93 protein-coding genes and 4 pseudogenes (2 of these 97 running past the window's edge) are annotated in these 115343 nt (G+C 62.2%); 48 read left to right on the plus strand and 49 right to left on the minus strand.

What is annotated here, in order from left to right:
• The 3 genes from AB0280_RS01290 to AB0280_RS01300 form a co-directional block, all read right to left on the minus strand.
• Window positions 1-59, minus strand: the start of a protein-coding gene (locus AB0280_RS01290; RefSeq protein ID WP_366366048.1) for a cytochrome P450. The gene continues 1150 nt to the left of window position 1, outside the view; 59 of the gene's 1209 nt are visible here — the first part of the coding sequence; the start codon lies at window positions 57-59; the stop codon falls past the left edge of the window.
• A gap of 44 nt (window positions 60-103) precedes the next feature.
• The gene (locus tag AB0280_RS01295; protein WP_366366049.1) at window positions 104-1090 is read right to left on the minus strand and encodes a PDR/VanB family oxidoreductase; all 987 of its coding nucleotides are present in this window, start codon (window positions 1088-1090) and stop codon (window positions 104-106) included.
• A 308-nt stretch (window positions 1091-1398) separates the two neighbouring features.
• Window positions 1399-2301 (minus strand): isocitrate lyase/PEP mutase family protein, encoded by a 903-nt coding sequence (locus AB0280_RS01300; RefSeq protein WP_366366050.1) that lies wholly within the window; start codon window positions 2299-2301, stop codon window positions 1399-1401.
• A gap of 119 nt (window positions 2302-2420) precedes the next feature.
• On the opposite strand from AB0280_RS01300, the gene AB0280_RS01305 reads away from it, so the two are divergent.
• The 9 genes from AB0280_RS01305 to AB0280_RS01345 all read left to right on the plus strand — a co-directional run bounded on the left by AB0280_RS01305 (window position 2421) and on the right by AB0280_RS01345 (window position 12580).
• Complete coding sequence (locus AB0280_RS01305) at window positions 2421-3686, plus strand: cytochrome P450 (protein WP_366366051.1); 1266 nt, start codon at window positions 2421-2423, stop codon at window positions 3684-3686.
• Window positions 3683-4867 carry an NAD(P)/FAD-dependent oxidoreductase gene (locus AB0280_RS01310; protein ID WP_366366052.1) on the plus strand — a complete coding sequence of 395 codons (1185 nt, stop codon included), beginning with the start codon at window positions 3683-3685 and terminating at the stop codon, window positions 4865-4867. The genes AB0280_RS01305 and AB0280_RS01310 overlap by 4 nt, the downstream gene beginning before the upstream one ends.
• A 30-nt stretch (window positions 4868-4897) precedes the next feature.
• Complete coding sequence (locus AB0280_RS01315; RefSeq protein WP_307493109.1) at window positions 4898-5092, plus strand: ferredoxin; 195 nt, start codon at window positions 4898-4900, stop codon at window positions 5090-5092.
• A gap of 30 nt (window positions 5093-5122) precedes the next feature.
• Window positions 5123-5896, plus strand: coding sequence for an SDR family NAD(P)-dependent oxidoreductase (locus tag AB0280_RS01320; protein WP_220034421.1), 774 nt, complete (start codon window positions 5123-5125; stop codon window positions 5894-5896).
• Window positions 5897-5910: 14 nt separating this feature from the next.
• A complete protein-coding gene (locus AB0280_RS01325) occupies window positions 5911-7197 on the plus strand; it encodes an MFS transporter (RefSeq protein ID WP_366366053.1) in 1287 nt (428 codons plus the stop codon).
• Between the two features lie 76 nt (window positions 7198-7273).
• A complete protein-coding gene (locus AB0280_RS01330; protein ID WP_366366054.1) occupies window positions 7274-8668 on the plus strand; it encodes an MFS transporter in 1395 nt (464 codons plus the stop codon).
• A gap of 36 nt (window positions 8669-8704) precedes the next feature.
• Window positions 8705-10195, plus strand: a complete 1491-nt coding sequence (locus AB0280_RS01335; RefSeq protein WP_366366055.1) for an aldehyde dehydrogenase family protein — start codon at window positions 8705-8707, stop codon at window positions 10193-10195.
• Between the two features lie 49 nt (window positions 10196-10244).
• Complete coding sequence (locus AB0280_RS01340) at window positions 10245-11066, plus strand: SDR family oxidoreductase (RefSeq protein ID WP_110545689.1); 822 nt, start codon at window positions 10245-10247, stop codon at window positions 11064-11066.
• A 143-nt stretch (window positions 11067-11209) separates the two neighbouring features.
• Complete coding sequence (locus tag AB0280_RS01345) at window positions 11210-12580, plus strand: FAD-dependent oxidoreductase (RefSeq protein ID WP_366366056.1); 1371 nt, start codon at window positions 11210-11212, stop codon at window positions 12578-12580.
• A gap of 437 nt (window positions 12581-13017) precedes the next feature.
• Here the strand turns inward: AB0280_RS01345 and AB0280_RS01350 are convergent, their stop codons facing one another.
• From AB0280_RS01350 to AB0280_RS01360, 3 genes are all read right to left on the minus strand, one after another.
• Window positions 13018-14106, minus strand: coding sequence for a zinc-binding dehydrogenase (locus AB0280_RS01350; RefSeq protein ID WP_366366057.1), 1089 nt, complete (start codon window positions 14104-14106; stop codon window positions 13018-13020).
• Between the two features lie 92 nt (window positions 14107-14198).
• On the minus strand, window positions 14199-15653 hold the full coding sequence (locus tag AB0280_RS01355) for an aldehyde dehydrogenase (protein ID WP_366366058.1): 1455 nt from the start codon (window positions 15651-15653) through the stop codon (window positions 14199-14201).
• A 318-nt stretch (window positions 15654-15971) separates the two neighbouring features.
• Entirely contained in the window at window positions 15972-16535 is a 564-nt protein-coding gene (locus AB0280_RS01360; protein WP_366366059.1) for an HtaA domain-containing protein, read from the minus strand.
• Window positions 16536-16831: 296 nt separating this feature from the next.
• On the opposite strand from AB0280_RS01360, the gene AB0280_RS01365 reads away from it, so the two are divergent.
• The 4 genes from AB0280_RS01365 (at window position 16832) to AB0280_RS01380 (ending at window position 22893) form a co-directional block, all read left to right on the plus strand.
• Window positions 16832-18160 carry a cytochrome P450 gene (locus tag AB0280_RS01365; RefSeq protein ID WP_307493087.1) on the plus strand — a complete coding sequence of 443 codons (1329 nt, stop codon included), beginning with the start codon at window positions 16832-16834 and terminating at the stop codon, window positions 18158-18160.
• Between the two features lie 119 nt (window positions 18161-18279).
• A complete protein-coding gene (locus AB0280_RS01370; protein ID WP_366366060.1) occupies window positions 18280-19887 on the plus strand; it encodes a GMC family oxidoreductase in 1608 nt (535 codons plus the stop codon).
• 325 nt (window positions 19888-20212) lie between these two features.
• Window positions 20213-20899, plus strand: a complete 687-nt coding sequence (locus AB0280_RS01375; RefSeq protein ID WP_366366061.1) for a GntR family transcriptional regulator — start codon at window positions 20213-20215, stop codon at window positions 20897-20899.
• Between the two features lie 620 nt (window positions 20900-21519).
• Window positions 21520-22893, plus strand: coding sequence for an MFS transporter (locus AB0280_RS01380; protein WP_366366062.1), 1374 nt, complete (start codon window positions 21520-21522; stop codon window positions 22891-22893).
• Window positions 22894-23649: 756 nt separating this feature from the next.
• On the opposite strand, the gene AB0280_RS01385 is transcribed toward AB0280_RS01380, so the two are convergent.
• From AB0280_RS01385 to AB0280_RS01405, 5 genes are all read right to left on the minus strand, one after another.
• Complete coding sequence (locus AB0280_RS01385) at window positions 23650-24297, minus strand: IclR family transcriptional regulator (protein ID WP_366366063.1); 648 nt, start codon at window positions 24295-24297, stop codon at window positions 23650-23652.
• 22 nt (window positions 24298-24319) lie between these two features.
• The gene (locus tag AB0280_RS01390; protein ID WP_366366064.1) at window positions 24320-26011 is read right to left on the minus strand and encodes a thiamine pyrophosphate-binding protein; all 1692 of its coding nucleotides are present in this window, start codon (window positions 26009-26011) and stop codon (window positions 24320-24322) included.
• A gap of 77 nt (window positions 26012-26088) precedes the next feature.
• Entirely contained in the window at window positions 26089-27522 is a 1434-nt protein-coding gene (locus AB0280_RS01395; RefSeq protein ID WP_366366065.1) for a 2-hydroxycarboxylate transporter family protein, read from the minus strand.
• A 92-nt stretch (window positions 27523-27614) separates the two neighbouring features.
• Window positions 27615-28487: a hydroxymethylglutaryl-CoA lyase gene (locus tag AB0280_RS01400; protein WP_366366066.1), complete on the minus strand. Its 873-nt coding sequence runs from the start codon at window positions 28485-28487 to the stop codon at window positions 27615-27617.
• On the minus strand, window positions 28484-29722 hold the full coding sequence (locus AB0280_RS01405) for a CaiB/BaiF CoA transferase family protein (protein ID WP_366366067.1): 1239 nt from the start codon (window positions 29720-29722) through the stop codon (window positions 28484-28486). Before AB0280_RS01405 ends, AB0280_RS01400 begins: the two co-directional genes overlap by 4 nt.
• Window positions 29723-30072: 350 nt before the next feature.
• On the opposite strand from AB0280_RS01405, the gene AB0280_RS01410 reads away from it, so the two are divergent.
• Complete coding sequence (locus AB0280_RS01410; protein WP_366366068.1) at window positions 30073-31143, plus strand: isocitrate/isopropylmalate dehydrogenase family protein; 1071 nt, start codon at window positions 30073-30075, stop codon at window positions 31141-31143.
• Between the two features lie 132 nt (window positions 31144-31275).
• A complete protein-coding gene (locus tag AB0280_RS01415) occupies window positions 31276-32262 on the plus strand; it encodes an NAD(P)-dependent oxidoreductase (protein ID WP_366366069.1) in 987 nt (328 codons plus the stop codon).
• Window positions 32263-32630: 368 nt separating this feature from the next.
• On the opposite strand, the pseudogene AB0280_RS01420 reads toward AB0280_RS01415, so the two are convergent.
• Window positions 32631-32787 (minus strand): annotated as a pseudogene (locus AB0280_RS01420) (recombinase family protein); the annotation flags it as partial.
• Between the two features lie 45 nt (window positions 32788-32832).
• On the opposite strand from AB0280_RS01420, the gene AB0280_RS01425 reads away from it, so the two are divergent.
• Window positions 32833-33036, plus strand: a complete 204-nt coding sequence (locus tag AB0280_RS01425) for a hypothetical protein (RefSeq protein ID WP_366366070.1) — start codon at window positions 32833-32835, stop codon at window positions 33034-33036.
• A 734-nt stretch (window positions 33037-33770) separates the two neighbouring features.
• On the opposite strand, the gene AB0280_RS01430 is transcribed toward AB0280_RS01425, so the two are convergent.
• From AB0280_RS01430 to AB0280_RS01455, 6 genes are all read right to left on the minus strand, one after another.
• Window positions 33771-34394 carry a DeoR/GlpR family DNA-binding transcription regulator gene (locus AB0280_RS01430; protein WP_366366071.1) on the minus strand — a complete coding sequence of 208 codons (624 nt, stop codon included), beginning with the start codon at window positions 34392-34394 and terminating at the stop codon, window positions 33771-33773.
• 618 nt (window positions 34395-35012) lie between these two features.
• Window positions 35013-35804 carry an SDR family NAD(P)-dependent oxidoreductase gene (locus AB0280_RS01435; protein WP_043449563.1) on the minus strand — a complete coding sequence of 264 codons (792 nt, stop codon included), beginning with the start codon at window positions 35802-35804 and terminating at the stop codon, window positions 35013-35015.
• A 158-nt stretch (window positions 35805-35962) separates the two neighbouring features.
• The gene (locus tag AB0280_RS01440; protein ID WP_366366072.1) at window positions 35963-36784 is read right to left on the minus strand and encodes a sugar phosphate isomerase/epimerase family protein; all 822 of its coding nucleotides are present in this window, start codon (window positions 36782-36784) and stop codon (window positions 35963-35965) included.
• Between the two features lie 157 nt (window positions 36785-36941).
• Window positions 36942-38360, minus strand: a complete 1419-nt coding sequence (locus AB0280_RS01445; protein WP_366366073.1) for an MFS transporter — start codon at window positions 38358-38360, stop codon at window positions 36942-36944.
• A 349-nt stretch (window positions 38361-38709) separates the two neighbouring features.
• Complete coding sequence (locus AB0280_RS01450; RefSeq protein ID WP_366366074.1) at window positions 38710-39258, minus strand: AAA family ATPase; 549 nt, start codon at window positions 39256-39258, stop codon at window positions 38710-38712.
• The gene (locus AB0280_RS01455) at window positions 39255-39902 is read right to left on the minus strand and encodes a bifunctional 4-hydroxy-2-oxoglutarate aldolase/2-dehydro-3-deoxy-phosphogluconate aldolase (RefSeq protein ID WP_366366075.1); all 648 of its coding nucleotides are present in this window, start codon (window positions 39900-39902) and stop codon (window positions 39255-39257) included. The genes AB0280_RS01450 and AB0280_RS01455 overlap by 4 nt, the downstream gene beginning before the upstream one ends.
• 141 nt (window positions 39903-40043) lie before the next feature.
• Here AB0280_RS01455 and AB0280_RS01460 point away from each other — a divergent pair, with 141 nt between their 5' ends.
• The 12 genes from AB0280_RS01460 (at window position 40044) to AB0280_RS01515 (ending at window position 51601) form a co-directional block, all read left to right on the plus strand.
• Window positions 40044-41030, plus strand: coding sequence for a Gfo/Idh/MocA family protein (locus tag AB0280_RS01460; protein WP_366366076.1), 987 nt, complete (start codon window positions 40044-40046; stop codon window positions 41028-41030).
• Complete coding sequence (locus AB0280_RS01465) at window positions 41023-42033, plus strand: LacI family DNA-binding transcriptional regulator (protein ID WP_043449573.1); 1011 nt, start codon at window positions 41023-41025, stop codon at window positions 42031-42033. Before AB0280_RS01460 ends, AB0280_RS01465 begins: the two co-directional genes overlap by 8 nt.
• On the plus strand, window positions 42030-42596 hold the full coding sequence (locus tag AB0280_RS01470; protein WP_366366077.1) for a VOC family protein: 567 nt from the start codon (window positions 42030-42032) through the stop codon (window positions 42594-42596). The genes AB0280_RS01465 and AB0280_RS01470 overlap by 4 nt, the downstream gene beginning before the upstream one ends.
• Before the next feature lie 3 nt (window positions 42597-42599).
• On the plus strand, window positions 42600-43502 hold the full coding sequence (locus AB0280_RS01475) for a sugar phosphate isomerase/epimerase family protein (protein ID WP_366366078.1): 903 nt from the start codon (window positions 42600-42602) through the stop codon (window positions 43500-43502).
• Window positions 43499-44491, plus strand: a complete 993-nt coding sequence (locus AB0280_RS01480) for a Gfo/Idh/MocA family protein (RefSeq protein ID WP_043449578.1) — start codon at window positions 43499-43501, stop codon at window positions 44489-44491. Before AB0280_RS01475 ends, AB0280_RS01480 begins: the two co-directional genes overlap by 4 nt.
• A gap of 226 nt (window positions 44492-44717) precedes the next feature.
• A complete protein-coding gene (locus AB0280_RS01485; RefSeq protein WP_425328571.1) occupies window positions 44718-45857 on the plus strand; it encodes a CynX/NimT family MFS transporter in 1140 nt (379 codons plus the stop codon).
• A gap of 203 nt (window positions 45858-46060) precedes the next feature.
• On the plus strand, window positions 46061-47320 hold the full coding sequence (locus AB0280_RS01490; RefSeq protein ID WP_043449580.1) for an ABC transporter substrate-binding protein: 1260 nt from the start codon (window positions 46061-46063) through the stop codon (window positions 47318-47320).
• A gap of 55 nt (window positions 47321-47375) precedes the next feature.
• Window positions 47376-48290 carry a carbohydrate ABC transporter permease gene (locus tag AB0280_RS01495; RefSeq protein WP_366366080.1) on the plus strand — a complete coding sequence of 305 codons (915 nt, stop codon included), beginning with the start codon at window positions 47376-47378 and terminating at the stop codon, window positions 48288-48290.
• The gene (locus AB0280_RS01500; protein ID WP_366366081.1) at window positions 48287-49144 is read left to right on the plus strand and encodes a carbohydrate ABC transporter permease; all 858 of its coding nucleotides are present in this window, start codon (window positions 48287-48289) and stop codon (window positions 49142-49144) included. The genes AB0280_RS01495 and AB0280_RS01500 overlap by 4 nt, the downstream gene beginning before the upstream one ends.
• Complete coding sequence (locus AB0280_RS01505; RefSeq protein ID WP_366366082.1) at window positions 49141-50127, plus strand: Gfo/Idh/MocA family protein; 987 nt, start codon at window positions 49141-49143, stop codon at window positions 50125-50127. Before AB0280_RS01500 ends, AB0280_RS01505 begins: the two co-directional genes overlap by 4 nt.
• Before the next feature lie 130 nt (window positions 50128-50257).
• Entirely contained in the window at window positions 50258-51007 is a 750-nt protein-coding gene (locus tag AB0280_RS01510) for an SDR family NAD(P)-dependent oxidoreductase (protein WP_366366083.1), read from the plus strand.
• Between the two features lie 141 nt (window positions 51008-51148).
• Window positions 51149-51601: a VOC family protein gene (locus AB0280_RS01515; protein ID WP_366366084.1), complete on the plus strand. Its 453-nt coding sequence runs from the start codon at window positions 51149-51151 to the stop codon at window positions 51599-51601.
• Window positions 51602-52238: 637 nt separating this feature from the next.
• On the opposite strand, the gene AB0280_RS01520 is transcribed toward AB0280_RS01515, so the two are convergent.
• Complete coding sequence (locus AB0280_RS01520) at window positions 52239-52532, minus strand: hypothetical protein (protein ID WP_307493198.1); 294 nt, start codon at window positions 52530-52532, stop codon at window positions 52239-52241.
• A 786-nt stretch (window positions 52533-53318) separates the two neighbouring features.
• Between AB0280_RS01520 and AB0280_RS01525 the strand changes: the two genes are divergently transcribed.
• On the plus strand, window positions 53319-53867 hold the full coding sequence (locus tag AB0280_RS01525; RefSeq protein ID WP_366366085.1) for a glycoside hydrolase family 16 protein: 549 nt from the start codon (window positions 53319-53321) through the stop codon (window positions 53865-53867).
• Between the two features lie 137 nt (window positions 53868-54004).
• Here the strand turns inward: AB0280_RS01525 and AB0280_RS01530 are convergent, their stop codons facing one another.
• Window positions 54005-54727, minus strand: coding sequence for a DUF2182 domain-containing protein (locus tag AB0280_RS01530; protein ID WP_307493202.1), 723 nt, complete (start codon window positions 54725-54727; stop codon window positions 54005-54007).
• Between the two features lie 46 nt (window positions 54728-54773).
• Window positions 54774-55379, minus strand: a complete 606-nt coding sequence (locus tag AB0280_RS01535) for a DUF1326 domain-containing protein (RefSeq protein ID WP_307493204.1) — start codon at window positions 55377-55379, stop codon at window positions 54774-54776.
• A 781-nt stretch (window positions 55380-56160) separates the two neighbouring features.
• On the opposite strand from AB0280_RS01535, the gene AB0280_RS01540 reads away from it, so the two are divergent.
• Together AB0280_RS01540 and AB0280_RS01545 are read left to right on the plus strand one after the other, a co-directional pair.
• The gene (locus tag AB0280_RS01540) at window positions 56161-56433 is read left to right on the plus strand and encodes a hypothetical protein (protein ID WP_307493206.1); all 273 of its coding nucleotides are present in this window, start codon (window positions 56161-56163) and stop codon (window positions 56431-56433) included.
• An 828-nt stretch (window positions 56434-57261) separates the two neighbouring features.
• Complete coding sequence (locus tag AB0280_RS01545) at window positions 57262-57639, plus strand: STAS/SEC14 domain-containing protein (protein WP_366366086.1); 378 nt, start codon at window positions 57262-57264, stop codon at window positions 57637-57639.
• A 143-nt stretch (window positions 57640-57782) separates the two neighbouring features.
• On the opposite strand, the gene AB0280_RS01550 is transcribed toward AB0280_RS01545, so the two are convergent.
• Together AB0280_RS01550 and AB0280_RS01555 are read right to left on the minus strand one after the other, a co-directional pair.
• Entirely contained in the window at window positions 57783-59432 is a 1650-nt protein-coding gene (locus tag AB0280_RS01550; RefSeq protein WP_307493211.1) for a sensor histidine kinase, read from the minus strand.
• An 851-nt stretch (window positions 59433-60283) separates the two neighbouring features.
• The gene (locus AB0280_RS01555; protein ID WP_307493212.1) at window positions 60284-61312 is read right to left on the minus strand and encodes a serine hydrolase domain-containing protein; all 1029 of its coding nucleotides are present in this window, start codon (window positions 61310-61312) and stop codon (window positions 60284-60286) included.
• Between the two features lie 2080 nt (window positions 61313-63392).
• Between AB0280_RS01555 and AB0280_RS01560 the strand changes: the two genes are divergently transcribed.
• Entirely contained in the window at window positions 63393-63998 is a 606-nt protein-coding gene (locus AB0280_RS01560; protein ID WP_366366087.1) for a hypothetical protein, read from the plus strand.
• A gap of 275 nt (window positions 63999-64273) precedes the next feature.
• On the opposite strand, the gene AB0280_RS01565 is transcribed toward AB0280_RS01560, so the two are convergent.
• The 3 genes and pseudogenes from AB0280_RS01565 to AB0280_RS01575 all read right to left on the minus strand — a co-directional run.
• A complete protein-coding gene (locus tag AB0280_RS01565) occupies window positions 64274-64534 on the minus strand; it encodes a DUF4192 family protein (RefSeq protein WP_307493218.1) in 261 nt (86 codons plus the stop codon).
• Window positions 64530-64769 carry a hypothetical protein gene (locus AB0280_RS01570; protein WP_307493221.1) on the minus strand — a complete coding sequence of 80 codons (240 nt, stop codon included), beginning with the start codon at window positions 64767-64769 and terminating at the stop codon, window positions 64530-64532. The genes AB0280_RS01565 and AB0280_RS01570 overlap by 5 nt, the downstream gene beginning before the upstream one ends.
• 245 nt (window positions 64770-65014) lie before the next feature.
• Window positions 65015-65302 (minus strand): annotated as a pseudogene (locus AB0280_RS01575) (DUF4192 family protein); the annotation flags it as partial.
• A 658-nt stretch (window positions 65303-65960) separates the two neighbouring features.
• On the opposite strand from AB0280_RS01575, the gene AB0280_RS01580 reads away from it, so the two are divergent.
• Entirely contained in the window at window positions 65961-67100 is a 1140-nt protein-coding gene (locus tag AB0280_RS01580; RefSeq protein WP_307493216.1) for a 3'-5' exonuclease, read from the plus strand.
• Window positions 67101-67964: 864 nt separating this feature from the next.
• Here AB0280_RS01580 and AB0280_RS01585 read toward each other — a convergent pair.
• The 4 genes from AB0280_RS01585 to AB0280_RS01600 form a co-directional block, all read right to left on the minus strand.
• A complete protein-coding gene (locus AB0280_RS01585) occupies window positions 67965-68678 on the minus strand; it encodes a YoaK family protein (RefSeq protein ID WP_307489816.1) in 714 nt (237 codons plus the stop codon).
• A 202-nt stretch (window positions 68679-68880) separates the two neighbouring features.
• The gene (locus AB0280_RS01590) at window positions 68881-69453 is read right to left on the minus strand and encodes a flavin reductase family protein (protein WP_307489817.1); all 573 of its coding nucleotides are present in this window, start codon (window positions 69451-69453) and stop codon (window positions 68881-68883) included.
• A 2-nt stretch (window positions 69454-69455) separates the two neighbouring features.
• Window positions 69456-70502 carry a methionine synthase gene (locus AB0280_RS01595; RefSeq protein ID WP_307489820.1) on the minus strand — a complete coding sequence of 349 codons (1047 nt, stop codon included), beginning with the start codon at window positions 70500-70502 and terminating at the stop codon, window positions 69456-69458.
• Between the two features lie 20 nt (window positions 70503-70522).
• Window positions 70523-71515: a DUF1852 domain-containing protein gene (locus AB0280_RS01600; RefSeq protein WP_159632124.1), complete on the minus strand. Its 993-nt coding sequence runs from the start codon at window positions 71513-71515 to the stop codon at window positions 70523-70525.
• Between the two features lie 119 nt (window positions 71516-71634).
• Between AB0280_RS01600 and AB0280_RS01605 the strand changes: the two genes are divergently transcribed.
• Together AB0280_RS01605 and AB0280_RS01610 are read left to right on the plus strand one after the other, a co-directional pair.
• Complete coding sequence (locus tag AB0280_RS01605) at window positions 71635-72576, plus strand: LysR family transcriptional regulator (RefSeq protein WP_366366088.1); 942 nt, start codon at window positions 71635-71637, stop codon at window positions 72574-72576.
• 453 nt (window positions 72577-73029) lie between these two features.
• Window positions 73030-73272 (plus strand): hypothetical protein, encoded by a 243-nt coding sequence (locus AB0280_RS01610; protein WP_366366089.1) that lies wholly within the window; start codon window positions 73030-73032, stop codon window positions 73270-73272.
• Between the two features lie 16 nt (window positions 73273-73288).
• Here the strand turns inward: AB0280_RS01610 and AB0280_RS01615 are convergent.
• Window positions 73289-74499: pseudogene (locus AB0280_RS01615) on the minus strand (serine hydrolase domain-containing protein).
• Window positions 74500-74803: 304 nt separating this feature from the next.
• On the opposite strand from AB0280_RS01615, the gene AB0280_RS01620 reads away from it, so the two are divergent.
• Complete coding sequence (locus tag AB0280_RS01620) at window positions 74804-75277, plus strand: pilus assembly protein TadG-related protein (protein WP_307489830.1); 474 nt, start codon at window positions 74804-74806, stop codon at window positions 75275-75277.
• Window positions 75278-76178: 901 nt separating this feature from the next.
• Here the strand turns inward: AB0280_RS01620 and AB0280_RS01625 are convergent.
• Entirely contained in the window at window positions 76179-76364 is a 186-nt protein-coding gene (locus tag AB0280_RS01625; protein WP_307489832.1) for a hypothetical protein, read from the minus strand.
• 799 nt (window positions 76365-77163) lie between these two features.
• The gene (locus AB0280_RS01630) at window positions 77164-80064 is read right to left on the minus strand and encodes an alkaline phosphatase family protein (protein ID WP_307489834.1); all 2901 of its coding nucleotides are present in this window, start codon (window positions 80062-80064) and stop codon (window positions 77164-77166) included.
• Window positions 80065-80655: 591 nt separating this feature from the next.
• Here AB0280_RS01630 and AB0280_RS01635 point away from each other — a divergent pair.
• A complete protein-coding gene (locus AB0280_RS01635) occupies window positions 80656-80796 on the plus strand; it encodes a hypothetical protein (RefSeq protein WP_307489836.1) in 141 nt (46 codons plus the stop codon).
• Between the two features lie 60 nt (window positions 80797-80856).
• Here the strand turns inward: AB0280_RS01635 and AB0280_RS01640 are convergent, their stop codons facing one another.
• The 7 genes from AB0280_RS01640 to AB0280_RS01670 all read right to left on the minus strand — a co-directional run bounded on the left by AB0280_RS01640 (window position 80857) and on the right by AB0280_RS01670 (window position 89808).
• The gene (locus AB0280_RS01640) at window positions 80857-81489 is read right to left on the minus strand and encodes a DedA family protein (protein WP_307489838.1); all 633 of its coding nucleotides are present in this window, start codon (window positions 81487-81489) and stop codon (window positions 80857-80859) included.
• Between the two features lie 428 nt (window positions 81490-81917).
• Complete coding sequence (locus tag AB0280_RS01645; protein ID WP_307489841.1) at window positions 81918-82625, minus strand: glucosamine-6-phosphate deaminase; 708 nt, start codon at window positions 82623-82625, stop codon at window positions 81918-81920.
• A gap of 1187 nt (window positions 82626-83812) precedes the next feature.
• Window positions 83813-84124 (minus strand): STAS/SEC14 domain-containing protein, encoded by a 312-nt coding sequence (locus tag AB0280_RS01650; RefSeq protein WP_307489843.1) that lies wholly within the window; start codon window positions 84122-84124, stop codon window positions 83813-83815.
• Window positions 84125-84622: 498 nt separating this feature from the next.
• Window positions 84623-85510: a polysaccharide deacetylase family protein gene (locus tag AB0280_RS01655; protein ID WP_307489845.1), complete on the minus strand. Its 888-nt coding sequence runs from the start codon at window positions 85508-85510 to the stop codon at window positions 84623-84625.
• A 263-nt stretch (window positions 85511-85773) separates the two neighbouring features.
• Window positions 85774-86715, minus strand: coding sequence for an undecaprenyl-diphosphate phosphatase (locus AB0280_RS01660; protein WP_307489847.1), 942 nt, complete (start codon window positions 86713-86715; stop codon window positions 85774-85776).
• Window positions 86716-86968: 253 nt separating this feature from the next.
• Window positions 86969-88051 (minus strand): glycerophosphodiester phosphodiesterase, encoded by a 1083-nt coding sequence (locus tag AB0280_RS01665; RefSeq protein ID WP_307489849.1) that lies wholly within the window; start codon window positions 88049-88051, stop codon window positions 86969-86971.
• Between the two features lie 56 nt (window positions 88052-88107).
• Window positions 88108-89808 (minus strand): phospholipase C, encoded by a 1701-nt coding sequence (locus tag AB0280_RS01670; RefSeq protein ID WP_307489851.1) that lies wholly within the window; start codon window positions 89806-89808, stop codon window positions 88108-88110.
• Between the two features lie 625 nt (window positions 89809-90433).
• Here AB0280_RS01670 and AB0280_RS01675 point away from each other — a divergent pair.
• Window positions 90434-91276, plus strand: a complete 843-nt coding sequence (locus AB0280_RS01675) for an alpha/beta hydrolase (RefSeq protein WP_366366238.1) — start codon at window positions 90434-90436, stop codon at window positions 91274-91276.
• On the opposite strand, the gene AB0280_RS01680 is transcribed toward AB0280_RS01675, so the two are convergent.
• Window positions 91242-91937: a hypothetical protein gene (locus tag AB0280_RS01680; protein ID WP_307489855.1), complete on the minus strand. Its 696-nt coding sequence runs from the start codon at window positions 91935-91937 to the stop codon at window positions 91242-91244. The two genes, AB0280_RS01675 and AB0280_RS01680, sit on opposite strands and share 35 nt — an antisense overlap.
• A 373-nt stretch (window positions 91938-92310) precedes the next feature.
• Here AB0280_RS01680 and AB0280_RS01685 point away from each other — a divergent pair, with 373 nt between their 5' ends.
• The 3 genes from AB0280_RS01685 (at window position 92311) to AB0280_RS01695 (ending at window position 97809) form a co-directional block, all read left to right on the plus strand.
• On the plus strand, window positions 92311-94902 hold the full coding sequence (locus AB0280_RS01685) for an AMP-binding protein (RefSeq protein WP_307489857.1): 2592 nt from the start codon (window positions 92311-92313) through the stop codon (window positions 94900-94902).
• A gap of 219 nt (window positions 94903-95121) precedes the next feature.
• The gene (locus AB0280_RS01690) at window positions 95122-96168 is read left to right on the plus strand and encodes an alkaline phosphatase family protein (RefSeq protein WP_370871768.1); all 1047 of its coding nucleotides are present in this window, start codon (window positions 95122-95124) and stop codon (window positions 96166-96168) included.
• Between the two features lie 150 nt (window positions 96169-96318).
• Window positions 96319-97809, plus strand: coding sequence for a polysaccharide deacetylase family protein (locus AB0280_RS01695; RefSeq protein WP_366366090.1), 1491 nt, complete (start codon window positions 96319-96321; stop codon window positions 97807-97809).
• Between the two features lie 635 nt (window positions 97810-98444).
• On the opposite strand, the gene AB0280_RS01700 is transcribed toward AB0280_RS01695, so the two are convergent.
• Window positions 98445-98570, minus strand: coding sequence for a hypothetical protein (locus tag AB0280_RS01700; protein WP_307489864.1), 126 nt, complete (start codon window positions 98568-98570; stop codon window positions 98445-98447).
• Window positions 98571-98951: 381 nt separating this feature from the next.
• On the opposite strand from AB0280_RS01700, the gene AB0280_RS01705 reads away from it, so the two are divergent.
• Window positions 98952-100157: a glycoside hydrolase family 26 protein gene (locus tag AB0280_RS01705; protein ID WP_307489866.1), complete on the plus strand. Its 1206-nt coding sequence runs from the start codon at window positions 98952-98954 to the stop codon at window positions 100155-100157.
• 264 nt (window positions 100158-100421) lie between these two features.
• Here AB0280_RS01705 and AB0280_RS01710 read toward each other — a convergent pair whose 3' ends face one another.
• Window positions 100422-100643, minus strand: coding sequence for a hypothetical protein (locus AB0280_RS01710; protein WP_307489868.1), 222 nt, complete (start codon window positions 100641-100643; stop codon window positions 100422-100424).
• A 123-nt stretch (window positions 100644-100766) separates the two neighbouring features.
• Here AB0280_RS01710 and AB0280_RS01715 point away from each other — a divergent pair.
• The 3 genes and pseudogenes from AB0280_RS01715 to AB0280_RS01725 form a co-directional block, all read left to right on the plus strand.
• Window positions 100767-100961, plus strand: a pseudogene (locus tag AB0280_RS01715) (ATP-binding cassette domain-containing protein); the annotation flags it as partial.
• A 16-nt stretch (window positions 100962-100977) separates the two neighbouring features.
• Entirely contained in the window at window positions 100978-101838 is an 861-nt protein-coding gene (locus tag AB0280_RS01720) for an ABC transporter permease (protein WP_370871775.1), read from the plus strand.
• A gap of 602 nt (window positions 101839-102440) precedes the next feature.
• On the plus strand, window positions 102441-102932 hold the full coding sequence (locus AB0280_RS01725) for a sensor histidine kinase (protein WP_366366092.1): 492 nt from the start codon (window positions 102441-102443) through the stop codon (window positions 102930-102932).
• Window positions 102933-103179: 247 nt separating this feature from the next.
• Here AB0280_RS01725 and AB0280_RS01730 read toward each other — a convergent pair whose 3' ends face one another.
• From AB0280_RS01730 to AB0280_RS01755, 6 genes are all read right to left on the minus strand, one after another.
• Window positions 103180-104088, minus strand: coding sequence for a GGDEF domain-containing response regulator (locus AB0280_RS01730; RefSeq protein WP_307489873.1), 909 nt, complete (start codon window positions 104086-104088; stop codon window positions 103180-103182).
• Window positions 104085-107135: a hybrid sensor histidine kinase/response regulator gene (locus tag AB0280_RS01735; RefSeq protein ID WP_366366093.1), complete on the minus strand. Its 3051-nt coding sequence runs from the start codon at window positions 107133-107135 to the stop codon at window positions 104085-104087. Before AB0280_RS01735 ends, AB0280_RS01730 begins: the two co-directional genes overlap by 4 nt.
• A 908-nt stretch (window positions 107136-108043) precedes the next feature.
• The gene (locus AB0280_RS01740; RefSeq protein WP_307489875.1) at window positions 108044-108856 is read right to left on the minus strand and encodes a hypothetical protein; all 813 of its coding nucleotides are present in this window, start codon (window positions 108854-108856) and stop codon (window positions 108044-108046) included.
• A 435-nt stretch (window positions 108857-109291) separates the two neighbouring features.
• Window positions 109292-109465, minus strand: coding sequence for a hypothetical protein (locus AB0280_RS01745; protein WP_307489878.1), 174 nt, complete (start codon window positions 109463-109465; stop codon window positions 109292-109294).
• 1032 nt (window positions 109466-110497) lie between these two features.
• A complete protein-coding gene (locus AB0280_RS01750) occupies window positions 110498-110809 on the minus strand; it encodes a 4a-hydroxytetrahydrobiopterin dehydratase (RefSeq protein ID WP_307489880.1) in 312 nt (103 codons plus the stop codon).
• A 761-nt stretch (window positions 110810-111570) separates the two neighbouring features.
• Complete coding sequence (locus AB0280_RS01755; RefSeq protein ID WP_307489883.1) at window positions 111571-112437, minus strand: GntR family transcriptional regulator; 867 nt, start codon at window positions 112435-112437, stop codon at window positions 111571-111573.
• Window positions 112438-112703: 266 nt separating this feature from the next.
• On the opposite strand from AB0280_RS01755, the gene AB0280_RS01760 reads away from it, so the two are divergent.
• The 3 genes in view from AB0280_RS01760 to AB0280_RS01770 are tightly spaced (at most 52 nt apart) and all read left to right on the plus strand, a layout consistent with a single transcriptional unit that may run on beyond the window.
• Window positions 112704-113969: a RuBisCO large subunit C-terminal-like domain-containing protein gene (locus tag AB0280_RS01760; RefSeq protein ID WP_366366094.1), complete on the plus strand. Its 1266-nt coding sequence runs from the start codon at window positions 112704-112706 to the stop codon at window positions 113967-113969.
• Window position 113970: 1 nt separating this feature from the next.
• Window positions 113971-115269 carry a four-carbon acid sugar kinase family protein gene (locus AB0280_RS01765; protein ID WP_366366095.1) on the plus strand — a complete coding sequence of 433 codons (1299 nt, stop codon included), beginning with the start codon at window positions 113971-113973 and terminating at the stop codon, window positions 115267-115269.
• Window positions 115270-115321: 52 nt separating this feature from the next.
• Window positions 115322-115343 carry the 5' end (the start) of a zinc-dependent alcohol dehydrogenase gene (locus AB0280_RS01770; RefSeq protein WP_366366096.1) on the plus strand. It continues 1022 nt past the right edge of the window, so 22 of the gene's 1044 nt are visible here — the first part of the coding sequence; it begins with the start codon at window positions 115322-115324; its stop codon lies beyond the right edge, outside the window.

Genomic DNA, 115343 nt, shown 5'->3' on the forward strand with positions numbered 1-115343 from the left:
GGATCCCAGGGATCCGCTTGGGAAATTGATTGGTTCTGGGCAAGGCCTGTAGAAGACAAAAGTATTCCTTTCTGAGCTTCAGAGGGGCGACCTCCAAAGGGGTTTAGAGGTCGAGAACCAGCCGGTCCGTGCAGGAGCGCGAAACGCAGGGGAACATGCAGTCCCCGGCAGCTTGCTCCGCTTCAGTGAGGATCGAGTCTCGGTGATCCGGCGTACCCGCTATGACCGTCGCTTCGCAGGTGCCGCAGGTACCCGTCCGGCACGAACTGAGGACGTTCACGCCGACGCTTTGGATGGCATCAAGCACGCTGATGCCGGGTTCAACTACAAGCGTCTTGCCGCTGCGGCACAGCTCGAGCTCGAATGCTTCCTTGCGTACGGGTGCCCCTTGCTGCTTGGCGGCAAAATGTTCGGTGCGCAAAGAGCCTTCTGGCCACTCGGCGCAGTGTTTCGTGATGGTGTCAAGCATCCTCTGGGGTCCGCATACGTACACCTTGGTGCCAGGGAGATAATCCCCAAGCAGGGATGGAAGGTCGACCGGGCCGTGTTCATCCTTGGGCAGGACCTTGACATTGTCGCCGTAGGAGGCAAGTTCGCCGAGGAAGGGCATGGTCTTTCGGCTGCGGCCAAGGTACAGCAGCTCCGCTTCCGCCCCCAGGAGAGCTGCGCTCTTAAGCATCGGCAACATGGGAGTGATGCCAATGCCGCCAGCAACAAAAACGTACCGTTGAGCCGGAACGAGCCGGAAATTGTTGCGGGGACCGCCGACTCCAATAGGGGTGCCCTCGGACAACTGGCGGTGAACAAAATCCGATCCGCCGCGGCCATCGCGTTCGCGGAGGACTCCCACCCGGTACGTGTAGGGATTCCACCGGTCCCCGCAAAGGGAGTACTGGCGGGTCCCCCCTTCAGGCAGAACAAGGTCAATGTGCGCCCCCGGCGTCCAGTCCGGTAGCCGCTCGCCGCCCGGGTCTGCCAAGGTAAGGGCCACGACTTCGTCAGCCACCGACTCTCGTGCCACCACTGCAAGCGTGAGCTGGGACGAGGGGACCGCGGGGGAGGGGGCCGTGTTCACTGCAGGCTGGGGCATCTTTGCTCCTGTGCGGATAGGGACCTTGAAGTACACCTCATGCCTCCCGCACGAAACACGGTGCTGAATTTACAGGGAGACGTGGGCGGGGCAGCAGATCGCTTCGGGACTTCTTCGTCGTTGGCTTTTAGATGGTGCGGCCTCACGCAGACCGCGGCATGTGAACTGTGTAACAGTGCAACGATAAGTACCCTATTGAAGCGGATCCTCTTTGGCAAGAGCCTGGAGCAGCAGTTTTCCCCAGCACCCGCACCGCCGGGTGCTGGTCAAGGCTTTTCTTATCCTTGTGTCAGGCCAGCGCAGCGCCGCTACGCTGTCTGGTCCGCCGGCGCAGCATCCATTTCCCGCCGGAGGTAGTCGTCCAGCCCGAGCACCCGCATCATCTGGAGGTCTGCGGGGAGTTTTTTCGGATGCTCTGCGAAGTACCGGCCCGCATCTCCACGGCTGTGTACGGCGTCGTAGTAGTCGATCAGGGCAGTTGTGCCCGCTTCCAGCGACGCCAGGGGCATGACAACCATAGCGACGCCCACGTCCAATACGTCCTGTGGAGTGAATCCGGGCGGCGGATCGAGGGCGACCATGGGGTGGTCGATGCGCCGAGCAAGGTCGGCGTAGATTTCCATCCGTTCCGCAGGAGTGCGGTCGGTGATGGGTCGCCCGTCAAGGTTTCGCACCATGGGCATCACCAGATCGGCTCCGGCCTCAGCATAGAGACGGGAGCGCTCCACAACCTCCTGCGTCGAGATTCCGTCAGCGTCCGTTCGGGCGATGATCAACAGGTCATCGGCGCGCCGGGCCTCGACTGCTGTGCGGACCCGCCCCACCGCAGCAGACCGTTCGAGGACCTTGCGTCCCCCCAGGAACGGGCACCGCTTAGGCTCCGCTTGATCTTCTATCTGCACGGCAGCCACACCGGCCCGTTCGAACGATCGGATGGTCCGGCGGACGCTGTTCGGTCCCCCGAATCCGGTGTCGATGTCGCAAATCACCGCAGCGTTGGTTGCTTCAACCATGCGCGCGGCATGCGCGGCAAGTTCCGGCATGGTCGAAAGTGCCATATCCGGCGCGCCGAGCTGGGTCGCCTCGAAGGCGAACCCCGAAAGGTATACAGCCTCGAACCCGGCACGCTCGGCAAGAACCGCGGACAGGGCGTCATGGGCGCCTGGCACCACGATTCCTCCGGCCTTCAACTGTTGGCGAAGTGTACTCAACGGGTCTTCCTTCCTGGCGGAGCTGCTGTCTCGGCAGCTTTTTGGGGGAGTTGAAATGTGTTCCAAGTCATGCAAAACTGTGTAACAGTTCAACTGTACCGCAACGAAGGGATGAGCAGATGAGCACCGCCCCCCAAACCACGAAGACGACGTCGTACCCTGTCCCGTACCCCATGCAGTCGCGCCAGGACATCATTGTCGCCGCCCAGCTTGAGCATGAATTGAAGACCCTGCGCGAGGAGTACGGCCCTGTCGTCCCGGCGATCATGCCCTTCGGTGAAGGGCGCGCCTGGATTGCCATTGGCTACGACGAAGTCCAGCAGGTGATGAGCGACGAGCGATTTTCCGTCGCCAAGCACCGTGGCAACAACTACCCCCGGATGCGGCACAGCGAAGGCCACAAGCGGCCCTTCCGTCTTGCATTTGACAAGATGGACGGGCCGGAACAGGTCGCGCGGCGCCGGGTTCTCGCCCGCCATCTGTCCGTCAAGCGTGTCATGGCGCTGAAACCGCACACCCGGCAGGTTGTCGAAGACTTTCTGGACAACTTCCAGCAGCAGGGCCCCGGTGCAGACCTGATGACGGATTTCGTCGAGCAGGTGCCGATCGCGGTGATCTCCCGCCTGCTTGGCATTCCCGACGAGGAAAAGAACCTCTTCCGTGATGCTGCCCTTGATTTGATGAACGGCCGCGTGACGACGGAGGCAGAAGCGAACAAGCACATTACGACCGTCAATGACTACTTTGACTCCCTGGTCGCCCGTCGGCGCGTTCAGCCCGGTGACGACCTGATCAGCGCCCTCATCACCGACGTCGACTCCGGAACCTGGGATGACGAGGAATTGGGCGGTGTGGGATTCGTCCTGCTTACGGCCGGCCATGACGCCACCGCATCCACCATCGGCGGAATCCTGTACTGGCTCGCCCACGACCCTGAAAGGTATGCCTTCCTCCGGGAGAACCGCGAGCTGATCCCCAGGGCCATCGAAGAGTTCCTTCGCATCGTCCCGGCGGGCACCGGTACGCGAGTCCGCATTGCCACGGAAGACGTGGAGATCGGCGGGGTCCTGGTGAAGAAGGATGACGGTATCCACCCGGTAGTCCATCCCGCCAACTTCGATCCCCGGATCTACTCTGACCCTTACGCCCTGGACCTCGAGCGGGATGAGGCACCCCACCTGCGGTTCGGTTACGGACCCCATGCCTGCCCGGGAAGCCAACTGGCGCGCATGGAAATCCGGGAACTCCTCAACGGCGTCTTCGACCGCTTCCCTCGCCTTTGGGCCGTTGACAACGCCGATGACTGGCGCGATCAAATGCTCCTGCGGGGACCCAAGAGCCTGCGCGTGGCGTGGGATCAGAACGAAACAGGGGAAAACCAATGAATCACCTCAAGAACCGCGTTGTCATCGTGGGTGCGTCTGCTGCCGGCATCGCCACCGCCGAGGCCTTGCGCTCCCGTGGATATGAGGGCCGCATTACCCTCATCGGCGACGAGCCGTACTTGCCGTACGACCGCCCGCCACTGTCCAAGCAGCTCCTTGCGGGAGGCGAAGACTTCGACTTTGTCCGGCTCACGACCGCCCGAGCTTGCGCCGACGCCAGCCTTGACCTCCACCTTGGCCACCGCGCAACACGGCTTGATCCCGCCAAGCGGACGGTGCACCTCGAAGGCGGTCAGGCCGTGGGCTACGACTCCCTGGTCATCGCGACCGGTGTCCGTCCCCGGCTGCTTCCTGCGGCAGAAGGGCTGAGTAACGCGTTCACATTGCGTGGCTATGAAGATGCAGTTCTTCTGCGCGGCAAGCTGACTGAAGGGGCACGGGTGGTCATCGTCGGGGCCGGCTTCATTGGACTTGAAGTCGCCGCGACTGCTGCCAAGAAGGGCTGCGACGTTGATGTCATCGAGCCAGCCCCCTCCGCGCTCCTTGGCCGTTTCCCGAACGAGCTGGCCCGACGTATCGAGGAGAAGCACCGCGCCGCCGGGGTACGCTTCCACTTCGGCTGCATCGTGGATGCTTGGAACGCCTCGGAGACCGGGGAGCTGGAATCGGTCACTCTCGCCGACGGAAGGCAGCTTCCTGCCGACGTAGCCCTCATCGGCATCGGCACTATTCCCGCCGTCGACTGGCTTGAAGGAAGCGGGCTGACACTGGATAACGGCGTCGTCTGTGACGACCGCGGGCTCGCGGCCGACAACATTTACGCCGTCGGAGACGTCGCCAACTGGTACCATCCGCGCGTCCGGCGCAACCTTCGCATCGAGCACCGACTCAGCGCGGGAGAACAGGCACAGGTCGTCGCCGCAGAACTCACCGGATCGGAAGCCCCCGAGCTCGACCTTCCGTTCTTCTGGACTGACCAGTACGACGACAAGTGGCAGATGTACGGCTACGCACACCCCGAGGCTCAGATCGAGATCGTAGTTGACGAACCCGAATCCAACCGGTTGATCGCCGTAATGCGGCTGGGGGACCGCATCGAATCCGTCATTGGCAAGAACGCCGCCCGCCAGCTGATCCCCTATCGGCGGGACCTTAAAAACGCCAGCCGGCTGGCATCCTAAGCAGCACCGCCCCAGAAAGGTAACCACATCATGCGAATCACCATAGAAACCAAAAAGTGCATTGGCGCAGGCGCCTGCGTCATGGAGGCCGTCGAGGTATTCGACCAGCGGGAGGAAGATGGCGTGGTCATCCTCCTGAATGAAACGCCGGGTCAGGACCAGGAAGCCAACGTCCGCCGGGCCATCGCCGCCTGTCCGGCGCGGGCCATCGCACTTTCGGAATAACAGCCCACCATCCCGAGCAAAAGGATTTCCATGTCTGCATCAGATTCCGGAAGAGTCGCCGTCGTTACAGGCGGCGCGAGCGGCATCGGGCTGGCCACAGCCCGCCGACTTAACGAAGACGGGCACACTGTCGTCATTATCGACCGGTCCGAGCAAGCTCACGAGGTTGCCGCCGAGCTTAGCCTGACCAGGCCAACCAAGGCATTTGTGGGAGACCTCGGGTCCGCCGCTGACATTGAGCGGCTTACCGGCGAGGTTTCGGCAACATTTGGCGGTGCGGACATTCTCGTGAACAACGCCGGCATCCACCCCAAACGGCCCGACGGGAGCCACTACCCGATACCCGAAATATCACTGGAGCAATGGAACCTGGTGATGGCGATCAACGTCACCGCCCCGTTCCTGCTTTCACAATGGGCCATGGAATACATGAAAGAACGCAAGTGGGGGCGCATCGTAAACCTTTCCTCCCGCGCCGGACGCATGTACTCCGATGTCAGCGGCGCACAGTACGCTGCCAGCAAGGCCGCCATCATCGGGTTTACCCGTAACCTCGCAGGCGAATGCGGACCTTACAACGTCACTGCCAACACAGTGGCTCCCGGCCGTATCAAAACGCCCCTCTCGGATGTCAGCGGTCTAGGGTCCTCACAAAACCTTCACGAGGTGTTCGCCAGCAAGGTGCCGCTGCGCCGCGTCGGTAACGCCTCGGAGCTCGGCTCTGTCATCTCATTCCTTACCTCAGAGGAGGCAAGTTTCGTGACAGGGGCCGTCATCGATGTCAACGGCGGAATCTTCGGCTGAGGAGACACCGCGCAATGACTGACGAAGTGACGGCGGAACCGGCGCGGGAGGTGAGCTCCCTGCGGCAAGAACCAACGGCAAAACGCGGACATCGAAACAACGGATCTCAGGCGTCCCTGGCTGCCATGCTGTTGCTGGCTGTAGCCGCAGCACCGCTGCTCACTTCAGGTGTCAGCGTGGTGGGGCCTACCCTCCGGTCAGAACTGAACCTTTCCCGCGCTCAATTTGGCCTGTTCGCCGTGGTCATTTTCTCAGTTGCGGCCGCAGTATCGGTGCCCCTGGGGAAGCTCTCGGACCGGATAAGCCACAAGACAGGACTCGTCCTCAACTTCACGTTGGCATTTGCCGCCCTGATGGTCCTGGCAACGGCCACCTCTGCAGCAGGATTCATTGCCAGTGCAGTGGTCGGTGGAGCTGCGCTGGGCATATCGAATCCGCTCACCAACCGGATGGTTAACGTGCTCGCCCACCCGGCGCACAGAGGCAGGATCGTAGCAACGAAGCAGGTCGGGGTACAGGTTGCACAAGTCATCAGCGCACTCATCTACCCTATGGTGGCCGGGTTGCTGAACTGGAGGGCAGGCCCAGGGATTGGGGCATTTCTCGTAGTCGTCGCTCTGGGCGTCATCCTTGCTTGGTTGCTGCCGCGTTCCTTGTTTCCTGCCAAGGACGGCAGCAGCCTGCATGCGGTCGGCGACGAAATACGGGCCTCACCCAGATTCGGAATGATTGTCCTCACGCTTTACGCGGTACTTTCAGGAATCATCTTCCAGGCTGCATTCCTGACCCTCCCTCTCTTCGCCCACGAAGTCTTTGCACTGACGCCAGGTGCGGCGGCTTTGACCGGCGCGGTGCTGGGCGCAGCCGGACTCGTGTCCCGCCTCGCCTGGGGCACAATGTCCGACAAAAGGCAGAATGCGGCGTCAGCACTTTTACTCGTTGCAGGGCTAACGTCCATTTCGCTGTTGCTCCTGGTACTCGCCGCAATGTACACAGCGGAATGGGCCCTGTGGGCCGGTACCGTGCTCTACGGGGTCTCCGGCACAGCAGTGACCGTCGTTTTGACCAGCACCATCCTTCTGCACTTCCCGCCAGCCCGAATTGGGCGGGTATCCGGGGTGGTTGCTTTAGGTACCTTCGCAGGATTCGCCCTCGGCCCCATGCTTTTCGGATTCATGGTCGACAGTGCAGGATACCCGGTGGCCTGGACAGCACTCGCGGTCTGCGCTGCACTTGCCGGCTGCCTCATCGTCGTCACCCGGGCACGAGCCTCAGGGGGAACAGGTACTCCCGGCACATAGCTTCCCTATAAATATCACCCCATCATCTAAGACCAACCGGCGTTCACAGTTCGTTTGCAAACAAAGGAGTTTGAAAATGTCAGTCCAAAACACCGCAGCAACCGGCAGGAGCCAACCCGCCTCCCGCCCCACCCAGCCACGACGGGCTGCAATTGCAGCATTCATGGGTGGGTCCCTGGAGTACTACGACTTTGCCCTCTTCGCCGCCGCTTCGGCGCTCATCTTTCCCAAACTCTTTTTTGGGGGCAGCGGGGCAGCGGTTATCGCTTCCTTCGCCACCTTTGGCGTGGCCTACATCGCACGACCTGTCGGGGCTGTGGCACTGAGCCACATCGGGGACCGTTTCGGACGCAAGCGTGCACTTATCCTGACGCTCGCCCTGATGGGAGCGGCTACTTTCCTCATCGGCTGCCTGCCCACCTATGACCAGATCGGGGTCTTTGCCCCCATAATGCTTGTCGTGCTCCGTCTGCTGCAGGGCTTCTCCGCTGGCGGCGAGCTGGCAGGAGCCAGTTCGCTCACTATGGAACACGCTCCAGAAGGCAAGCGCGGCTTCTTGAGCAGCTTTTCCCTGGTTGGTGTCGGCATCGGAATGCTCCTCGCCAACCTGGTCATGATTCCGGTCACTGCCCTTCCCAACGAGGCACTCTACTCCTGGGGATGGCGCGTTCCTTTCCTGCTCAGCGTCATTGTCTTCGCGGTCGGCCTCTACATCCGGCGCGGCCTTGAGGAGCCCGAGATTTTCAAGGAAGCGGTCACCACGCACGGTGCCAGGCAGGTCAAGAAGGTCCCGCTGTTCGAGGCATTCCGGCTGAACTGGCAGGGCATCCTCAAAGTCGCAACCGCAAACCTGTTCGCCGTTGTTCAGACCGTTGTCACGGTGTTCGGCCTTGCGTACGGTGTTACTCAAGGAATCGACCGCACCACCCTGATCCTGGTCGCCACCGTCGGCCAGGCTGTGTGCATTCCAGCGCGACCGGTATTCGGCCTGTTGTCAGACCGGATCGGCCGGAAACCCGTTTTCATCATCGGTGCGCTCGGCAGCGGCGTACTGGTATTCCCCTACTTTGCGGCTCTCGACGCAGGCAATGTCCCGATGGTCTTTCTGGTCAACGTTGCCCTGACAGGGTTTGCCATCGCCTGCGCCGATGGGGCCTACCCCGCGTTCTTCTCAGAGATGTTCTCGGCCAACGTCCGGTTCACCGGTATGGCCGTCGGACTTCAGCTCGGCATCGTGGTTTCCGGCTTCTCCCCAACGCTGGGCTCCGCACTTCAAAACGGGGACGCCAAAAACTGGCTGCCCGTCGCCCTCATGACCGTGGCCTGTTCCCTCCTTGCCACCGTGGCGGCGCTCCTGTCCAGGGAAACATTCCGAACCCCTCTACCGGAACTGGGGATCACGCGGCAGATGCAGCGCCGGATCTCCAAAGATTCGGCGGCCGAAGCAGCGCCCGCCGACACCACACGCTAAGACATATCCAATTACACAGGCGAAAGAGAGAAACTGATGACCATAACAGCAGCCGGCACAAGCGTGCGGAACCATGGACTGTACATCGACGGCGAATGGACGACGCCCGACCCGACGACCCTGATCCCAGTGGAGAACCCCGCCACCGAGGAGATCATTGCCTACGTTTCCGCAGCCACCGCTGCAGATGCAGAGCGGGCAGTGCTCGCGGCCCGTCAGGCATTCGACGATGGAGAATGGGGGCGCACCACGCCTGCGGATCGGCGCGTGATCCTGCAGCGCTTCGCTGACATTATGGAGCGCCGCAAGGATGAACTCGTCGACATCAACATCGCCGAATGTGGTTCCGCCCGTTCCTTCGCCGACGGCGCGCAGGTCGCCGGCGCCATCAAACACCTCAAAGCGACGATAGCTGCGATGGGCTCATTCGAGTGGGAGCAGCCCCTGCCCATGCACGTCGGCCAGGGCATCGGCCAAGGTGTCTCTGTCCGCGAGGCATTCGGGGTTGCCGTCCTGATCAGCGCCTACAACTTCCCGCTCTGGTTGAACATGACAAAGCTGGCGCCCGCACTCGCCGCAGGATGCACAGTGGTCCTGAAGCCGGCCTCAACCACCCCGATCGAAGGACTCATTCTCGCGGAGATAGGTGAGGAGGCAGGGCTGCCCACCGGCGTGCTGAACGTGATCACCGGTGGCAGGGAAGCAAACAAGGTCCTGACCACCCACCCTGCCGTCGACATTGTCAGCTTCACCGGCTCGGATGCTGTAGGCCGCCAAATCTACGCCCAGGCCGCGGATTCGCTGAAGAAGGTCATTCTGGAACTCGGTGGAAAGAGCGCCAACATCGTGCTGGAAGACGCCGATCTTGATGCCGTCGCCGCAGAAGTGGTCGCCCATACGACCAAGCAGGCAGGCCAGGGTTGTTCGCTGCTCACCCGGACGCTGGTACACAACTCCCGCCGCGAAGAACTGGTCGCAAAAGTCGTCGAGCTGCTGGCCAAGGTCCGCGTAGGTGACCCTGCTGATGCCGCGACCGACATGGGACCGCTCATCTCCGAGGCCCAGCGGGCCAAGGTGGAGCAGCTTATCGCGACAGGCCGAGCCGAAGGTGCCACCCTGGTTTACGGCGGCGGACGCCCCGCCGGCCTGGACCGCGGTTACTACGTCGAGCCGACTCTTTTCACCGACGTCAGCAACGACATGTCTATCGCCCGCGAAGAGTTCTTCGGGCCGGTCAACGTGGTCATCGGTTTCGACTCGGACGAAGAAGCCGTCGCTCTTGCCAACGACAACCCCTATGGGCTGTCCGGTGCCGTCCATGCCAAAGATCCGGTCCGGGCGTACGAAATCGCTCGCAGGCTGCGGACAGGAGGCGTGGTAGTGAACGGAGGCGGCGGAGCTTTCCCTAACACCAGTGCACCCTTCGGCGGTTACAAAGCCAGCGGCCTCGGACGTGAGTACGGGGCGTGGGGCATCGATGAGTACCTGCAGACCAAGGCCATCACCTGGGGTGTCGCACGGGGATAAATCCACCCCTCGGTCGACACCCACACCTTATAGAGAGAGACAAAAGAGAATGAATGACATCGCTTCCAGTTACGCCGGCAAGAAGGTAGTCGTGACCGGGGGAGGAGGGGCCGGGATGGGCGCAGCCGCCGTCAACCTCCTCGTCGGTGCGGGCGCCGAGGTCCATGTCCTTGACATCAAGGAACCTGCAGCCGCCGTGACAAGCCATCAAACTGTCGACCTGAAAAACCCGGACGCCATCAGCGCTGCCATCCATTCGATCGGCGACGGGATCGATGCGCTCTTCAATTGTGTCGGGGTGCCGGGCAACCGCACCAGTGACTTGGATACGTTCCTCATTAACTTCGCAGGGGTCCGGCATCTGACCGACGAGGCCCTGAAGCACTTCAATGATGGGGGAGCTATCGCCACGATCGCATCCAACGCCGGAGAAAACTGGCACGCCCACGCTGACGCCTATCAGGAGCTCATGGAGGCCGGAAGTTTCCAGCAGGCCATTGATTGGTTCGAGGCGAACCAGGAGCTGCTTGAACCACGCCGTCCGACGTCGGCTTACCGTGTGTCCAAGCAGGCTGTGAACGCATGGAACACACTCACGGCGGCGTCCCGGGGGGAGCGTGGTATCCGACAGAATGCCGTGATGCCCGGATTCACCGAGACACCCATGGGGGCCGAGTTCCGTGACGTGCTCGGAGCAGGGTACTTCGAGGAGTACCCGACACCGCTCGGTCACTATCTCCGGCCGGATGAGCCCGCAAAGGTTCTTCTCTTCCTGAACAGCGACATGGCCTCGGGTGTTAATGGCGTCAGCCTGATGGTGGACGGGGGAGCAGCGGCTGCCCTGAAATCCAAGGAACTCGCCAAAAGCTAAAGGCTGCCCTCAAGAGGACCAGGTGTATCGGCGGTAACCGATACACCTGGTCCATGCCGGGCGATGGCCCGCCCGGATTCAAATCCCCGAACGCCGCCGCCCTCCCGCCGGGCCAAATAATCACCGAAGAGAAAGACCAAGAAATGACGCACGCCTTTGACCTCGTCGTTGTCGGATCCGGTATCGCTGGACAAACGGCCGCAACCTCCGCCGCCGAAGCCGGGCTCTCGGTGGTCCTGCTTGAGAAAACCGAAAACCTCGGTGGATCCTCAGCCATGAGCGGCGGCTGGTTCGCTTTCTCCGGCACAGAAGAACAAGCGGCGGAGGATATCGCAGACTCGTCGGAACTGTTCCTGCAGGACCTCCTGGACGTGGGCAACCACCTCAATGACCGGCAACTCCTCGACACCTACCTGAAGAACCAGCAAGATACCTACCGTTGGCTGAAGTCGCACGGCGTGGTCTTCCGGGAGGTAGAAATCAGTTCGGGCCAGTCCGCCCGGCGCAGCCACAACTCGGCCATCAAAGAGGTCCTCGCGACACTTCACCGCGACTTCACCGACCTTGGAGGCCAGACCCGCCTTAATCACCGGGCCACCCGGCTTATTCAAGACGGTTCGGGGCGGGTAACTGGAGTCGTAACCCAAACACCCGGAGGCGAGGCACATTTCACCGCCGCCGCGGGCGTCATCCTGGCGACCGGAGGATTTAGCCGGGGCCAGGAGATGCTGAAGATTTTCGCCCCGGAACAACTGGCAGCCCTCCCGTACGGCGGGAAGGGAAATACCGGCGACGGCCTAAAAATGGCGTGGCGACTCGGCGCGGGCATGGCAGACATGTCCTTCGTGTCCGGTACCTACGGATCGCATCCCGAGACCGGCGAAGAGTTCCACGAATTACTGACCGCGTACTACATGGGTGCAATCATCGTCAACAAGAACGGCCGGCGATTCGTTGACGAGTCCCAGGACTATAAGACCCTCGGCCGCGTGGTCCTTGGACAGCCCGAAGGCCTCGGTTTTGAAATATTCGACGCCAAAGTGCGCGCGAAGTCGCACAGGGGCATCCCGCTCAAGGACATCGACACTCTTGAGGACATTGGCCACGTCCATAAGGCGGACAGCCTGGAAGAACTTGCCATCAAAGCCGGCATCAACCCACAGACCCTGGCCTCTACAATCGAGCGTTACAACGCCTCTGTGGCTGGTCATCAAACCGACGAGTTTGGCCGAGCCAAGCTGTGCAACGGGGTCGGGGATCTCCTGCCCATCGACACCGCCCCGTTTTACGCCTACCCCGCCAAGTCACTCATGACCACCACCTACTGTGGAATCACCATCAACCCGAGCGGCCAGGTCCTTGACGTCGACGGGGACGTGATCCAGGGACTGTACGCAATCGGGGAAGTGACCGGCGGCTTCCACGGCGCGGCCTACATGACCGGAACGTCCCTGGGCAAAGGTGCCGTCTTCGGTCGCATTACAGCCCGGCATGCAGCTTCCAGCGCCTCCTGACAGGTCCTTCGCAGTCTGGCTGGCTTGCCTGAAACGGACGGCGGAGCCGAGCCGAAACGCCGGTCATGCCAGTGGACGCTGCCGCTGTGGCACCGTGGCAGTTAACGGATTGATTCTCTGGCACCGCTGGAGCGCACATCCGTACTGCTTTCGAACGGTCGGTCAGGGAGCGTCGAGTCTGGTCTCCATGCTGAAAAGCCGCTAAAAGCACAGCTGAGTCAGCAGCCGTTTTCGCCAGGGTGGTCCGCGTGCTTTCGAAACCTGGATAGAGCCTAACGAGGGCGACCCTGGTTGCATCCAAGGGGAAACTTTAGGCCTCCACGGCTCAGGACCTTCAACCTCAAGCTTCGGCCGGCCCTCCGCGAGGGCTCGGCCGAAGCTTGAGGTGTTCCTCCGGTTGGGTGCGGAGGCGGTAAGCGGATTTCACCGTGGAGGTGTTAAGGGTTGGCCACAACAATCCGAGCAACGGAGCCGTCTTTCAGCCGCTGATAGCCTTCGTTGATCTCATCGAGGCCTATCGTCTCGGTCACGAGTTCGTCGAGTCGTAGAAGGCCGCGGGTTGCCAGTCCTGCGAAGTAGGGGATATCCACTTTGAGATTCGCGGATCCCATGTACACGCTTTCCAGGCGGTTTCGGTTGCGCATGAAGGTCATCGCGTCGACCTGAATTGAGACGTCTTTCCCGCCGATGCCAACAAGGTAAAGGCCCCCGCCATAGGAAAGCATCTCGAGTCCCTGCCGGGCTACAGATTCTGATCCCACAAAATCGAAGACGTAGTCGGCTCCCTGGGGCATCACCCGGCGGAGTTCCTCCACTGGGTCATGGTTTGAGGAGTTGATCGTGTGCGTGGCGCCGAAGTTGCGGGCTCGTTCGAGCTTTGCATCCGAGACGTCAATGGCGACGATGGGGTACGCGCCGGCAATGACCGCGCTGCTGATTGCATTCAGCCCCACGCCACCTGCCCCTACGACGGCCACAGTCTCGCCCCGGCCGACGCCGGCGGTATTCAGCACCGCGCCGGCACCGGTAATCACGCCACATCCCAGAAGGGCCGCCTGTTCAAACGGGATGTCCTTGGGCACCACGGCCAATTGGTTCTCGTGAATGAGAGCCCTCTCGGCGAAGCCGCCCAGACCGAAGGCCTGGTTGATTGGGCCCACGGGGCTATTGATTCGAGCAGGGTCCTCCGGTGATCGCTCCGTTCGATGCGAGTATCTGCAGTAGTACGACCGGCCCGACAGGCAGCGTTCACATTCGCCGCAGAAGCGAATCAGGGTTCCCACCACATGATCACCAAGGGCAACAGAGCGAACGTCATCGCCGGTGTCGGTGACGATGCCTGCTACTTCGTGCCCGAACACTGCCGGCATGGCGAAACCCAGGTCCGAACTCGCCAGAGTCAGATCTGAGTGACAAAGGCCCACGGCCTTAACGTCGATGAGCACCTCGTTGCGACGCGGCGTGTCCAGGGTGACCTGCTCGATTACGAAGCCGGCGCCGGGGGAATGCACTACTGCGGCCTTCATTGATTTCCTCGAAAGTGTGTTGTGTACAGCACGTGTGCTGGATATATGAATGGGTTGGGGGAGATTGCCCGCTATTTCCGGGGGCAGCAGCATTAAGAGTTAGGCCGGTTGAGGAAGATGGATTTGAGTACTTGATAGTTGCCAAGTCCCTCTGGTCCGAGTTCCCGTCCGAGGCCGCTGGACTTCACACCTCCAAAAGGTGCCACAGGGTCAGTCGCGTAGCCGTTAAGCCCAATCGTTCCGGTCCTGACCTGACGCGCGACCCTCAGACCCCGCTCTTCGTCCCTTGTCCACACGCTGCCGGCCAGCCCGTATTCCGAGTCATTGGCAATCTCGATGGCATCCTGTTCACCGCTGTAGGGGATGACCGTCAGAACGGGGCCAAAAATTTCCTTTTGGGCAATGGCATCTTTGCGGCCAACGTTCGCGAAGACTGTGGGCTCAAGGTACCAGCCCCGGTCAAAGCCTTTCGGACGCCGGCCCCCAACGGTGACACGGCCACCCTGAGCCAGGCCCTGCCGTACCAGGCCTTCGACACGTTCTCTGTGCTTAGCCGACACCAGCGGCCCAACCCGGGTCTCCCGGGCCAGCGGATCTCCCACTTCCAGGGATGACACCATGTCGCTGACGACTTGAACGGTTTTGTCGTAGCGGGATTGAGGCGCAAGGATCCTGGTCGAGAGCCAGCACACCTGCCCGTTGTTCATCAGCGTTGATGACAGGAGGGCTTCGACGTTGTTTTCCAGATCCGCGTCATCCAGGACGATGGCGGCAGACTTGCCACCCAGTTCCAAGGTGACTGGACGAAGGAGCCTCCCGCAGATCTCGCCGATGCCTCTGCCGACTTCGGGCGATCCGGTGAAGGAGACCTTATCAATTCCTGGATGGCGGACGAGGTATCCACTGGTTTCGCCGGCGGCCGGGACGATATTCAAGACTCCCGCGGGCAGTCCTGCGGCCATCGCCGCTTCCGCGAGCAAGAACGCGTCGAGGACCGTTTCAGGAGCGGGCTTCAGGACTACAGTGCATCCTGCCGCCAATGCGGGGGCAAGCTTCAGGAAGGTGATGCTTTGGGGCACGTTCCAGGGAACAATGGCCGCAACGACCCCAACTGGCTCCCGGGTGACAAGGGTTTGTTTGCCCTTGATGCCCTGCCGCAGCTCGTCCGCCTGGCCGGTGACCAGGTCACTGTAATAGTTCAGCAGGGTGGCGGGGTTGCGGGTCTCCCACTTTTCCGAGAGCTCGATCGGCATCCCGTTCTGGATGCTCACCCGGCGGGCCGTTTCCGCCCCGCGTGATTCGAGTTCTCGGGCCAACTGCCGCAGCACGTTGGCGCGCTCGTGGGGTTCCCATCGCGACCAGCCTCTAGGATCATCGAACGCGTCCCGGGCGGCTCGTACTGCCCGGTCGATGTCCTTGTTCCTTCCATTCGGGACACGTCCGACATAGTCTTCCGTTGCTGGAGAGTGGACCTTAATCCACGACGCCTCGGCCGGGGCGGCCCATTCTCCCCCGATGTAGAGCCCGTCATATTCGATGGTCGTCATTGGGAACTTCCTTTTCTTTAGCGCCGGCACCCTATTTCCTGTCCCCTGGGGGACATCCAGGGGGCGGCTGATCAATACCCTCGTTGTAGCGGTGAGCGGAGCGTGCTCTTACGCAAGCACTGGTGCCATTCCTGGACTGCCCTGTCAGGATCGGGCGACTTCTATCGGCTAGTAGCGAATCAAATGTCGAACTGTTCGACAGTTAGTCAAACGTACCCCGCCGTCGTGGTGATTTCAAGCACATGGGATCGGGCCGGCAAGAACGGCTGTGGGGGTTCGTTGCCGGGGCCGCGGTCGCCGCGATCGCGGTAGTACTTGTTACTGGTGTTCCTCGGCCACCCTTTCCGGAAGTGGTTTCGATTTCAGGCTCACTGGGTCCAGGGGGTCGCCGGCGTAGTAGTTTCCCATAAACAGGTATTGGCCCTCGCGGGCCAATGACGCAGAGAAGTTTGCTTCAGGGGATATCTGCTCGGCACCCATACCTTGGAATGCCAGGTCTGCAATTACCATGCAAGCGGGCCGGCCCTCCACCTCGTCTATGGTGGCGGACAAGCTCACTCGCCCCTGAGGAGAAACCTGGACCTCCGGATCGGCAATCAACACGGACAGTGCCCCGAAGTGTGCAGTCAAAACGAGCCGGCCAGAGAAGGGAATGACCCACACGCCGTTCTCAGCCATTGTCGGTGCTCCGCGCCCCGGGAACCGGAAGCCTCCGCCTTCGGTCCGATTGGCCCCGCCCGAGAGGTCATATGCATGGTCGGGCAGTCGTTCAAAATAGGTGCGGAACGACGCCTTTATGCCCCAGGTGAGGTCACGGGCCCCCCGCTGGAGCAATGGGTCCATAAAGTCGGGCACGGCTGTGGGTTGGGCTTCTGCTGTCATCGGATTCTCTTTTTCTCATTTCTTCAATACTTGACGTGAGAGGGCATGCCCCTGACGTGTCCGCAACTGGAGCGGGACGCGCGCCCAACGAAGGCTCAAGGAGTTCGAACGTCACTGCGTTCCCGGTTGGACAAGTGTGTAACAGTAGAACTGTGTTATTGTGATGCGACCCACAGTACACCTAGGCACCGGGCCGCTCAACCGCGCGATGTTGCGCCCAAAGGGCCATTGCCTTCGGGCATATCATGTTCGCCCCCGTGCCGCCCGCTGAGAGCCAACACCATGAAGGAGGAGTTGTGACTGCAGCCCAAGCCGAGACCTGTGCACAGGTACCAGACGACATTGCACGCCAGATCGTGCTGCCTGAAGGTCATCTGGATGAGGAGGCATTGTTCAGTGCCTACGAATGGCTTCGAAAGAATGCCCCTTTGGCCAAGGCCGAAGTAGAGGGATACGACCCATTGTGGCTGGTGAGCAAGCATGCCGACATTCTTGAAATCGAGCGGCAGCCACAGGTATTCCACAATGCCGGCGGCAGCGATAACCCGGGATCTCACAATCCCATCCTCAACACCACCGCGGGCGATGCCTGGACCAGAAAGACCCACGGCACTCTCCGCACCCTCGAATCCCTCCAGATGATGGATCCACCCGAACACACCCTCATCCGCGACATTGCGCAGGGGTGGTTCAAGCCGATGGAGTTGAAGAAATGGGATGATCGCATCCGGCAATTAGCCAACCATGTGATCTCCCAGAGGCTTGCCCCTGGTATCAATGAGGTCGACTTTTCCCGGCAATTTGCATGGTTCTACCCGCTACACGTGATCATGACGCTCTTCGGGGTTCCCGCGGAAGACGAGCCGCTCATCATGAAGCTTGCCCATGAGCGCTTCGGCGCTAACGACCCGGAGTCCCGTCGCCAGGACCTCGGCGGCGACGCAGCAACCGCGGCGGCCCAGCAGAACTCGGCGAACATCCAGGATTTCGAGGCCTACTACATTAACCTCGTCGAAAGCCTCCGCAGCAGCCCCCAGGACAATTTGGCCAGCCTTATCGCAAACGCGCGCCAGGGCAATGGCGACTATTACCCCATGAAGACCTGCATCGGGTATTATATCGCCATCTCCGGGGCCGGGCATGACACGACTTCCACGACTGCGGCGACGATCTTTGAGCAGCTGGCAAAACACCCCGACCAGCTCAAGGCAGTCCAAAATGATCTGTCGCTCATCCCGGCCCTCATCAACGAAGGCCTCCGCTGGGCTTCGCCGGTGAAACACTTCGTCCACCAGGCGGCAACAGACTATGAACTGCGGGGATCCAAAATCCGTGCCGGGGACCGGATGATGCTCCTCTTCCAGTCCGCCAACCGCGACGAGGATATCTTTGCCGAGCCCGCAAAGTTCCGCCACGATCGAAAGCCCAACCCCCATATTGCCTTCGGCAGTGGACCCCACTCCTGTCTTGGCCAGCCACTTGCCCGGCTCGAACTGCGCGTCCTGCTCGAAGAACTGTTGCCCCGTGTCAGAAACATCGAACTGACCGGCCCCCGAAAAGTCCTTCAGACCAACTTCGTGGGAGGCCTGAAGTCCCTTCCTGTCCGATTCGAGCTCGTGGACTGATCCCGTCATCTTCACCCTGGCGCTCCCACCCTGCTTTCAGGCAGAGACGTGACCAGGACTCTTCAAGCCCTGCCGTTCAGCAGGGTGACATCGAAATATGAAAGGTAGGCATATAGCCCATGAGCCATCTGCCACGTCAGTTCGACTACATCGTCGTAGGAGCTGGTTCTGCAGGATCGGTGGTCGCCTCGCGCCTGTCGGAAAATCCCGTCAACCAGGTTCTACTTATCGAGGCGGGCCCGGAAGACAAGAGCCTGTGGTCCCGCATCCCCTTGGGCTTCGCGAAGATCATCTTCAACCACAAGTACACCTCGTGGGACTACCAGACCGAGCCCGAGCGGCAACTAAAGGAACGCCGCTACGCCCTGCCCTACGGCAGACTCGTCGGCGGCTCCAGTGCCATCAACGGCTTGGTCCACGTACGCGGAACCAAAAGCGACTACCAGGCATGGGTCGACGCTGGAGCTCAGGGGTGGGGATGGGACGACGTTCTGCCCTTCCACAAACGGTACGAGGCCGACCATCGAGGAGACACCGCGGTTCATGGCGGCCACGGACCAATCGGAATCGAACGCGCCCGTTGGGCGAACCCGCTGGCCGATGCCTACATCGACGCCGCATCAAAGGTCCTGGGCACCGGAAAGCACGTGGACTTCAACTCCGGGGAACCTGAAGGCTCAGGGTACTGGGACCTTGCCACACGGAACGGCGTCCGGTCCTCCACCTCCCAAACGATCCTTAAGGAGGCCCGCAGGCGCGACAACCTCACCGTCCTCACCGAGGCAACAGTTACTAAAATCAACTTCGACGGCAAGCGGGCAGTCGGAGTCACCTATCGCAAGGGCCGCGAGCAGTTGAGCGTCACAGCAGCGCGGGAAATCGTTCTCAGCGCCGGTGCCCTGCGGACCCCCCAGCTGCTCCAGCTCTCCGGCATCGGCCCGGCTGCACTGCTGAAAGGGTTCGGCATCCAGGTAGTGCACGAACTCAAGGGCGTGGGCGAAAACCTCATGGACCACGTCCAAGTGGGCCGCAAATACGTCACTACGAGCAAGCACACGTTCAACCGGCTCATGCGGACGCCCATCCAGCAGGCACTCAACGGCAGCCGCTACTTTCTGGGCAATCGCACCGGCCCCCTGACCATCGGGGCGTCCCTTGCCGGCTCCTACCTCAGCACCAACGGCTCCACGGGCGATCCGGACCTGCAGCTGCACTTCCTGCCGTTCATGCCAGGGGACAAGGGCTGGGACCTGGCCGATTTCTCCGGTTTCCGGCTGGGCATGTACCAGGGGCGCCCGAAGAGCCGCGGCTACGCCCGCATCACCTCCGCAGACCCGGACGCCAGCCCCGCGTTCGTCTTCAATCACCTTGCCGAGGAAGAGGACCGTCGAGCACTCATGGCCGGAATGCGCATTGCCCAGAAAATCGCCGCTGCCATGCCACAGGAACTGGGAGTACAGGAGATTGCCCCAGGACCCCAAGGAGACTCCGACGAAGGCCTCCTGGACTACATCAGAGACAACGCCGACACTGCCTTCCACTACGCCGGCTCAACACGCATGGGAACTGATGCCATGTCGGTCGTGGACCCCCAGCTGCGAGTCCACGGAGTGGACGGGCTCCGGGTTGTCGACGCCTCCGTCATGCCCGGCGAGCTAACGGCGAACATACATGCCGCCGTCCTGATGATCGGTGAACGTGGGGCGGAGTTCATTAGCCAATCCTGAAAACCAACACGATAAGAGAGCATGTGTCGGCGCGGGCGCTCCCGTAGGGAACCCATCTCGTCGGGTTCATGCGGGAGCACCCGCGCCTGCCGTACACCTCTGGCCACGCGGTCGCCACGATCCTCTCGAATTTGCGCCATAACGGGCACTAAGACCACAGCTCTTGACCGGTTATCCATGCTCCGCCCTCACCACCTCGCTTCGGGGCCTTGCCCTCGCCGCCCGGGAACGAACAACCAGTGGAGGGGCCGTGCAACAGTTCAACTGTGTGAAATGATTGATCAGGAGAATGTCCCGTCACTCCGCACCGGTAGGGGAAAACGACATGACTGTAATCAGCAATACCGCGCCCGCTCCATTCCAGACAGTCTCCGCAGTGGACGCGGCCGAGGCGTATCTGCGACGCGAGGTCCTGAGCGGACGGTTTGAGGCAGGCCAAAGGATTAAGGAAGCGCCGCTGGCGGCGTCCTTGAGAATTTCCCGCCACACGCTTCGCTCGGCCTTTGCCCGCTTGGAGTCGGTGGGTCTGCTTGCCTACCGCGAAAACCGGGGATGGTCCGTGCCCGTTCTCGATCGTGCCGAGTACGAGGACATCCTTGTTCTTCGGGGGAGCCTTGAATCAACCGCTTACCGTTTGATCAAGGAAAGGGCAGTCACGCCTGGTGACAGAATTCAGGAAGCGCTCCAACGAGTACTTGACGTGACGGACGATGTTCCCTGGCCTGACCGGCTTGAGCTCGACTGTGCGCTTCATCAAGCTCTCGTGGATCTCGCCGGAAGTAGGCGATTGAGTCAGGCCTTCGAAGCGCTGATGATCGAGTTCCGCCTTTGCCGACTCCAGTCCCTTGAATGGTTGGAGACGGTCAGCCTTGACCACTGGAAGAAACTGCACTCTGACTTGGTGGAGGGTGTGAAGCACCCGGATGCTTCGGTCGATGTGGAGGGGCACTTTCTTGCCAACCCCTGGAGGGATGCGCCGGGAGAGCAGGAAACTGAAACTGCCGACGGGTAGAGCCGCGGCCCCCATGGAAAGGCGGCAACAGTGCGTCGGAAATGCCTGCGACGTGCTGGTGATCCTCTAATTTTTGTTGCTATTCGGCTTCAGAGGGGCGAAGCCTGTCACGCCAAATAGTCCCAACCCACTAAGTGCAGAGGCCCAAGCACCCGCCGCGGATGAGTCTGCCCCTGTCCGCTGCCGTGGGCCACGCTTTTGACTATCGCGCCTTGCTGTACCACGTGCACCCACAGGAGTTTTCCGCCTGGATGTGGGCGGAGGAGTGTCGGGCGTGGGTTCCGGGCTAGCCTCAGACGGTTCTTCACCTGGACTTTCCATTAGGCGTTCTTGCACCCTCGGTGTGATCCATGATACATCTATGCAACGAAGTGTCGAACAGTTCTACGCAAGAGGAATTGATTCGTAAGGTCGGGCTTCGCGACGATCCAAAGAACAGCCAACTCGAACACTTCAGCTCGAAAAGACATTGAACGAACGTCACACCCTCCATCTGCTATATCAGATCCGCGAGTAAGAGGCCCCCAGGGGGAGGGCGGATGCTGTGCCACAGCCATCGCGCCGGCTCGTCTCCCACTCGCGGCGCCACCGCTCCCACATGTTTTCAACGGAGAAAATTCATGAGCTCAGTTACAGAAGCCCGCGCCACGCGCGCTGTGGTAAACAAAGTCCTCTGGCGGATCATGCCGTTCATCGGACTCCTATACTTCATTTCCTTCATCGACCGGATCGCCATCAGCTTCGCCGGCCCACACGGAATGACGGCCGACCTGAACCTAACGGCTACCGTATTCGGACTGGCATCAGGCATCTTCTTTGCCGGTTACATCCTGCTCGAAGTCCCCAGCAACATTGCGCTGCAGAGGTTCGGCGCACGGGTTTGGCTGACACGCATCATCATCACGTGGGGCATCGTCCAGGCACTCATGGCCTTCGTTCCGTCCGCGGAATGGCTCATCGGCGCCCGCTTCCTCCTGGGTGTAGCTGAGGCCGGCTTCGCCCCTGGAGTACTGGTCTACCTCATGTACTGGATCCCCAAGAGCCGTCGCGTGTGGGCGTTCTCCCTGTTCCTCCTCGTCCCCTACGTCACCAACGCCATCGGCGGACCCCTCATGACCTGGCTCGCCCTTACCTCAAAAGACCTGATTCCCGGACTAGCGGGGTGGCGGACCATGATCCTGATTACCGGTATCGCAGCCATAGCCGCCGGCGTTGCGGCCTGGTTCCTCCTGGTTGACTCACCCCGGAAAGCCCGCTGGCTCAGCACCGAGGAAAGGGAGACACTACTTTCCGCTATCGCGCAGGAACAGGAAGTGGCCAGCGACTCAAACCACCGCGTAATGGCAGGCCTGAAAAACCCTAAAGTGCTCCTGCTCTCGCTCGCGTTCTTTTCCCTCCCGTTCGGGTTCTTTGGCCTAACGTTCTTTTTGCCCACCATCGTCGCCGGCTTCAAGGCCCAACTGGGTGCCGACTTCACTCCCACCATGCAAGCCGGGCTGACCTCGCTCCCATGGATCTGTGGAATTATCGGTGCGCTCGTCCTGTCCACGTTGGCAGACCGGACCGGGCGACCTGGCGCAGTCACCATGCTTTCCGGCTCAATCGGTGCTCTGGGAGCCTTAGGGGCGGCCTTCGTGGACAGCCCCTTCACCCTGATCGTCATGCTGTCCATCGCCGCCTTCGGGCTCTCCGCCATAGCCCCCACGGTTTTCGCGATTGTTCCGAAGGTTGTAGCCGGTACTGCAGCAGTAGCAGCAACCGCTCTGGTGAACAGTCTGGGCAGCATCGGTGGTTTCGTGGGACCCTACCTAACAGGCTTCGTGACGGATCTGACCGGAACTCAGGACGTGACCTACTTCCTCATGGCCGGCTTCCTTGTCCTGGGTGGATTCATCGCCCTAACCATTGACAACCGACACCGGCGTACCGTTGGTATCAGATCAACCGGGGCTCCTGGACTGGAACCTGTCCTCACCAACGGCAACGACAAGTAGAGGCCCTGCCCGACGGGAAGCACCTCAACCTTCGGCTAGTCTCCAGGCCTACGGCAACGCCACTGGTGTTTCTGAGTACCCGCGCAATATCACCAAAACCACGCATGCGCAATCCCAGGGTCCTTGGTGGCTGAGCTGTCCCTTGACGAGATTTTAAGGAGCACCAAGCAGAGGGCCGTCCTGTGACGGCTCTCTGCTTGGTTCTGCACAGAAAACGCTTGGCGTCCTGCCGACCCCGTATCCAGTTTCCGTACCGAGCCTTATTTTCCGGGCGCGTTACACCTCTGACGGGTACCTGCCCGGCAATTTCAAGCGCCGATATTGAAGATTCCGGCAACTTGCCCCGGCAGGGCATAAACCGTGTTTGCCGATCGCGGGCCAGAAATGCTGGTGACTTTGACCCTCCATGACTGCGGTCAATTTAGGTTTTCCGTGGCTTGGATTGGGAGCCGTTGGGGAGCGCCCTGGCAGCAGTAGCTGTGGATCGCCTAAGGGAGTTATCCCTGGCTGGGGCGGTACCTTTCATCACCTCATGGTAGGACGAAGATTACTCCCGACCGTCAGGTTTGGGGTGTAATCCAACTGGACGGCAGCTGCCGGCAGGCTCAACCCGCCGGTCTGTTGGCAGCTGTGACTGTTGAGGCGCGGAAAGCCGGTGTAACCAGTTGACTTAGCGCCTTGAAGGCAGCAACCCGCTGATTTGTGCTGCAGTTGTAGCGCGGACGTCCTTTGAGGGCCGCGTGCAATCCATTGGGTTCATTGCTGCAGCGTCTGGGCGATCCTTTTTGCTGCGTGAATGACGTGGTCGCCATGGTCCTTGCCCGGTGATGAGATGACGCGGGCCAACGGCATGGCAAGGCAGACCGCAGCGACGATTCCTCCGGCTGTTTGCACCGGGGCGCTTACCGATCCGAGTCCCGGCGTCCGGGTACCGATGGACTCGATCCAGCCGACGGAGGCCAACTCGGCCAGCGCGTCGTCGTCGGCTGCCAGCAGCCTGCCGCTGGATCCTTGGGGGAGGGGCAGTCTTGAGCCGGGAGGCAGGATCGCGCGGAGTTCATGCTGGCTGTCCACGCTGAGCAGGCAGACACGTTCGTCTCCCCGTCGCACCCACAATTGCGCGGTTTCACCTGTCCGGTCCCGCAGTTCCTGGAGAACCGGCATACCGGCGTTTTCCAGCGCGGACCGGACGAACCGGTCGCCCAGCCGGAACGTGCCGGCATCAGTGCGCCGGAGGAACCCATAAGAAGCCAGTTGCAGCGCCAGCCGGTGCGCCGTGGACACCGAGAGGCCGGTCTGCCGTGACAGCTCGCTGGCTGACACGGCCGACCGGCCCACGGCATCGAGGATCGCTGCAGCGCGCTCGAGGGTGCGGTTGTTTCCGTTGGTTTCAGGAGACGGCATACGAGAAGCCTATGCTGCCGGGCTAGCCCTTGGCGGCCACGGATTCTGTCATGAATTCGGCCACCACCTTCTGCGAGATGGCTACGTCCAGGACGAAGACTCCTTCGTCGTGGGTGTCCAGCCAGTCCTGGAGGTGCTGCAGGTCTGCCATGCTCCGGACTTTCACGCCGGACGTGCCAAGGGCGCGGCCGATGGCGGCGAAATCCACTTCGTCGATCAGCATTGCCTGATCGTGCAGCCCTTTTGCCGCGTATTGGTGCAGCTCCGCGCCGTACGCCGAGTCGTTGAGCACCACAACGACGCCTCTGCGGGTGGCGCGGATGAAGGTTTCGAAGTCGGACAGGCCCATGAGGCCTCCGCCGTCGCCGCTGACCAGGACGGTCGTCCGGTCGGGGCGGGCAACGGAGACGCCGGCGGCAGATCCGAAGCCCATTCCGATGGACTGGAATGCTGTACCGACGAAGACCATGGCGTGTGGGTCCGGGACTGAGAGGTACATGGGTGCCCAGCCGATGAAGTGTCCACCGTCCATCACCACGGAACGTTCGGCCGGCAGGATTCCGTCCAGGGCCGCGACCACCGCCCGCGGATTCAGCCGTCCGTCCGGGCCGAACTCGTCAGGGTTTTCACTGGGGTGCGACGAGCGGAACTCCGGAGTTGATACTTCCGGAGCATTGGCCCGCCAGGTTGTTACCGAGGCAGCCTTCACCCGGCCCAGGAGGCCCTCGATGAATGGGCGGATATCCGCCCGGATGTACTCCGCGGAGGGTATGTTCGCCGGGGCGGGTTCGTTGTCGATCCGGATGATCTTCGTGTCCGCGGGGAACAGGGTGCCGTAGCGGGTTTGGAAAAGGTTCTGGCTGGCCCCTACGACCAGGACCACGTCAGCCTGCCGGGCGACGTCGAGGCGGTGGAGCCGGGTGAACCCGCCGGCGATGCCTAGGTCCCAGGGGCTGTTGAAGGCGTTGGCCGCCATGAGCGATGTCATGAAGAGGGCGCCAAGGCGGTCGCCGAGTTGGCGGAGGGGAGCCACGGCGTCGGCGAGGAGCATGCCGCGTCCGCCCAGGATCAGCGGCCGTTCTGCGGCAGCAAGTAGCCCGGCCACCCGGTCGAGGTCGCCGGGGGCGGCCGGCCACGCCCGTTTTGTGGGCATGGGTTCGAGGGGGTGGGGTTTCGACGGCGGGGCCGTCGCCAGGTCGTAAGGGATGGCCAGCACTACGGGCTGGACGGTCTGAAGGGCGAGGTCGAAGGCGCGGTGGGTGATGGCTTCGGCGTTGCCAGGTCCAGCCACAAGGGTGACCACTCCGGCGGCTTCCGCCGCTTTGGTCTGGTCGATGTCGAAGCCCCGGCGTCCGGTGGACGGCGCGTCCCCCACGATAAGGACCAGTGGGATCCGGGCTATCCGGGCTTCTGCGAGTGTGGTGTAGGCGTTGGTGAAACCCGCGCCGTAGGTGGTGGTCGCTGCTGCGATGTTCCCGGTTGCCCGGTAGTAGGCATCGGCCATGGCCACCGTGGCGGATTCGTGGCGTGCGGAAGTGAAGGGGCAGCCGAGGCGCGTCAGTCGGCTGATCAGATGGACATTGCCATTGCCCATGAGGCCGAACAAATGCCCGGCGCGGTCCCCAACCACGCCGGCGACGGCGGCTGCGACATTGCCCTCGTCCGGAAGCGTTTGCGGTTGGCCGGGCAGGGCTTCGGTGCTGGTGCTGGTCATAGTTGTCCTTGTCATGGAGGGTGGCACAGGGCGGTGCCCGGCTTCTCGAGCCGGGCACCGCCCTTGCGATTGCTGGTTTAGGTCAGGAACGGAACGATCAGCGACGTCACGAAGAGGACCAGCGCGCCACCAAGGCGGTTGGTGAGGGCGGCGAAGGGCATGAGGTGCATCCGGTTGGCGGCGCTCAGGACGGAGACGTCACCGCTTCCGCCGGTGTCTGCCATGACAAGGCCGGGTGTGATCGATGCTTCGACGAAGTTGAACTTCACCAGCCAGCCGAGGATGCCGGAGGTCACGGTCGCAATGACCACCGTGCAAATCGTGAGGATGATGAACATGGGGTTGCTCAGTGAGGCGATCACGTCCGTGATCTTGATGTACGTCAGGCTGACGCCGACCAGCAGTGCCGGGACCAGAACAGCACCGATCAGGTCGCCCCAGTCAGCCGTGGCCTCTTCAACGTCCTTGGGAAGCAGACCGAAGATCTTCACCACAGCGGCGGCGATGATGGCCCAGGCGTAGGGGTGCAGTCCGGGCAGGAGGCCGCCGACGAGGTTGCCGAAGACGAAGAGGCTGCCGGCAATGAGCAGGCCCTTGCCCAGGGCGATGAAGGAGGAAGTGTCGCGCTTGGGCGGCAGGGTGAGCTCGTCGGAGCGGCCCTTGATCCGCATCAGCTGGCCGTGGCCGTTGAAACCGACGAAGAGCTGCTTCTTTCGCTTGCCGAGACCGTTGTAGATGCCGGCGATGAGGATGCAGACCACGTTGGCCATGACGACGGCGGACATCAGGTCACCCATGAAGGCGGCGGAATCGCCGCCGGTCGCCGAAGCATACATTTTGGACATCGGCAGGGCGCCGACGCCGAGCCCTCCGGCCATGATGGGAGCAGCAATGAAGAGGATGCCCTCAACGAACCCGAAACCCGTGAGCAGACCGAGGAAGCCGACCAGGACGAAGGTTGCGATGAGGCACCCCACCACGGGTACCGCGAAGCGCGGGCCGGCCTTTAGCAGCAATGCCCGGGGCATGCCGAGAATTGAACCGGCGATGATGCCAACGACGAAGAAATCCAGAAAGCCGTGGCCGTCGATGAAGTTCTGCACCACCTTGACGAGATTCCCGGGCATGAGTCCGAGGAACGCCAACGTGGCGGGTGCGAAGGTGCACAGGATCGTGGGAAGGCCGAAGTCGCGGACCACTGGGAACAGGTTGCCGATCCAGATGAACAAGCCGCCAAGGAGGATCGTGGTGGCAAAACCGACAACCATGGTATCCGGCAGGTTGCCTGTGATGGCAGCGGCAAGAACGAGGCCCGCGAGGACGAGATAGAGGGGAGCGGGGACGCTTGCAATGCGGAATCCGGACCGGCCGGGGTAGTGGGTGCCCGGACGGGCGCCCGCAGTCTTGGTGACGGGGTGTTCAATGCCGCCCGCAGGGCCGGGGCCCGTCTCGCTCATGGCGTCATCCGTTGGTTCGGTGGTGGTTTCCGTGGTGCGTGGGTTTGTTGACATCATCGTCTCCGGAATGGGGGGAAGGAACTGTTTGTGTAGAGGGCTTACGGGTGTGTTGTGAGATGGATCGGGGGCAGTGGGGTGGGAGTGCCTTAGCGCGCCCGGTCCAGCAGCGCGGCGGGGGAGTGCGCGACGATGTCACGGGCCGAGCGAACGGCCTCGGCCAGGCGGTCCTCGTCGATGCCGGTCTCGTGGCCGGCGTCATGCAGGAACCGGACGAGTTCCTCGGTGGCGATGTTTCCGTGGGCTCCTGGTGCGAACGGGCAGCCGCCAAAGCCGCCCAGCGCGGCGTCAAAATGGACGACGCCGGCATTCACCGCAGCGCCCGCCGTCGCCAACGCCTGGCCGTGCGCGTTGTGAAGGTGAAGGGAGTACGCAAGGTCCGGCTCGGCGTCGCGCATGTGTGCCAGGCTGGCAAGGATCTGTTGGGTGGGTGTGGTGCCCAGGGTGTCGGCCAGGCCGACGTCTCTGATGCCCATGTCCTTGAAGGCCCGAACAACGCGCAGCAGGTGCGCGGGATCGATGCTGCCCGCGAAGGGGCAGGTGAAGGCAGTGGAAATGCCCGCGAAGAACCTTACCTCCGGGAACCTGGCAACAGTGTCGCCGATGCTGGCGAGGGCGTCTTCGATGGCCTGCCCGGCGTTGGCGTTGCTGTGCTCCTGGCTGGCGGACGTGACTACCTGGATATCGGTGGCGCCGGCCTCGACGGCCCGTTCGATGCCCTTTCCGTTGAGCGCAAGGCTGGTGTAGGTTACGCCCTGGACGGCGGGCAGGGCTGGAATGACCTCTGCGGCGTCGGCCATCTGCGGCACACGGTTAGGGTTAACGAAAGAGGCAGCTTCGATCCGCTTGACGCCGGCTGCTATGAGGGCTTCGGCGATTTCGAGCTTGTGGGCCGTTGAGACGATGACTGCTTCGTCCTGCAGCCCGTCGCGCAGGAAGACATCGGTGATCTGCACCTTCATTTAGCGGACTCTTGCAGTCCCAGCTCGGCGATCTGGTAGGCGTCTAGGCCTGCCAGGTCGTGGAGCACTTCCTGCGTGTGCTGGCCTAGTTCCGGGCCAACCCAGCGGACGCTGCCGTCGTGGCCGGGGATTTTCGGCACGATTCCGGGGAAGCGGATCAGTTCGGGCTCGTCCTCAACGACGACCTCGTGGGCCTGGATCATGCCGCGGGCCAGGTAGTGCTTGTCCACGGCAATGCTGGGCGCGTCATAGACTGGTCCGGCCGGCACGCCGGCCTCGTCCAGCCTCTCCAGCACCTCAGACAGGGGCATGCTGCCGGTCCAGGCGGAAATGGCGCCGTTAAGTTCCTGCTCCCGCGCTCCGCGGCCCTCCGTGGTCAGCAGTGTTTCGTCCTTGGCGAGGTCGTCACGGCCGATGGCCCGCATCAGGCGGACGAAGACGGAGTTGGAGTTCCCGCCGATGACCACCTCGAGGTTGTCCTGGCAAAGGTACGACCCGGTGGGCACGACGCCGGGAAGGGCACCTCCGGTGCGCTTCCGAACCATGCCGTACGCGTCGTAGTCAGGGACGAGTGATTCGAGGAGGCTGAAGACACCTTCGTAGAGGGCGACGTCCACCACCTGCGGGCCACTCGTCTTTCCGCCGCGTGCCTTCTGCAGCATCAGCATCAGGGCACCAATCGCGCCGTACAGGCCCGCCACGGTGTCACCCATGCTGGCGGCAGCCCTGCCGGCCGGGCGGTCAGGCTCACCCGTGACATAGCGCAGGCCTCCGAAGGACTCGGCGGAACTGCCGAAACCGGCGCGGTTCCTGTACGGCCCGGTCTGGCCATAGCCGGAGATGCGCACCATCACCAGGTCCGGGTTGAGATCCTGGAGGACCTCAGGTCCAAGACCCCAGTTTTCCAAGGTTCCGGGACGGAAATTCTCGATCACCACATCGCACTTGGCGGCGATGGTCTTGACCGCCTCCCGTCCCGCCTCTGATCGGAGATCCAGGGCTACCGACTTCTTGTTCCGCCCGATCGTGCGGAACAGCATGGAGGTGGTGCCCCGGGTCTTGCGCCAGTCGCGCAACTCGTCGCCGCCCAGGGGCTTCTCGACCTTGATGACCTCTGCTCCGAAATCGCCGAACAGGCGGGCTGCGAATGGTCCGGCGATGAAGCTGCCGAGCTCCAGCACCCGGATGCCCTGGAGCGGGAGGGAGTTCCGCTCCAGGTGAAGTTGCTGTGTCATGTCTTTCCTGCCTACGTGATTGGGAGCACAAATACTGAAAGCTCTTTTCCCATTCAGTGGGAAGCGGTTGCCATCGGGCGGATAGACGATAGCAGCGCATTGTGATGCGCGCAACAGGCCGCGGTTGAAAGTACGCAACCGACGAAAAGCCGGCAGGCAAGGCCGCGATTCCGCATGAAGCGCGCGGGTTGTTGCCTTGTGGGCCAATTCATCTTCTGCTACCTTCTTCCCACTTAGCAAACAAAGTTTCCCATCAGATGGGATGGTGCTTAAGGAAGAGGCTGAAATGGGCTTCTTTTCCGAGAGCGATAACTCTGCGCGGAAGCGCGCACCTAGCAAGGCAGGAAACCATGGCTCACTATGACATCGCTGTCATTCCCGGGGACGGAATCGGAACTGAAGTCGTCGACGCGGCTCTGTCGGTACTGAAGGAATGCGAAACACGCTACGGGCTGAAGCTGAACTACACGTTTTACGACTTCAGCGCAGACATGTACCGACGCACCGGACGAAAGATCACTGCTGCCGACATGGATGAGATCGGCAAGGCAGACGCCGTATTGTTCGGCGCGATGGGTCTGCCGGACGTGCGCGGACCAGAAGGCCTTGAACTGGGTGCCCAGGTTGAGATGCGGGCCCACTACGGCCTCTTCTCCAGCCTTCGGCCGGTTCGGCTTTTTGCGGGAGTTGAGAGCCCTGTCAAGGCGAAGAACATCGACATGCTCGTCATCCGTGAAACCTCCGAAGGGATGTTCGCAGGACTGGCCGATCACCACGAGCCCAGCGACGAGAGCGCCAGTGATCGCATGACAATCACCCGGGCCACCTGCCAGAAGCTCTTTGACGTCGCCTTTTCACAGGCACGCGCGCGCCGCAAACGGGGCACCCCAGGACACGTAACGCTGCTGCACAAATCAAACGCCCTGCGCAGCAATGTTCTGATGGAAAAGGTTTTCGACGAAGTCGCCGCCAAAAACTCTGATATTGGAAGCGCAAAGTACTACATCGATGCTGGATCCATGTACATGGTGACCGACCCGGAACGCTACGACGTAGTCGTCTCAGAGAACATCTTCGGAGACATCGTTTCAGAGATCGCCGCAGGACTCGTTGGCGGCCTTGGCGTCGCGCCCTCTGCCGACGTCAGCCTTACACATGGCGTCTTCCAGCCCTCCCACGGCAGTGCGCCCGACATCGCGGGCAAAGGCATCGCAAACCCGACCGCCATGATCCTGTCGGCCGCGATGATGCTGGAATGGCTGGGCGAACGCCACGGGGATCAGCTCTGCACCCAAGCAGCACAAAATGTTCACATTGCCGTCGAGAAAGCACTCGCCAGAGGACCTCGCGCCCGCGATCTGGGTGGGACAGCAGGAACCCAGGAAGTCCTGGAAACAGTCGTCAGCGCCCTGCCCGCATAGCCAACAGGTGGCCTGCCCGACGGCGCTCCACAGAATGGCCGACTCAAAATCCTTCGTGGATGCCCCGAGCTCTGCCCAGTCTGATTGTCCCGCCGCCGTCAACAGACATCGACCCAAGAAAGTTGCACACCCATGACATACAAGGTTTTGTTCGTAAATCCGCTGAAGGATTACATCGACCCCCTTCTGGATTCAACACCAGAGGGCTTCGAGGTAAAAGTTATGCCGCTAACGGCTGAGGTGTCGGAGATCTGCCGTGAAGCCGCGGACGCTGATTTCCTGATATCCGGCGTCGATGTTCCCGAAGAAATCTTCCGGGCCGCCAGGAACGTGCAGTTCATTCAATACATGAGTTCCGGATACGGCCAGCTGCCTATCGACGTCCTGAACGAACTGGGTGTCCCGGTGGCACAGATGAAGACCCACTCCATTTCCGTCGCTGAGCATGCCCTGACCTTGATGCTGACAGTACTGAGGCGGATTCCCGTCACCACGCAGTTGCTGCGCGAGGGCAAATGGCGTGAAGACCTGGACGAGATGTCTTACTCCGAGTTGTACAACAAAACAGTCGGCATCGTCGGGCTGGGGAACATCGGCCGGTGGGTCGGCAAGATTGTCCATCACGGATTCGGCGCGAATGTCGTCTTCTACGACAATGCCGAGATCCCGCTGACCGTTTCGGAACTGGTCCCGGCCCGCGCCGTCCCGCTGGAGGAGCTGATGGCGGTATCCGACGTCGTCTGCCTGAGTCTTCCTTTGAACGCCCAATCGGAGAAGCTGATCGGGCAGAACGAACTCGCCTTAATGAAGCGAAGCGGTGTTCTCGTCAACGTCGGCCGCGGCGAAGTCGTGGATCAAGACGCGCTCATTCAAAGCTTGCGCGAGGGACGCATCGCAGGAGCCGGACTCGATGTCTACGAAAAGGAGCCACTGGACACCGCCAGTGAGCTGCTGAATATGGCACAAGTGGTGTGCACACCCCACATGGCAGGCGTCGGTTGGGAAAACGTCCAGCGCCGGATCGCGACGGTTTGGCAGAACTTCGACGCAGTCCTGCGCGGCGATCTTCCTAGGGGCGTTGTCACGACGGCGAAGCGAGCGAACCTCCGGGTCGCCTAAGCGCGCGAGTAGGGCCAACAAGCACACGGGACTTCGACCAAGAGCGGTAGGCCGGAGTTCCGTGTCCAAAAGGTAGACCCCCACCTCCGTGGTTTGCTCGGCATGTGGCCGGCAATTCAAGCCGGGCAATGAAGCAAGCGGCAGCAAAGGGTCTCGTCGGCCCCTTTCAGCAGGCCAGGGAGCAAAGGTGTTTTCTTCACTAATCCGTTTGGTGTGTCGCGGGAGCAAAAACGATGGCCGCCTTCATGTCCTGACGTTACGTCAACGACACGTCAGAATAGTGGGCGATGCAGTTCACTGACAGTGGCTCAGATGTTCTCAGATCCCACCCTGACAGCCGGAGCGGAAGGAAACGGGGCTGGGAAAGCTTTTACAAGGGCGATGCCTTCCCGCTGGCGTTCAATGATGAGGAACGCTCGAATTCGGCAGAGGCACCCATCACGGAGAGCATGAGATTGGCCATGGCGGAATCCTCCCGAGTGAACACCAGGGCTTTCCTGCACGAAACCCAACCCGCACGCCCTTCAGTGCAACGGGGTAGGGTGTGCCCTAGCCGACGAAGGAGTCACGATGAGCTACAAATATCGAACTGTTCGGGTTCGCGGTACCGAGCTGGTTGGAACAATTGCGAGGAAGCATGGGGGTGCGCCTGAAATCTACGAAACGTCTAAAGACCTGAGCACATCAGTAGTTCCGGTGTTCTTCGAGGCAACGGGTGAAATCCGTTTCTTCGACAGATCTGTGCTGGAGGATGTTGTGGCACCAGCCAATTAAACCGCCTAGGACATACCGGGCCGGCCACGCCGGCCTGGCGCAGTGGGACCCATTTCAGCGGCAAATGGGGGTGTGGACAGAGTCCACACCTTCGCCGTCGAAGTGGGTCGGACGTCGGTTGGACTGCCCCGGATTCCACATGTTTTCGCGGTTTCCCGGTGTTTTCAGGGCAAAGAATCGCGTTCGAGTCCCACCTCGGGCACAACAGATAGCCTCGTCAGGAGCGATTTTGCTTTGACGTGTTGACAAAGCTTGTGGTCGCGTCGTCTGACGGGTTGGGTCGGGGGCTGTGGCCTGGCCGCCGCGCTGGCCTATTCAGGAGTGGGGTGGCGGGGTCAAGTCCCTGGCTGTGGGGCTTCCGCTGCTCTAGTGGGTTATGCAGTCCCTCGTTTCGGTTCCGTTGGGTTGGCCGGGGTGGCCTACACCTATGCATGGGCCGAGGGAACGCGAACGACATGACTTCGGCGATCTCGCTACAGAACGCGCCCGGGAGGCGGTCTTAGGGCGTTCGTGCGAGAGCCGTGCCCCGAGGTTTGTCCTGCCAAAGAGGGTGTGGACAGTGTCCACACTTACGTATGCTTTATTGGCGTGGGCATAGGGCCGTGTCCACGGTCTGGGCACATGCGTTCCGAGAGCTAGGGTCAGAACAGGGAGCTACCGAGCTCCGTCGGACAGACTTCACGCCACGGTCTGACGTCAAGTTGGGCTGTGACGTATGGGGTTAACCTCTTTTCCTAGGGTGGTGCGTACAAAAAGCTGCCCTTGCTGAGGTGAGCCACATGGACCGCAACACCGAGATCGCGGATGTTCTCCTGCGTTTCCCTGTGTAGTTGTTCGTCAGTGACGGCCGCGTCCAGTTTCTCGATTGCGGTGACCCGGAATTTGGAGACCATTCCAAACTTTGTGCTGTCTGCCAGAAGGAAACAGGAGGTGGAGGCTTCGAGGGCGGCCAGTTTGACTTCCACTTTGTCCATTGATGGAGTTGTGACCCCTCGGGACATGTTCCAGGTTCCGGTGCTGAGGAAGGACAAGTCGATACTGACGCCTTTGATTGCGTCGGCCGCGATGCGTCCCTCGCTGGAACCCTTGGATGAATCTACGGCGCCCCCGGTGCGGATGACCTCGATGTGTGGGTGGGCGAAGAGGCTGGTCACCACGTAGAAGTTGTTGGTGACGACCGTGAGATTCTTGCGAGCGCCGAGGTGGGGCACTACCGATTGGCAGGTGGTGCCGGCGTCCAGAAAGACCACCATGTCGTCCTCGATGAGCTGGGCAGCCCGTTGGGCGACGGCCTGCTTGCGGGCAGTTCGAGTTGGGCGCTGAACTACTGCTTCTTGGGAAGGGCCGGGACTGTCCATTCGGCGAGACGGACTCCGCCCTGTACCGAGCCGACTTGCGCCGAATTCTCTAAGACTGTTAGGTCGCGCGCACCGTCATGTGGGAGACATTTCATGCACACCTTCGGGACCCAGAAGCCGCAGAATTTCCTGCCGACGCTGGTCCGGAATGAGTGGTCTAGCTGTTGATTCACGTGGGGTCCTTTGTGGCACGCCCTCCTACCTGGGGCTGCTGCGGCCTTTCAGACCCGTCGGCCACGGCAACAGCTCCTCAACCAACGAGCACTCCGAAGGCCACTCAAAATGCGACACGCACCAAGAGTCTCACCCGGAACATCCTCGCCTTATAAGACGCGCTCTAGGTTCGTCGCCGGGCTGGGCCACCGGCGCGCCTTAGTGAGATGGGGGCGGCAGCCGGGGCGAATCGGGCAAGGCCCCCGCCCCCTCGGCCCGGCGGTGTGGCGACGGGGGCCGCCAATGTCGATCCCCGAGGACGGGACGGCCGAGCAGGACCCCCGAGCGCAACGGTGCTCTGCCCGCCCCGGCCGGCCATGCCAATGCCTGTGTATGGTGCCGCCGGTGACAGGGTTGCCGCATCGGGGCTAGTACATCTTCGGGGGCGCCGGCACAGCTCGGGCTTCAGGATTTGGAACTGGGTCGTCCAGGAATATGGCTAAGAATAGATTTAGAGAAGCCACCGTCGACACAAATGTCTTGGCCGGTGACATAACCCGATAGCGGACTCACGAGAAATTCGATCACGTTGGCAATGTCCATGGGGTCGCCGATTCGTGCCAGAGGAATGATATTTTCCCTTGCCTTTTTGATTTGGGGATCTTCGTACATTTTTTCGGTCATCCGCGTGTGGGTCATGCCCGGGGAGACGACGTTTGCGCGGATTCCGTCGGGCGCCCATTCCAGTGCAAGTGTTTGGGCCAGCATCGTCAAGGCAGCTTTGCTGGGGCTGTAAGCGCCGGATCCGGCGTGGGGTAGCTGACCGGACATGGAAGAGGTAAAGCAGGCGGCGCCTTGGCTCTGTTTCAAGTGGGGGTAGCTTGCTTTGGCCAGAAGCCACGCGCTGCGGAGGTTAACGGAGAACATGTTGTCCCAGTCTTCAAGCGACACGTCACAGATCGCACCGGGGTTGGCGATTCCCGCGTTCGCTACCAAGGCGTCCAGCCCGCCGAACTCAGCCACCGCGGCCTTTACCAACTGACTTGGCACATCGGGGTCAGCGAGATCGCCTGTGAGTGCGATGGCCGTACCGCCGAGGGACTGGATTGAGCGAACGACTTGCTCCTGGCTGGTGTTCGGTTCGTGTCCACCAACGGCGATCATCGGGTGCACACCCCGGGCCAGGGCAGCCTCTGCGATTCTCACGCACGTGGCCGCTCCTATGCCGCTGCTTCCGCCGGTAACCAAAGCTCTCATCGCACACAGTTCCTTTTTACTAGTGGTTCACATTAAAAATTGTTTTGACTACCAAAGCGGTAGAAATCGCGGGCCAGCAACGGCTTGTTTTGCAGGATTCGGGCTGTAGACCGAGATTCTGTACTGGATTCCGGCTGGCTCGCGAGCTCCAACCCTGGCTAATGACCCAGGTCCCAGCCTTGGTTCTTGAGATCCTGCATCGCCTTATTGAATTCCTGAACGGGGTTTTCTTCGCGAATGATCTCAAGAACTACGTTATTGACGCCGCACGTTTCTTTTACGGCCTTACCCAACCCGTTCCAGTCGATCACTCCGGTGCCGATTGGATCGTGGCCCCAGGTTTCCGTGCCCGTATCAGAAATATGGACGAGTCCAATCGATTGGTGGTGGGAGCGCAGACTTTCTACGGGATCTTCTCCTATGTAGGCGGCGTTGGCGACGTCGTACACGATCTTCACTGCGTCATCATTGATGATGCTCACGACGCCTGCCAGGTCCTGGATGGTAGGGGTGAAGCAGTAGGGGGTGTTTTCGAAGAGCAGTCGCGTGCCGGCCTGTTTGGCCAGTGGGATGAGATTCTCCATGCTCTCGTACATCCACCCATGAACGCTTTCGAGTGACGGTGAGATCATCGGGCGTCGCGTGCCGGGGGATATCACGACATCGGTGACATCCCACGCTGCGGCCAGGTCGATCACCGATTTGATGTGCTCGATGCTCTTGCGACGCATGCTGGCGCCGGGGCTTGCCAGGTTGATGTCATAGCCACCGGCGTTCAGTGACCTGATTGTCGCACCGTATTCATGCAGCCTTGCGTGAGTTGCCGAACGCTCTTGGGCCGACATTTCATCCGGCCAGCAATGTGGCGAGCTGATCGGAACCTCGAAAGTCTTGTACCCACTGTCCACCAATTCAGCTATGGCATCGATTGCTGTAGCTGACCATAGATAGGAAAATGTATTGATAATCATGCCGTTCATTGCAGGCATCCTCTCTGTCTTCGCCTAGTCATAACGCGCTGTGAATTTTCAACCCGTCAACGGGGATTGCCAGCGTGAGCCGGGCGGCTCGACGAAATCCGGGGCACAGGCCCCTTCGTACCTGGTCGAGCCGCGACGGCTGTGTGGTACAGCATGCCTAGTGGGAACGCTTAGCCCCGTCGCTAGTCGACGAGGTGCTCGAGACCAGGTGCTCGCCTTCAAGTACTTCAGGGTCAGCAAGCGCCACAGTGGCACGGTCACCGCGGTTGCCGGTCTCGGGCAGCGTGAAGTAAACGACGAGGCAGAGGGCGACGATAACGATCATGTAGACCGCGACAAGCATCGGCTGGCCGGCGCCGACGAAGGCAGCGGCGATCAGCGGGGCGGTGCCACCGAAGACGGCAATCACGATCTGGTGTGCGAACCCGATTCCGGATACGCGGACCGATGCGGGGAACAGTTCGGCCTGGATAGTCGGGTAGATCGACTGCCAGATACCGAGGACCACCCATCCGGATGCCGATACCAGAACGTATACGCCAAAGCCTGGCTGGTTCAGCAGCAGCAGCAGGGGGTAGAAGAGGACGATCATGCCGATGGCGCCGATGATGGGGAAGATTTTGCGTCGGCCGAGTCGATCAGAGAGCGCGCCGCAGACCGGCACGATGACAACGAGCAAGGCGAGTCCGATAACGCTGCCGGCCAAGGTGGAGGACAGGTCGCGGCCGGAGGTCAGCTTGGCGTAGGTGGGAAGGAAAGTAGCCCAGGTGTAGTAGGCAACGGCCGGGGCAGAGAGGGCAGCTGCCTGCAGCAGAGCCTTGGGGTGTTCGCGAAGGAGGTCCCACAGGCGTGCCGCCGCGGTCTTTTGATCGACAAGGGCACCTGCCTCAAATTCAGGGGTTTCCTCCGCGCGGGCCCTCAAGATAAGGCCGACGACGCCGAGGATGCCGCCTGCGACGAAGGGGATGCGCCAGCCCCACGCGGCGAGGTCCGCAGGAGTGAAGGATGATGTCACAATTGCGGCGGCGCCGGTAGCGGCCAGGGTTGCGAGTCCGCTGGCCATGTTGGAGAACGAACCGAACAGGCCCCTGCGGTTCGGGGGAGCGTGTTCAACCATGAACGCGATGGCGCTCTGCGCCTCACTGCCGGCCGAGATCCCCTGAAGGATCCGGGCAACAAGGAAGAGAACCGGTGCTGCATAGCCGACGGTGGCGAACGACGGTGTGACACCGATGATGAGAGCACCGAGCGCCATGCCCGAGATCGACAGGGTCAGGATGAGCCGCCGGCCAAACCGGTCGGCGAGTGGGGAAATAATGACTCCGCTGAGCGGGCGCACAACAAAGCCGACCGCGTAGGTGAGCAGTGCTGCGATAAGAGAGGCGAATGGGGAATCGCTTGGGAAGATCTGTCCCGAGAATACGGCTGCCAGCAGCCCGTAGATGTACCAGTCGTACCACTCAACGAAATGGCCGATCGTGCCCGCCACCATATTAATGGTGCGGCGAGGGTGCTGGGACCCTTCGGGAACCGCCGAAGGGTCTGCGCTGCCGAGCGCTGCCTTTGAGGTCTTCATTGAACTCTCCATACTTTTACGTTTGCTGAGACGAGGGGTAGTGGGATCTGCCGGGGCATTTGTGCTCGCCCGGCGGATGCGCTGCCCCACCCGCCTCTTATCCTTTCAACCGGATGAGATCGGTTGCTGAGATCGGTTGCAATCACTTTACGGACGACTTAAGAAGCTGTCAACGCCTTGCCGGTCGACTTTACCTATGCCCCGGCCAGCCGACCGGCAGCGCAGGTGAATGTGGTCCACAAGCTGGAGCCCGGGCCCCTGCCCCGTCGACAGGGAAGAAGGGCTTAGGCTCGTGGTGGCTGGCTCGTGAGGCCGCAAACCAGGTGAACAAAAGGGTCGGGTCCGGCAGTTACGCCTCGGCCGGGAGTGGTGTTTCGTTGTTGAAGTCCACGTACTCCACCCCGGACCACGTGCATTCCAGACTTCCGTAAATTGGCCAGTACTCGTCCCAGTGGGAGAGTTTCCATTGGTCTCGTTCCAGGCCCCGCCGGGTAAGCCGTTCCCGCAGGAGATCCTGGGGGACCCTGACCCGCACGACCGTGGTCTGGGAAGGTGGCCATTGAAATTTCTCTGCCGCGCTGGTAAGGAAATCGGGTACCTGGAAGTATGCGCCGAAAGGGGCATCGATCACTACTGACCGGCCGAGACGCAGGTTCGCTCCAGCCACGTCCATAAGGGTGTCGTATTCGAGGGGCAGCAGGTTGTCGCGATAGTAGTCGTTGGATTCCCGGTCTGTGGGGTCGTGTCCTGTCGCCTTCAGTGCAAATTCAACAAATCGTCCGCATACCCGGTCCTTGTCGAGGTAGGCGGCATTGTTTTCTCTTGCGGTTTTCTGGGCAACCGTTGTTTTTCCGGAGCCAGCCGGGCCAATCACGACGAAGACGCTGGGGGTGGTCATCGGCGGCCCTCTGCAACTGCCGCCAGGAACTCCTTCGCGGCTTTGGTGACTCGGCTGAAGTCGCCGTCGGGCTGCCACGCTTTAGTCACGTAGCTGCCGACGCCGACACCTGCGACACCGGCGGCAAACCATTCGCCAACATTCTCTACGGTCACGCCGCCCGCAGGCATGATCGGCAGATGGGCGAGCGGGGCGAGCATGGATTTGGCGTAGGGAATGCCGCCGGCCTCGGTGGGGAAGAGCTTGAGGATGTCGGCACCGGCCTCGGCTGAATTGACCATTTCAGTTGGAGTGTAGGCGCCGCTTACTGTGGGTATCTGGTACCGGTTCGCTGTCCGGATCATTGCCGGGTTCAGCTGAGGACTGACCAGAAAGTCGGCGCCGGCGCGGATGCACTCATAGGCCGAGTGCTCGTCAAGAACTGTTCCGGCTCCCACCGCTACTCCGTTGGATCCGTGCTTGGCGGAGAGCCTGCGGATCACGTCGACGGCACCGGGAATGGAGAGAGTGATTTCGAGGGCGCGGAAACCGCCGGAGATGGCCGCTTCCGCCACTCGTTCTGCCACCTCGGCGTTGTCGAGGCGGACGATGAGAACGGCGCCGGACTCGTCAATGGTCTGCAGGGTGCGAAGTTTCTTGTACATGTTTACCTTTCTTGCGCCCCGGCATTTTGCTGCTTTGTTTTGCCCGGGGACAGTTGGAGTGTCGTTGACAAACTTTCCCACCATCCATACTGTTATTGCAACCGATCTCAGCAACCGATCTCATACAAGGGGGTATCGCGGTTGACCCACGTACGCACAATCATTCTGGGTGCTTCGCACTGGCACGTTCCGCTGTGCGCGCCGGCCATGGCCGAAGAGCACGACATGATCGGAGTCGGTGACGACGACGTATCCCGCGCGCAGGTGCAGAACCTGGCAAACGGATGGGGGGCCCCGGTTGAAGCCGACTGGCGGAAGCTGGTGGATCTCCCCGACGTCGGACTCGCATATGTCTTCGGCCCCCATGACGGCATGGCCGAAAAGTGTCTTGCCCTGATCGAGCGCGGTATTCCGTTCGTCGTGGAAAAGCCGTTGGGCACTTCCCTTGACGAGCTTTCCACCGTGCGTCGAGCCGCCGAGGCAGCGGGTGTACCCGCCACTGTTCCGCTCGTCCAGCGCGGCGGCCCCACTGAGCAGTGGCTTGCCAAGGCAGGCCGGCCCACCTACCAGCGCACCTCATTCATTGCAGGTCCACCATCCCGGTACCTTGAGAACGCCAATCCTTGGATGCTTGATCCGCTCAGGGCGGGTGGGGGTTGCCTTGCGAATCTGGGGCCACACTTTGTCGACATGTTCCTGAGGGGCGCCGGTGAGACCGCCGTGGATGTGGACGCCCGGCTCTCATCGTCTCTTCACCATCAGGGCGTTGAGGATCATGCCAGTCTCCTCCTCACGACACCGGAAGGGCGCGAAGCCATCGTGGAAGTCGGGTACGCATTCCCTGGCTCTCCGCTGAAGCGATACTGCAGCTTCACCTCAGCCGGGGAAGCAGGATTCGCCACCGTGGACTCTGACGGTTCAGCCACCTTCACGGCGGCGGACGGGACCACGGAGGTCGACAAGATCAATGTGGACAGTGACCCTCTATACGATCCGTTTGTGCGGAGCGTCGCCCGGACGCTGGAAGATGGATTCCGAGGCCTCACTACGCTGGCCCAGCTCGAGAATGTCATGCGCCCCATTTGGCGGGCGTACGACGACCATCATGGAGGAAGAGAACATGCCTGATCTGAGTATCGACGTCGTTGCCAAGGCAGCCGGTGTCCATCGATCAACGGTGTCCCGGGCGTTCTCACGCCCCGAAGCGGTGAAGAGTGAAACGCGCGAGCACATCCTGCGGGTCGCCGAGGGACTCGGCTACACAATGAGCCCACTGGCCCAGGCGCTTCGTCGAAAAACCAGTACCTTCATCCCGCTGATCGTCCCTGACATCACCAACCCGTTCTTCGCCGAGCTTGCCAAGACGATGACGCAGGCAGCCGACGAGCGGGGCTACCAGCTGCTGCTCTGCGTCACCAACGGAGACCCGGCCAAAACCGACGGATACTTCACCGCCATGCAGGCCATGTACGCCCCCTTCGGGATAGTTGCCCCCTCGACAAAGGTCGATACCGAGGCGCTGAAGCGTTTCGACTTCGGACACAAGGTCGTTGTGATCGACCGCGTGGAGGGAGACGATTCGGTTCCCACGGTTACCGTCGACAGCCGCCGCGGAATCATGCTGGCCCTGGATCATCTGCACTCTTTGGGTCACTCCTCGATCGGCTACGTTTCCGGTATCGCCGGAACGCACACAGCCCAGGACCGGATGGACGCTTATTTGGAACTGACTGCCGAGAGCGGGAGCGCACCTATCGTTCTGGACAGCGGGTCGGATCTGGACGCGGGCACCCGTGGAGCGGAGCACTTCCTGGAAATGGAGAACCCCCCGACGGCCATTATCGCGGCCAATGACATGGTCGCCTTTGCTGTGATATCGGCCCTCGGCCGAAGCGGTGTACGGGTACCCGAGGATGTATCGGTTATTGGGTTCGATGGTCTCGCTCTTGGAGCCAGGTTCAACCCCGCCCTGACGACCATCCGGCAGCCGATCGCCGACATGGGACATATCGCCATCGAACTGGCCGAGAAACAGAACGCGGACGGCTCCGTGGACCACATCGTTCTCGAGCCCGAGCTTCTGGTCCGCGGCTCCACCTCGGGCCCACGCACCTCAGGGCGACGCAAATGACCGGGGGACAGGGACAGCCGCTCCGGCGTCTCCCGGGGCTGCGCCACACTGACCACGTCGGCCTTACCGTTCCAAACCTTGAGGAAGGCATCCGGTTCTTCGTCGATGTGCTGGGCGCTGAGGAGCTGTACCGCTCCGAACGAGGACCCGACGAAAAATTCATGCCCATTAACTTCGACGTCCCGGCAGATGCCAAACTCACGCTGGCCATGCTGCGCCTGCCCCCGAACCTTAACATCGAGCTCTTCGAATGGAGCGGCACGGGACGGCGCGATGCGCCACCGCGGCACTGCGACGCCGGAGGGCACCATTTGTGCTTCGTCGTGGACGACGTCGATGAAGCGATCACGGTGCTGCAGCAGGCCCCCGGGGTGCGGGTGCTCGGTGAACGCAAGGAAGTCGCCGGTGACAGCCCCCGCGTCGCCGGGAACCGCTGGACCTACTTCGTCACCCCCTGGGGGTTGCTCATGGAGATCGTGGACCGATCCCGCGTCGCAGACCCGCCCCGGCTGGTCGGTCCTGCGGACTGGACAGCAGACCAAACACTTCAGAAAGGATCTTGAGCAATGCGGCTAGCGGGTCACACACTAGGCACCCCGAACCACACGGTTCCCCAGGCACTCAAACTCTTCCGGGCCGCAGGGCTCGATGCCGCCGAAGTCATCTACCAGGACGACTACACGTCCGGATTGCCTCTTGGTGACCGACGCGCGGCGATGGAAGCACTGCAAGCCGCCGAAGGCGAGGGCGTACCCATCGTCGGCTTGACGCCCTACACCACAGCCATCAACTCACTGGACGATGTGGAATGGCGTCAAGGGGTCGATGAATTCCGTGGCGCCATCGAAACCGCGCACCTGCTCGGCGCTGACCGGGTCCGTGTCTATGCCGGCGCCTGGCACCCCGGCGACAACGAACACGCGGCACGATGGGGGCAACTGCGTCAAGCATTGGAAACCCTCGCGCCCGAAGCCGACCAGGCCGGTGTTCGCCTCTGCGTGGAAAACCACTTCGGCACCATGACCCAGACCGCGGCAGACACCGCCGCCCTCGTCCGGGAAATAGCCCACCCTGCCGTCCGTGTTCTCTACGATCAGGCGAACCTGACCTTCACGCACGACGAAACGTTCGAACAGGCCTTTGCTGTTCAAGGTGATCTCATTGGTCACGTGCATGTAAAGGACCTGGTCTTCACGGATCCCAACGCAGCCTTCCGCGCCACGGAAACGGCCCGGGTCAACGCCTCTGAGCGGGCCGTCAGGTCCCGTGTCGTGGGAAGCGGCGTCGTTCCGTGGTCGCAAATCCTCGCCGCGTTGCTGCAGCACGGCTACGACGACGTCCTGAGCATCGAACTCGAGTACCGCTGGCACCCCCAGGACCTCCCTGTGCCCGAGGACGGCTTCCGCGAATCCGCCGCCGTCCTGCGCTCAATGCTCTCCAATCTGGCTGAAATAAGGAACGCTCGATGAACACCAACCGTCTCCGCGTCGGAGTTATCGGCGCAGGCAATATCGCCACCATTGCCCAATTGCCCACCCTCGTACAACGCAATGACGTGGAACTGGCTGCCCTGGTGTCCCGGCGCGATGACCCCAGCAGCCTGGTCAGGCGCTGGGGATTCGGCGCCGCCTACAAGAGCGTGGAGGACATGCTGGCCTCGCAGGAATTGGATGCAGTCTTCGTACTCACGCCACGATCCGAGCACGCCCACGCCGTGCAGCTGTGCCTCAGCCGTGATGTCGACGTGTTCTGCGAAAAACCATTGGCGCCGGCAACCGATGAGGCCGAACGCCTTGCAGATCTTGCCGACCAGCGGGGCCGAGTGCTGATGGTCGACTTCAACCGCCGCTACGCCCCCGTCTACACCGCCGGCAGGGACATTTTTGGTGAGAAAGGAGCCACCTTCTGCGTCGCCCAGAAGAACCGCCCGGGATCCGAATACCGTGCGACCTTCGAAAATGCCATCCACATGGTTGATCTCCTCCGCTGGTACTGTGGCGGCGAACCCGTGGACGTCGCCGCCCATGCCGCCGGGGAGGACCCCTGGGAAGAAGACGGCGTCGCAGCGACCATCCGCTTCAGCACCGGAAATACGGGCCTTCTGATGGCAGCCCGGACGGCAGGAGCGTGGAACGAGAAGCTCGACGCCTACGGTGACGGGAAGACAGTGGAGGTCAGGGCGCCTGAAACAGTCTCGACCACGGTCAAGGGAGTCACCACATCCCGGGAACTCAGCGCCGAGGCGTACGGCTGGGCCACAGCCACGGACACCCTCGGATTCTCCGCCGCCGTTCACCATTTCCTTGACCGCGTCGCAGACAGGGCACAGCCACTGACCTCCGGCCGTGAGGCTGTTCACACCCAACGCCTGCTCGACCGGATCCTCGCCGCATCCGGTCTGCCGACAGAAGAACAAGCCGGCCGGGAATGGGCCAGCCACGCAGTGAACGCAAGCTGAACAGCCTGGCTCGCCCATCCCCTCGGGTTAGGTCTCACATCGAGAGCTGTTGAACCGCGCCCTGCAGACATCCCAATGCATAAGGAGGCACAAAATAGGTCCGAACTGCCTCCACCAGAGCCACCGGAAGATCGGGGGAGTGGGACGGCAACCACCGCGAGGGCGGCTCGCCCCGCTCGTTGGCATCCTGCTGGTCGCGTTCAGCGCAAGACAGGCGGTTTCCGCCGTGTCCCCGCTCCTTGGTCCCATAAGCGAGGACCTGCCCCTTGACGCGGTGACGACGGGGATCCTTGGAATGCTGCCGACCGCCGGCTTCGCAGCAATGGGATTCCTGGCCCTCCCTCTTATCCGCCGAATGCAGCCCGAACACCTGCTGCTGGCTTCAATCCTGATGACAACCCTCGGCCAGGTTGGACGCGCACTGGGGTGGACTACCTCCGTCTTTCTGGCGTTCACCTGGATCGCCATGCTGGGGATGGGTGTAGTAAATGTCGTGATACCGCCCCTGCTGATGAAGTATTTCCCCGATAAAACCGGGCTCCTCCCTGCCCTACACGTGACACTCCTCGCCGTCAGCACCGCCGTGGCCGCCCAAGCGGCCATACCCTTGGCCGGGCTGTATGGCTGGCGGTTTTCCATCGGCATTTGGGCGGCAATCAGCGCGGCCGCCGCAGTACCCTGGCTGATGGTCCTCGCAGCCAGGGGTACGGCTGCCCAGGCCAGGAAACCTCCATGCAGCGAAGTACCGGCGCCCCGCACCAGTGTGATCAAGCCCTGGCGATCACCGATTGGCTGGGGTACAGCGCTAATCTTCGCGGGTTGCTCGAGCAACACGTTTGCGGCAATCACATGGCTTCCGGTCGTTCTTGTGGACCGAGGGATGAGTCCGGAAACCGCCGGATTCATGTTGGCGCTCTATTCCATCCTCGGCCTGCCGGTCGGCCTCGTTGTGCCTCTTGCCGTGGTGAGGATGCCTCGCCCGCTACCTATTGCAGTCCTGTTCGTCGTCACATTCGCCGTCGGCTATGGAGGCATCCTCTTTGCTCCAATAACTTCCGCGTCAGTGTGGGTGGCTATCGCCGGGCTGGGCCAAGGCGCCTACTCCTTCGCGTTCACCATGATCAACAGGCGGGCACGAACACAAACCGGGTCGGGAGCACTCTCCGGATTCGCGCAGGGAGTCGGCTACACCCTCGCAAGCCTCGGCCCATTCCTTTTTGGTCTCCTGCATCAGCCGGGGGACCACTGGCTACCATCATTCAGCATGCTCGGAGGCTGGCTCATGGTATTTGCCGTGGGAGCCCTCATGATCAACAGGCCCCGCGTGCTTGAAGATGCACTCCCGGCCGGCGCGGTCCGGCGTTGAAGAAGTATGGACTTCGGCGATCCCCGACACCGGCAACCGACATGAGTTAGCCGTCTCGGTGACCGGAGCCAGGAGCTCCGAGCACGGAACTGAGTAAGTCTTGACAGAGCCTGTTCCCGACCCTATCTTTATTGCAACCGATCTCAGCAACCGATCTCAATGTCTGATCGGATAAATGCAACCGATCTCAAAGGAGAGATGAAATGATTAGAGCTGCAAGTACTTTGACCGCCGTGGCGGTTGCCGCGGCGCTGCTCACCGGCTGCTCAGGCAGTTCCGGCGAGTCCGGCAGCAACGAGGACGGTCCCGTCACGTTGACGTACTGGGACTTCATGGACCCCAGCCAGAACAACCCGCGGGCTGCCGCGCTGAAGCAGAATCTCGAGAACTTTCACAAGGAAAATCCCAACATCACGGTTCAGCTGTCGACTGTTTCTTTCGGGGACATGATCAGCAGGCTTCCGCAGGCAGCGGCAGCCGGGCAGACACCGGACGTCGTGAAGATGTTCGCTCCGGTCGTTCCCCAAATTGCTGCTGCGCAGGTTTACCAGCCCCTTCCTGATGAGGCTAAGCAGATCACTGACTGGTTGCGCCCGGTGGACAAGCTGGCGGACAAGGACGGGAAGCAAGTGGCCGTCCCCTACGACTACCGCACCTGCACGCTCTATTACAACGACAAGATCCTCAAGCAGATCGGAGCTGCCGTACCCACCACCTGGGACCAGGTCGTCGAGGTTGCTGGAAAAGCAGCGAAGGCCGGGTTCACAGGGTTTGGGACCGGGTTCTCCGGGGTCGACAACTCGGCAATCATCTCGACCTTCTTCGATTGCTTCATGAGCGAGGTGGGGCAGGACATCTCCAATCAGGACGGCAAAGCCAGCTTCAACACTGAAAAGGGCAAAGAATTCGCCGATTTCCTCGTGAAGCTCAAAAAAGCAGGAGGCATGCCGCCGAGCGTTGTGGGGGACCAGTACTCGACGGTGGCTGACGGCCTCCAAAACGGCACGGTTGCCATGTCTGCCCTCGGAACGGAACGCCTCTTGACCCTGCAGAAGGCCAACCCTGACATCAAGTCCGCCCCCCTGCCCAAAACCTCAAACGGCTCGGATAAGGGATCGACGTTTGGTTGGACCCTTGGCATCGGTGCCGGAAGCAAGCATGCCAAGGCTGCCTGGAAGTTCATCGAATACATGACCAGCCCGAAAGCCGGGGCGCTCATGGCAACCGGGGGCGACGTCCCCACGCGCTCATCGACGTTCCAGGAGCCTTACTTCACCACTCCAGAGGCCAAGACCGTGCTGGACGTCAGTAACTTCGTCAAAGATCACAGCGAGCCGCACACCTACCCGGATAACTGGATTGCCATTGCCAGTGGCCTTGCCAACGCCGGACAGCAGCTGTATCTGAACAACTCCTCGGCGGATGAGTTCATGAAGGCGGCGCAGGACGCGGCCAACAAGTGAACCCCTTCCCCGACAGGAGTAACCACGTAACCCTGGTCCCAGGAAAGCGAACCCCATGTCAGTGACACAAGAACAACGCGCAGTTCGGAGCACCAAACCCCGCATCCGGCCTGCACGGAAGGACCGGGCCGTCTGGCTCTACGTCGTCCCGGTCGTTGCCGTCTTCCTTTTCGTCTTCGTCGGCCCCCTGCTCTTCACAGCTTGGACGGCGCTCCACGACACCACGTATTACCAGATCAAGGACTTCTCCGGACTGAAGTCGTTCACCAGACTTTTCTCCGACCAAGACCTTCCCAGGCAGATCGGCACCACTCTTGCGTTCTCGCTTGGCGCTTTGGCTATCGCCTTACCGCTCGGCTTCGTCTCCGCGGTCGTCCTGAATAAGATCATCCGCTTCAAGCGGACCGTGCGGAGCCTGTTCCTGCTTCCGTGGCTGATGTCCCAGGCAACCGTAGGCACTCTTTGGCTGTGGTTCCTCAATCCCACCTATGGGCCGGGGACTGCCATCACCAAAGCCCTTGGTTTCGGGCCTGCCGATGCCTTCTCCACACCGGGTTCGGCGCTGGTGGCGTTAACACTCATCACCGCGTGGTGGTCCTATCCCCAGGCGATGGTCCTCTTCCTCGGGGCGCTTCAGACTGTGCCAACCGAACTTTACGAAAGCCTACGGGTGGACGGCGGAAACGCTTGGCAGGGATTCGTGAACATCACCCTTCCCTTCCTTCGGAACACCATCGTTTCGGTCGTTGTCGTCCTCCTAATGCTGTATGTGCAGATGGTGACCATCATCCTGGTCACCACGCGCGGTGGCCCGCTGGGCGGAACGGAAACCCTCTCGATGAGGGTGTTCAACAAGACCTTCCAGGACTTTGACCTCTCCGGCGCTTCGGCCGCAGCAATTTTGCTCTTCGCGATCAACATCGCCTTGACCCTGGTAGCGATCCGCTTCCGACGGAAGGAATCCCTGTGACTGCCATCATCCCGGCCCGCCGCCGGCCCGGGCACATTCTGCGGCGGCTACCCATCTGGGCAGTCGTCGCCATAACAGCGGCCCTGGTCCTGCCTCCGGTCCTATGGATTTTGTCGACGTCCCTGAAAACCGACGCGAACACGGTGGCTTTCCCACCTGTATGGATCCCGGACCCGTTCTCGTTCGACAGCTACGGCGGACTGTTCACCTCCACCAACATCCGCTTCTTCCTCAACTCGCTCATCTACGCCATCGGTTCGATCATCCTCGCCCTCGCGGTCTGCGTCCCCGCAGCCTACGTCGCGACCCGCTACCGGGGGCGCCGCATGGAAAGCCTCATGACCGGCATCCTCGTACTGTCCATGGTTCCAGGAGTCGTGGTCTTCATTGCCCTCTACTCGATGTTCGTCAAGACCGCACTCATCAATACCTACCCTCTGCTGATCGTGGTCTACACCGGTATCATCTGCGGACAGACAATTCTGTTCCTCCGCAACTTCATCGAAAACATCCCCGTAGAAATCGAGGAAGCAGCAGCAATTGACGGGTGCAACCGACGCCAAATCCTTCTGCGCATCGTGCTGCCCCTGATCCGCCCAGGCATCGCCGCCGTCGCGATCTTCATCTTCGTCTTCGTCTGGAACGACTTCCTCGTCGGAACCGTCCTGGCAACAACCGAAGACATGAAAACCGTGCAAAACGGCATCGTTCGATACATTTCCACCGGCTACGGCAACTTCTGGGCCGCCTTCGGAGCCTTCGTCATCGTCGCATTCATACCTGTCCTGGCCATCTTCGCCGCCTTCCAGCGCTGGTTCATCGCCGGCCTGACATCAGGGGGCGTCAAATCATGACCTCAGCAGCACCAGCACCACGCGTCGCGGTAGTCGGAGCAGCCGGCTGGGCCGGATCACGACACGCACGGGCATTCGCCGCAGCAGGTGCCCACGTCACGGCTCTTGTAGAACAGGACGACCGCGCCTACCCGCTCGCCCAGGAACTGGGCGCAGTGCTGGTACCCAGCACCAAAGCGCTCCGCCCGGAGCACGCGGAGCTGGTGGCCGTCGCCCTCCCCATCACCATCCAACCTGCCATCTGCGCCGACCTGCTGAACCGCGGCTTCCGCGTGCTGACCGAAAAACCGGTCGCCGCAGACGCAGAAGGCGCCGCTGTCCTTGCTGCTGCCTCCGGCGTCACCGAACGCCTGATGATCGGGTACACCCTCCACCAGCACCCCGCAGCTTCCCTTGTCTCCCAGTGGGTGGGCAACAACGAGATAATCGCTGTGTCCGTCCGCTCCGTAGCCCACAAACAGAACGTCAATTCCTGGCGAGCTGACCCGAAGGAAGGCGGTGTCGCCGTCGTCAACGGCATCCACGCCATCGAATTAGTATCATCTTGGTTCGACGGCGACCCAAAAGTCCTCGCCACAAGCTCCAGCAGCAGCCTGTATGGCTCGACCGTACCAGAGCACGTAGTCACCGACCTCGAATTTCCCGCAGGTGCCTTGTTCCATCTGCAGACCTACTGGTCTCCCTGGCAGGAACCACAAGGGCTCAACCAGGGGGACTGGAGCCTCACCATCGATGTGCTCGCCCGTGACGGACGGATCTTGTGGTCCAACGACACCGTCCACGTCTGGAACCGGGACGGAAACCACGACACAACATCGTTCGCCCCCTCCGACCTCTTCCTACGCCAGGCAGAGTCCGCCCTTAAGTTCTGCACCGGCGAGCCCCCAGCCGTTACGTTCACCCAAGCGCTCCGGGCCACCGCAATCGCCGATGAAGTTGTGGCTGCGGCAGCTTCTCGCGCCAAGGACGCGGTCGCCCACTAGCATCGTCAAACCTGGACAACACGCGACCGGCCAAACACCACAGCTAAGGAATATTGCACATGAAGAAAGCACCTCACGCTCCCAACGCCGGAAACCCGCGGCGGACCCACCACCACGGCGGAGAGAACAAATGAGCCTCAAGGACCAGGTAGTCCTGGTAACCGGGTCGAGCGGGGGAATCGGCGACGCCGCCGTCAGCGCCCTCACAGCAGAAGGCGCCATCGTCATAGGCGCCGACCGTTCCCCGAAAGAGGACCAGAACCTGAAAGCGTTTTACCCCCTCGACATCACCTCGGAACAGCAATGCGCAGCTACGATCCAGGACATCACAGCCAAACATGGGCGCATTGATGTCCTGATCCACGCAGCCGGAGTACTCGGCCCCACCCCCGGCATCATGGAGACCACCACCGAGGAATTCGACTCCATCTTAAGGATCAACGCCTCCGCGACCTTCACGATGGTGAGGGAGACCGCAAAGTCAATGCTCGAAACCGGCACCGCCGGCGCCATCGTGGTCCTATCGTCAGTTGCAGCAAAGGAATCACGGCTCAATTACCTGCCGTACAACGCAAGCAAACTCGCCGTCCTTCACATAATGTGGTCCTTCGCCGAACTGCTCGGGCCCAACGGCATCTCCGTAAACGCCATCGCCCCGGGCCCGGTGAACACACCCATGTGGGCACAATTCGCCAAAGACTCCGGTCCGGACGCAGCCGCCAACCGTGCCAAGCGTGCAGCACAACTTCCAATGCGCCGGTTCGCTGAACCCGACGAAGTCGCCCGCGCCATCCTCTTCCTCGCCGACCCCGACAACCGCTACATCACAGGGGTTTCCCTCGACGTGGCAGGCGGAGCACACCTGGGAATTGGAACCTAAAACGACCCGACAAAGGTCTTCCAACAGGCCATCGCCCAGAGCTGATATACCCGGCCTGACACCTCCCATCCAACATTGACGCTTCAAGACTGCTTTCATCGGAGACGAGCGGGAAGTCCATTACCACCAAGGAGACACTGAATGCGACACCATCACACCGCCCTGCACGTTACGGACATGGAGCGCAGCGCGCGATTCTACGTGGATGGCCTCGGCCTAACCCGCTTGGACGCCTGGACGTCGGGGCCATACATCGGTGAGCTGTACGGCCGTCCCAACGTACAGGTCAGAGCCATGCTTCTCGCTACCAATGACGGAGCTTTCCGGTTGGAACTTGCCCATGCCGAGCCTCTACTGCCCGCAGTTGACCCATCAAAGGCGCAACCGGGCACGGCACACCTTGCCTTCACAGATATTGACGTACGGCAGGTTTACGCCAAGATGACAGCGCTTGGTTACGACGCCGTATCCGAACCTGTTGCCCCTACCTCTGGTCCAATTGCAGGCGGGTGGCTTGTCTACCTGCTCGATCCAGACGGAAATCGGGTGGAACTCATTCAAGCGCCCGACTGGCAAAATGCTGACCAGACGTGAAATGCTCCTGCTGAAATCGGCTTTTTGGGGCCGGCCCAATATCGTCGCGTCAGGCTCCCACGCTGCAGACGGTAGCAGAGATCCCGTCAACATATTGCCGCTATGTCCACGGACGGGCGCTCCTCGGCCTGCTTCATTGAACGGCTTATTGCCGAATCCGGGAGGGCAAAAAGTAGGTGTGGACAATGTCCACACCTTTTGTCGCTGACTGCTTCTTGAAGCCCTCGAATTGGCTCGGATTCCTTATGTTTTCGGCACTTTCCAGTGTTTTCAAGGCCTAGAAGACAGTTCGAGTCCCACCTCGGGCACAGTGTTTCCGCAGGTCAGAGGGTTTTTTGACTTTCCAGTGTTGACAAAGCTTGACTTTTCCAGGTTCATCTAAGTAGCCGGGCGCTGAGATGCCTAGACGGAACGCGGCGCCCACTGCTGGACACCACGCCCTTAAATAAGGCTACTTACTATTCCTGTTTCAGGTCAAAGGGTGTCGCCTCGGTCCTCATGCGCTCGTTGTCGCTTCTCCGGTTCAGCAGTTATCGACGATCTTGCCGAACGCCTCCAATACGGCACCCACAGCAGCTCCCCCCGCACCTCCAAAGTAGCCTCCGATGACTGCACCGGCGCCGGCAAGTGTGCCTTGTCAGTTACCGCCTGACTTTTTATAAACCACCTTTGAACTGCCGGGCTCGCCGCCGTCGTCGGACACGTAGGATCCGACGGCGCCCGAAGCGTAGGCGGGAGCAACCGGGCTTGCACTGCCCTTGACCAGCAGTTCCTCATACGCCTTCTTGACTTCCTGATATGCCTTCGCGGCATCCTGCTCGGCTTTGAGGCGGTCGCCACCAGCCTCAGTCATGATGCGCCTGACTTCCCTGGCCGCATCGCTTTGCATCTCGTAGACGCCGATTCCGCTAAAGGACTCTAAGCTGCTCATTGGAACGCCCTCCTGTTCGTGATCGGTACGCAGGGGACCCGCGCACTCGCAGTTTGCTCCCCTAGGGGACGTAGGGGAATGATTCGGGCTGCCGCTTGCGGCGTGTAGCTCTGAAGTTTCGTTGTCGCCGCCGTTGGTTTCCGGGAGGGGGAGACCTTCTTAGCAGCCCTGGCACGTGCTGGGCTCGGGGCAAAGAGGGCAAGCTCCCCGGAGCATGGTGGTGCAATCCGGGGAGAAGTAGGGCCTGGATGGGGTACGAGGAACCCTTACGTCGGGGTCTGTGGCGGTGTATGTTGGCTGCTGCCGAAGGCTATCGCCGCATCTCCGAAACTTTAACCGGGTTCAGGTTGGAGCCGGTGCAGGTATCCGATGCGAAGCCGTCGATTGGGTGCTCATGGGGGGGCATTGGCCGGAGCCGTCCTGTAGGAAGTTAGTTTCCTGGGCAGTTCTTCGATTTTCGACCCGGCCAACGGTCAGTGTCGTGGATCGGATCTGAGGGAGAGCGGGATGAGGATCGCCAGGGGATGTATTGGCCTCGTGGCTGGGCTCCTGAACCTTCTACTGTTTGCCGGCGTGGGGTTGGCCGCCGGTACTGAGCCGTGGCCGACCACTACGCCCCCTGTTGGCGTGGATGCAGTACCAGCGGCCGCCGTGTCATCCTCCGTCAGCATTTTCACGACGCCGGTCGGGGCGCCCGGGAGTTGGTCGTTGCAGTTTGAGGACAACTTCGACAGGTTGAACAGGACGGCCTGGACACCATACTGGTTCAAGGACTGCGGGGGCTCCATGATGAACAAGGTGCTGACATGCTCCAGCAATGTGAGCGTCATGGGCGGTGAGCTGAGATTGCAGATGTCCGGCCCCGGAAAGGGCGCGCTTGTCTCGACTAATCCCGGTGACGGGGTCGCCGGGCATAGTGGCGCCTCATTTGGACTCGGTTTTTACGAGGCCAGGATTCTCTTTCCCGGAAGTTGCGGCACTACGATTCACAACTGGCCTGCCTGGTGGACAACCGGACAGTCCTGGCCCGGCAACGGCGAGAACGACATAGCCGAGCCCCTGTCCGGTACGATGCACTCCAACTACCACTCGCTCTTCTCAAATACCACCGTCAGCATCCCCGGCTGCTGGGCGGGGCAGTTCCACACCTATGGATTGCACCGGAAAGCTGGCCGAAACGATGTTTATTTCGACGGCAGGCTGGTGCAGTCCTACGCAACCGGCGACGGCGCGGCGCGGCACTTCCTGGTCATCAACGTGGGTTACTGGTCGGGGTCACCAGTGTTCGGGCCCGCCGCTGCCGTCCGGGTCGACTACGTCAGGGTATGGACATAGACACTGTTTGCATGGGTGATGATTCAGACGCCAGGGTTGGTGTACGTCGAGGCCCAGCTCCCGCCGCTACGGCAGGCCTGCCAAGCTTTCTGTACTGACTCAACCGGTTCCGTCGATCCTCTTACCAGGGGTTAAGGCTACATCGGTGCAGCCGCATACAGTCCGGGCAGGAGTGCGGGGTTTGCAGGCACGAGGACCGCAAAAACGATGAGCGCAGCTCCGACGATCTTGCTGACTGTGCGGCCTTGGCTCCAGGTCTTTTCCAAAAGAACGGTTACGGCGATGATAACCATCCAGGCTAGGTTTGATAGGCCGACGGCAGTCAGTACAACCATCAGGCCCCAACAACACCCGATGCAGTAGACGCCGTGGTAGATACCCACACGTACGTCCCGAAACGGCCCGCGGTAGTTGGACGTGTGGAGCAGGAAGGAGATCGGTGAGCGGCACTGCCGCAGGCAGTAGTCCTTTAGCGGTGTGAGTTGGTAAGCGCCTGCGGCGGCCACTACCCCTGCGCCCACCCATGGCGCGACCATGGGCGCCGCCGTCGCCAGCTGGGAGGCCAGCAGCGCAGCGACGAAAGCGGCAGTTCCGAAAAGAGCCCAGGCCACCAGGTACCCGATAACGAGTGCGGCGGTTCTTCCCGCTCTGACTATGGCACTTGGGGTCGACCGGATCGACCGAAGGTAGATGGTGGTCAGTGGTGCCAGCGCCGGTAGCATCATTGCGGCCATCATGAGGGTCCATGTCGCGAGGAAGCCTCCGAACTCAAGGCCCATTGTCCCCGGCCCTGCGGGCATGTCTCTGAGCCCCAGGACGGTGAAGTACCAGGCGGCGGAGGCGCAGCCAAGCAGCGCCAACAGGGCAGCTTGGCTGCGGACGGCTGGGTACGCGCGGCCGGGCACCTCAGGCGGACCAAGCGAAAGGAGCCGAGAAAGAGTTCTTGCCCGTGTTATCCCAGGACAGGCCGAATATGTTCACGGTGGAGGCGGTTGCATGCCCTGCCGCCAAGGTGTCGGCGGGGAAGCCTACCCCGCTGACTTTGACGCCCGCACCAGTAGCATCTAACGGGGAAACAAAGTCCTCGACTTTGACGTTGATGGCATCGTCTATTTGGACGCTGTGCTCGCGGCCGTCATTGGCGTAAGTGATAGCGCGTGACTCCATGCCCAGCATTTCTCCGACCAGGGGACCAAGGCCCTCCATTGGTCCACCGAGTTTGCCGCCGAAGACTGCGCCCAGGGCGTCAGCCTGTTCCTGTGAAGCCGCTGAATCCATCAGCAGCCCCATCCGCCAGCCGCCGTCGCTCATCAGGGCCGGAGTATCGGCGACGACGGCAACGTTCAGGCCGCTGACATCGACACCATTCACATCGCCCCTGTCGACGTGAAACGCCAGCATGACGTTGCAACGGTCTCTAGTGGCGGGCTCGGTAAGACCAGAGGTCGAGCACGGGCAGATCATGTTGCAGTTGCAGTTTTCGAAGTATGTGCCTTCAAGTTGCCATGCCATCAGAGTGCCTTCCAAAGGTGGGCCCCCGAATCTCCACAGCGGCAAAGTACTCCCGCCGATGCCGCTCGTCAATACCCGTTTGAAGTGATGAACTACCCTTTTTTGAGGTGGCCCAGTTACCGCCCGGAGACCCAGGGATCAGGATGCAAAAATCATGGCTAAGGTTTCAGCGGCTTGGGATGCGGTGCGCGAAATGGGGCCCGCTGTTGAAGAAGTCGGGAGAAGTGGACCCAGCGGGACCGACGCCTCCTCGTAGCTGCGTTCCGACCACGTGTGGTTGACGCCGGTCGGCTCCAGGCCAGCAAGCCCCCACCCATCGTTGCCCTTACCCATGAGGGGTGCTGGCGTGTTTTCTGGTTGCGGCAGGAGTCCGGGACCACCTTCCGACGTACTTGGTCCCGATAACTGCATCTTAGGGCCAGCCGTCCGGCCGCGCACACGCGGCCGCTGCATATGCCACCCACTGACCGCTTTCACCCATTCCGCCGGCACCCGGCCTGAGCCATCATGGATGTGTCGGTACGCGGATTGGAGAAGGCTATGTGGCAGATTCTGATGTGCAAACTGATCATTCGGCACGACTGGCACAACCATCACGCAGACGACGGTGGTGTCTCCAAGCGGTGCCGAGGATGCGGCAAAGACAATGACGAACGCACTCGAGGAGGCGGCAACTTCAGTCACTGGGCAGGCGCATGAACCCAACGCGGTGCCTATTGTGGTCTGGACAGCAGCGGCGTGCTTATAGTGCTCTCTTGCCCATTTTCAGGAAAGGACTTCCATGGCTGCCGAGGACTATGTCGTTCAACCCCACCACGACACAGTGATTCCCGAGGACCACCTCGACGTGTGGCGGCCTATCCACACCTCGGACGCGTCCATCCAGATCGTCGAGGCGAACGGCGTCAGCGCATCGGTGGAGTACCGGGCCGAGCACGCTCCGGCCCTGGCATGGGCAATCCTTGAGGCGGTCGACTTGGACCCACGGACCGCTTTTCAAGGCGACCTGTCGAGGGTATCTACGCAGGGCACCGGAGCCGAACAGCCGAGCTAGGTCCGCTGGCGGCTGTTCGGTCCGCGCCGCGGCCTGCCCTGCCGCCAGCCGGGGAGGGTCTCGTTCAGCTGCCTCTCATTAGCGTCTGTCAGCGTCCCGGCACGGGCCGTGATCCGCTGGCTGTGCAGGCAGACGCCCAGGGTGCGCTCCTGCTCGTCGTCGGTCTTGTTGTGCCGGGGAAGCTCGTGGCCGGCCGCCAGGTAGTCGGCGACCTCGGCGAGACGCTGCGTCCATCAGGCCGCGTCCGCGTCGTGTTTGGTCGGGTAGTCCTGCCAGCCCGGGATGGTGTCCAGCCCTGCGGCGTACACGGGGGAGAGGGGCCCTTGACTGCGTCCCTGCGCCGGCGGGCCAGCCGGTCGGCCAAAGCGGTTTCCCGAGGTGTGGGGCCATGGACGGGCAGCCGCCCCTCGGCCTGGTGGAACGCCAGGACTCCGCCCATGTTTCGGCGGCCCGGGACGGTGACCCGCGTTGGCACGGGTCCCGCGGCCGAGCGGTGTGCGTCGCGAAGGCCCGGGTCCTGCGTGGCAGCGATGGCAAGGTGGTGACGGATCACCGACTGGGCCACCCCGGTCTCCGTCGAGATGGTCTTGGCCGGGAGGCCGCCATCGTACATCTGCGCCCACTCCGGATGCGGCGTTGCGTGCTTGGGTTGCATCATCAGCCGGCTACGCCTGGAACTGGATTCACGGTCACCCCGTAGTCGTTGCCTCTAGGCTAGGCGAGCAGCCAAAAGGACCTCCGCGCGGTCCGACCGGGAGTTTCCCGCTGCGGTGGGTGGTGCCGTTCGGCTAGGGTCGAGGCTGGATTCGGTTACAAACTGGGGATCGCATGGGCACGGTGGACATCAAGGGCAAGGGCACGATGGAGTTGTCCGGCGGGATCCTTCGCTTGAGCTGGAAGCAGGGGACCTACATCGGTATCGACGTCGCCACCGCGGCCCTGGGCGTCATCGAGACGCTTTGCCAGGGTGCCCAGCTGCCGATGCTGGTCGAGATCGGCGGAGTGACTCACTCTGCCGCAGCCCGCAAGGTCTTTCCCTCCCGCTCCAACATCTCGCGCATGGCGCTGGTGGGGACCTCGCCCAAGGACCGGATAATTGCCGTGTTCCGCCTGCCTATGGCGCCGGCAGGATTCCCGATCCGGTACTTCACCACCAAAGACAAAGCCTTGGAGTGGCTGCGTGATGGCTCCCGGGGGCCGGCGTAGAAGGATCAGGACACGGGAAAGGGTGCGCACACTGGGTGCACCCTTCTTTCCCACTGCCCAAAGCCGATCCCCTTCGGCTGCACCCATGCTAACCAGGGCTGATAGTCAGCTGGTCAACACCGTTGCGTTGCGAATGTCTGCTTTCACGAAAGGAATGCAGGGGTCGCGGCTTCCATGTCGGCTGCCGGCAGCGTGAGCGCCGCGGTCGTTCCACGGCCGGGACTGCTGGACAGCACGACGTGGCCGCGGTGGTTCTCCATGATCGACTTGGTGATCGCCAGGCCCAGGCCCGCGCCGGGGATGGTGGAGGAATGTGCATGGGCGGCCCGGAAGAAACGGGTGAACGCCTGGTCAAGCTCTTCGTCGCTCATGCCGACGCCCGTGTCGGTGACTTCACATCTAAGTTCGTGGCCGGTGGTGAAGACTTTGACGGTGACGGTCCCGCTGTGGTTTGTGTATTTGATCGCGTTGGAGATGAGATTGTCGACGGCCTGGCCGAGGCGGTCAGGGTCGAAATGGCCTGTGGCGGGGCCGTCGGTGATGAGGTCCAGCCGGATGCCTCCGGCCTTTGCCCGCGGTTGGGCCGCCTGGACGCTGTCGCGGACGATGTCGGTGAGGTCGGCGTGCTGCGGATTGATGGTCATGGCGTCGGAGGCGATGGTCAGGAGGTCACCGACCAGGTGGAGGAGCCGCTCGGCGTTCCGTTTTGCGATGGTCACGTACATCTCAATGTCGGGATCAAGGTCTGCCTCGTCCAGGGCCAGGTCCATGTAGCCCAGAATGGAGGTCAGCGGGGTCCGCAGCTCGTGGGAGACGCTGGAAACGAATTGGTCCTTCGCGGCCAGCGCCTCGACCAGTGCGGTGACGTCAGTGAAGGCCAGGACGGAACCGGCGTACCCGCCGTCGGTGTCCATGATCAGCCGGCAGGTGGCGGAGTAGACGCGCTGATCGGTCCAGATCAGCTCGTCCGTGAACGGTTCGCCCCGGGCGGCCCGGGACCGGGGGTGGCGCTCGGGCGGCAGGGGTTGGCTCCGGTCAGGTCCGTACATCAGAGGGCAGTCGTCGTCCTCGGCGGCGGACGCCTCCGGGGCCGTGCCTGCGAGGCTGCTGAGGTGGTGGTTCATCAGGACGACGCTGCCCTGCGCGTCGAGGGCGCAGACTCCGACCCCGACGGTGTCCAGGACGGTGCTGATCAGCCGTTCGCGGTCCTCGCTGGCCGCCAGCAAGCCGGTGACCTTTGCGCTTTGGACCTCCAGCTGGCGGCGCTGAATAGACAGGGCGTTGGCGATCGTGTTGGCAGTGAGCGCGATCGCTCCCAGAATGACGGGCAGGAGCACGATCCGGATGAAGTCCGGACCGTCAAAGCCTTCGCCGAGCAGGAGTGGTGGGACCACCGCGCTGAGGATGGTGGCGAGGACGGCGAGCAGGACGCTGCTGCGGCGCCGGTCGCTGGCCAGCCAGACGACGGGAAAGACCAGAAGAAAACCCAGGACCGCCAGATACTGGTCGGCTGCCTCGCGGGTGACCCCGACGGCAATACAGTCCAGGGCCGGGATGATGAGCACAGCCCGTCCCGGAAGTTGCTCCCACGGCACTGCTGCGCAGGAGGCGAGGAGCAGCACGTGCGCTCCAAGACTCCAAAGGAAAACCCAGGAGGTAGCAATCTGAGGATGCAGGACCAGTGTAAGGACCGTGACCAGCAGCATCGTCGTAGCCAGCGGAAGCTGGAACAACACCGCCCGGCCGCGCGGCCCCAGCGTGCGGTAGTGCGCATATAGCGGCTCAAAAAGCATGGTCTCCCCTTACCTGCTCTGCTTGCCCTTCAGTTGCAACGTACCCCAGCCAATTCAAAACCAACACGGGGGCGACTAAATGTCGGTAAAACCAGGCTTCCCGGTATGGATTGCTCGTCCCCATGAACCAGCGCCTTGCCTTTATGCAAAGCCGTCGGGCGAGTGTCGTTCCGCCAAAGCTCTTCCGGTCTGTTGGCAGCTCTTCCGGGACAGCAGGGCGCTCAAGGTAGGCCCGCAGTTCCGGCACGATGACGGCGGGCCTTGTCCGCTGCCTTTTTCCCCGTGGTGGGGCGAACCTGCTTCGCATCGCGCGACTTCGCCATGCCCCGATGCCACCGGGGCATCACTACCCCCTTGGCTTCTTAGGATTGTTTCAGCGCCGTACGGGCGTCCGCCGAATGCTCCGAAGCATCGGCCCGCGCTCCGTCCCGAATCTCTACCGGCACATGAAGACCTACGACGGGGCGCCGGCGCCGAAGCAAGCCATGCGGCCCAAGCGCTGGACGAACAGGTCGCGGTACGTTGAGAGGAGCACACTCCCCGGCTGGGACCAACGGGGACGGTCGCTGCGGCTGCGAAACGTGAGGAGCACATCGAGGGTTGGGGTAGCATCCGCATAGCCAGTGACCCTTGGGGATATCACCCGCAGCGCGACAACGGCGACAGACTCACAGAGTCATGGACTGCAGATGGTACCGGCTCCGCATCAAGGAGCAGCGTGCGGCAGTGGTCCGCGGGCTTGTTGGTTTCGCGCGGGGCCCGCGGCGCGGTGCTGCTGGTGCCGTCGCCTTGCGGGCGCGCCGGGCCAGCGAACTCACCAAGCCCCACAGCTGTTTCGTTGCCGGAGCCCATCATTTGGCCGCACTGCAGAGCCGATCGAGGGTCTCGTTGAGGGCTGACTCGATCCGGCCGTTCAGGTAATCTCGCTTTTCCTGGGTGGAGGGGTCCTCGAGCTCCGAGGGCATCGGCGGGGTCGTGACTGTCATCGCAGCTTGGTACCGTCCGTCTCCGCTGCTGACCGCTACCGTCTGATAGTCATCGAAAGAGCCCTTGCCCTCGTGCCGGGATTCCTTCGAGCACCCATCCCCGTGCTCCCACACGCCCAGCCCGTAGGGGCGGAAGCTCGGGCTGGTTTTCATCTCGCGCAGGGAGGCTGCTGAGATCGCCCGTCCTTGGAAGATTGCTGCCATGAGGAGGTTCAGGTCCTCCATCGTCGATATGGCGCCGCCGGCCGGGTTGCCCACGGAGAAGGTGTTGTTTGTGGTGTCGATACGCTCGCCGCGCAGGGTCACGTAGCCGTGCAAAAGCCCGGCTTCGTGCAGGTCAACCTGGTTCAGACTGGTGTTCTTTAGTCCAAGAGGGTCAAAGACCTCCTCCTGCATTACCTGGACGAAGGGCTTGTGCCGCAGGGTCTGGATGAGGAGGCCGAGTGCGAGGTAGTTCGTGTTTGAGTACTTAAATGATCCGACATCGTCATTAGTCCATGGCAGGGTTCCCGCCAGTTGAAGGCCACGCTCCATGGTGAGTGTCTGGGAAAGGACGGGGCGGAAGTCGATGTCTTTCGGCAGGGCATCATTGACCTCGGGTATCCCGGAAGTGTGGCTGAGCAGTTGCCTCACAGTGATCGGGCCTGGTGGTTTGAGTGATGACCTGAATCCAGGTATGACGTCATTGACGGGATCGTCGAGGCCAATGAGGTGGTCGTCCACGAGCTTCAGCACGGCTACGGCGGTCATTGTCTTGGTGACGCTGGCGACCTCTGCGCGGTCCGTGGGCTGCGCCGCCGTCCTGGTTTCGAGGTCTCGGACGCCGTAAGCCCGGGACCACTCGCCCTCGGGCCAGTGGATCCGTACGACGGCGGAGGGAGCTCCCTCATCCATGAACAACTGAATTTGATGCTCCAGCGACACGAAGGGACTCGGTGAGCTCGAAGATGGGGTGGGTCCATCATTGGACTGGGTGCAGCCAGTTGCCGCGAGGACGAGGACTAGGACCGCCCGCCTCCAACCGTGGTTCTTCGTGGTCATTGTGTGCCGCCGTTCGCCTAAGAGACAAGCTTGGCCGTCTGCGGCACCACGTCCGGCCAGACCACGACGGCACCGTCGGCCCCAGCACAACAATTTTAGTTCCGGCCGTCGCAGCGGGGAAGCAATCTTACCTGTAGTCTTTAGCACCGCCGGTTCGACCATCACTTCTCCGGAGGGAGGTTACCCAACCCCGGAAAACCGGGTGGTAAGGATATGAATTGCAAAGCTAATTGGTCCGGGTAATGCAGGGCTTAGTGGCCAAGGAGCGTTTCCCTGATCGCGTCGACTGATTGTCGTTCCCGGCGCCTGGTAAGCGATCATTCAACGGGACCGAGCGATTCTTGTTGAGGAAGCAGTCATGCAGACGCAATCGTGGCTCACGTTTCTCAGTGATCCAATCAGAAGTTTCGGGGACATAATGGAAGTGGCTGAGCGACAACTTCTCGGAGAGGAGCGGTCATGATCCGGGCCCTGCTGTGCAGGCTCAATATTGGGCACCACTGGCTGGTGGAACGAAACCCGACGGCGGGTTCCGACGACGCTGTACTAAGTGCGGAAGGTACGACCGTCGGAGTTAAAGCTGGTTTCCGGCCGGACATTCAGCACCCCTGACGAAACAACTACCACTCAGCCCGTAGAGCTTGCCGCAGCATGAAGGCTTTTACCGCCCGCGCGCCCGTCCATGGAGGACGCGGCCTTGGGCGGCAGCTCCACTCCGGCTGCAGTCCATAACCGTTCCCCGAAGGTCGGTGGACGCACCTCGTCGCGGCTCTGGAATGGGCAGAACCGGACAACGACGAAATGTAGCCGGAAGCCGTTCCCCGAACTCCTACCTCCGGCCCTCCACAAACAGCCGATAATAAAGATTCTGCAAAGCTGGTGAAGTGGGACGTTTAGCGCGTTGTCGGGAACCCTTGCTGCCAGGCATGCTTCTCCGCAAGAGAACCTCGGCAGGTCGTCCGTACGCACATCGATTTGGTGAGCCTGTGTAGGCTCAGAAGTAGGGGACATTTCTTGTGCGTGACCTTGCCAATGTCACGGCACTGGTTCACATTCAGGCCATCCCAAGGGACGCGACCGTAAGGGAACGGTAGCCGAACTGGCCTCAGCAGCCAGCAAAAGCGTGCGCAAAAACTTGACACAGTCAAGTATTGTCAGTGTTATAAGAAGGATCTTCTCCCAAGCGCAGAATCTAATCTGGCAGCAATCGATAAACAGGGTTACTGACCGACATTTGATGCCGAATTCAGCCCCGCAAGGTCGTGTGCACCCTCGATTTGCAAGTGACACGGAAGCTGCGCGAATCTGGACTTAGTCCAACAACGACCTCTGCTTGCCCGCAGGGGTCTTTTCTCTTTTCTGCCGGGTCAAAGACTGCCGGGAGCATGAGTCGTTGGTCTATTTGGAGGGACTGCTAACGTGAAACTAAAAGCGCAACGCCGCTGCGCGTAACCAAAGACCTCTTGACACGACCCGCGATCATGGTCAGTACAAGGCATTGCGCAGGCCAGACACAGGCCGCGTCATCGCGGCCGATAAGTAATGGCAAAACGGCACAACCGCCTGAGCAACCTTCCGAACCTCTGCAACCGCAGGGGTTCTTCTCTTCTAAGTACAGAAAGGAGCCAGCCTCTTTATCCCCTGAATCAGCCCTGAAAATTTGTCATCTCTCGAAGGACCGCCCCCTGGGCGGTCCTTTTCTTTTGCGCTTTTCCGTCATTCCGGGCGTCACAGACGCCTTCAACCACAGGAGGTAACCATGAATTCATACTCATATGCACTCTTCATCAAGTGGACCGCGGCGACTTACCTTGAGGAGCGTCGGCCGGGGACCGGGCGGTCTCAGACGATTCACACTTGGCTGAGGGCTTATGGCGTTACAGCTGCAAGGGTCGAGGCTTTCCTTCGGCTTAGCCCTAAACACTCCGCCACGATGCCCAACGGGCTGGTTATGGACATTCTGGAGCTCGGCAACTCAAAAGTGCGCCAAACACTGAAGGACGAATATCTTCTCGACGCGCTGCTCCACACATGGGGAGCCCTAGCAGATGTCTACGGCAGGGCAGCCAGCCCTGCCGACCGCGAAGTGGCAAGACTACTGTTTCTGGATGAGTCCGGGCACGCGCTAATCATGGCCCAGGGCATGGGATACCCCGGGGCAGAGACATTGCTCAGGAAATACTGGCTGGAAACCGAGCTGCTTGACCTTTCCCAGATCCGCAAGAGCACGCCAGGCTTCAAAGATGTCGGCAAGCATCTTGAGTACATCAAGCGGCAACGAAAGGACCTTCCGAAGAGGCCGGCGCCGGTGCAGGCGGGGCAGCAGCCACAACCGAAAAACCCAGTTTCAGCGCGGGGGGAGACCCCAACCCCTCCGGTAAACAAGCGCGCAATCACCTCTAGGCTTATTCAGGACAGAGATCGGCTCCCGGTGCTGCCGACCAGCGGTTGGCATCGGCGTAACCCCTCCGAGAACCTGATCGATGGTCTGTACGGAAATTGGCGTGACCACTGGGACAACACATTGCCTGAACGGTAAAAACCTGACTCAATACCCGCCGGTCAGCTTGCTGCTGCGAGTAATTGATAGAAGGAACGGGTCATCTACGGCAAGACCACAGGGTCGTGCCGTAGATGACCCACCCGCCCCTAAGGGCTGGTAAAGGTGACCTCTTCCAAGGCTTCTGCTCCACCAACCCCGAACGCCGATAACGGATCTTTCGTACAGCTGCCGGAAGGGTTCCGATGTCAGCCGCCAGTGACCTAACCGGTCCGGCATTGTTGCCCATCGCAGGTTGGTCCGCTGAATGAGGATTAGTCGAAGCGGAGTGACTTATAGGCGGTGTCTTTGTTCATGTTCCATCCGGCGACGAGGCCTGTGCCTACCATTTGGTCGCTGAGGCGTGCGAGGCGGTAGGCGGGGTCGGTGTCGAGTGCGAGTTGGAGGAATTGGTGTGCTTTGCTTCCTCTGCCTTCCCACCAGTTGATGTAGCCGATGGTGGTGAGGGCCGGGGCTGCGTGCTCTGGGCTGGTGCGGGTGTAGGCGTGGAGGAGCAGTTGTTGTGCCCATTCAATGCGTGACCATTTTGGTGCGGCGTCGGTTTTGGGCGAACAGGATGTCTTGCATGGATTCGTCCAGGCCGGGGATGTCTGCGATTAGGCGGTCGCGGATGCCGGGAAATTGCAGGTGGGCGACCAGGGCGTGGCAGTCGCCGTCGCTGGGGTATGAGGTGGAGTCGAGCATGTCGGCCCAGAGTTTCCGTCCGTTTCGGACGGCTTCGTGGTCTTCCTGGTTCCTGATGTTTTCCATGTGCTGTTCAACGGCCTTGGATTTGGCTGTCTCGTTATTTGTGGTGGGGAGGGTGATTTGGTCGGTGGGTTGGATGGCGCTGCCGCGGTAGATGAATTCGGCGTTGATGGCGCTGGTTTGGGTGTCGCTGACGGGCAGGGCGAGTTCGTGGCCCGGTTCGGCGTCGTAGGGGATAAGGTGTCGTCTCCGACGATGAGGCCGTCGCGGATGGTGATGCCTTGTTCGGCGAGGACGCCGGTGAGGGCGGAGATGGTGCCGGCGTGCGGTCTGGGTTGACCGGGCTGGGTGGGTTCGCTGGTGTAGACGGCGATGAGCAGTGATGTGGCGGTGGTGTCGGAGCTGAGGTAGTGGGCGACGGTCCGGGCGTAAGGGAGTTCCTGGCCGGGTTGGCGGGGCAAGTCGATGCGCAGGGTCGCGCCGACGCTGTTGTCGTTTAGTCTGATGCAGACCAGGCTTTCCTTCGGCCAGAAGCCGAGAGTGTGCCCGATGAAGCTGAGGACATCTGGTGGCGTCTTGATGGTGAGCTTTTCCATGTCCCTGTTTCCTTCTTCGTTGTGATTGCCGTAGCTTTCTGCGGTTGTTGGTGGTGGGCGTCGTTCTGGTAGGGGACCACCCGCTGGGGTCAGGGGCCGGAGTGCAACTTGGGGGGACCGGGACCGGGGCCGAAAACTTCATCTGGGAAACTGCTTCTACTGTCAGTGTGGGGAAGTTTTCGGTTCCGGGGCCGGCGCGGTAGCGCCCTGGTTGCGCGGAGGACCCGCCCAGCGATCATGGGACATATCAGAATGACAAGCAGTGATTAAGCTTTCAGTCGTTCATTGGAAGGAGCAGGTCAAACAGCATGACTTCTGAATCAGAGCCAAGCTGCAATTAGTGGCCCTGCGCCTTTATCTGCAGAAAATGGGGTTACCCTGTACGCCCTTTATTCCCGAACACCTCGTGGGTGCATCCGCTCGGAATTGGGGTGATAGCATCGGGCTCTTGTCGCGATGAAGGATGCTCATGGAAGCCCTGTTTGGTTTTTTGTTAGTCGTCGTCTTTTTCTAGTGGTTGGCCCGCAGAAAGAAACAGCGAGCACTGAAGGTATTGGCCTCCTTGCAGAAGAAGGCTCCAAGACCGGAAGTACGTGAACCGCTGACCTATACGAGGCCCCGCTCCGTCCCAGAGCCTGCCCCGGCAGAGCGCGCGTCCATGCGGTTTGCTGAGCCTGGGCGTGTTGGCGAGCTGTTCAGCTATGGCGGGCCCGCATCGGGAACGGGCTACGTCCATGACGGTTCCTTTGCCGTGATCGATGTCGAAACAACCGGGTTTTCGCCAGGGAAAGGCGATCGTGTTATCGAGTTGGCCATTGCCCGCGTCGACAAGTACGGCCGGATCGAAGACGAATATGCGACACTCCTGAACCCAGAAGGGCGCGACACGGGGGCGGTATTTGTCCACGGCATTAGCAACGATGCAGTGCGGAATGCCCCATTATTTTCCGACGTCGTCGCGGACGTCCTTGCGCGTTTGGATGGAGCCGTCGTGGTCGCGCACAACGCAAGGTTCGAAGAACGATTCATCGCGGCCGAGTTTGCTCGGGCTGGCGTGAAAACACCGCCCATGCCAGCTCTCTGTTCTCTCTGGCTGGGGCAGCAAACGTTTGACACACCAAATCACAAGCTCGGCACGCTCGCGCAGCACGCCGGAATACCCCTGATTGACGCTCACGCTGCCCTGGGTGACGTTAGGGCAACAGCGGCCTTACTTCCCTTGATGCTCGATCGATACCGGCCAGGACTTGAGTTCGGTCACGACCCGGCGCGCGGACTTTTTGATCCTTACCGCCTGGGCTCCGTGGGTCCGCTGACACGGGCCAGTTCATTGCGGAAAGGCACGGACGGTTGGATGCACTCCCTCCTGTCCCGCCTTCCCATCAGTACAGGAGACGTCAGCGACGCCGCGACCGCAGAGTATCTTGAAGCCCTTGCAGTCGCCTTGGAAGACGGCAAAATCATCGGTGACGAAGCTAAGGCTCTGGCTAAAGTCGCCGGTCGAGGAGGCATGGGGGCAGAACAAGTGCGCGGCCTCAATGAACGGTTCCTGGAATTGATGCGCGAAGCCGCGTTCGCAGACGACGTCTTGACGGCGGGGGAGCTCACCGAGCTGAAACGTGCCGCAGACGCCTTGGCAGCTCCCGGTTATTTCGACGATCTGCAGGCGACCGCCACGGCCGTCATCGGGCAGGCAAGAGAAGCACTGAACTCCTCGCCAACAGCACCCACGCCCCGAAAATGCGGTCACTGCCGAACACCCGGCCATTACCGTTCAAAGTGCCCTGAACTGAACTAAAAGGGGTGTGGACAATGTCCACACTTTTCGTCGCAAACTGCCTCGTAGTTCCGTCGGACCAATCCGGATTCCGCATCTTTTCGCGAGTTCCCACTGTTTCCAAGGGCTGGAATGTAGTTCGAGTCCCACCTCGGGCACAACAGATCGCCTCGTCAGGGGCGATTTTGCTTTAACGTGTTGACAAAGCTTGCGGTCGCGTCGCCTGACGGGTTGGGTCGCGGGCTGTAGCCTGGCCGCCGCGGGGGGTATGCAGGTGTGTGGGTGGCGGGTCCAGGACCCTGGCTGGTGGGCCCTCCGCGTGCTGTTTGATGGGGTCGTACGGTTCCTCGCTTCCGGTCTTGTCGGGTAGGCCCCGGGGTGGCCTACACCTATTCATGGGCCGGGGGAGAGACGACGACATGACCGCAGCGCGTTTGATTCGCGGCCTCCGATGCGGGGTTTCGACGACCCAAAAAGCACCTTGCGTTCATCGCTTTGTCCAGCCAAAGTAAGTGTGGACACTGTCCACACTTACGTCTGATTTGATGCTCTGCCCGGCGCCGGCCGGGAGTTCGAGTTCTCGCAGTCCCGCTTGCCGTGACTTAGCGCAGGGCCGTCAGATGAAAGACTGTTGGACTCGGCGGTGTGCCGCTCTTCCCCGAGGCAGGTGGGAGGGTCAGCTTGAGATATATCGCTGCTGGGAGTCGGTGTCCAAGGGGCCGTAATCCGACTCCAACCTGACGCCGTCGGACGGTCAGACTGATGTCCGATTAGGGTGTAGTGCACTCGGATTCGCGCCCTTATCGGATTTGCTTCTGGTTGAGCCAAGGTTGGCCTCCCGGAGGCTTGTCGGCGGCGCAGGCACGGCCGGTGGGATGTACCGCATCAATGCCAGCGGCGACTCCCCAGGACCGTCACAGCGGCGGTGATGGCGATGCCGAGGCCGATCGGGACGCTGAGATGGATCTGCAGGAGGAGTACTCCGATGGCGGCCCCGGCGAACATAGCGAGGACAGCGCCCAGCCGTCGGTTGAGTAACCGGGGCCTTTGCTTGCCCACAAGTGACTCTCCGGCGAGGGAGGTGATGGTGGAAGTAATGACCACTGTGGTCATGTCTCGTACGCCCAAATGCCGCGCAATCAGGGCCTGGGAGCCCATGTGCATGGCGATAAGGGCGGCAACGATGACACGAATGGACTGGTGGCCGACGTCTTCCACGCTGAGAGAGATGGCGGCGGTTCCCGTCAACGCGATACAACCCGCTGTGAGAAGGAGCGTGACCCTGCGGTTCCAGCCTTTCGGGCTTGACTGGAGCGTAAATCCGGCGGCTGCAGCGCCGAGGAGAAAGGCGCCAAGTGCTACCAGTGGGCCCAAAGTTGGCAGGTTCGCGGCCCCGGCCAACGCCATCGCAAGAATTACCACGTTGCCGGTCATGTTTCCGGTGAAGACGCGATCAAGTCCAAGGTAGCCGACGGCGTCAACCACACCTGTAACGAGCGTGAGGGCCATCATGAGCATCAGTCGGAACTTTTCCGGAGACGCATTTTCTTGCGGAGTAGAGGTGGTTTTGGTGCCTGAGCTGGCTACGGCTGATGTCACGGTTTATGGAATCCTTCATCGTGAGGGGTGGTCTCTATGACCACCCCTCGGACATGTTTGTTGGTCATCGTCAATCAGGCCCTCGTCAAGGACGTGGTCGTTGGCCGTCTGTACGTCCATGCCGCCAACCACGAAGCGCGAATGGCGGCAGTCCGCCGTCGTGAGCCGTTCTGCTTCCTGCCTGGCATTGTTGGCGCGGCGCTCAGCCTCCAAGCTTGGAATGCTCGCCCAGGCGGTGCCATGAACGGTTGTGGTAGACCAGGGCGTCGCCGGGTTCGCCCGCTTGGACGTCACGCATCACGCGGGACTCCAGGGCGTGCACGGCGATGATGGTGGAAGTCCCCACCTCCATTCGATCGATGACGGCGCAGCGCACCCACGCGCGGACATCGTCATACACCGCTTCACCGGTCGTAAGGGCCGACCAGCGGTGCGTCTGGTCAAAGCGGTCGGCACCGGGGGTCGCTCCCAACTTGGCCAAGTCGACGTCGTGCGCGTCCAGCAGGTGCACGACGACGGTTTCGGCGCGCGACAGCACCTCGGACGAAGAAGACAGTGCCGAGACAGAGAAAATCAGCAACGGAGGGTCCGCACTCACCGACACGACCGACGATACCGTCAACGCCACAGGCCCTTCGCCGGCATCGGCCGTGACGACGGCGACACCTCCCGGGTGCCCACGGAACAGTGCTTTGAATTCATCGGCCGAGAGGGAAGACGGGAAGCTTTGCTGCGGAGCCTCGAGCCAAGTGTCTGCGGGGTAGGCGTGAAACACCGTTATGACACCTTGGGGGTGGAGCGGGCGAGTTCATCGCGAACGATGGTCGTCCCGGCGCTGAGGGCACTCAGCTTGGCCAGCGAGACGTCCCGGGGGAACGGTGCCATGCCGCAGTTCGAGCTGGGGATGAGCTTGTCCGCATCGACGAACTGCAGGGCCTTGCGGAGGGTGTCTGCGACTTCTTCCGGGGTCTCAATGGTTTCGCTTGCGACGTCGATAGCCCCCAGCATGACTTTCTTGCCGCGGAGGATCTCGATGAGGTCCATGGGCACGTGGGAGTTCTGGGATTCCAGCGAGATGATGTCGATGCTGGAGCTCTGGAGCAGCGGGAATGTTTCCTCGTACTGCCGCCACTGTGAACCGAGCGTCGCCTTCCAATCATTATTCGCCTTGATCCCGTAGCCGTAGCAGATGTGCACGGCGGTCTCCGCACGCAGTCCTTCTGCCGCTCTCTCAAGCGCAGCCACGCCCCAGTCCTTGACCTCATCGAGGAAGACATTGAACGCGGGCTCGTCGAACTGGATGATGTCCACGCCGGCCGCCTCGAGTTCTTTCGCTTCCTGGTTAAGGATCGCGGCGAACTCCCAGGCCAGCTTCTCGCGGCTCTTGTAGTGGTCATCGTAAAGCGTATCCACCATCGTCATCGGACCGGGAAGAGTCCATTTGATCGGCTTGTCGGTAGTTGAGCGGAGGAATTTTGCGTCTTCGACGAATACCGGCCGTTCGCGGCGCACCGGCCCGACGACGGTTGGCACGCTCGCGTCGTAACGGTCACGGATGCGCACGGTCTTGCGCTGTTCAAAGTCCACCCCGACGAGATGCTCGATGAACGTCGTGACGAAGTGCTGGCGGGTTTGCTCGCCGTCGCTGACGATGTCAATGCCGCGCCGGGTCTGCTCGTGGATGGCGATGCGCAGCGCGTCCTGCTTGCCCTCGAGCAGCGCATCCCCCTCCAGCTTCCACGGGGACCAAAGAGTCTCCGGCTGTGCGAGCCACGATGGTTTCGGCAGGCTTCCGACAAGGGTGGTGGGCAAAAGTGTGTTCATGATTGGCGATTCTCCGAGGGTCAGTTGACGAGAGCGGGGTAGTTGGCGGTCCACTGGTCCAACAGATCCTTGTGGGGCGTGATGAAGTGTTCCTCCGTGTACTTCGCCTGCGTGACCGCGAGCTGACCGCGCTCGACGCGGTCGTAAGCGATCTGGGTCCGCGAGAAATCCTGCTCGCCCAGGCTCGGCTGGTAGACGACGGCGGCGGCGGAGTTCGCGTTGTAGACCTCCGGGCGGTAGATCTTCTGGAACGTCTCCATGGTGCTGATCGTGCCGATGAGCTGCAGGTTGGAGTAGTCGTTGAGCAGGTCGCCCCGGAAATAGAAGGCGAGGGGAGCCACGCTGCCGCGGGGCATGAAGTAGCGGACCCGCAGCCCCATCTTTGCGAAGTACGCGTCCGTCAGCGAGAACTCGTCCTGCTGGTACTCGACGCCCAGGACCGGGTGATGGTTTCCGGTTCGCCGGTACGTCTTGCTCGTGGAGACGCTGATGCAGACCACTGGCGGTTGCGGGAAGCGTTCCCGGCATACCGGGGAATCGAGGAAGTGCTGGAACAGCTTGCCGTGAAGGTCTCCGAAGTCCTCGGGTACGGTGGGCTTGCCCGAGTCAGCTGCTGCCGCTGGCAGTACGACGCTGAAGTCGAAGTCCCGGACGTAGGAGGAGAAGTTGTTGCCGACGATCCCTTGGTGGCGGACCCCGTTCAGCAGGTCGACGATCTGGATATCGAGAACCTCGAACAGCGGGAACTGCTGATCCGTACCGTCCGCGGTGAACTGTATCTGCACGGAAACGATCTCAAGCTCGAGCGTGTAGCGGTCCCGGTCCGGGTTGTCCCAGTCTGCGAGATCGTTGAAACGACGCCGAATCATGGTCAAGGCGTTGCGGAGGTTCTCCTGGCGGTGCTCGCCACGTGCCAGGTTGGCGAAGTTCGTCGTGATCCGGGAGCCTTCCGACGGGGAGTAGTCCTCGTCGAAGCGGGTGGTGGTAATGCTGAAGGTGAAATCGTCGGCCATGCGCTGCCAATCGTTGATGGGCCGGAGACGGCCTTTCCGAAGGGGATGTATCCATGGTGCAGCCTTTCAAGGGGTATCAAGTAACTAGGCGTTACTATGCATTCATATAGAATTTTCCTATGGCCCAGATTTCGACCGGACTGACCCTGCAGCAGCTCCGCTACTTCATAGAAGTTGCCGCTGAGGGGTCGATCTCCGCCGCGGCCGATCTTCTCTACGTCGCGCAGCCGACCATGTCCGCTGCCATGAAGGACCTTGAGGCACGGGTGGGCCGTGCACTCCTGGTTCGCTCCGCCCGCGGGGTCACCCTCACCGCCGACGGGGTAGAGTTCCTCGGCTACGCGAGGCAGGTGGTCGAGCAGTTCGCCCTCCTCGAGCAGCGCTATCTTGGCAGGCCACCGACACGACGTCTGCTTGGGGTGTCCACGCAGCACTACTCGTTCGCGGTGGACGCCTTCGTCCGGATGGTCAAGGCCACTGAGGTGGCCGAATACGAGTTCTCGCTCCGCGAGTCCCGCACCTGGGACATCATCGAGGATGTCCGGACACTCCGCAGCGAGATAGGCATCCTCTACCGGAACGATTTCAACCGGAAGGTCATCGACAAGCTGCTCCGCGAATCCGGGCTCGCGTTCTCTCCGCTGTTCCTCGCCGATCCACACATTTTCATATCACGGAAGAACCCGCTCGCGTCAAAAGAGCGGGCGACTCTGCACGATCTTGCCGCCTTGCCGCGGCTGACCTTCGATCAAGGTGCGAACAACTCTTTTTACTTTGCCGAGGAGATTCTCTCCACCTTGTCCAGTAAGCAGGAGATCCGGGTCTCCGACCGCGCAACGATCTTCAACCTCATGATCGGGCTCCACGGTTACACGATCTCGACGGGCATCATCAGCGGGCAGCTCGACCCGGAGATCGTCGCCATCCCGCTCGAGGTTGACGAACGCATCGAGATCGGCTGGATCGGCCACGCCGCGATTCCGCTTACCGACCAAGCGCAGCGCTACCTCAGGGAACTGCGCGCCGTCGTCGCTGAGTTCGGCGTAGCATTGCTCGACTGACTGCAGTTGAGCGGGCGGGTCTTTTACCCTTTCGGTGATTAGACGTGTTTCTGACAGCCGGTTAGGAGCTATGCCGCCCACGTGCCCTTGTGACGAGGAAATAGGAACGAGCGGGAGACCGTCCGACCTATGCGTGTTTCGCCTTGTCAGCCGCTTTTCATATCAGGTTGTGGTGTACTTCAGTGAGGCGATGACCACGCCCCTGGCAAGACAGCGGGCTTCCACGATCGTCACTGCCGAATACTGCAGGAAGCCGCGGCGACTGCTGTTCAGCCACGCCCTGGCTCGAATAGATGAGACGCGGCAGTCCGCGCCTGTGCACTCTGCAGGGGCGAAGCAAGACGCGTTTTTTTCAACTGCAGGGCCGATTGTTGCAAACTTGCACGACTCCTATCATGGTTTTACCGTTTCCTCTCTGCACCGAACAGAGACGCTTTTAAGGTCGCGAGTGCCGTGGTGAAGAATCCTTTCGAGCATCGGACACATGAATCGAAAAAGCCGGAGAAGACCGGTGGGCATCACGGGCTGCATCTGACCGAGTGGCTCAGGCGCGAGGACGAGGGCATCGAGCGTGCCTACAGCAGCATCTTCCTCAGCGGGCATGACCGTCCGCTTGCCCCGGACCGTACTTGCATTCAGGGGCACGAGATCCAGCCGGGGCAGGACCACTGCTCGCACGGGCATCCAGTCGGATAACGGCTTAGGTACTTTCTCATTTGGCCAGCGCGCACAGCCGGTCCAGGGTCTCGTTGAGGGTGGGTTGGATCTGGCCGCTCAGGAGTTCACGCTTGTTCCCGGCGGACTCATCCTCCAGCGGGGAGGGCAGGGGTGGTGTCGTGACGGTCATCGCGGCCTGATAGCGCCCATCGGCGCTACTGGCCGCCACAGTCACGTAGCCCCAGAAGAGCCCCTGGCCCATGTACCGGGACTGCTTTGAGCATCCGTCCGCGTGCTCCCACACGCCCAGGCCGTGGGGTGCGAAGCCGGGACTTGTCTTTATCTCCTTCAAGGACGCTGCAGAGATCGCTCGCCCCTGGAAGATGCCGGCCATGAGCAGGTTGACGTCTTCCATCGTTGAGACAGCACCTCCGGCTGGGTTTCCGACGAAAAAGTTGTTGTCGGTGGTATCGACCAGCTCCCCGTGGAGGGTCACGTAGCCGTGCAGAAGCCCCGCGTCGTGCGTGTCGGTTCGTTCCAGGGTGGTGTGCTTCAAACCGAGAGGATCGAAAACCTCTTCCTGCATGACCTGGACGAAGGGCTGTGCCGTAGTGTCTGGATCAGGAGACCGAGCGCGAAGTAGTTCGTGTTCGAGTACTTGAAAAACCCCACGCTTGACGCCTCCCAGGGGAGGGTCCCTGTCAGCTCCGAGCCACGCTCCATCGTCATCGTCCGAGAGAACAGGGGGCGAAAGTCAGCATCGACAGGCAGCGCATCGTCGGCCTCGGGTATCCCCGATGGGTGGCTGAGCAGTTGCCGTACGGTGATCGGGCCGGGAGGCTTAAGCACTGTTGTGAACCCGGGGATGACATCGTTGACGGGGTCATCGAGTCCGATGAGGTGGTCGTCGACGAGCTTGAGCACGGCTACGGCTGTCATGGTTTTGGTGACGCTTGCGACTTGTGCCCGGTCCGTAGGTTGCGCCTGCGTCCTGGTTGCAAGGTCACGCAGGCCGTAGGCCCTGGAGCTTCCCCCCTCGGGCCACCGGACTTGCACGACAGCGGATACGGCGCCTTGGTCCAAAAACAGCTGAACCTGGCTTTCCAGGGAAGCAAAGGGGTTCGGCGAGCTTGATGACGGTGCGGGCTCATCAGTGGAATAGGTACAGCCGGTCAAAGTGAGGACGAAGGCGAACGCCAGCCGCCTCCACCCGTGATCTTTCATGCTCATCGCAGGCACCTGCTCGGGACGAGGTGACAGGTTCATGGCCGCCTGCGACACCACGTCCGGCCTAACCTACGACAGGGCCGTCCGCCCAGCACCCCAATATTAAGACTGGTCCTCGGGTTAGGGAAACAGTGCCGCTAACCCGTCAAGTCTTCGACCTGGTATTGGAATCCGTCGACATCGAGGGCAGGCGGAACGGTTTGGCCTCACCGAATCCGGGAATCAATAATCGTGGACAACACCGACACCCCTAGATACCCATCTGCCCACACTGGCCGACAAGTTGGAACTATGGACCCGACCCCGGTTGCTTACCCTCGCTGCCACTTATCGGGGGAGAGTGGTGGAGAAAGAATCCGAGTGCGGTGCGGTTGCTGTCATCGTTGCGCTGATGATGGTTGTCCTGAACGGCTGTGGAGCTCTGGCCGTGGACTTCGGAATGCTGTACGCCCAGAAGGCGCAGCTGCAAGGCGGCGCGGACGCGGCTGCCCTGGCCATCGCCCACGACTGCGCTTTGTGCAAGTCCGCCGCACCCGACACGGCCGTGCAGTACGCGAAATTCAATACGAACAGCGGGATGGCCGACGCACCCGCCCCGACCTTCTCGTCCGCAGGCACCGTCGTGGTGACAACGGCGGCCAGGGACGTCAAGGGCCCCGGTGTGACATTGTGGCCGGGGAACATTTTTGGGATTTCCCGCGCAGATGTCGGTGCGACATCCAAAGCCGTGTGGGGCGGCCCCTCAGGGCTGACCACTGCTCTGCCGGTCGCGTTCTCTGAATGCCAGTTCGACCTCAGCGGAAGATCCAGTTGCTGATTCTGCACGGCAGCACCACCTGGGTCAGCGACAGTCCGTCCGGGCAGGTCATTCCCGGCGGCTTCGGTTGGCTCACCCCCGAAAGCAGCGGCGTCTGTGGCACGACGGTGACGATTGCAGCCTCACCGTGTCGTCTAGGAACGGCGACAGCATGCCCAACGGGACCGTCTGCAAGCCTGCTTCACCACCCTCCAGGCGCAGACTGTCCTACTGCCGGTGTTCGACACCGTCACTGCCGGAGCTTTCCTTATCAAGGGCTTCGCGGCGTTCCAGATCCTTGGCTATAACTTCCTGTCCCTTTCCTGGAACAACACTGGAACGATCAAATGCACCGGCACCTGTACCGGGATCATCGGGAAATTCGTCAAGTACGTCTCCCTGGCTAACGTTAAGCTCGGGGGCCGACTTGGGCGCCGAAACAGTGAAGCTGGGACTTTAGCTTGGGGAGCGTATGCCGCAGGAACTCCCGCTACCCCAGCCTGGGGTGGGTTCTGCCGAGAAAGCGGCAGGGCCCCAAAGAACTCTTGCCGCTGCCCCAGATGCGGACGGCTAAGCCGACTCTTGGGGACAACAGAAGACCCCGAGGCCTTGGGGGGTGGCTCGGGGTCTTCCTGGCTTCTACGTTCACCGGGGGAAGGTAGCTGTAGTCGCCTCGATCAGGTTACTGGTGGGTATTCTCGTCAGCAACTTGCGTTATTGCACGTCGGGCCTGCGTACATACAGATTCGTATCTTTCCGCCGATGGTTACTTCTCGGGGGTGATGGATCCGGATTTATCCGGCTCTTCGTCAGATCCTGCGGAAGCAGACGGGGATCTGCTGGGGGCTCCGCTGTAGAGGTTTAGGTCTGGGAATATCAGTGGCGGTACATGGTCAGTTCAGTTTTGATTAACACCAATGGACTATCCTCTGTCATCCGGTGGGTGGAGAAGTATTTGCATTCGAAGTGGACTGGGCTCGGCCACCATTGGTGTGGGGGAGAGCTTGGCATAGCGCTTAGTGGTGCCGGCGCGGTCGAGCTCGTTTTCCTCGAAGGGCAGCGCCATGGCGCTGATGTTGACGGCTTCGCCGAGGTCGTGGGTAGCCACACGAACCAGCCGGTTTGTTCGGCGTTAAGAGGTAAGGACGGTGTCTTTCCTGCGGCCCCGTCAGGGTATTGGTTCGCCGAGAACATCACCCTTGGGGGCGAAGGCCAGGTTCTGCCGTTGGCTGTAGGGGGCGACGTTTTTGACGCCCTCGAGGCTGGTGCTGGAGACCCAGCCGATGGCCGCGGGACGTTACAGCTCTTGAAGGGCGAGTATGGCCGTGATGCCCGACACTGATCGGGACAACACCACCGATCACCTCGAGGCCGCCGCATTCGGTTCATTGGGCCTCATTCTGCTATGGCCGAAGTCTGTGCGCGGGATACGAGGGCAGAACGAGGCTGGCCACGAATGGCGGGACAAGGTGCGTCCCAGTTTTCCCATTCGCCGGCCGCGGCGATTTTCTGGGGCAGGTCCCAGGGGTTCGCCGTTTGAAGGGGCTGTGGAAGCAGTTCTTCAGGGGTGTTCTGGAATCTGCTGTCAGGCTTTCATGGCCCGTGGCGCTGCCGGCCCCTTCGTTGCCCTGCCGACAGCCGCGGCTATTGCGGTGCTACTCGTCGCGACGGTGCTGGCTATACACAACCGCGGGGATTGCCCCTTTCGGGCAGCGAAAGCAGTCAGCACCGCGGAAGCAAACGCCCACCGACGCACCAACGGTCTAGGAATCGCGCCCCGGTTCCGACCTGACGGGGTCGCGTCGAGGACGTAACAGGGCCCCGGCCCCGAGCGGGAGCCGGGACTCTGTCATTGCGTATCCTGGATGTGGAAGCGGCCGGCGGGCGTTCTGCCGGTCAGGGGTGGATCAGTCGTCCTCGTGGTTCGTCGAGCCGGCGGGGATGCCGGGGACCTCGTCGGGTCCGTAGATCTTTTCGTCACCGGGGTAGGGGGTCGCCCATTTGTGGGTCTGGTACCAGGTCCAGCGGTTGAAAAGGTTGGGGTCGGCGTAGTCTTCCTTCGCACCGTTGCCGGTCAGGTGCTGCTTCTCTGACCAGTCATCCCACTTTGCGGCCGTCTCCTTCATGGGGACCGGGACAGCGGTGGCTTGGGTTGCCGTGTCGTTGACGGCCGCCGCGGCCGCACCGGTCTGGCCGAGGGTGTCGGTGCCGCAGGCGGGTGCGGACTTGACGCCCTCGGTGAGCGGTACCTGGTTCGGCACGGCAGAATACGGGGTCAGATCGGCCTTGTTGGTGAAGGCGTCGAACATCGGGGTGGCCGCGGCCACCTTCTGGTTCAGGGGTTCAGCGCCCAGGATCTGTTCGATGGTGCGGACCATGTTGATCTGCGAGTAGAAGGTGCTGACCGTCTTGCCGTGCACCGCGTAGGGGCTGATGACCTGAACGGGGGCGCGGTGTCCGTCGACGTGGTCGGTGCCGTTCTGGCTGTCGTCCTCGGCTATGAAGATCGCGGAGTCCTTCCAGTACTCCGAGTGGGAGATTTCATCGACGATTTTCCCGACGGCTAGGTCGTTGTCGGCGACCTGGGCTTCGGGGTCAGCCGTCCCGCCGGTGTGGTCGCTGGAGAGCCACGTCATCTGGAAGTTCTTCGGTCCGTTCTTCTCGAAGTCCTGCTTCCACGTCGAGTAGCGGTAGATGTCCGGCACCGAGGTGTCGAAGGGCGCCGCGTTCGGATCCGTGATGTCGTTCAGGGACGGGATGGCGGAGCTGGCGTGCATCTGCAGCGCCGGGGTGAACAGCTGGGCCGGGTCACCGCCAGCCATCGTGCTCGTCGCGGCGCAGTAGTACTGCTGCCAGGTCGCTCCGGACGGCTTGCCTTCCTCCGAGTCGAATTCGCCGTAGTTCCGTGCGGTCTTGCCGGCCGCCTGGATCGCCGTCCAGAGGAAACCGGAGCGCTGGTGGCCCAGGACGTCATCCTCGGTGTCGTAGGAGCGCTTGTATTCGCCGGCGCTGGTTTCGGTGTAGGCGGGGTTGTCGCCCTGCATCATCCAGTTGTGGCCTTCGGCGGAGTTGGTGCCGATGTCGTAGGTGTTGTCGTAGAGGCCGAACTGGCCGGCGAGGGCGTGCTGGTTGGGGGTCACCTTGGCCCCGAACTGGGTCAGGGAGGCGTCTCCGTTGCCCTGCTTCATGTCGCCGTACACCTGGTCGTAGGTGCGGTTTTCTTTAACGATCAGGAACACGTGCTTGATTGTGGACGGTTCCCCTATCCGCTTGGGCACGGCGACGGCCGGAATGTTGGCGGCGGCCGCAGCCGTCGATTCCTTGACCGAGCTGCCGTCCCAACCGTTCTGTTCGAACACGGTCTCGGTCGACTTCTGGATCTCTTCATCGCTGGGCAGCGTGAATTTTGTCAGCGACGCCGTTGTGGAGTGCGTGCCATGACCGGTCGCAGGCGTCGTATTCGGGCCCTCGTTAAGGGTGACCTCCGGCCCGCGCGCGTCGATGCCGCGGACGTTGGTGACCACGATCCGGCCATTCACCGCGGTGACGTTGCCCGGGTAGTAGTCGGTCGGCAGGAGGCCGACGTAGCTGGCCGGGTCTTTCGGGTCCTGCTTGTTGATCTTGTAGACCGCGACGGCGTTGGCACGGCCGAGCGAGATCAGGAGGTGGTCGCCCTGCGCAGTGATGGCTGTTGGTTCGTAGCCGACCTGGGAGGAGGCCCAGGGCTGGGTGGCGATAGTCTGCAGGACCTTGTTGCTCGCGGTGTCCACGACCGAGACGGTGTCGCTGTTGGTGTTGGCAACGTACAGCGTGGCACCGTCCAGGAACATCGCGGTGGGGTGCAGCTGAACGTCGATGGAGGCCACGGCCGCCGCGGCGTTGGCCGTGTCAATGACGCTGAGCGTGCCCGTTGTGGAGATGCCAAGGTTGGGGTCGGCCGGGACGTCGGTGCCGTAGGAGTTCATCGTCGGCTCGCCGGGTGCGGCGGGGCGACCTCCTTCGTTGGACACGTACAGCTTGGCGCCGACAAACTGCAGTTGGCGCGGAGCGATGCCCGTATTGAACGCCTGCTTTATCGTGCCGGCGGTGGGGTCGATCGCGACGACCGTGTTCTGACCGTTCACGGCAGCGTAAAGGGTTGCCCCGTCGGGGGAGAACGCCATTCCGGCGGTCAGTGCCTGCTTGTCGCCAGCAGTGGGGATGCTGATTTTCGTCCCGGTGCCGAGCGAGCCGTCCGCGTTGAAAGGGTACCGGACGAGGCCGGTCGCGATCGGTGCGAACAGGAATTTGCCGTCGGGGGAGAATACCGGGCCTTCTTGGCCGACGGAGCCGTCAGTGATCTTCTGGTATGCCATGTTCGCGTAGCCGGCGTTCCCCGCCGCGGTCGCGAAGGACGCTGCCTCGAGGGTTCCTGCTGCGGCGACGGGCTTGTAGGTGTTGAGGTCGAAGACCTGCAGGTCGACCGAACGGTCGGTGCTGGTCCCGACAAGGTAGCGGCCGTCCGGGCTGACGGTGGAGCCCATGATCTTGCCGAACGGCGTCATCAGACGGTCGCCGAGGGGCTTAATCTCCTGGTTCGAGGAAATCTGCTCCCCATTGTCGGTCTGGGAGCCAACCTGCTGCTGGCCGAAAGGGATGGTTGAGGCGGCAGCAACCCCTCCACCCAGGACGGCGAGAGTGCAGCCAGCAGCGACAATCGCGAGCGGCTTATGACTTCGGACGGACGTCGACAGCCTGCTGAAGACGGAAAATTTGCGTTGGTTGTCGGCGGTGCTGGGACCGGGAACGGCTGTTGAGACTCTTGTCATGCCAACGAATGTAGGGGGCCTAACTTAAATCCAGGTGACCGTCATGGCTATTTCAGGCAACCATCAGAAGCCTTATCTAGTCTGTTGGACCGACACCGCCGTACCCTTACGCGCAGTCCCGGATCTGTCAGCCATGAGCATCCGTTTCTGCACATGAGGTTTTCCCATCTATCAGATAGCGTCGCGCGGAGATGGGGTCCTGACCAGCCACTCCAGCCACTTCATGTTGTTTCCGGAGGACCAACATGGCAAGCATCGAAACTCTTCTCGGCGCCTTGGGCGCCACCGGCAAAGGCGTTGTCATCTCAACCTTCGTCGTCGGCGGAGGCGCTGACGCTGCAATACGCGCCACGGCAGCCGACACCCCAACCAATGACCCGAGCGAAACGGTGACCGCTCCGGCAGCGACCGACCCGTCGGCACCGGCCCCAGTGATCCTTCTGTGCCGACGACCACGAACCCGAGGGCTCCGGCAACAACCGATCCACGACAATCATCGCCGGCCACCTGCAGGCCGGGGACTCATTCCGTTGCCAAAAGACGCTCGACTATTCGTCTGGGGACGGCAGCGCAGAGATCACCGACCGGTCCGTGCACTGCGCCGGCGCCATGATCGTCCTGGAGCACGAGGAGCGGCCCAATCAGATCATGCGGATCGCCCAGCGCCGGGGCTTCGGTGACCACACGGCGTTGAAGATGGACTCACCTGTTCCGGAATCCATGACGGAATAGGTTCGCCTGCATCGGGTCCCTTTCGGTTGAACCCGGAGGTGATGAAGGGCTGGCGAGTTGTTAGTCCGCTTCGTTGGTGCCTGGTGCAACGTCACCCTGGCGGCGGGCCTTGCCTCGGCGACGCAGGGCCTCAATGCCCAGTGGTGCGACGGAGACAAGGACTAACAGCGTCGCCAAGACGTCGATGTTTTTTGCGATGAAGTCAACGTGCCCGAGCCAGATGCCCACCAGGGTGAACGAAACTGTCCATAGGGCGGCACCGAGCACGTTCCACGCCAGGAACCAGCGCCGGCTGTATCGGGCCGCACCTGCCACCAGCGGGGTATACGTCCGGGCCACTGGAACGAAGCGGGCCAATGCCAGCGCCCTGCCACCGTAGCGTTCAAAGAACACTTCTGCCCGCTCCAGGTGCTTGAGCTTGAGGACCCTGGCATCCTCCCGGAACCAGCGCCGCCCCACGACTCTGCCGAGTAGGTAACCGACTTGGTTTCCGGCGATCGCCCCGGCAGCCGCCACCAAAACCAAAAACGGCAGTGGCACAGGGAGGTCTGCGCCCAGGACACCAAGCGAGAACAGTAACGTGTCCCCAGGCAGGAAGGGGAACAAAACGCCGGATTCGATAAACATGATGGCCGCGACGATGATGATCAGCCACGGCCCTGAGTTGGCCAGCAGCGAGGTGAGATCAGGCATGGCTTGTTTCTCTCGATCTGTGTGAATGTGTTCCGCTGTCCATCATCGCGGAAATCAAGCGGAACGCCTTCTAGGCCACGGTGCTGTTTTGGCCGGCGACGTCAGCCGCTCCTACCCCCTTCCAGGTCAGCGCCTTCAGGATCAGTGCTGCCTCCACGCCCGGGACGGGAACGGTGAAGGACACGTAGAGGTCTTCCTTGTGCCGCAGAGGATGACCTTGACACCCAGGAGGAGGGGCGACGCGGTTAGTGGTAAGCGGGGACTTGGGATAATGTCAAACCCTCCTTCAAGCATGGCCTCACGTGTGCGGCGGCGCGGTCTCACTTCGCCTTGGAACCAGAGGAGAGGTTATAAGTCGACGGATGCGGTCTGTAAGGCCGGGTGGAGTAGGGCGTCGCCGACAGAGACGTGTGCCCCTACTCCGTGCCCTAGTGGAAGTGGCTCCTGCTGAGCAGGCTGGCTGCGGCTGCGTCAAGGACCATTGACACGTTGGGGTGTCGTTGGAGGATGGATGCGGGCATGTCTTCGATGACGGGTCCGTCAACCGCCCGGCGCACGGCAGCGGCTTTTTCCGCGCCGCTAACGACTACCACGAGGTGACGTGCTTCCTGGATGGTACCCAGGCCTTGGGTTATGGCATGGGTGGGAACATCCTCAATCGACGGAAAGAACCGTGCGTTCGCTTTCCTGCTGTCCTCCGTGAGCTGGATGAGGCGGGTGCGGGAATCGAAACGCGAACCCGGCTCGTTGAAGGCGAGATGCCCGTTGCGTCCGATGCCCAGGATCTGGAGATCGATACCTCCTGCAAGCCGGATCAGGTCCTCGTAGTGATCGCCGGCCGAGGCGCCGTAGCCGTCCACCGACCTCGGGACGTGCGTGTTTTCCCGCCGGATTTCCAAAGGCTCAGAGATCCTGCGACGGACGAAATGGGCATAGGTCTGTTCATGCTCTGGCGGAAGGCCTACATACTCGTCCAGGGCAAAGCACGTCACGGCGCCGAAGTCGGCTCCAGCGCGGGCGAGGTGCTCGTAGACCGGGAGCGGCGAGGACCCTGTTGGACAGCCCGGTCCTCTTCCCGATCTCCGGTGCGGTAGTGGGCCCGTAAGTGCGAACGTCATCGAGAACGACCCGCCCATTCGTGCGCTTCAAATCCGTCGCCCGCACGCCCTGCACCAAAGAATTCACTGAAACATCCTAATTTTTCCGACAATAATCCCCATACGCGAGGCATGCCGGGACCTGGAATAAAGCCGAGCGCTGACCCCCGCCGAGCCTCCGCCCATTCTGCCTCGACCTTAACAGCCGGCCCGACGAACACTACTGCTGGCAGTGTGGGCGTGTACATCCCAAGGCATGGTCCCCTTGCGGGCCAGGTGAGCGCCTCCAGCGCAATGCCGGGGCCAGAAAGCTGGAGGAGTAGAAGTCGATCCGGTTCGTGTCCAGACCGGACAGTGGCGAAGCGTGGCCCGAGGCCCTTCTGAGGCCCCTCCTCCCCGGCCTTTCAAGGAGTCGATAATGAAGAGTTCGTCAACCTGATGCGGCCGCCGGAGGGGTATCCCGCTCACACCTGTAGCCCCGGTCGACGTCGCTGCCTCGCGTAGCGGACCGACGGCGGAGTTGGAGGCCGCTGACGTGGGGGACGCCAGTCGGCTGTCCGCCGCCGGCCGGTTACAACTTTACGCCGGTACAGGAAGAGATGGTTTGCCTCGGTTTCAATTGTTCGTTGCCCGCGCGGGAATGCCCGGTGATGAAGTACCTTCAGCCGCGCCACAAGGGTGTGGGCCGGCGGTGACTGGGGGCGGCATCCATGTCTCCTTGATGCCTCTGGCCGCCGGACCTTCCCCCAAATAAGGTCCTGCCCCCAACAGCGGGATCTTGTCTTCCAGGATAGGGCCGGTTGGATAAAGGACGGCCCATGTCCGACACAGGCTTCGCTCAAAACTGGACCTTACGAATACCTCACAGATGTGTTCACGACAGATAGGACGACACCAAAGTTGTGGGGGAGACCTCGCGTGGCCGCAACCGCCGGAACCAGAACGATAACCGGCGGGCCACGCCGATGGCGTCAGCCGGAGGCAGGTCAGATGCAGGAGTAGCCGTAGCCGAAGCTGCCAAAGATTTATTGGGTGATTGTGACTTTCCCACCTCGGTGAGCGGCGCTAGGCTTTGGTGAGGCTCCCGGGCGCTCTTCTCGATTCCTGCGACAAACTTCACCCCATTGCCCGGCTCAGTAACGCGGGGCAAGGATCGTATCGCAGGTCAAACCTGGCATCGGGCTGGTCATTGAGAAACAGGACTCGACGTGCTCGCTTCGCCTCCTTCAGTCACTGGTGAGCCAGGTCAGAGCGCTCGTTTCCGAGGTGAAGTACCGGGTGGGGCGTGCCGGCATGTGGGCACGAGTGAAGAAGTTGGCGATCACCTCGTCGACAGGGGATTCCCCCAGCAAGGCTAATCGTGTCGCGGCGTGTGGCATCGCGAACACGTCCCTCGCGCCGGACGACGTGTTCCCAGCGTTCCGCATGTCAACCAGCAGCGGCTTGCCCCGGCTGGCGCAGATTTGGTTCATCATTGTGACGGCTGAGACGGCGTCGTCCTCATCCACATGGGAGCCCGGAGCCCATACCAGGTGCATTATCCCGTCCGCCCGGACACTGAGAACCGCTTTGCCTCCAGCCACCGACATTGCCTCACGCATACGGACATCCGGTGGCTTCGGCAATCAGGAACCCCATGGCTTCCAACGTACAGCACGAGTACAGACAAGCCGGAGCAGTCAGGACGCAGGGACCGCATTGTTTGGAAGATGCGGCCGCTTCCTTCGTCGATCAGCGCTCCCGAAGGCGGGTCTTACGGGCATGATGGATGGCGGCGGGGGCGAGGGCGACGGCGCTGGCAGCTAGCCTGACAACGTGAATTCCGTACCACCTGTCATGAAGAAATTGTGGCACCAAAGTTGCATACTGAAGACCGATACTCCCCAGAAACCCCACACGCAGCCAGTCGGGTCTACACGAAAATAGGCCGGGGACAGCGGGTATACAGGCCCAGTGCGGCATCGGCCGTATGCGGGCTGGATGAGTGGTCGCCGCCTTGGAAGTCCGACCCATGCCCTTGAGTTATGACGTTCGGTTCAGGGAAGGCGGATGAACCGTTTGCCGGTGGCGGTGAGTTTGTCGAGGGCGACCGCCAGCCCTTGGGCTGTTCCCCGGCCTGGGTGGTTGCCGTGGCAGATGATGATGTCACCAGGCGTGGCTTTGGCGGCTTCCCTAGTAACGGTGTCCGGCGGGAACGTCGCGCCGCCGTCTGCGTTGATGCTGAATCCTGCCGGAGTGATACCGAGACTGTTGACGATGTCTGCTGCTACGTCGTCCAGGTACGCGGTCCCGGACCGGAAGTACCTGGGGCGTGACCCGGTTACTGCGGTTAGCTGGGCATCGTTGGCCATGATCTCGTCGTACACCTCCTCTATCGTTTTGGTGCCCGTGATCCCGTAGGCGGAGTTCCCGGTGGTGGACAGGGGGCGGTGTGTGGTCCCGTGGTTCGCCAGTTCGAAGAGTGGTTCTGCCGCCAGTTCTCGGACAGCACCGGCGTTGGCGTTTATCCACCTGGAGTTCATGAACAAGGTTGCCGGGATCCGGCGGGCACGTAGTACGGCGATAAGGTCCTGGTCAAAGCCGTTGCCTCCGGGACCGCCACAGAAATCAATGGTCAGGGCTATCCCGGACGCGCCCCGAGGCAGCCGTGAGAGGACGCCTGGGGCTTGCAGTCCCCAATACCGCGGGCTGCGGCCGGCAAACGCGGCAATCGTTTCGTTTCTTGTCGGCGGTAAAGGCTGGGACAGGGAGGTGTGTTCCGCTTGGCTCGGCATGCCGCTGCCTATTTCGATAGCGCCTTCGGTGTTGTTGCCGGGCGGGGACGAGGCTGCTCCCAGAGGCGGTGGACCCGAGGCCGCTTCGTCGGGCAGTGTTATCGTGCGGGCCGGGACAGCCGCCGTGACGGCGATGGCAGCGGCGAGCATCACAGTGCGCCTGTTTGGGCGGGCAGCACCGTATGTGAGATGCCGCGGGTTTCCGTCCACCGGTTAGGTCCTTTGCGGTGTGATCGTGAAGCGGGCGGTCATGGTGCTCAATCGGTGACGGGCCGTGTCGCCCGGGACAGCGCCAAAGCAGATTCCGGGCAGGAGAATGGGCAATTTAGATCCTCGGATAGTGGAAGGCGCGGTGAGTGTCAAAGGCATTCTTCAACGATCTGCCGCGCGGTTACGCCGCTTGGCGATGCCTGTCAGCCTATGGCCAGGAGGGCGGTGACATAGAGTGCGCCAGCGACGATGCAGTAAACCGCAAACGGTACCAGGGTGCGGGTATGGAAGAACCTGAGGAGGAACTTCGTGGAGATCCAAGCGGCCAATCCCGAGCAGAGGGCGCCTATGATGAACGCGCCGCGGTCCCCGGCCAGATTAGGGCCGAAGAGTTCGGGGAGTTTGAGGAGAGCGGCCGCGCCGATAACAGGGGTGGCGAGCAGGAAGCTGAAGCGGGCAGCGTTTTCATTGCTCAGTCCAGCGAGGAGTCCGCCGACCATGGAGGAGCCGGAACGGGAGATACCTGGAATCAGGGCTGCGCCCTGACTTGCTCCGATTCCCAATGCCTGTTTCCAGGAAAGCCCTGCAATCGCGGCATCCGAGGACGCTGCAGTCGGGCGAATTCCCAGGGCGTCGGTTTGACTGGCAGCGGTTTCGCCAGCGACTGTCGCGGGAATCGAGTTCATGCGCATCAGGTGTCTCTCGATGATGCGATGCAGTCGCTCTGCGGCGAAGAGGATGAATCCGTTGATAATTAGGAACGCGGCAGCGATCAGTGGGGTAGCGAACAATGCCCGAATCGGTTTCTCCAAGGCCAGCCCCAGAATCCCGGCCGGGACAGTTCCCACGATCAGCAACCACCCGAGTTCCGCGTAGCTATCAGCCGGGTCGATTTTCCGATCCCGCACCGAGCGGCCGATGCCTTTGAAGATTTCAATCCAGTCGCGGAGGAAGAACACGAACAACACCATGGCTGTGGCGAGGTGTGTGGCGATTAGGAACGTGAGGAACGAGGGATCGTTCTGGTCCAGGTTCCAACCGAAAAGGCGGGGAAGAACGACGCTGTGGCCCAGACTGGAGATAGGAAAAAGTTCGGTAATACCCAGAACCAAACCCAGGATGGCTGCCTGGAAATTATTGATCATGCGCGGAAGCTACACACTCCACCTTGACGGCGGGTAAACAAAGAACAACGTCACGGGCAACATCGCTCCGGACAGGGGCTGGGCGTTTGGTCTTCGCCACCGGCCGCGCTCCTCACCCATCACCCCCTGTCGTTGGCCCAAGCCCACGCGAGGCCCCCTGTTTTCCGGGGACTGGAACGGCGCGCCCCGTTCGCTGGGGCGCGCCGTTCCCGTGATGCCTGTCCGTGCTGGAAGGCGGCATCCCTAGGCTGGATCAATTCGATGCTGAGGCGCCCGGTTCCAGGGTGTACTGCTTGGGCAGCTTCAGGGACCGTTCAGCCAGGACTTCGCGCAATTGGTTCGGGTAGTCGGTAATAAGGCCGTCGACGCCGTCGTCCATGAGTTTGCGCATGGTGGGCTTGTCGTCGACGGTCCAAGGGATGACCTGCATGCCCTTGGCGTGTGCGCGGGTCACCATGTCGGCGGTCACGTAGGGGACGTAGCCGGGGTCGGTGACTTTGCCGTTTTGCGGGGTGCCGTGGACCGGGGAGATAGCGTCAAAGCCAAGTGAGGCCGCGGAGTCGACAAGGTCGCCGCCGAAGTCATCGGCGTCGATGCCGCCCAACCAGGGCGATGCTCCGGGCTGTCCGGCCTGCAGGAAGTCCTTGTTGGTCAGGGCCACGGTGCGGATGCCGGGCTGGCGTTCCTTCACCAGGCGCAGTGAGCCCCAGTCGAAGCTTTCGATGGAAACGCGTTCTGCCATGTGCGCTTTGTTGATTTCGCGCAGGGCCACCTCGACGAACTGTTCGCGCGGCGCAGTCTGCTCCGGTGCGCCGGCCTCGACCTTGGTTTCGATGTTGAACTTGACCTGGCTGGCCCGGTAGCGGTTGGCAAGGTCGAACACCTCGGCGAGGGTCGGCATCTTGGCACCGGGGGAGGCCTGCTGGCCGGGGAACTGGGGCAGGGTCTGGGACCCGCAGTCCAGGCTGCGGACCTGGGCGAAGGTCAGGTCCTTGATGTACTTGCCGACGTAGGGGTAGGAGGGGTCACCGGGGGTGACGGGGGCGGTGTCCTTGCACTTCTGGCCGCTGATCTTGCGGTCGTGGGTGATGACTTCGCGGCCATCCTTGGTGATCTGGAGGTCCATTTCCAGAGTGGACACGCCGGTCTCGATGCCCTTGGCGAAGGAGGCCAGGGTCGATTCGACGGTCAGTCCGATGCCGCCGCGGTGGGCCTGCAGGTCGAAGTGGTTTTCGGTGCCGTTGGGGTTGGTGTCTGCGGCGTGGGCCGGGAGGGATGTTCCCAGGGCGACGCCGGCGGTGATGGCAGCCGCGGTCAGCAGCTTTGTGTATTTCATGGGTTCTCCAAGTTTTGTTGACGGCGAATGTTTGGTACCGGAGGTGGGCCCGGGGTTTAGCGTGCCTTGGCTGCTTCGTTGCCGTTGTGGCTGATGGATGCGACGGCACCGGTCTGTTCGTTGAGCAGGACCTTGTCGTTGCGTTCGTGGTGGAAGTTGAACATGGTGTTCATGGATCCGGCGGTGGCGTCTGCTGAGGCGTCGCCGATGTGGCCGGTGTGCCAGTTGTCTTCGATGAACCGCAGGATGGAGGCCTGGTCGGTTTCGGTGTGGTCCACGAAATTCTTTTTGGCGTACGGGGAGATGACTACCAGAGGCTGGCGGGGGCCGGGGCCGCAGCGATCGGCGTAGCCGCCCGCCACCGGGACACCGGCCGCTGCGGCGTTCTGGCACCATGCGGCGTCATCGGGGCTGTTGGAGGCATTCTTCACCTGGGCGGCGACGTGGTCGTACCATCCATCAGAATCGTCATAGGCGAGCACGACGGCGGTGTTGTCCCAGTTCTTGGACTGCTGGATCTGGTTGACGGTTTTGGCGATGAAGTTCTGCTCATCGACGGGGTCCGAGTAGGCGGCGTGCCCGTCCTGGAAGTTGGAGGCTTTCAGGAAGGAAACGGCCGGCATGTTGTCGCTGTTGATGACCTTGTTGAAGTCGGTCAGGTCGTATTGGTGGTTGGCCTGGCCGTCGTGTCCGATTTCCGCGTCGTTCGCCGGGGCCAAGTGGTGCGGGTTGGCGGTGGAGGCGTAGTACTGGAAGGGCTGGTGGTGCGGGTTGTAGTCCGTGCTGGAGACGCCGGCCACGTTGTTGTGGGTGCTCTTGCAGGCAGCGGGGGTCGTGTCCGTTGCCGCGGTGGTGGGGGTGAAGCCGCCCTGGAACCAGCCCCAGGACACGCCTTGGTCGTTGAGCAGGTCGCCGATGTTCTTGCCGGTCATGCCGGCTAGGTTGTTGGTCTTGGCGTGGCTGTTGTTGGAGCAGTCATCGTAGACCGGGTCGGGGTCGTTGATCATGGTGCCGGCGCCGTTCGCGTCGGGGACGCGGACCGTGTAGTCGCTGGCGGCGGGCTTCACCGGCTGGCCGGCGGCGGTGAATTCCTTGACCCCGTGGGTTTGGCCCGAGACCAGGTTCAGTGCACCTGGGGTTGAGGGTCCGAAGACGGTGCTGAAGTGGTTGTCGCTCATGGCGTAGTTCTGGGCGTAATTCCAGATCCCGGTGACCGAGTTGCCGTCGTAATAGTCCATCGTCAGCCCGGGGCGCCCGTACTGGTTCGGGGCGCAGGCATCCTTGCTGGTGAACTCCACGAACTTATCCATCAGTCCGCCGTTGTACGCCTTCTGCTCGGCGGTGTACTCATGGTCCTGGTCGCAGGTGACGGCCTGCATCGGGGACAGGCGTGCGGGCTGGGCCGAGTTGGGGTTGTTCGGTGCCAGCAGCCCTGCTTTGGCAAGGGTATTGATGTCCTTGGGAGTGTCCTCTGATGCGGTGAAGGCGGCCGCGGGCGTGCCGGTGCCCTGCTGGGTCTCGCCAGCGGTGTTGGCGGCGTTAGGGTAGGTCGCGAAGTAGTGGTCGAAGGAGACATTCTCCTGGAAAAGCACCACCACGTGCTTGATCGGCGTCGCGGTGCTGTCAGGGGTTGCGCCGGCCTTGGCCGGGCCGGCGCCGAAACCGACCAGTCCTGCGGTCAGTGTCGAGGCAGCCAGTGCGGCCGCGCCGGCAGCGGCAGCCCGCTTCCGGGTCAAGAGTTTTCGTGAGTCAGGCATGGGGAGACCAATCCTTTGTGGGGGTTCCGGCGGGGACCGGGTTGTTGTCCTGCTGCGGCTCGGGTGCCGCCGTCGTAACGGAAGCGCCGCCGATGGCAGTTGAATCCGCTGTGGTTGTGAGGCGACCGGTTGGGCCTCAACGATTCGAAGCTACTCAGCAGTAATTAACCTGGCGTGACCAATTGATGAACAGACGACGAGCAGAGCCCCGCCGGTGGCCGTTGGCCCGGTTCCAACCCGGTGCACGGCTATGCCGAACGGCACGTAGAGCAGGAGGATCATCCCGTGCCACTTACAGATTTCAGATCAGTGGCGGTAAAACCTTGCCCTGCTCGTCTTCCGTGACAGCGCCTACCCACGCCTTACAAGGTTCCGGTCAGAACTCGGCAAGGCGCCGGGACTGCAACAGGCCCACTCGTAAGCAAGCCTTGAGCAGCACACGCGATCATCTCCGCGATTCCGAACGCTCAGCGAGCGTCGGCGTTGGGGCGAGGATTGACCGCCCATCGTAACCCCGTTAACTTTCCTACTATCAAGCGACCTTTGTAACCCGTGGGGAGTACCGTGATGGCTCAGGGACCGGTTTCGATGCCTGGCCGTTGATCTGCCCGGACACGCTGACTCGATCGGTTCAGGTGCCGACCTACGCAATGTGGTCGAGCGGATCCATGCCACAACCCGCGCCAGCGGATTAAACAGTCCTGTCGTGGTCGGACACTCAGCCGGAGCGCTGCATGCCACTGCGTACGCGGCCTTCCATGACGCATCGGGGGTCCTCAACGTAGATCAGCCCGTCCTTGTAGAACCGTTTACCCGCTTTGTGCAGCAACGTGCAACAGCCCTCCGGGGAACTGACTTTGTGAGCGCTTTCGCACCCTTCGAGGTCAGCATTGGGGTCGAAATGCTCCCCGAGCCCGAACGCGGGCGGGTACTCAAAACGCGACGGGTCGACCAGCAGCTGGTCCTCGATTACTTGTCCAACATCCTGACCCCGTCCCGCACTGACCTTCAGTCCGGCATTGATGCAATTCTCCACAGCGTCACAGTGCCTTACCTGTGGCTTGCAGGAGGACCGGTCAGCCTCAGTGATCACGACCACCTCCCGACCCACATCCCACAAGCGCGAATCGAGACCTGGTCCAACCCTTGGCCACCTGGCGCACCTGGCGGAACCAGGAAAATTCGCCGCCCGTTGTCTCCCAGTTCGTCACCGACGCAAAGCAGTGCGACACCCCGAGCGTTGGGCCCTAGAAGAACAGGCTGCACCGGATCCCAGGCTGGGCCGCCAAAGTCTCGTTATCCACCAACGGCAGCTCGGAGGTTTGAGCGCGCCCCTGATCTGGGAAAGCACCGATGGTCGGCGGCGCTAACTATGCTGCACCTAGCGACCCATGGCCCGGCAGTAGCCTCTGTCTGCGCCGATGGCTGGGGTGTTATTGGGCCAGCAGGGACACGGCATGGGCGATGACGAGTGCCAGCAGCACGAAGCCGCCAAAGGCCTCCAGCCCCATCAGGGATTTTGCCCTCGCGGACAGCGGCATGGTGTCGGTGGGGCTGAAGGCCATGGAGTTGGACAAAGAGAAGTAAACATAGTCGATGAACGAAGCAGTCCAGCCGGTCTTGACCGATGACCGGGCGGCAACTTCCTTCACGGCATCGTGGTCCTCATCCTGGGGGAACCGGAAGTCCGCCCGGGGCAGTTCGTGGCGCGGGGTGTGCCGCCGAAAAACAGGGCCGCCCCGGTCCAGCTCCCAGTAAACAAGGGCAAAGGCGATGACATTGGTGACCCATACCTGAAGCGCGGCCAGTAAAAGGGTGGGGCCGCTGCTGTTGGCCGAGTTTGTGAGCACCACGATCAACTGAACAAGGGCTGTTTCGTTCGCTATGACCAGCAACAGGGCCTGGCCGACGGAAAGATACCTGGACCAGCGTGTTTGGCGGGTAAGTCGACGGGGATTTAGTACTAATAGTGGGACCAGTAGACCCACGCCGACGACAACGACAGCGATGCGAACGCCTGGCAGGAACGTCGTCGGCAACGTCGCATAAAGGCCCAACGCGACCAGAAGGCCAATCACGGCGGGCCAGCGGTGTTCGGCCGGCACCTGCCTTTCGCTCTCAATGCTCATAGTCAGGAGTGTAGGCGCGGAACCAGTCTGAACCGGGCACGCTCCTTCGAGTTCGCAGTGTCCGCACCGGAAGATAGGGATATGCGGGCGCGCAGCCAGTGGACTTTTCCGAGCGCGCTCACAGTGATGTCGTCCTCGCGTTCGTACTCGGTGCCAGATCCGGCAGAGCTTCCGTCAGCGACGAAGGGATGGGGTGGTGCGCGGCCGCGAGACCGAGGCGGGAACTTGAAGGTTCCGGGAAGCGTGGCGAGACTTCCTGCAGCGGCAAGCTGGATGAGAAGCCGGGATATGGGCCGCGAACTTTCGGCATTATGGATGGTTTGTCTACGAGACGGTTTTACTTAGGTAAGCCTTGGCTAATAAGATCATTTGAATGACTACGCAGCTTGATTTCGCGCGGGTACCTTTCGCTGCCGATCTTTCGAGCTACGGACATAGGCCTGCCATCATCGCCGACGGGCGTACAGTGACCTACTTGGAGCTGGGACAGCGGGTTGGAGACCTCGCCCGGGACTTGGGCGGGGAACGCCGCTTGATTGCCCTTGCAGCGTCGAACGATGTCGATTCGTTGGTGGCGTACTTGGCGGCCCTCACCGGCGGACATCCCTTAATCCTTCTCCCCGAGGACAAACCCGCGGCCCTTGGTTCCCTGATCGCCGCCTACGATCCGGATGTGGTACTCCGTTCAGCACATGGTGAGTTCAGCTTGGAGGAACGACGCGCGGGAAGCCGGCATGACTTGCACCCGGACCTTGCTCTGCTTCTGAGTACCTCAGGGTCCACGGGCTCACCCAAGCTGGTCCGCCTCTCCCATGCCAACCTGCAGGCGAACGCCGAATCCATTGCCACGTACTTGGGAATCACACCGGAGGACCGGGCAGTGACCACGCTGCCCGTGTCGTACTGCTATGGGCTCTCCGTCATCAACAGCCATCTCCTCCGCGGTGCCACGTTGGTGCTGACCGGCCTGTCGGTTGTGGATCCGTGCTTCTGGGACTTGTGCCGCAGTGAACGCGTCACTTCCTTCGCCGCGGTCCCTTACACGTTTGAGTTGCTGGATCGGGTCGGCTTCTCCGGGGTGGAGTTGCCAAGCCTTCGCTACGTCACCCAGGCCGGTGGCCGGCTGGCGCCGGAACGTGTTCGGCATTTCGCGGAGTTGGGCAAGAACCGGGGCTGGGATTTGTTCGTCATGTATGGGCAGACGGAAGCGACGGCCAGGATGGCCTATCTCCCCCCGCGCCTGGCCGTGGACAACGCAGGAGCGATCGGCGTTCCGGTCCCCGGCGGCAGCTTCCGCATTGACCCCGTGGAGGGGTTGCCCGACGGGGAACTGGTCTACACCGGGCCGAACGTCATGCTGGGATACGCAAACCAGCCGGAAGATCTGGCGCTGGGCCGGACCCTCACCGAACTGCGCACCGGCGACCTGGCACGGAAAAACGCCGCAGGTCTCTACGAAATCGCCGGGCGGCGCAGCAGGTTCGTCAAGATCGTCGGCCTCCGAGTTGACCTCGGCCAGGTGGAACAGTTGCTGTCGGCCATCGGAGTTACCGCCGCGGCCATGGGAGACGATGACATGCTGACCGTGGCCATCGAGGGCGGCCACGACACCAACCTCCTGACCAAAGTCCTGGCCCAGGGTGTCGGGCTGCCGCGTGCCGCCGTCGGCCTGCACACAGTCCAGGAACTTCCACGCCTGGGCAACGGAAAAATCAACTATCCCGCTGTCGCCGCGTTGGTCCGTCAGCGCCAGGCCGAACAAGGAACCCCTGACCCCGGGGCCTCTCCTTCCGGCGCCGCCGGCCAGGACAGCGTTCGCCGAATCTTCCAGGAATGCCTGGAGCTGACAGAGATCAGCGACACGGACACCTTTGTATCCCTCGGGGGAGACTCCCTATCGTTCGTGGCCGTCTCGGTCCGCCTGGAACAGCTCCTGGGCCACCTGCCCCCGGACTGGCACCTAAGGACCGTCGGCGCCCTCGAACGCACTCCTGAACACCGCCATCCGTCAGAAAAGGAGCCGGGACGCATCCAAAAGAAGCGGCTCCTGGCGCGAATGGACACCGGCGTCGTCCTGCGGGCCATGGGCATCGTCCTGATCGTCAGCACGCACATCGGCCTCCTCGAGTGGCAGGGAATGGCCCATGTCCTGATTGCTGCGGCAGGTTTCAACTTCGCCCGCTTCCAGCTGACCGGACGGAGGCTCCCGCGACTGCGACGGCAGCTGACCAGCGTCGCGCGCATCGCCGTCCCCAGCATGGCCTTCATTACCTTCGCATACCTGGTGACGGACCGCTACAGCCTCGCCAACGTGGTGCTGCTCAACGCCATACTTGGGCCGGAACAGGTCACCACCCAGTGGCATTTCTGGTTCATCGAAGACATCGTCTACATCCTGTTGGCGATGTCAGCACTTCTGGCCGTTCCATGGCTCGGAAGGGCAGAACGCCGCTTCCCACTCATGTATCCGCTTGCACTGTTCAGCGCCGGGCTACTCACCCGCTACGAACTCATCGAGCCCAACGTGCCCCACACCCTCCCGGCCCTCTGGCTCTTCGCCCTCGGCTGGGCCATCGCCCGCGCCCGCAACCTCCCACAACGCGTCCTCGTCTCGGCACTCACAGTCCTCACCATCCCCGGCTTCTTCGACAACCACAACCGCGAGCTGACCATGATCGCCGGAATTCTGCTGCTGACCTGGTTGCCGGTCCTGCCCGTGCCAAGGATCTTGAGCAAACCGGTTGTCCTCCTGGCCAGTGCCTCAATGCACATCTACCTCGTCCACTGGCTCGTCTACCCGCCACTGGTCGAGACCAGCCCGGCCCTTGCCGTGGCCGCCTCCCTCACCGCAGGGATTGCATACTGGTCCCTCTGCAACGCCGTCTCTTACACACGGCGGCGTCGCGGCCGCAAAGCGGAAATTCGGCAGGCCACGATCCTTCCCTCGCCCGCTACAACGGATTGAACCGGCAGGGGCCGTCATGTCCAGGCCTCCGCTCACCGCCTTGGGACAAAGGAACGGATCGCTGGCCTGCGCCTGCGTCGGAATTATTCAGGGGGTTTTCCCAGCGAATACCCAACGGAATGCAGAGTGGCATCTGGGACAGTGTTCGCACCCAAGCTCGAGAGGGAGCGCGCGATGTTCAGAGGACGCCGATTCGGGAACCGCTGGCACGGGAGGACTGTGCTGTTGGGTGCGGCCCTGTTTATCGCCGGCATGGTGCTCTCGGGTTGCACGCTGGGGCAACCCGTCGCCGCGCCCACGTGGCCCGGTATCCCGGGGCACGTTTTTGTGATCAACCTGGAAAACCAGGGATACGACCGGGTGTTCGGGAACGGATCGGCAGCCCCGTATCTCACCGGAACGCTGCGGGCCCAGGGGGTGCTGCTGACCCAGTACTACGGCATCGCCCACGACTCCCTGCCGAATTACCTCGCCCAGATCTCCGGGCAGCCCCCCAACGACAGCACCTCCCGCGATTGTCGCACCTTCAGCTCTTTCGTTTCCACCGGCACAGACAGCCAGGGCCGGCTGACAGGTGACGGGTGCGTCTACCCGGCCAACGTGCCCACCCTGGCCGGCCAGCTCACTGCGGCCGGGAAAACGTGGAAGGGCTACATGGAAGACATGCCCTCGCCCTGCCTGCACCCGGCTGTCGGTGCGGAGGACAACCTCCATAAGACGTCCACCGACCAATACGCCACAAGACACGACCCCTTCGTGTACTTCCGCTCCATCACTGACACCGCAGACTGCACAAGGAACGTGGTGAACTATTCTGCGCTGGCCAATGACCTCGGCTCCGTGGCGACGACCCCAAACCTGGCCTACATCACTCCCAACCTCTGCCATGACGGCCACGACAACCCCTGCACCGATGGCACCCCCGGAGGGCTGGCAGCAGCTGATCAGTGGCTCCGCACCGCCGTCCCCTCCATCGTGGGCTCCCCGGCCTACAAACAGGACGGGATGCTCATCATCACCTTTGACGAGGCCGACGACGGGCGGGCCGGTCCCTCAACGACCCTGCCCGGTGGAAGCGTTGGCGGACAAATCGGCACACTGGTCCTGTCCCCCTACAGCACCCCTGGCGGCACGTCCGCCCAGCCCTACAACCACTACAGCCTGCTGGCTAGCATCGAGGACTTCTTCTCCCTGCCACGTCTTGGCACAGCGGCAGAACCCGGTATCACGACGTTTGGACCCGACGTCTACAACGCCCACGCCTGACCCGGAGTCCCGATGTGACCAGGACGGCTGCTTCGGGCGTCACAGTCATTTCCCGCCATTGCCGTCCGGCAGGGGTTTCACAGTATGCTCCGTTCGGGGCCCAGACGCGTCGGGACCGGGGCCAGTCCAGAGCTGAGGAGTTGTTGGGGTTTGAGGGAGCAAGGCCCATGGCGTTCGAAGGGCGCTGTCTCGTGGCTGATGAACGTGGCGTGGCTGTGTGCCGCTGCCCTCGTGTTTACCGGTGACGGCAATCCCAAGTCTCCTGTGGTGGAACCCACCCCCCAAACAGCTGCCCGGGCCAGCCCATCACGTGAGCAGCTGGTGCTGCCTCCGGCGTTATCGGACGTAGTACGGATGCCGTTCAGCGTTCCGGGCGGCTACCCGGTGTCCTTGATCGCCAGAGTCGGTGGGCGTCAGGTCAGGGCATCATGGACGTACGTGGACAACCTCCCCGGCTGGAATTCGCATCTCGATTCCTGGCTGCTGGACACATTGGACAAGGCAGCCGCATCCTCCGGGAGCCGCTACAGTCCCCGAATGGCATTGAACGCCGCTATGCCGGCGGAAGACTCCCTCACCGTCACGGCCGAACCCGTGCTGGCCGGCGGGACATGGATCATGTTCCGGGAACGAGTGACGGATACCGGGCCGGACCGGACGCGCACCGTGAATTCGCAAACCTTCACCATCGACACGGTCTCAGGAGAACTGCGCCCTGCCATCGAACTGCTGCGGCCCGAGGCTGTGGACCGGATCCGGTCTCGCGCCAGTAGTGTTCCTGTGGCCATTGCCGCCCCCACTGCCCAGCACCCCGCGCCGGCCGACTTGGTATTCACCCCCTCCGGCGAGCTTCAAATTTCGTCGCCGTACGCAACGGAACGGGGGCGAACCGGAGGGGGAGGGATAGCAACCATCCCCGCGGGAGAAGCCGAGTCCATGCTGAGCGAGGCCGGCCGCAGAATGCTGAGCCAGCTGCAAACCCCCGCCGCTACGCGGCCGCTCACGCCATTGGGATTACGTCATATCAACTGCGACATTGTCCCGTGCGCGGCCCTGACCTATGACGACGGCCCAGACACCACGACAACAGCACAGCTGCTGACGATTTTGAAAAACACGGGCGCCGAAGCGACCTTCTTCATGACCGGCTCCAACGCTGCTGCCCACCCGGCCACAGCCAGGCAGGTGGCCGAGGCCGGGCATGCCATCGGCAATCACACTTACAGCCACCCGTACCTGACCAAGCTGCCTCCGGCAGGGGTCAAAAGCGAAATCGACGGTGCTGACGCCGCGATCAGGGCCGCAATCGGCTCGTCCCCGTCGCTGATGCGCCCCCCATACGGCGCCGCGGACGCAACGGTGCAGTCAGCAGTAGGGAAGCCACTGATCCTTTGGGCCGTCGACTCACTTGACTGGCAAAGCAGGAACCCCGCATTGTTCGTCCCCAAGGTGCTCAAGGAAATCAGCCCCGGCGACGTCGTCCTCATGCACGACGTCGACCCCACCACCATCGCGGGACAGCAGGAACTGATCACCAGCCTCCAAGGAATGGGGTACCGGCTAGTGACGGTGCCGCAACTGTTCGAAGGAACACCATTGGCGGCGGGCCATGTGTATCGGGCGCGTCCTGGGCGTCGATAGTCGCGCACTTCTGCTCGGCCATGGCCGGCCGATGCCGCACACTACAAAGAAAAACGTCGCTCCACGTCCGGCCTCGCCGCTCCAGCCTTCGGCCCCCGTCGGGGCTCTTCCGTCAGCGTCCGGCTGCCAGAACCGGCGCGATCCGGCACGGATCGCACCGGGATGCCCCAGGGATGCACGGCCATGAGCAGCATGCTGCCAGGATCTGTTTGGGCAGTGGCAGCCGCGTATTCGTAGGAGCCCGAGGAAGGGCTAAAACTTTGGGAGCTACGTCGGGCCCGACCAGGAGGAGGCCCATGACAATGCCGTTGGCTTGTTCGATGACAGCTGTGTGGGACAACGCGCCTTGTTTGGCGTCTTAGCAATTTGATGTGACTCCTCCCGCATGCTGCGGGTCAGGTCAACCATGAATCCGGTCGGCCGGGCCAGCGCATGGGTTAGCGCTGCTTAGGACTGCACTTTAGTGAAGACCTGCCGCTGTCATCCCCTGCTGTCAATGACCCCGTGCAGCAAGGCTGCCTGTCCGCCCCTTTCGGAAAGCTGGTCAGGAGCTTCTCGAACGGCTCGCGGTCACCGGAATATAGATGGGTGAGTAGAGCAGCACGGGTGGGTACAACCTGCCCACGGCTAAAGCCTCAGATCTTGTATAGCCCGTCCGCCAAGGACATGCGGCCTGATTCGAATTCGAGTTCAAAGGTCCCGGCAGGGCAGGCATCGTTGGTAACCAGAGGGAACAGGTACGTTTCCAGGTCCGATGGCACCAAAGCAGGATCTCCCGTCTCCCAAAACCTCCCAGACCATCTGTCGCTGGCCAGCGTCGCTACCATTATGGTCCGCCGGCAATTTCCAGGGAACAAGTGGGTGCGAAAGGGAAACACCGCGGCAGCAGCCTGGGCATCGAGATTAGACAGGACGCCCGGTCAATCGACCCGTTGGATCCAGCTAGGGTCACCGCATGCAGATTGCGTATTGGCTGACATCCTCCCGGCGATAGACTCCGGCAACAGATGGGCATCATTGGCCGTTAGGATGGAGAACAAAACCGCAGGTCAACAGGGGGTTCCGCCTTGCCCGAGCAAGAGTCCGTACCGAGGGACGTCAAGAACCGAGACATCGTTCTCGCACGTCTGAAGGATTGGGCGTTGCCCGTTGGGGTTGCCGTAGTCGCTGCGGTGTTGGGCACTGCCAGCATCGCCGGCGGGTTGGCGGACCGGGACCGCAAAAACCTCGAAGCGGCCACCAGCCAACGCGCGGTGGCCGTCCCCACCTGCGAGGTGACGGATGGTAACAGCCTGATCCCGCGGCCGGGCAGCGCGTTGTTTGGGGTGAACCTGAATCTGGACGCCAAGCCGCTGGCCCAGTACGCGGCCGACCTGGGACACAAGCCCGCGGTGAGCGTGTCCTTCGCTGACTTCCCCTACACGGAGCAGGAGCGGACGCACCTGCAGCAGGCCGCCGCCCAGGTCCGGGCTGACGGGCACATCATGCTCCTGACCCTGGAACCCAAGCAGGGCCTGGCCGCCGTCACCCCGGACGTCATTAACGCCCTGGTGAAGGATCTGGTGTCGATCAATGGCCAGGGGGTCCCGGTGATCGTCCGCCTCGCCCATGAGATGAACGGGTCCTGGTACCCCTGGTCCCAGCAGCCGGTCGAATACAAGGCCATGTTCACGCAGGTCGCTGACGCCGTCCACACGGGTGCGCCGGGCTCGGCGATGATGTGGGCGCCCAACTACGCCGGCGGGTACCCGTTTGCCGGGGGCCAGTTCGAGTCCACGGCGGGCAGCGCGGATTTCGCGGCGCTGGACACCGATCACGACGGCGCCCTGACGATGGCCGACGATCCTTACGCTCCGTATTACCCCGGGGACGGGGTGGTTGACTGGGTGGGCATGTCGCTGTACCACTGGGGCGCGAAATACCCGTGGGGCGAGAATGAGATCCCGGAGGCCAACAAGTTCGCCGACCAGCTCACCGGCACCTATGTCGGGGCCAACGGCGATGACAGCCTCCTGCCCGACTTCTACGGCGTGTACGGCAAAGACCACAACAAACCCGTGGCCATCCCTGAAACGGCCGCCCTCTACAACCCCGCGGCCGGAGGCGCCGCGGAAATAGACATCAAGCGTCTCTGGTGGGAGCAGGTGTTCAGCCCCCAGATCCACACCCGGTTCCCCAACCTGAAGATGATCAATTGGTTCGAGTGGGACAAGAACGAAGTGGAGGTCAAAGGCAGGATCGACTGGACCACCACCAACAGCCCCTCCATCCAGGGCGCGTTCACGGCTGCCCTGCCGGACTGGCTGCAGTACGGGCAAGGAACCAGCTGCCGGCCAACTGAGGAATGACGCACCGGCTGGCCAATTCCTGTTACGCCTTCCAGGGCGGGTTAAACTCCCCGTGCGATCTCCGGGCATAGGACCTGCCGCCAGAGGTAGAATTCTTCGGCGACGGAAGCGCTGACTTTCCCCCAATCGGCCGACCCTTCGCCTCTCAAGATCCACTTGGAGTGTCTCGTCGTGTCCCACTAAGTGACTTAGGGTTCTCGGACGACGCTAAGCGATGCCCTTTTCTCCCGTTTCTTCGGGCGGAAGGCGCGGCGGTGCCGGTCACTAAGCGTGGGACGGCCTCTCGGCAATGTCCTCGAAAGCGGCTTTTAGAAGGAAGAGTTCGCGTTGGGATGCCTCCCGTGTCCCGTTGATGAGCGCGTGAAACTCCGCGGCGGTGGCAACACCGCCGTAGTCCTGGTACTTGAGCCATAAATCGACAAAGTTCTCGGGACGTTTTCCCGCGAACTCCTTGGCAATAGTGCGTGCGTACCTGGTCCACTCCATGCACAAGATTACTGCGCTGCCGTGTGACACGATTGCCGGGGCGGCGTTGGCCGCCGGGGATAGGCTTGGAGCATGACGTTGGGGGACGCGGCGGAGCCGCTTGTGCACATCAAAGACTTCCGGATGGACTTCGGGGATACCACGGTTATCCGGGACCTGTCCTTCGACGTGAAAGCGGGGGAGACCTTCGGGTTCCTGGGCAGTAACGGGTCGGGGAAGACCACCACGCTGCGGGCGCTTCTGGGTATTTACAAGCCCACCGCTGGGACGTTGCACATCGGTGGGAAGGTCTTCGAACCCCGGGACAGTGAAGATCTACGGTGCCGACAAGGGCATGTTCGAGAACGGCAAGTACGAAGCCGTCGCCAAGCAACTGCTTGAAGCCTCGGCCCAGTACGAGGTTAGCTCACCCCAGCTGACCGCGGCGTTGACCGGGAAGGTGAAGTTCGACTCGGAAACCCTCAAAGATGGCAAGGTCGCCGCAGGTATCGGGGGCGTCATCCCGCCGATGATCTTCCTGGTGGTCTTCTACATCTCGATGACCCTGCTCTCGAACCAGATGCTGAACTCCACCCTGGAGGAGAAGGAAAACCGGGTCACCGAGATGATCCTGACGACCCTTAACCCGACCACCCTCATCACCGGCAAGATCATCTCCCTGTTCGCCGCCGAGCTCGTGCAGATCCTGGTGTTCGTCGCCCCGGTCGGGCTGGCCTACCTGTTCTTCCGCGACTCCCTGCCGCTGCTCGCCAGTGGTGAGCGTATCGCGCAGCCGTCGGATCCGGGCTGCCAGAAGTTCCAGGTAGTTCCTGGTAAACACCTTCCAGTAGTCCGCCGCCTCATCGAGGTCCGAAAGCAGCCGGAAAAGGACCTGTTGGTCTACCAGCGGCAGGGATGGATTACCAGAGCCGCTCACGAGAGCTGTCCCCGCTTTTGGTGTGTTGGGCAATGGGTGTGCAAATGTGGTGCCTATCCTGGCCGTGCAGAGGGCATGATGCCCTGCGTAAAGGGTTGTCCCCCCTTTGCACGGCCGATAACCCAGACCTCGTGGGCCCGTCCCCGTCCAAGTGAGGGTCGATGGCGCCAAGGTGACAGCCTGACAGGACGCTGCCCCGAGAAGCCCCTAAAAGGGCCTCCCGGGCCCCGTGCGCATGGCGGCCTTCAGGGAGTGGGAGTAGTCCTTCCGCGGACCTAGAGTCGTCGCGCGGCAGATTCCTGGAAAGCGTGACGGGTCTGCAAGGATAGGGCTATGGTTGAGCGCACGGGAGCCAGGGCAGTGCCGATGGTGCGCCGTCAGCTGCCATGGGGCGTTCGTGTCTGTTAACGCACTGGTCCGGGACGCCGTCCTGGCGAGGACAGGGCTGCCCACTCCGGAACCTGACGGCACGGTGGCGGTCCCCCCTCCGTCACGGCGACTGCACCCCTATGTCGACGGGCGGCGTGGAGCCATTAAGTTCTACGCATCAATCCCTTGGTCACCGAGGAAGGATTCGTCCTCGGAACCCTGTGCGCCGGCGCCCCTGAGCCCGGCTGGCTCAGCGACAAACAGCGGGAAGGGCTGGAGGTCCTCGCAGCAGAGATCGTCGACGCACCGGGCCCGGCGGCTTGCCGAGGCACTGGATGAGGCACGACGAAGCAACACCCTTCTGGCCGAGTTCGCCGGCCGGATCAGCCATGACCTCCGAACCCCCTGACGTCCGTCCTCGGCTACGTTGAACTAAGCCAAATGACCGCCAGCGAATCGGCCACACCCAGCTCGCCGAGTACCTGGACATCGCCACCAGATCCGGTCAGCGAATGCTGTCCATGATCGAGGACGTCGTGTCCTACGCCACCACCGGTGGCGACATCCACCCCGCACACGTCTCCCTGTCCGGTCTGGTCGATGACGTGCGCCAGGACCTCGCCGCCAGCATCGAGAGATCCGGGGCAACCATTGAGTGCGGGGACATGGCCTTCACAGCAGATGCCGGACAGGTCCGCGTACTCCTGCAGAACCTCATCCACAACGCCATCGTCTATCACCGACCAGGCACCCCGCCGGTCATCCATGTCACCGGCGACCGCTCGGAGTCCCTGGTGACCCTGCGAGTCATCGACAACGGCAAGGGCATCAGCACACCTGACCGCGAACGCGTCCTGGATCCGTTAGTCCGCCTCAACCGCGAAGACGACCCTCCCGGGACGGGGCTGGGGCTCGCCACCTGCGCGCCGATCGCCGCGGGAGCAGGAGGACGGCTCGACATCGGTTCCCCCTGGCGGCGGCACGATGATCACGGTGCATCTTAAAGAAGGCGGGGAGCGTGCACCCGTCCGGGCCCGCTGCGTCCCCGCCTCCGTTCCCCGGACCCGCATGCCCGGGAAATCCGTGCTCAATTCGACCTCTCAGAGGCGCTCCCCCGCACGCCTGCGAATGAGCCGATAATGCAGATTCCGTAAGGCTGCGGCGCAGCTGAAAGCCCACGCCCGGCCTTCCCGCATTAGGACGGAGCAGCCTTGCGGTGCCTTGCCGCGCCGGTCCCTCCTTAACCCCGACTTAGCCGGCCAGTTCCAGTCTGTTCCGTCCGGCAGCTTTGGCGGCGTATAGGGCGGCGTCGGCCTCGCCCAGGAGAGCGTTGGCGTCGCCCGGGTGATCGACGCTGAATGAGGACATCCCGGCACTGAGCCGCAGTTGGCCGGATGGATCACCGGCGTGCGCAATCGCCAAGTCGCGGACAGCGTCCAGTACCCGTTCCATTAGTGCTTTCGCTCTGACGGGCGACTGCTGGGGCAGCACCAGTAGGAATTCCTCGCCGCCGAACCGGTACACGCCGTCGCTCTTCCGGGTGGAGCCCAGGAGCGCGGCTGCCACTGCCCGCAGTGCCAGGTCTCCCTCTTGGTGGCCGTAGATATCGTTGTAGCTCTTGAAATTGTCCACGTCGCACATGGCTAGGCTGAACTGTTCACCGTACCGCTGGCTCCGCAGGTGCAGTTGTTCGAGGTCCTCCGACAGCTTGAGCCGGTTGTGCAATCCGGTCAGCGGGTCGGTCCGCGCCTGCCGTGACAGAACGCGGCGGTAGTGGGCGAGGTCAGCGTGCAGGCTGGTGATACGGCGCGCCACCAGCAGCCGGGCGTGCAGGACGAAGGGGTCAAGCGGTTTGGTCACGTAGTCGTCGGCGCCGGCCTCCAGCCCGGCCAAGACGTCGTCCCGCGACCCCTGCGAGGTCAGAAGCACCACGTACGTGTACAGATCCTCCTCGCGGGACCTGATTGCGCGGCACAACGCCAGCCCGTCCATGCCCGGCATCATCCAGTCGGTGACCACCACCTCGGGCTGGTATTCCAAGTACAGCGCCCACGCTTGGTCGCCGTCCTCGGCCGTGAGGCAGTCATGTCCGGCTCGTTCGACGGCAGCCCTGGCCACCAGCAGCGATCCCGGGTCGTCATCGGCGACCAGTACTTTCACGGCGTTACCTCCAGCGCCGCGTTCAGTTCCGCGTCCAGCCGCTCCAGCTCTTCCCCAAATCGCCGAACAAGCGGGGTCCCGCCGTCGGGCGTTTCGCGCCGGCCCAGTTCTTCAAGCTCGCCGCAAATCCCCGCCAAGGCAGCGGCCCCGATATTCGCAGCCGACCCCTTCAACGCGTGCGCTGACTGCGCCAAAGCCGGCCCGTCGCCGTCGTTCACTGCCGCTTCGAGCGCACTCACACGGGCGGGCAGGTCTCGGCGGAAGGCGGCCACCGCCTCGGGCAACAGGCCCCGGCTGTCCTCCGGCCCCAGCTCCCGCAGCATGGCGATCCGGTCGTGGTCCAAGACACACAGGGCCGAAGGGCGCGTAGACGTGCCGGTGCCCATGACAGCCAGCGGCTGGGGGACAGGGTCGGCCACGGTCGCTGCCTCAGGCTCCGGGACCCAGCGGACGAGCGTGGCCTGCAGCGCGGCGGCGTCCACGGGCTTGGCGAGGTAGTCGTCCATACCGGCGGCAAGGCACCGTTCGCGATCACCGTCCAAGGCTCCGGCGGTCATCGCGATGACTGGCAGTCGGGGATGCATGCGGTCCCGCTGCCGGATCCGGCGGGTGGCCTCGAATCCATCCATCACGGGCATGTGACAGTCCATCAGCACAGCCGAGTACCGGTAACCGGCTGTGGCGGACAGGGCCTCGGCTCCATTGGACACCACGTCCACCGCATATCCCAGCCTGCTGACGGTGGCGCGCGCCACTAACTGGTTCACCTCGTTGTCCTCCACTACCAGGACCCGGCCCCGCGACGGCCCGTCGATTGGGGGAGCCATCTGGGCGGGCGCGGACGCCGGACCTGACGGCTCGTACGTGGACATCAGCCGGACCAAGCGGTTGTAGAACTCGGAGCTCCGGACCGGCTTCATTAGCCATTCGCGGACGCCGGCCTGGCTGATTTCGGCCGCGTTGACCTGCATGGTGGAAGTGAGCATGATCAATTGGATGTCCGCCAGCCCGGCATCTGCCTTGATGCTCCGCGCCAGCTCCAGCCCGTCTATGCCCGGCATGCAGAAGTCCAAGACGGCGAGGTCGAAAGGTTCCCCGGCGGCCTCCGCTTCACGGGCCCGGACCAGCGCCGAGGCAGCATCCGGGACGGCTTCGGGATGGAGCCGCCAGCCGCGCAGTTGGGATTCGAGCACCAGCCTGTTGGTGGCATTGTCGTCCACCACCAACACCCGCAGGCCGTTGAGGAACCCGGCTGCCGGAACCGGGTCCGTGGATGGCGGCGCCACCGGAAGAGGCAGCCGGAACCAGAAGGCGCTGCCCTTCCCGGGGCGACTGTCCAGGCCGATTTCGCCCCCCATCGCGTACGTCAGCCGACTGCAGATGGCCAGACCCAATCCGGTGCCGCCGTACCGCCGGGTGGTGGAGGCATCGGCCTGGGAGAAGGACTGGAAAAGCCTGCCGTGCTGCGAGGCGTCAATGCCGATGCCGGTGTCGCGGACCTCGAATAACACCTCAGCTTCGCTTCCGGCTGCGGCGCCGGGCTTCTCCGTCTTGACCCTAATGGACACCTCGCCGGAGGCGGTGAACTTGACCGCGTTTGACGCCAAATTCAGGAGGACCTGCCGGATCCGGCCTGAATCGCCCACCAGCCGCGCCGGCACCTCGGGTTCACAGTAGGCGATCAGTTCCAGCTTCTTGGCCTGAGCCGGTTCAGCCAGGAGGCCGGCCACTTCCTCCACCAGGACGCGCGGGTCGAAGGGGCGGACGTCCAGGTTCACCTTGCCGGCCTCCAGCTTGGAGAAGTCCAAAATGTCGTTGATCAGGGCCAGCAGTGCCTCGCCCGCGCCCTTGACGCCTTCCGCATACTGCTTCTGCGTCGGGTTAAGCGGCGTCTCCAGCAACAGCGCGGTCAGCCCCACCACACCGTTCATGGGGGTGCGGATTTCATGGCTCATGGTGGCCAGGAACTCTGACTTCAACCGGCTCGACTCCAACGCCGCCTCGCGCGCGGCCTCCAGTTCCTTGGTGCGGATGGCCACCTCAGCCTCCAGCCCGGTGGTCAGAGTGATGTTCTCGAGGATGATCAGCACCTGCCGGACCATCACGAATACCAGGACGGCGGCGCCCACCACCAGCATGAAGGGGTTCAGTTCCGACAGGTGGGGGCCGGCGAACAGCAGCACCGCCACCAGCAGCGGCGTGTACGGCAGCAGTTCCAGCGCCAAGGTGTAGCCCCTCCTGTCGGGCCCGGCGCCTTCGTGGTACGGTGCCAGCGGCGCCAGGGCCAGCAGGAGGAAGGCGAGGATCCAGCCCAACGCGAGAGGGGAGCCTGTGGTGCCCGCGATGCCGTCGAACGTTAACCGCACGTAGACGCTGTCCGTCACCGCCAACACCAGCAACCCGCCCCCAAAGCATAGCCATGGCAGCCGTTCGCCCGGCTGCCGGCGCATTGCCAGGACCAGCACCAGAGAGGTGATCACCAGGTCCACCACGGGGTAGCTCATCCCGGTGAGCCGGGCCAGCGAATTCCCTTCGGCGTCGAACGCGGCGCCCAGAACCGTGTACCAGCTGACCACCAGGACGGAGCCGGCAATGACTGCCGCGTCCATCACCGCCCGGTACAGCGCCACATGGTTGCTGCTGCGTCGCTTGAACGCAAACAGTGCGACGACAGCGGGTACCGAGTATCCGAGAAACAAGGCGTCCGCCAGCGAGGGAAACGGGTAGACATGGTTATTGGTCAGGCCGTAGTACGCGTACACAGCCATTCCGGCAGCCCAAATGAAGGCTGCCGCCGACATAAAAGTCCAGGCCTTGGCATTGGCGCCCCCGCAGCGCGCCGCCCGCGCACAGCTCATGCCAGCCAGCACCGACGCTCCCAGAATCACGAAGTCACCGGTCACCAGTGCAGCCGGAGTTCCGCTGTTGACCCCTAGAAAGAGGCCGAGGACGACCAAGGCGATGACTGTCAGCACGGCAATCCACTTCACGGGCGCTTTGTTGTGGATCCCGTAGGACCGGCGCTGCAGGAGACCAGTCTGAGACACGCGTAACCCTCCCCATAGTCGCGCCCTGAACCCAAGGACTCCCGGAAAAACCGGGCGCTCGAGCCCACCCGAGACCTGGGTGGAGACGCAGTTTCATGATAGGCCCCACCAGGGCGAAAGGCCCGGGATCCGGTCTAGCTCGTCCCGCCCCCTCGGGCAAGGCCTCCTGAGTGCCACGGGGCGTACTCCAGCAGCGTGCACAGTTTCCGGCGGGCGCGGGTAAGACGGAGTCAAAGCAGATGCAGGAACCAGGAGGTTTCTTGCTCGGGCGCGGGGCAGGCAGGAAGCCGGCCGGGCGAGCGTGGCGGGGACGTGGGTGTCGGCATGAAATGGAAGCGTACTGGCAGGGACTTGAGCTTCAGAAGGCGGTAACCGTGGCTCGCGCCTTCGTGGGAGACGTGCCTGGCTCAGACTCGCTAAATTCGGTGCAGCCCTGTCAGTTCTGGTCGCCGATGACGACGCGGGGTCGTTAGTGGTTGTTTAGGCCGCAGTCGAACGGTCCGGACGTGAGTGCCTGACGGCTGTGGATGGGCACGCAGCCCTGGAAGGCCTATCAGCAGCGCCGCCCTGATGTGGTGTGGTCACGGACTTCGCAATGCCTGGCATGTGCCGGCGGTGACTGGGGGTCGGCATCCATGTCTCCTTGATGCCTCTGGCCGCCGGCCCTTCCCTACATAAAGTTTTGCCCCCAACAGCGTGATCTTGTCTTCAACGGTAGGACCGGTTCATAAAGGACGGCCCATGTTCGACACAGGCTTCGCTCAAGACTGGCCCTCTACGAATACCTCACAGGGGCGTTCCTGACAGATAAGACGACACGGTTGTTGGGGCAGACTCCGCGTGGCCGCCAACGACGGAACCCGACCGACAAGCGGCGACTGAGGCCAATGGCGTCAGCCGGAGGCAGGTCAGATGCAGGAGTAGTCATAGTCGAAGCCGCCAGAGATGTATTGGGTGACTGTGACTTTCCCACCTCCGGTGAGCGGCGCTGCGCCACACATCCGCTTTGCCGAGGGCAGTGAACCTGCCCCTGCCAACCAGCTGCTGGACCTGTAAAGCGGGCTAGATGTGGGAACGGTGCCGGCTATTTGCAACCATTGGCTAGGCGTCGAGTAGATTCCGGTGCCTGCACCGATGCTCGTGAAATAAGCCGCCATTCCTTCAAGATCGGCGATGTTCGCAGACTTGTCCGCGGACCAGCTGTTACCGGTTTCGACATCCAGCCACCACGTGTAGGCGCCGGGATTGCTCACCCCCCGGATGTTGGCATCGTCGTATGCCTTTGCGTATCCGTACATGTAAGAGCAGGCAGCGCCGTAAGATCCGCCAGTGCACTGGCCATAGGGGTTGGCCACGGTCGTTCCACCATAGGTGTTGCTGATCGGCCACCAGGATCCGGCGGCCCCGGGATTGGCGGTGTTCACATAGAGCGCGACTTTGGGTTGGCCCGTCCCGCCTGTGGACGAACCAGCCCAGGACATCTCCGTCGCAAGGCACGGATTGGTGGTGTTCGCCAGACCGTTGTTGACTCCGACAATCCCGAAGCTCTGGCCTTTCGGAAGGGGTTTGCCGCATTGTGGCCAGGAGACGTCATTGCCTGTGAAGTTTGTTGCAGCAAGGGCTTCCGTGGGGAAGGCACAGAGCGTCAAAAGTGTTACAAAAACCGCCATCAGAAAATGACGAGACCGGAATGACCGTGACGTGGTGCAGGAGATCTTCACGCTGGCTCCTCGTACGAGCAATTTACCGACCAGCATGACGGCCGCCCACCGACAAGGTCAAGGTATCCAGCCATGGCGTGCCTCATAGGTGGGCTCTTAGCTGTCGTTGGCGTACGGCATATGCAGACGAACGGCGAATGAACCAAAATCTTACTCACGTCCCGCCGCCCAACGACTAGTTCTCGTTCTCCTCGAAGGCGGATGACATAGCCGTCCATTCTCAATGCACTTGGTAGTAGCTATGTGCGAAACTGACAGGTCCATGCCGCAAGGCTTTCCACGACAGACACACTGCAGAACTGCTCAGGTCCGCACGAGACAAGCCCGCGATCAGCTGCGCGTTTCCCTCACCTAACGAGCATCAGGATCAAAGGCCCATACCAGTAACTCGGTCAGGTCGGGGACGGGGCTACATGACGAAGTGGGGCGGACTGTTCAGACAAGTTTGAACGAAGCCCAGGAATTCACGACATCTGCGGTATCGCCGGTTTGGACGGCGTCAACGAGGCTGACCGCTACGGTGTGCACCTTGGTGGGTTCAAAGGTCCCGGCAGGGCAGGCATCGTTGGTAACCAGAGGGAACAGGTACGTTTCCAGGTCCGATGGCACCAAAGCAGGATCTCCCGTCTCCCAAAACCTCCCAGACCATCTGTCGCTGGCCAGCGTCGCTACCATTATGGTCCGCCGGCAATTTCCAGGGAACAAGTGGGTGCGAAAGGGAAACACCGCGGCAGCAGCCTGGGCATCGAGATTAGACAGGACGCCCGGTCAATCGACCCGTTGGATCCAGCTAGGGTCACCGCATGCAGATTGCGTGTGCCGGTTCGAGGCACCACTTGGCCGCGTTGGCCAGGAAGGTTTTAACGATGCTCTGCCGCATGTTGGAGGGGTGCCCCATGTTGGTGTAGACGGTGCGCTGGCCTTTGGGGCGTTCCCATGTCCAGGCGACGGCGGAGGGTGTGGTTTCGTCTTCGGGGTCGACAGGTACGCCCCAGAGGATGGGCTTGCATCTTTCGCTGAGTTCGGTGCGCTAGCCAGGACCGAAGGTGGAAGGATTCAGGGATGTTTTCGAGGATGGGGTGGCCTTGGCTTTCAGCCCACGTGACGCCGGTGCTTGAGGAGTGGCCGTGGTGGCTGATCCGGGGTGATCCGAGAATGTTGCGGCAGAACCGTCGTTCCACTCCGCCCATTTGCTGTCGGCGGGGGTAGTGGAAGGAGTGGCTTGGGGTGCGGAGGCCGATGACGTTGTCGTCTCGGTTGCAGTAGTCGACGATGATGGTGCCGGCTCCGCGTCAAGGGATCAGCGTGCGGCAGTGGTCCGCGGGCTGTTGGTTTCGCGCGGGTCACGCGGCGCATGAACGGTACGCGTGGACAAATGATAAACATATATCGGCACTTCTCGCCCTCCACAGTGGAGGACCAACTGGTCCGCCCTTCATCTGCGCTCGACGGAAAACTCCCTGCAGCATCGAGGACGCTTGTCCGTACAAGAAAAACGCTCGAGTTCAGAAATTGGACGGTCCGGTACCTGAGTAGCGGGGTCCACGATGCTGCACGTCCTTCGGGAGTGGCCACGCCAGGCTCTCGGCGTATCCTCCTGACCCTCGAGGATCCGTTCGCCCTTTGCCCGACGACGCGGGCTCACTCCGCGGGGGCGACCCCGAGGTCCGCGGCGTGGCCGCTGATGGTGCGGGCGAGGTCGATGTCGCGGCTGGTGATCCCGCCGACGTCGTGGCTTGAGAGCGTGACGCCTACCTGGGGGTAGGTGAGGGTGAGATCGGGGTGGTGGTTGGCCTTCTCGGCGGAGGCGCCGATGCGGTTCACGAGTTCGAGCCCTGTGGAGAACTTCCGGGTCTTGAAGGTGGCGGTGAGGGCTTCGCCGGTCAGGTGCCAGCCCGTGAGTCCTGCTTCGGTGAGTTCGGCGGCGGACAGCTTCCGTTGGGGATCAGTCATAGTGCCATCATGGCTCCGGAGGGTTGCCGTGGGCTACCCCAGGAGGCACTACGTCTCCTTGGGTGACCGCCGTCACCGGCGATAGCCGTTGAAACTCGGCACTTGGTGGGGATGACGCCGTCGCGCCGGGGCGGTTGGGGGAAGGTTCAGTCACGATGCCAGGCGCGTCCTTCTCTGAGCCCCTAGACACTATTTAAGGGCCCTACAGCGTATTTTCCGTCAATTGGCAGTGAGAGTTGGGCTGATGGCGGTGCCGTCGGGGTGGAATCGTCGGCTGGCACAGTTATCGGCTACTGGGCGGCGGTGGTAAGCGTATGAATTCGCACTGAAGACGATCGGCGGAGTTTGAAAGTTGACCCCTGCGGAGGGCGTGGACAATGTCCACAATTTTCATATCGGAGTGCCTCGTACCGCCGGCGAACTGCTTCGATTCCGCATATTTTCGCGGATTCCCAGTGCCTGCAGAGGATGGAATGTAGTTCGAGTCCCACCTCGGGCAAAGTGTTTCCGCAGGTCAAGGGCCTCGCGTCTTGCGCCACGCCTCCAAGCATCTCGCACGCAGACCGTTGTTGCGTTTGCGCCGCATCCGGTTCCGGGTGCACTAAAGCGTTGCCTCGAGTACACGCAGAAAAATTGGGACACTCGGGCGCGATGCGGGGTAAGTCTTCCGCAACTTTGTTTTGTTCGTCAGCTGCGCTCCCGCGGGGTGTTGGATTTCAACGTTTCCGCCAACATGCGTCTGTGCGGCGGTCTCGCAGCCTTTAGTGTGCCCCTCGCTCAAGATCTGACAGTTCAGATTCCAGTTGCTGGGTCAGGGTCCGAAGGCGGCGGATGTGCTCTTGGGAGACGCCCCCGGGCTGGGTTGTGACTTGTGCGTCGACGTCGAAGACCGTGTTGGGGCTGTGCCAGACGTTGAACCATTCCAGACCATGGCCCAGGGCGTCGCGGGTAACGCCCTGGAGCAGGAGCAGCGGTTCGCGCGTGTTGATGTTGAGCTTCCCGGCCAGGTCGGGATCCGATGAGACTGCCTGTACTTGGCGGGGTCCGCCGGCGGGGTGGTAGCCGTGGTCCCGCATCAGGTTCAGGAGTGAGGCGTTTTCCAGCAGTTCTGCGGTGAAGTGCGGGAAGAAGTCGCGAGGGACCCAGGTTCGCATGAACGCTACGGGAAGGTCGTCGAGGTAGCGAACCCGCTCGATCTTCCAGGTGTTCGTGGTGTTGAGGGCCTCGATGCCGGCCTTGGGTGGCTCGGATGGTTCCACGGTGAGTACGTGGGTGCGAAGGCGCTGGCCGTGTGCTGCTGCTTGTTCGTCGAGGCCACCGGCGCGCTGAACGTGCCGGCGTAGCACTGGTGTTGCGGCTACGACGCTGCCGCGGCCGCGCTGGCGACGAATCAGGCCCAGGTCGGCGAGGCCGGACAACGCTTGGCGCACGACGCTCCGAGAGACGCCGAACTGCCTCGTCAGCTCATCCTCGGTAGGGAGTGAAGATCCCGGGGAAAGCCCCATCTCTACGATTTGCCGGTGGAGGATATCCCGGATTTGGGCGTGGAGGGGACCTCCGTCTTCCCGGTTCAGAGGGCTGGTACGTCCCGCCTGCTCTGCCGATGTTACTGCTGGTTCCAAACTCACGTTGACTCCTCTGCCCTGTTCAAATCTTAGCCCTCGCCTTCCTGCCCCTCGGCTGAACAGCAATTAGCGGCCTTGACGTGACCCACACCACCGATTATTGTACGTATCAAAGGTACGTACAACTTTGGTTCCGGATCACAGAAGATGCCGTGAACGCGAAGTCCCGAGTCACCTGCTTGAGCCCGCATCGGCGCGTGAGCGAAGTGAAAGTACCTGCAGGTGACAGTCGGATACGTAAGTTTCAAACCCCCACATTGGAGAGTTCCATGCGCGACCCGCGCTCGGTGCGTTGCACCTACTACCTAGAATCCGAAATTGACCCGGAAAAGGCCGCCGCCATCATGGCCGGCGAACAGTCCAGCGGCACCTTCCTGCCGGTGCCGGGCGAATCCGCCAGGATCCGGGAACGGCACGCGGCCCGGATCTCGGATGTGCAGGAACTCGGCTTTTGCCGCCCCTCGCTGCCATCACGGGCCAACCCGGAGAAGGTCCGCGCTGCACTGGTCACCGTTGATTTCCCCATGGAGAATGTCGGCACCGACCTGGCAACGCTTCAGACAGCCATCGCAGGCAATCTCTTCGAACTCGGCGATCTTTACGCCTGCCGCCTTCAGGACATCCAGTTGCCGGAGGACTTCGTCGCCGCCCACCCCGGCCCGGCCTTCGGGATCGAGGGGACCCGAAAGCTCATCAGCGACGTCCAGGGCGTCATGGTCGGCACCATCGTCAAGCCCAACGTCGGGCTTTCCGAAGCGGAATTCCGGCTGGTGGTCCGCGATCTGGCGATGGCGTCCATTGACCTGATCAAGGACGATGAACTCATGACTGACCCGGCCTATCTGCCGCTGGAACGCAGGGTCGCAGTCGCCACCGAAGAGATCCGGGCTGCCGAGCAGGTCACCGGCCACTCAACCATGTACGCCTTCAACATCACCGGTGACCTTGGCGGCCTGCAGAAGCGCCACGATCTGGTCGTCGCGGCCGGCGGGCGCTGCGTGATGCTGAACATTCCCGTGATGGGGCTGCCCGCCCTGGCGATGCTGCGCAGCTTCGCAGAGGTTCCGATCCACGGGCACCGGGCCGGTCTCGCTGCCTCCATGAGGTCCAAGGCCCTGGGCATGGATTACCGGGTCTGGCAGCAGATGGCCCGCCTGGCCGGCGCCGACCACCTGCACGCTTCCGGGCTGGGCAGCAAGTTCTACGAACTCGACGAAGAAGTAGCCTCTAACATCCGCAGCCTGCTCGAACCGCTCGGCCAAACCATCGCACCGCTTCCCGTGTTGTCGTCCGGGCAGAACGTCACCACCCCGGGCCCCACGTTCGACGCGGTGGGTTCCACCGATCTGATGATGCTCGCCGGAGGCGGAGTCGCCGCCCACCCGGACGGACCCGGAGCCGGAGTGCGCAGCCTCCGCCAGGCCTGGGAAGCAGCCGTCGACGGAGTGCCCCTGCAGAGCGCAGCGGACAAACTCGCCCACACCGGGGACGAGGCTCTCCTGCACGCAGTCCAGACATTCACGAAAGGTGCCTGACATGCCCGCTTTCGGTTTCGTCGCCGACGACCTCACCGGAGCCGCCGATGTCCTCGCCCAAGCCCACCGTTACGGGCTCGAAGCCGCGCTCGTCATCGGAGACGCCCCACTGCCCTTGGACACAGACGTCGTCGGGTTCGCCGGGCCGGCCCGTTCCCTGTCCGGCACGGCCTTCGACAACCTGGTCACCCGTGACCTTGCAGGCATCGCCACGCTGAACCTGGAGGTCCTGCTCTACAAGGTCTGCTCCACCTTCGACAGTTCCACCACCATCGGGAGCATCGGCCGCGGTATCCACCTGCTCCACCAGCAGTTCCCGCTGCACGGACCCATCCCGGTAGTACCGGCCCAACCCGCTTTCGGCCGCTACACTGCCTTCAGCAACCACTACGCAACCTACGCCGGCAAGATCTACCGGCTGGACCGTCACCCGGTCATGTCCCGCCACCCTTCAACGCCCATGTCCGAAGCGGACCTGCGTCAGGTCCTGGCTGAACAGTTCGGCGACGACCAGGTACCGGGGGCCATCCATCTGCCGGCTTATGACGACGGAACCTTCAAGGACGCCTGGGCGGACCGGAGGCGGGAACCCGGGGCGCAGGCCTTCGTGGTCGACGCCGTCGACGAACACCACATGGACGCCGTCGCAGAAGCACTCACCCGGGAAGAACACGGTCACGGTCCCTCAATCGTGGTCGGATCCGGGGGCATCATGGCCGCGCTGGCCCGGTCCATCTCGGACCAGGCTGCACGCACCCCCGGCCCGCAGAAGCCATCGGGACCGGTGCTGGCCGTCAGCGCCTCGGCCTCCAGCACCACAGCGGAGCAGATCAACGACGCAACCTCCAATGGCTGGGAGGACGTCCCGGTCCCTGCCGAGCTGCTGCAGCGCGACGACCCCGCATTGGTTGCGGCCCTGGATGAGCGGGTTTCCGCCGCGCTCCGGGCAGGGCGCAATGTCGTCGTTCACACCACCCGCGGGGCGGCAGACCCACGCTACGGAGCAAGCACACCAGTGGACGCCGGCTACGTCGGCACCTTGATCGGCGGCATCGCTGCCCGCATGGCCGATGTCGGGCTCACGCGGGACATCGCCGTCTGTGGCGGCGATACCTCCAGCCACGCACTCATCGCCATGGGCGTGCGCCAACTGCGGGTATCCGACCAGTTCGTCACCGCCGGCCCCATCCTTCGCGCCGATGGTGCCTCCGCCGTCGGCGGATGCCGGCTCCTGCTCAAAGGCGGACAGGTCGGACCCACCGATATCCTGCGCCGCTTCGCCGGACAGACCCCCAGCTGACACTCCACACAATCTCCTCCACGCATCAAGAACCAGTGAAAGGCGGCCCCCAATGCGGGCAGTAGTCAAAAATG

Source organism: Pseudarthrobacter sp. 902506025, from assembly GCF_040702325.1.
In the GTDB taxonomy this organism is placed as follows: Bacteria; Actinomycetota; Actinomycetes; order Actinomycetales; family Micrococcaceae; genus Arthrobacter.

What these genes read in the sequence shown, in the direction of transcription:
- AB0280_RS01655 (WP_307489845.1), bottom strand. Translation starts at nt 85,510, where the DNA reads ATGCTCGCCGCTGCCATCGCCGTCACGGCGGCTGTCCCGGCCCGCACG.
- AB0280_RS01505 (WP_366366082.1), top strand. Translation starts at nt 49,141, where the DNA reads ATGACCTCAGCAGCACCAGCACCACGCGTCGCGGTAGTCGGAGCAGCC.
- AB0280_RS01525 (WP_366366085.1), top strand. Translation starts at nt 53,319, where the DNA reads ATGATGAACAAGGTGCTGACATGCTCCAGCAATGTGAGCGTCATGGGC.
- AB0280_RS01640 (WP_307489838.1), bottom strand. Translation starts at nt 81,489, where the DNA reads ATGCCTGATCTCACCTCGCTGCTGGCCAACTCAGGGCCGTGGCTGATC.
- AB0280_RS01540 (WP_307493206.1), top strand. Translation starts at nt 56,161, where the DNA reads ATGGCTGCCGAGGACTATGTCGTTCAACCCCACCACGACACAGTGATT.
- AB0280_RS01355 (WP_366366058.1), bottom strand. Translation starts at nt 15,653, where the DNA reads ATGACGACCATCGAATATGACGGGCTCTACATCGGGGGAGAATGGGCC.
- AB0280_RS01475 (WP_366366078.1), top strand. Translation starts at nt 42,600, where the DNA reads ATGCGGCTAGCGGGTCACACACTAGGCACCCCGAACCACACGGTTCCC.
- AB0280_RS01710 (WP_307489868.1), bottom strand. Translation starts at nt 100,643, where the DNA reads ATGGAGTGGACCAGGTACGCACGCACTATTGCCAAGGAGTTCGCGGGA.
- AB0280_RS01400 (WP_366366066.1), bottom strand. Translation starts at nt 28,487, where the DNA reads ATGAAGGTGCAGATCACCGATGTCTTCCTGCGCGACGGGCTGCAGGAC.
- AB0280_RS01330 (WP_366366054.1), top strand. Translation starts at nt 7,274, where the DNA reads ATGTCAGTCCAAAACACCGCAGCAACCGGCAGGAGCCAACCCGCCTCC.
- AB0280_RS01320 (WP_220034421.1), top strand. Translation starts at nt 5,123, where the DNA reads ATGTCTGCATCAGATTCCGGAAGAGTCGCCGTCGTTACAGGCGGCGCG.
- AB0280_RS01370 (WP_366366060.1), top strand. Translation starts at nt 18,280, where the DNA reads ATGAGCCATCTGCCACGTCAGTTCGACTACATCGTCGTAGGAGCTGGT.
- AB0280_RS01410 (WP_366366068.1), top strand. Translation starts at nt 30,073, where the DNA reads ATGGCTCACTATGACATCGCTGTCATTCCCGGGGACGGAATCGGAACT.
- AB0280_RS01390 (WP_366366064.1), bottom strand. Translation starts at nt 26,011, where the DNA reads ATGACCAGCACCAGCACCGAAGCCCTGCCCGGCCAACCGCAAACGCTT.
- AB0280_RS01425 (WP_366366070.1), top strand. Translation starts at nt 32,833, where the DNA reads ATGAGCTACAAATATCGAACTGTTCGGGTTCGCGGTACCGAGCTGGTT.
- AB0280_RS01490 (WP_043449580.1), top strand. Translation starts at nt 46,061, where the DNA reads ATGATTAGAGCTGCAAGTACTTTGACCGCCGTGGCGGTTGCCGCGGCG.
- AB0280_RS01555 (WP_307493212.1), bottom strand. Translation starts at nt 61,312, where the DNA reads ATGGATGAGGGAGCTCCCTCCGCCGTCGTACGGATCCACTGGCCCGAG.
- AB0280_RS01415 (WP_366366069.1), top strand. Translation starts at nt 31,276, where the DNA reads ATGACATACAAGGTTTTGTTCGTAAATCCGCTGAAGGATTACATCGAC.
- AB0280_RS01570 (WP_307493221.1), bottom strand. Translation starts at nt 64,769, where the DNA reads ATGGAAAACATCAGGAACCAGGAAGACCACGAAGCCGTCCGAAACGGA.
- AB0280_RS01395 (WP_366366065.1), bottom strand. Translation starts at nt 27,522, where the DNA reads ATGTCAACAAACCCACGCACCACGGAAACCACCACCGAACCAACGGAT.
- AB0280_RS01340 (WP_110545689.1), top strand. Translation starts at nt 10,245, where the DNA reads ATGAATGACATCGCTTCCAGTTACGCCGGCAAGAAGGTAGTCGTGACC.
- AB0280_RS01605 (WP_366366088.1), top strand. Translation starts at nt 71,635, where the DNA reads ATGGCCCAGATTTCGACCGGACTGACCCTGCAGCAGCTCCGCTACTTC.
- AB0280_RS01765 (WP_366366095.1), top strand. Translation starts at nt 113,971, where the DNA reads ATGCCCGCTTTCGGTTTCGTCGCCGACGACCTCACCGGAGCCGCCGAT.
- AB0280_RS01385 (WP_366366063.1), bottom strand. Translation starts at nt 24,297, where the DNA reads ATGCCGTCTCCTGAAACCAACGGAAACAACCGCACCCTCGAGCGCGCT.
- AB0280_RS01760 (WP_366366094.1), top strand. Translation starts at nt 112,704, where the DNA reads ATGCGCGACCCGCGCTCGGTGCGTTGCACCTACTACCTAGAATCCGAA.
- AB0280_RS01450 (WP_366366074.1), bottom strand. Translation starts at nt 39,258, where the DNA reads ATGACCACCCCCAGCGTCTTCGTCGTGATTGGCCCGGCTGGCTCCGGA.
- AB0280_RS01645 (WP_307489841.1), bottom strand. Translation starts at nt 82,625, where the DNA reads ATGGGCGGGTCGTTCTCGATGACGTTCGCACTTACGGGCCCACTACCG.
- AB0280_RS01685 (WP_307489857.1), top strand. Translation starts at nt 92,311, where the DNA reads ATGACTACGCAGCTTGATTTCGCGCGGGTACCTTTCGCTGCCGATCTT.
- AB0280_RS01510 (WP_366366083.1), top strand. Translation starts at nt 50,258, where the DNA reads ATGAGCCTCAAGGACCAGGTAGTCCTGGTAACCGGGTCGAGCGGGGGA.
- AB0280_RS01440 (WP_366366072.1), bottom strand. Translation starts at nt 36,784, where the DNA reads ATGAACGGCATGATTATCAATACATTTTCCTATCTATGGTCAGCTACA.
- AB0280_RS01515 (WP_366366084.1), top strand. Translation starts at nt 51,149, where the DNA reads ATGCGACACCATCACACCGCCCTGCACGTTACGGACATGGAGCGCAGC.
- AB0280_RS01495 (WP_366366080.1), top strand. Translation starts at nt 47,376, where the DNA reads ATGTCAGTGACACAAGAACAACGCGCAGTTCGGAGCACCAAACCCCGC.
- AB0280_RS01560 (WP_366366087.1), top strand. Translation starts at nt 63,393, where the DNA reads ATGCCCAACGGGCTGGTTATGGACATTCTGGAGCTCGGCAACTCAAAA.
- AB0280_RS01470 (WP_366366077.1), top strand. Translation starts at nt 42,030, where the DNA reads ATGACCGGGGGACAGGGACAGCCGCTCCGGCGTCTCCCGGGGCTGCGC.
- AB0280_RS01465 (WP_043449573.1), top strand. Translation starts at nt 41,023, where the DNA reads ATGCCTGATCTGAGTATCGACGTCGTTGCCAAGGCAGCCGGTGTCCAT.
- AB0280_RS01550 (WP_307493211.1), bottom strand. Translation starts at nt 59,432, where the DNA reads ATGCTTTTTGAGCCGCTATATGCGCACTACCGCACGCTGGGGCCGCGC.
- AB0280_RS01445 (WP_366366073.1), bottom strand. Translation starts at nt 38,360, where the DNA reads ATGAAGACCTCAAAGGCAGCGCTCGGCAGCGCAGACCCTTCGGCGGTT.
- AB0280_RS01435 (WP_043449563.1), bottom strand. Translation starts at nt 35,804, where the DNA reads ATGAGAGCTTTGGTTACCGGCGGAAGCAGCGGCATAGGAGCGGCCACG.
- AB0280_RS01480 (WP_043449578.1), top strand. Translation starts at nt 43,499, where the DNA reads ATGAACACCAACCGTCTCCGCGTCGGAGTTATCGGCGCAGGCAATATC.
- AB0280_RS01665 (WP_307489849.1), bottom strand. Translation starts at nt 88,051, where the DNA reads ATGAAATACACAAAGCTGCTGACCGCGGCTGCCATCACCGCCGGCGTC.
- AB0280_RS01360 (WP_366366059.1), bottom strand. Translation starts at nt 16,535, where the DNA reads ATGACAGCAGAAGCCCAACCCACAGCCGTGCCCGACTTTATGGACCCA.
- AB0280_RS01325 (WP_366366053.1), top strand. Translation starts at nt 5,911, where the DNA reads ATGACTGACGAAGTGACGGCGGAACCGGCGCGGGAGGTGAGCTCCCTG.
- AB0280_RS01650 (WP_307489843.1), bottom strand. Translation starts at nt 84,124, where the DNA reads ATGCACCTGGTATGGGCTCCGGGCTCCCATGTGGATGAGGACGACGCC.
- AB0280_RS01580 (WP_307493216.1), top strand. Translation starts at nt 65,961, where the DNA reads ATGCGGTTTGCTGAGCCTGGGCGTGTTGGCGAGCTGTTCAGCTATGGC.
- AB0280_RS01670 (WP_307489851.1), bottom strand. Translation starts at nt 89,808, where the DNA reads ATGCCTGACTCACGAAAACTCTTGACCCGGAAGCGGGCTGCCGCTGCC.
- AB0280_RS01520 (WP_307493198.1), bottom strand. Translation starts at nt 52,532, where the DNA reads ATGAGCAGCTTAGAGTCCTTTAGCGGAATCGGCGTCTACGAGATGCAA.
- AB0280_RS01305 (WP_366366051.1), top strand. Translation starts at nt 2,421, where the DNA reads ATGAGCACCGCCCCCCAAACCACGAAGACGACGTCGTACCCTGTCCCG.
- AB0280_RS01595 (WP_307489820.1), bottom strand. Translation starts at nt 70,502, where the DNA reads ATGAACACACTTTTGCCCACCACCCTTGTCGGAAGCCTGCCGAAACCA.
- AB0280_RS01660 (WP_307489847.1), bottom strand. Translation starts at nt 86,715, where the DNA reads ATGATCAATAATTTCCAGGCAGCCATCCTGGGTTTGGTTCTGGGTATT.
- AB0280_RS01630 (WP_307489834.1), bottom strand. Translation starts at nt 80,064, where the DNA reads ATGACAAGAGTCTCAACAGCCGTTCCCGGTCCCAGCACCGCCGACAAC.
- AB0280_RS01600 (WP_159632124.1), bottom strand. Translation starts at nt 71,515, where the DNA reads ATGGCCGACGATTTCACCTTCAGCATTACCACCACCCGCTTCGACGAG.
- AB0280_RS01720 (WP_370871775.1), top strand. Translation starts at nt 100,978, where the DNA reads ATGTTCGAGAACGGCAAGTACGAAGCCGTCGCCAAGCAACTGCTTGAA.
- AB0280_RS01315 (WP_307493109.1), top strand. Translation starts at nt 4,898, where the DNA reads ATGCGAATCACCATAGAAACCAAAAAGTGCATTGGCGCAGGCGCCTGC.
- AB0280_RS01375 (WP_366366061.1), top strand. Translation starts at nt 20,213, where the DNA reads ATGACTGTAATCAGCAATACCGCGCCCGCTCCATTCCAGACAGTCTCC.
- AB0280_RS01405 (WP_366366067.1), bottom strand. Translation starts at nt 29,722, where the DNA reads ATGACACAGCAACTTCACCTGGAGCGGAACTCCCTCCCGCTCCAGGGC.
- AB0280_RS01295 (WP_366366049.1), bottom strand. Translation starts at nt 1,090, where the DNA reads ATGCCCCAGCCTGCAGTGAACACGGCCCCCTCCCCCGCGGTCCCCTCG.
- AB0280_RS01750 (WP_307489880.1), bottom strand. Translation starts at nt 110,809, where the DNA reads ATGACTGATCCCCAACGGAAGCTGTCCGCCGCCGAACTCACCGAAGCA.
- AB0280_RS01310 (WP_366366052.1), top strand. Translation starts at nt 3,683, where the DNA reads ATGAATCACCTCAAGAACCGCGTTGTCATCGTGGGTGCGTCTGCTGCC.
- AB0280_RS01350 (WP_366366057.1), bottom strand. Translation starts at nt 14,106, where the DNA reads ATGAAGGCCGCAGTAGTGCATTCCCCCGGCGCCGGCTTCGTAATCGAG.
- AB0280_RS01545 (WP_366366086.1), top strand. Translation starts at nt 57,262, where the DNA reads ATGGGCACGGTGGACATCAAGGGCAAGGGCACGATGGAGTTGTCCGGC.
- AB0280_RS01345 (WP_366366056.1), top strand. Translation starts at nt 11,210, where the DNA reads ATGACGCACGCCTTTGACCTCGTCGTTGTCGGATCCGGTATCGCTGGA.
- AB0280_RS01335 (WP_366366055.1), top strand. Translation starts at nt 8,705, where the DNA reads ATGACCATAACAGCAGCCGGCACAAGCGTGCGGAACCATGGACTGTAC.
- AB0280_RS01430 (WP_366366071.1), bottom strand. Translation starts at nt 34,394, where the DNA reads ATGGACAGTCCCGGCCCTTCCCAAGAAGCAGTAGTTCAGCGCCCAACT.
- AB0280_RS01535 (WP_307493204.1), bottom strand. Translation starts at nt 55,379, where the DNA reads ATGGCATGGCAACTTGAAGGCACATACTTCGAAAACTGCAACTGCAAC.
- AB0280_RS01380 (WP_366366062.1), top strand. Translation starts at nt 21,520, where the DNA reads ATGAGCTCAGTTACAGAAGCCCGCGCCACGCGCGCTGTGGTAAACAAA.
- AB0280_RS01680 (WP_307489855.1), bottom strand. Translation starts at nt 91,937, where the DNA reads ATGAGCATTGAGAGCGAAAGGCAGGTGCCGGCCGAACACCGCTGGCCC.
- AB0280_RS01455 (WP_366366075.1), bottom strand. Translation starts at nt 39,902, where the DNA reads ATGTACAAGAAACTTCGCACCCTGCAGACCATTGACGAGTCCGGCGCC.
- AB0280_RS01725 (WP_366366092.1), top strand. Translation starts at nt 102,441, where the DNA reads ATGCTGTCCATGATCGAGGACGTCGTGTCCTACGCCACCACCGGTGGC.